The organism is Secundilactobacillus yichangensis, from assembly GCF_016861565.1.
GTDB classification, from domain to species: Bacteria; Bacillota; Bacilli; order Lactobacillales; family Lactobacillaceae; genus Secundilactobacillus; species Secundilactobacillus yichangensis.
On sequence record NZ_BOLK01000003.1, the window covers coordinates 1 to 115,343 of the forward strand.

The 115,343-nt window shown below is 46.4% G+C and carries 104 protein-coding genes and 1 tRNA gene (1 of these 105 running past the window's edge); 22 read left to right on the top strand and 83 right to left on the bottom strand.

Annotated elements, in window-relative coordinates:
* Positions 1-399 precede the first annotated feature (399 nt).
* Together JUE95_RS03215 and JUE95_RS03220 are read right to left on the bottom strand one after the other, a co-directional pair.
* Positions 400-783, bottom strand: a complete 384-nt coding sequence (locus JUE95_RS03215; RefSeq protein WP_203649139.1) for a CvfD/Ygs/GSP13 family RNA-binding post-transcriptional regulator — start codon at positions 781-783, stop codon at positions 400-402.
* Positions 784-870: 87 nt separating this feature from the next.
* Positions 871-1,455: a peptidylprolyl isomerase gene (locus tag JUE95_RS03220; protein ID WP_373305661.1), complete on the bottom strand. Its 585-nt coding sequence runs from the start codon at positions 1,453-1,455 to the stop codon at positions 871-873.
* Between the two features lie 315 nt (positions 1,456-1,770).
* On the opposite strand from JUE95_RS03220, the gene JUE95_RS03225 reads away from it, so the two are divergent.
* On the top strand, positions 1,771-2,418 hold the full coding sequence (locus JUE95_RS03225) for a VTT domain-containing protein (RefSeq protein ID WP_203649143.1): 648 nt from the start codon (positions 1,771-1,773) through the stop codon (positions 2,416-2,418).
* Between the two features lie 50 nt (positions 2,419-2,468).
* On the opposite strand, the gene JUE95_RS03230 is transcribed toward JUE95_RS03225, so the two are convergent.
* The 19 genes from JUE95_RS03230 to ccpA all read right to left on the bottom strand — a co-directional run bounded on the left by JUE95_RS03230 (position 2,469) and on the right by ccpA (position 19,302).
* Positions 2,469-3,089, bottom strand: a complete 621-nt coding sequence (locus JUE95_RS03230; protein ID WP_203649466.1) for a TIGR01906 family membrane protein — start codon at positions 3,087-3,089, stop codon at positions 2,469-2,471.
* Between the two features lie 7 nt (positions 3,090-3,096).
* Entirely contained in the window at positions 3,097-3,882 is a 786-nt protein-coding gene (locus JUE95_RS03235; protein ID WP_203649145.1) for a TIGR01457 family HAD-type hydrolase, read from the bottom strand.
* Positions 3,883-3,924: 42 nt separating this feature from the next.
* Positions 3,925-5,433, bottom strand: coding sequence for a cobyric acid synthase (locus JUE95_RS03240; RefSeq protein WP_203649147.1), 1,509 nt, complete (start codon positions 5,431-5,433; stop codon positions 3,925-3,927).
* Positions 5,434-5,477: 44 nt separating this feature from the next.
* Positions 5,478-6,173, bottom strand: coding sequence for a YutD family protein (locus JUE95_RS03245; protein ID WP_203649149.1), 696 nt, complete (start codon positions 6,171-6,173; stop codon positions 5,478-5,480).
* A complete protein-coding gene (locus tag JUE95_RS03250) occupies positions 6,166-7,566 on the bottom strand; it encodes a bifunctional metallophosphatase/5'-nucleotidase (RefSeq protein WP_203649151.1) in 1,401 nt (466 codons plus the stop codon). Before JUE95_RS03250 ends, JUE95_RS03245 begins: the two co-directional genes overlap by 8 nt.
* Before the next feature lie 14 nt (positions 7,567-7,580).
* On the bottom strand, positions 7,581-8,192 hold the full coding sequence (locus JUE95_RS03255) for a metallophosphoesterase family protein (protein ID WP_235995152.1): 612 nt from the start codon (positions 8,190-8,192) through the stop codon (positions 7,581-7,583).
* A 159-nt stretch (positions 8,193-8,351) separates the two neighbouring features.
* The gene (locus tag JUE95_RS03260; RefSeq protein ID WP_203649153.1) at positions 8,352-9,752 is read right to left on the bottom strand and encodes an amino acid permease; all 1,401 of its coding nucleotides are present in this window, start codon (positions 9,750-9,752) and stop codon (positions 8,352-8,354) included.
* Between the two features lie 273 nt (positions 9,753-10,025).
* A complete protein-coding gene (locus JUE95_RS03265; RefSeq protein ID WP_203649155.1) occupies positions 10,026-11,216 on the bottom strand; it encodes an acetate/propionate family kinase in 1,191 nt (396 codons plus the stop codon).
* 17 nt (positions 11,217-11,233) lie between these two features.
* Positions 11,234-12,256, bottom strand: a complete 1,023-nt coding sequence (locus tag JUE95_RS03270) for a class I SAM-dependent methyltransferase (RefSeq protein WP_308440886.1) — start codon at positions 12,254-12,256, stop codon at positions 11,234-11,236.
* A gap of 94 nt (positions 12,257-12,350) precedes the next feature.
* Positions 12,351-12,506: a hypothetical protein gene (locus JUE95_RS03275; protein ID WP_203649156.1), complete on the bottom strand. Its 156-nt coding sequence runs from the start codon at positions 12,504-12,506 to the stop codon at positions 12,351-12,353.
* A complete protein-coding gene (locus JUE95_RS03280) occupies positions 12,499-12,921 on the bottom strand; it encodes a competence type IV pilus minor pilin ComGF (protein ID WP_203649472.1) in 423 nt (140 codons plus the stop codon). Before JUE95_RS03280 ends, JUE95_RS03275 begins: the two co-directional genes overlap by 8 nt.
* On the bottom strand, positions 12,918-13,121 hold the full coding sequence (locus JUE95_RS03285) for a hypothetical protein (RefSeq protein WP_203649158.1): 204 nt from the start codon (positions 13,119-13,121) through the stop codon (positions 12,918-12,920). Before JUE95_RS03285 ends, JUE95_RS03280 begins: the two co-directional genes overlap by 4 nt.
* The gene (locus JUE95_RS03290; RefSeq protein WP_203649160.1) at positions 13,099-13,545 is read right to left on the bottom strand and encodes a type II secretion system protein; all 447 of its coding nucleotides are present in this window, start codon (positions 13,543-13,545) and stop codon (positions 13,099-13,101) included. The genes JUE95_RS03285 and JUE95_RS03290 overlap by 23 nt, the downstream gene beginning before the upstream one ends.
* A complete protein-coding gene (locus JUE95_RS03295) occupies positions 13,517-13,822 on the bottom strand; it encodes a prepilin-type N-terminal cleavage/methylation domain-containing protein (RefSeq protein WP_203649162.1) in 306 nt (101 codons plus the stop codon). Before JUE95_RS03295 ends, JUE95_RS03290 begins: the two co-directional genes overlap by 29 nt.
* Positions 13,822-14,856 carry a type II secretion system F family protein gene (locus JUE95_RS03300; RefSeq protein ID WP_203649164.1) on the bottom strand — a complete coding sequence of 345 codons (1,035 nt, stop codon included), beginning with the start codon at positions 14,854-14,856 and terminating at the stop codon, positions 13,822-13,824. Before JUE95_RS03300 ends, JUE95_RS03295 begins: the two co-directional genes overlap by 1 nt.
* Positions 14,798-15,769 carry a competence type IV pilus ATPase ComGA gene (gene comGA / locus JUE95_RS03305; RefSeq protein WP_203649166.1) on the bottom strand — a complete coding sequence of 324 codons (972 nt, stop codon included), beginning with the start codon at positions 15,767-15,769 and terminating at the stop codon, positions 14,798-14,800. Before comGA ends, JUE95_RS03300 begins: the two co-directional genes overlap by 59 nt.
* A gap of 107 nt (positions 15,770-15,876) precedes the next feature.
* A complete protein-coding gene (locus JUE95_RS03310; protein ID WP_203649168.1) occupies positions 15,877-16,611 on the bottom strand; it encodes a YebC/PmpR family DNA-binding transcriptional regulator in 735 nt (244 codons plus the stop codon).
* Between the two features lie 106 nt (positions 16,612-16,717).
* Positions 16,718-18,202 carry a CPBP family intramembrane glutamic endopeptidase gene (locus JUE95_RS03315; RefSeq protein WP_203649170.1) on the bottom strand — a complete coding sequence of 495 codons (1,485 nt, stop codon included), beginning with the start codon at positions 18,200-18,202 and terminating at the stop codon, positions 16,718-16,720.
* A gap of 98 nt (positions 18,203-18,300) precedes the next feature.
* The gene (ccpA, locus tag JUE95_RS03320; protein WP_203649172.1) at positions 18,301-19,302 is read right to left on the bottom strand and encodes a catabolite control protein A; all 1,002 of its coding nucleotides are present in this window, start codon (positions 19,300-19,302) and stop codon (positions 18,301-18,303) included.
* A gap of 439 nt (positions 19,303-19,741) precedes the next feature.
* Here ccpA and JUE95_RS03325 point away from each other — a divergent pair, with 439 nt between their 5' ends.
* The gene (locus JUE95_RS03325) at positions 19,742-20,842 is read left to right on the top strand and encodes a M24 family metallopeptidase (RefSeq protein ID WP_203649174.1); all 1,101 of its coding nucleotides are present in this window, start codon (positions 19,742-19,744) and stop codon (positions 20,840-20,842) included.
* A 71-nt stretch (positions 20,843-20,913) separates the two neighbouring features.
* Here JUE95_RS03325 and JUE95_RS03330 read toward each other — a convergent pair whose 3' ends face one another.
* Together JUE95_RS03330 and JUE95_RS03335 are read right to left on the bottom strand one after the other, a co-directional pair.
* Positions 20,914-21,375: a YtxH domain-containing protein gene (locus tag JUE95_RS03330; RefSeq protein ID WP_203649176.1), complete on the bottom strand. Its 462-nt coding sequence runs from the start codon at positions 21,373-21,375 to the stop codon at positions 20,914-20,916.
* 23 nt (positions 21,376-21,398) lie between these two features.
* Complete coding sequence (locus JUE95_RS03335) at positions 21,399-21,803, bottom strand: DUF948 domain-containing protein (RefSeq protein WP_203649178.1); 405 nt, start codon at positions 21,801-21,803, stop codon at positions 21,399-21,401.
* A gap of 143 nt (positions 21,804-21,946) precedes the next feature.
* Between JUE95_RS03335 and JUE95_RS03340 the strand changes: the two genes are divergently transcribed.
* On the top strand, positions 21,947-22,798 hold the full coding sequence (locus JUE95_RS03340; protein ID WP_203649180.1) for a mechanosensitive ion channel family protein: 852 nt from the start codon (positions 21,947-21,949) through the stop codon (positions 22,796-22,798).
* Positions 22,799-22,864: 66 nt separating this feature from the next.
* Here the strand turns inward: JUE95_RS03340 and cbpB are convergent, their stop codons facing one another.
* The 4 genes from cbpB to racE are packed head-to-tail and all read right to left on the bottom strand — an operon-like array spanning position 22,865 to position 25,345.
* The gene (gene cbpB / locus JUE95_RS03345) at positions 22,865-23,359 is read right to left on the bottom strand and encodes a cyclic-di-AMP-binding protein CbpB (RefSeq protein WP_203649182.1); all 495 of its coding nucleotides are present in this window, start codon (positions 23,357-23,359) and stop codon (positions 22,865-22,867) included.
* 22 nt (positions 23,360-23,381) lie between these two features.
* Positions 23,382-23,900 (bottom strand): metallophosphoesterase, encoded by a 519-nt coding sequence (locus tag JUE95_RS03350; RefSeq protein WP_203649184.1) that lies wholly within the window; start codon positions 23,898-23,900, stop codon positions 23,382-23,384.
* A gap of 1 nt (position 23,901) precedes the next feature.
* Positions 23,902-24,504, bottom strand: a complete 603-nt coding sequence (locus tag JUE95_RS03355; RefSeq protein ID WP_203649186.1) for an XTP/dITP diphosphatase — start codon at positions 24,502-24,504, stop codon at positions 23,902-23,904.
* Entirely contained in the window at positions 24,494-25,345 is an 852-nt protein-coding gene (racE, locus tag JUE95_RS03360) for a glutamate racemase (protein ID WP_203649188.1), read from the bottom strand. Before racE ends, JUE95_RS03355 begins: the two co-directional genes overlap by 11 nt.
* A 160-nt stretch (positions 25,346-25,505) precedes the next feature.
* Between racE and JUE95_RS03365 the strand changes: the two genes are divergently transcribed.
* A complete protein-coding gene (locus JUE95_RS03365) occupies positions 25,506-26,000 on the top strand; it encodes a DUF2507 domain-containing protein (RefSeq protein WP_203649190.1) in 495 nt (164 codons plus the stop codon).
* Positions 26,001-26,108: 108 nt separating this feature from the next.
* On the opposite strand, the gene trxA is transcribed toward JUE95_RS03365, so the two are convergent.
* The 20 genes from trxA to ykzS all read right to left on the bottom strand — a co-directional run bounded on the left by trxA (position 26,109) and on the right by ykzS (position 45,776).
* Complete coding sequence (gene trxA, locus JUE95_RS03370) at positions 26,109-26,426, bottom strand: thioredoxin (protein WP_203649192.1); 318 nt, start codon at positions 26,424-26,426, stop codon at positions 26,109-26,111.
* 75 nt (positions 26,427-26,501) lie between these two features.
* Complete coding sequence (locus JUE95_RS03375; protein WP_203649194.1) at positions 26,502-28,859, bottom strand: endonuclease MutS2; 2,358 nt, start codon at positions 28,857-28,859, stop codon at positions 26,502-26,504.
* A 42-nt stretch (positions 28,860-28,901) separates the two neighbouring features.
* Positions 28,902-29,189 (bottom strand): cell division protein ZapA, encoded by a 288-nt coding sequence (locus JUE95_RS03380; RefSeq protein WP_235995154.1) that lies wholly within the window; start codon positions 29,187-29,189, stop codon positions 28,902-28,904.
* Between the two features lie 121 nt (positions 29,190-29,310).
* Positions 29,311-29,643 carry a DUF1292 domain-containing protein gene (locus JUE95_RS03385; protein WP_203649198.1) on the bottom strand — a complete coding sequence of 111 codons (333 nt, stop codon included), beginning with the start codon at positions 29,641-29,643 and terminating at the stop codon, positions 29,311-29,313.
* An 11-nt stretch (positions 29,644-29,654) separates the two neighbouring features.
* Entirely contained in the window at positions 29,655-30,092 is a 438-nt protein-coding gene (ruvX, locus tag JUE95_RS03390) for a Holliday junction resolvase RuvX (protein WP_203649474.1), read from the bottom strand.
* Positions 30,092-30,361 (bottom strand): IreB family regulatory phosphoprotein, encoded by a 270-nt coding sequence (locus JUE95_RS03395; protein WP_089088721.1) that lies wholly within the window; start codon positions 30,359-30,361, stop codon positions 30,092-30,094. The genes ruvX and JUE95_RS03395 overlap by 1 nt, the downstream gene beginning before the upstream one ends.
* Positions 30,362-30,504: 143 nt before the next feature.
* Positions 30,505-33,150, bottom strand: a complete 2,646-nt coding sequence (gene alaS / locus JUE95_RS03400) for an alanine--tRNA ligase (RefSeq protein WP_203649200.1) — start codon at positions 33,148-33,150, stop codon at positions 30,505-30,507.
* A 283-nt stretch (positions 33,151-33,433) separates the two neighbouring features.
* The gene (locus JUE95_RS03405; protein WP_203649202.1) at positions 33,434-34,795 is read right to left on the bottom strand and encodes a DEAD/DEAH box helicase; all 1,362 of its coding nucleotides are present in this window, start codon (positions 34,793-34,795) and stop codon (positions 33,434-33,436) included.
* Position 34,796: 1 nt separating this feature from the next.
* A complete protein-coding gene (locus tag JUE95_RS03410; RefSeq protein WP_203649204.1) occupies positions 34,797-35,759 on the bottom strand; it encodes a DHH family phosphoesterase in 963 nt (320 codons plus the stop codon).
* Between the two features lie 115 nt (positions 35,760-35,874).
* Positions 35,875-37,008 (bottom strand): DNA polymerase IV, encoded by a 1,134-nt coding sequence (gene dinB, locus JUE95_RS03415; RefSeq protein WP_203649206.1) that lies wholly within the window; start codon positions 37,006-37,008, stop codon positions 35,875-35,877.
* 53 nt (positions 37,009-37,061) lie between these two features.
* On the bottom strand, positions 37,062-37,451 hold the full coding sequence (gene yajC, locus JUE95_RS03420) for a preprotein translocase subunit YajC (protein WP_203649207.1): 390 nt from the start codon (positions 37,449-37,451) through the stop codon (positions 37,062-37,064).
* 104 nt (positions 37,452-37,555) lie between these two features.
* The gene (tgt, locus tag JUE95_RS03425; protein WP_203649208.1) at positions 37,556-38,698 is read right to left on the bottom strand and encodes a tRNA guanosine(34) transglycosylase Tgt; all 1,143 of its coding nucleotides are present in this window, start codon (positions 38,696-38,698) and stop codon (positions 37,556-37,558) included.
* Positions 38,699-38,770: 72 nt separating this feature from the next.
* Entirely contained in the window at positions 38,771-39,805 is a 1,035-nt protein-coding gene (gene queA / locus JUE95_RS03430) for a tRNA preQ1(34) S-adenosylmethionine ribosyltransferase-isomerase QueA (RefSeq protein WP_203649209.1), read from the bottom strand.
* Between the two features lie 13 nt (positions 39,806-39,818).
* Positions 39,819-40,832, bottom strand: a complete 1,014-nt coding sequence (ruvB, locus tag JUE95_RS03435; RefSeq protein WP_203649210.1) for a Holliday junction branch migration DNA helicase RuvB — start codon at positions 40,830-40,832, stop codon at positions 39,819-39,821.
* A 27-nt stretch (positions 40,833-40,859) separates the two neighbouring features.
* Positions 40,860-41,459 (bottom strand): Holliday junction branch migration protein RuvA, encoded by a 600-nt coding sequence (gene ruvA, locus JUE95_RS03440; protein ID WP_203649211.1) that lies wholly within the window; start codon positions 41,457-41,459, stop codon positions 40,860-40,862.
* A 170-nt stretch (positions 41,460-41,629) separates the two neighbouring features.
* On the bottom strand, positions 41,630-42,649 hold the full coding sequence (locus JUE95_RS03445) for a lysylphosphatidylglycerol synthase transmembrane domain-containing protein (protein WP_203649212.1): 1,020 nt from the start codon (positions 42,647-42,649) through the stop codon (positions 41,630-41,632).
* A 6-nt stretch (positions 42,650-42,655) separates the two neighbouring features.
* Positions 42,656-43,675 (bottom strand): glycosyltransferase family 4 protein, encoded by a 1,020-nt coding sequence (locus JUE95_RS03450; RefSeq protein ID WP_203649213.1) that lies wholly within the window; start codon positions 43,673-43,675, stop codon positions 42,656-42,658.
* 18 nt (positions 43,676-43,693) lie between these two features.
* Complete coding sequence (locus tag JUE95_RS03455; protein ID WP_203649215.1) at positions 43,694-44,875, bottom strand: glycosyltransferase family 4 protein; 1,182 nt, start codon at positions 44,873-44,875, stop codon at positions 43,694-43,696.
* A gap of 272 nt (positions 44,876-45,147) precedes the next feature.
* Positions 45,148-45,414, bottom strand: coding sequence for a phosphocarrier protein HPr (locus JUE95_RS03460; protein WP_203649217.1), 267 nt, complete (start codon positions 45,412-45,414; stop codon positions 45,148-45,150).
* Between the two features lie 170 nt (positions 45,415-45,584).
* Positions 45,585-45,776, bottom strand: coding sequence for a protein YkzS (gene ykzS / locus JUE95_RS03465; protein ID WP_203649219.1), 192 nt, complete (start codon positions 45,774-45,776; stop codon positions 45,585-45,587).
* A 337-nt stretch (positions 45,777-46,113) separates the two neighbouring features.
* Between ykzS and JUE95_RS03470 the strand changes: the two genes are divergently transcribed.
* Positions 46,114-48,366: an ATP-dependent Clp protease ATP-binding subunit gene (locus JUE95_RS03470; RefSeq protein WP_203649221.1), complete on the top strand. Its 2,253-nt coding sequence runs from the start codon at positions 46,114-46,116 to the stop codon at positions 48,364-48,366.
* Positions 48,367-48,501: 135 nt separating this feature from the next.
* Entirely contained in the window at positions 48,502-49,593 is a 1,092-nt protein-coding gene (locus JUE95_RS03475; protein WP_203649223.1) for a MucBP domain-containing protein, read from the top strand.
* Between the two features lie 52 nt (positions 49,594-49,645).
* Here JUE95_RS03475 and JUE95_RS03480 read toward each other — a convergent pair whose 3' ends face one another.
* On the bottom strand, positions 49,646-52,285 hold the full coding sequence (locus tag JUE95_RS03480; RefSeq protein ID WP_203649475.1) for a cation-translocating P-type ATPase: 2,640 nt from the start codon (positions 52,283-52,285) through the stop codon (positions 49,646-49,648).
* 167 nt (positions 52,286-52,452) lie between these two features.
* Positions 52,453-53,874 (bottom strand): C69 family dipeptidase, encoded by a 1,422-nt coding sequence (locus JUE95_RS03485; protein ID WP_203649225.1) that lies wholly within the window; start codon positions 53,872-53,874, stop codon positions 52,453-52,455.
* A 176-nt stretch (positions 53,875-54,050) separates the two neighbouring features.
* Here JUE95_RS03485 and JUE95_RS03490 point away from each other — a divergent pair, with 176 nt between their 5' ends.
* Positions 54,051-55,400, top strand: coding sequence for an FAD-dependent oxidoreductase (locus tag JUE95_RS03490; protein ID WP_203649226.1), 1,350 nt, complete (start codon positions 54,051-54,053; stop codon positions 55,398-55,400).
* Between the two features lie 70 nt (positions 55,401-55,470).
* Here JUE95_RS03490 and JUE95_RS03495 read toward each other — a convergent pair whose 3' ends face one another.
* The 7 genes from JUE95_RS03495 to recX all read right to left on the bottom strand — a co-directional run bounded on the left by JUE95_RS03495 (position 55,471) and on the right by recX (position 63,271).
* The gene (locus JUE95_RS03495; RefSeq protein ID WP_203649228.1) at positions 55,471-57,039 is read right to left on the bottom strand and encodes a peptide chain release factor 3; all 1,569 of its coding nucleotides are present in this window, start codon (positions 57,037-57,039) and stop codon (positions 55,471-55,473) included.
* Between the two features lie 26 nt (positions 57,040-57,065).
* Positions 57,066-59,090, bottom strand: coding sequence for a CDP-glycerol glycerophosphotransferase family protein (locus tag JUE95_RS03500; protein WP_203649230.1), 2,025 nt, complete (start codon positions 59,088-59,090; stop codon positions 57,066-57,068).
* 15 nt (positions 59,091-59,105) lie between these two features.
* Positions 59,106-59,942 (bottom strand): hypothetical protein, encoded by an 837-nt coding sequence (locus JUE95_RS03505; RefSeq protein ID WP_203649232.1) that lies wholly within the window; start codon positions 59,940-59,942, stop codon positions 59,106-59,108.
* Between the two features lie 79 nt (positions 59,943-60,021).
* Positions 60,022-60,432, bottom strand: coding sequence for a glycerol-3-phosphate cytidylyltransferase (gene tagD, locus JUE95_RS03510; RefSeq protein ID WP_203649234.1), 411 nt, complete (start codon positions 60,430-60,432; stop codon positions 60,022-60,024).
* 118 nt (positions 60,433-60,550) lie between these two features.
* The gene (locus JUE95_RS03515; RefSeq protein ID WP_203649236.1) at positions 60,551-61,702 is read right to left on the bottom strand and encodes an AI-2E family transporter; all 1,152 of its coding nucleotides are present in this window, start codon (positions 61,700-61,702) and stop codon (positions 60,551-60,553) included.
* Positions 61,703-61,804: 102 nt separating this feature from the next.
* The gene (gene ntdP, locus JUE95_RS03520) at positions 61,805-62,353 is read right to left on the bottom strand and encodes a nucleoside tri-diphosphate phosphatase (RefSeq protein ID WP_203649238.1); all 549 of its coding nucleotides are present in this window, start codon (positions 62,351-62,353) and stop codon (positions 61,805-61,807) included.
* 93 nt (positions 62,354-62,446) lie between these two features.
* Positions 62,447-63,271 carry a recombination regulator RecX gene (recX, locus tag JUE95_RS03525; RefSeq protein ID WP_235995161.1) on the bottom strand — a complete coding sequence of 275 codons (825 nt, stop codon included), beginning with the start codon at positions 63,269-63,271 and terminating at the stop codon, positions 62,447-62,449.
* Between the two features lie 70 nt (positions 63,272-63,341).
* On the opposite strand from recX, the gene JUE95_RS03530 reads away from it, so the two are divergent.
* A complete protein-coding gene (locus JUE95_RS03530) occupies positions 63,342-63,788 on the top strand; it encodes a flavodoxin (RefSeq protein ID WP_203649240.1) in 447 nt (148 codons plus the stop codon).
* Here the strand turns inward: JUE95_RS03530 and JUE95_RS03535 are convergent, their stop codons facing one another.
* Both JUE95_RS03535 and wecB read right to left on the bottom strand, forming a co-directional pair.
* A complete protein-coding gene (locus JUE95_RS03535) occupies positions 63,789-64,733 on the bottom strand; it encodes a YihY/virulence factor BrkB family protein (protein WP_203649242.1) in 945 nt (314 codons plus the stop codon).
* A 9-nt stretch (positions 64,734-64,742) separates the two neighbouring features.
* The gene (gene wecB / locus JUE95_RS03540) at positions 64,743-65,864 is read right to left on the bottom strand and encodes a non-hydrolyzing UDP-N-acetylglucosamine 2-epimerase (protein WP_203649243.1); all 1,122 of its coding nucleotides are present in this window, start codon (positions 65,862-65,864) and stop codon (positions 64,743-64,745) included.
* 222 nt (positions 65,865-66,086) lie between these two features.
* On the opposite strand from wecB, the gene JUE95_RS03545 reads away from it, so the two are divergent.
* Positions 66,087-67,028: a glycosyltransferase family 2 protein gene (locus tag JUE95_RS03545; RefSeq protein ID WP_203649245.1), complete on the top strand. Its 942-nt coding sequence runs from the start codon at positions 66,087-66,089 to the stop codon at positions 67,026-67,028.
* A gap of 15 nt (positions 67,029-67,043) precedes the next feature.
* Positions 67,044-67,448, top strand: a complete 405-nt coding sequence (locus tag JUE95_RS03550) for a GtrA family protein (RefSeq protein WP_203649246.1) — start codon at positions 67,044-67,046, stop codon at positions 67,446-67,448.
* A gap of 56 nt (positions 67,449-67,504) precedes the next feature.
* On the opposite strand, the gene JUE95_RS03555 is transcribed toward JUE95_RS03550, so the two are convergent.
* Positions 67,505-67,978: a hypothetical protein gene (locus JUE95_RS03555; RefSeq protein ID WP_203649248.1), complete on the bottom strand. Its 474-nt coding sequence runs from the start codon at positions 67,976-67,978 to the stop codon at positions 67,505-67,507.
* 217 nt (positions 67,979-68,195) lie between these two features.
* Between JUE95_RS03555 and JUE95_RS03560 the strand changes: the two genes are divergently transcribed.
* Positions 68,196-68,648 (top strand): universal stress protein, encoded by a 453-nt coding sequence (locus tag JUE95_RS03560; RefSeq protein WP_203649249.1) that lies wholly within the window; start codon positions 68,196-68,198, stop codon positions 68,646-68,648.
* A gap of 57 nt (positions 68,649-68,705) precedes the next feature.
* Positions 68,706-68,778, top strand: a tRNA-Arg gene (locus JUE95_RS03565).
* Between the two features lie 65 nt (positions 68,779-68,843).
* Here the strand turns inward: JUE95_RS03565 and JUE95_RS03570 are convergent.
* Positions 68,844-70,157 (bottom strand): DEAD/DEAH box helicase, encoded by a 1,314-nt coding sequence (locus tag JUE95_RS03570; protein ID WP_203649250.1) that lies wholly within the window; start codon positions 70,155-70,157, stop codon positions 68,844-68,846.
* 22 nt (positions 70,158-70,179) lie between these two features.
* The gene (locus tag JUE95_RS03575; RefSeq protein WP_203649251.1) at positions 70,180-71,184 is read right to left on the bottom strand and encodes a Gfo/Idh/MocA family protein; all 1,005 of its coding nucleotides are present in this window, start codon (positions 71,182-71,184) and stop codon (positions 70,180-70,182) included.
* A gap of 159 nt (positions 71,185-71,343) precedes the next feature.
* Here JUE95_RS03575 and JUE95_RS03580 point away from each other — a divergent pair, with 159 nt between their 5' ends.
* Positions 71,344-71,712, top strand: coding sequence for a DUF4828 domain-containing protein (locus JUE95_RS03580; RefSeq protein WP_203649252.1), 369 nt, complete (start codon positions 71,344-71,346; stop codon positions 71,710-71,712).
* A gap of 64 nt (positions 71,713-71,776) precedes the next feature.
* Here the strand turns inward: JUE95_RS03580 and JUE95_RS03585 are convergent, their stop codons facing one another.
* Together JUE95_RS03585 and JUE95_RS03590 are read right to left on the bottom strand one after the other, a co-directional pair.
* A complete protein-coding gene (locus JUE95_RS03585; RefSeq protein ID WP_203649253.1) occupies positions 71,777-72,544 on the bottom strand; it encodes a GH25 family lysozyme in 768 nt (255 codons plus the stop codon).
* 73 nt (positions 72,545-72,617) lie between these two features.
* On the bottom strand, positions 72,618-73,466 hold the full coding sequence (locus tag JUE95_RS03590) for a MurR/RpiR family transcriptional regulator (RefSeq protein ID WP_235995162.1): 849 nt from the start codon (positions 73,464-73,466) through the stop codon (positions 72,618-72,620).
* Positions 73,467-73,819: 353 nt separating this feature from the next.
* Between JUE95_RS03590 and gntK the strand changes: the two genes are divergently transcribed.
* From gntK to JUE95_RS03605, 3 genes are all read left to right on the top strand, one after another.
* Entirely contained in the window at positions 73,820-75,382 is a 1,563-nt protein-coding gene (gene gntK, locus JUE95_RS03595) for a gluconokinase (RefSeq protein WP_203649254.1), read from the top strand.
* A gap of 110 nt (positions 75,383-75,492) precedes the next feature.
* Positions 75,493-76,851, top strand: coding sequence for a gluconate:H+ symporter (locus tag JUE95_RS03600; RefSeq protein ID WP_203649255.1), 1,359 nt, complete (start codon positions 75,493-75,495; stop codon positions 76,849-76,851).
* A gap of 106 nt (positions 76,852-76,957) precedes the next feature.
* Positions 76,958-78,280 carry an APC family permease gene (locus JUE95_RS03605; RefSeq protein WP_203649256.1) on the top strand — a complete coding sequence of 441 codons (1,323 nt, stop codon included), beginning with the start codon at positions 76,958-76,960 and terminating at the stop codon, positions 78,278-78,280.
* A gap of 72 nt (positions 78,281-78,352) precedes the next feature.
* On the opposite strand, the gene JUE95_RS03610 is transcribed toward JUE95_RS03605, so the two are convergent.
* The 13 genes from JUE95_RS03610 to JUE95_RS03670 all read right to left on the bottom strand — a co-directional run bounded on the left by JUE95_RS03610 (position 78,353) and on the right by JUE95_RS03670 (position 95,128).
* Positions 78,353-79,891: a gamma-glutamylcysteine synthetase gene (locus JUE95_RS03610; RefSeq protein ID WP_203649258.1), complete on the bottom strand. Its 1,539-nt coding sequence runs from the start codon at positions 79,889-79,891 to the stop codon at positions 78,353-78,355.
* Between the two features lie 320 nt (positions 79,892-80,211).
* Positions 80,212-81,585 (bottom strand): 23S rRNA (uracil(1939)-C(5))-methyltransferase RlmD, encoded by a 1,374-nt coding sequence (rlmD, locus tag JUE95_RS03615; protein WP_203649259.1) that lies wholly within the window; start codon positions 81,583-81,585, stop codon positions 80,212-80,214.
* A gap of 85 nt (positions 81,586-81,670) precedes the next feature.
* The gene (locus JUE95_RS03620) at positions 81,671-82,684 is read right to left on the bottom strand and encodes a diacylglycerol kinase (RefSeq protein WP_203649260.1); all 1,014 of its coding nucleotides are present in this window, start codon (positions 82,682-82,684) and stop codon (positions 81,671-81,673) included.
* A 32-nt stretch (positions 82,685-82,716) separates the two neighbouring features.
* Positions 82,717-84,138, bottom strand: a complete 1,422-nt coding sequence (gatB, locus tag JUE95_RS03625; RefSeq protein ID WP_203649261.1) for an Asp-tRNA(Asn)/Glu-tRNA(Gln) amidotransferase subunit GatB — start codon at positions 84,136-84,138, stop codon at positions 82,717-82,719.
* Complete coding sequence (gatA, locus tag JUE95_RS03630; RefSeq protein ID WP_203649262.1) at positions 84,138-85,607, bottom strand: Asp-tRNA(Asn)/Glu-tRNA(Gln) amidotransferase subunit GatA; 1,470 nt, start codon at positions 85,605-85,607, stop codon at positions 84,138-84,140. Before gatA ends, gatB begins: the two co-directional genes overlap by 1 nt.
* A 5-nt stretch (positions 85,608-85,612) precedes the next feature.
* Complete coding sequence (gene gatC / locus JUE95_RS03635; RefSeq protein WP_203649263.1) at positions 85,613-85,921, bottom strand: Asp-tRNA(Asn)/Glu-tRNA(Gln) amidotransferase subunit GatC; 309 nt, start codon at positions 85,919-85,921, stop codon at positions 85,613-85,615.
* Between the two features lie 132 nt (positions 85,922-86,053).
* Positions 86,054-87,199, bottom strand: a complete 1,146-nt coding sequence (locus tag JUE95_RS03640) for a CamS family sex pheromone protein (RefSeq protein ID WP_203649264.1) — start codon at positions 87,197-87,199, stop codon at positions 86,054-86,056.
* The gene (gene ligA / locus JUE95_RS03645) at positions 87,199-89,241 is read right to left on the bottom strand and encodes an NAD-dependent DNA ligase LigA (RefSeq protein ID WP_203649265.1); all 2,043 of its coding nucleotides are present in this window, start codon (positions 89,239-89,241) and stop codon (positions 87,199-87,201) included. The genes JUE95_RS03640 and ligA overlap by 1 nt, the downstream gene beginning before the upstream one ends.
* 13 nt (positions 89,242-89,254) lie before the next feature.
* Positions 89,255-91,507 (bottom strand): DNA helicase PcrA, encoded by a 2,253-nt coding sequence (pcrA, locus tag JUE95_RS03650; RefSeq protein WP_203649267.1) that lies wholly within the window; start codon positions 91,505-91,507, stop codon positions 89,255-89,257.
* Between the two features lie 182 nt (positions 91,508-91,689).
* Positions 91,690-92,847: an ATP-grasp domain-containing protein gene (locus JUE95_RS03655; RefSeq protein ID WP_203649268.1), complete on the bottom strand. Its 1,158-nt coding sequence runs from the start codon at positions 92,845-92,847 to the stop codon at positions 91,690-91,692.
* A gap of 112 nt (positions 92,848-92,959) precedes the next feature.
* Positions 92,960-93,487, bottom strand: coding sequence for a DUF2179 domain-containing protein (locus tag JUE95_RS03660; protein WP_203649269.1), 528 nt, complete (start codon positions 93,485-93,487; stop codon positions 92,960-92,962).
* Between the two features lie 51 nt (positions 93,488-93,538).
* Positions 93,539-94,123, bottom strand: a complete 585-nt coding sequence (locus tag JUE95_RS03665) for a xanthine phosphoribosyltransferase (protein ID WP_203649270.1) — start codon at positions 94,121-94,123, stop codon at positions 93,539-93,541.
* A gap of 93 nt (positions 94,124-94,216) precedes the next feature.
* Positions 94,217-95,128, bottom strand: coding sequence for a 1,4-dihydroxy-2-naphthoate polyprenyltransferase (locus JUE95_RS03670; protein WP_203649271.1), 912 nt, complete (start codon positions 95,126-95,128; stop codon positions 94,217-94,219).
* 90 nt (positions 95,129-95,218) lie between these two features.
* On the opposite strand from JUE95_RS03670, the gene JUE95_RS03675 reads away from it, so the two are divergent.
* Positions 95,219-96,151, top strand: coding sequence for a polyprenyl synthetase family protein (locus JUE95_RS03675; protein ID WP_203649272.1), 933 nt, complete (start codon positions 95,219-95,221; stop codon positions 96,149-96,151).
* Positions 96,152-96,363: 212 nt separating this feature from the next.
* Here JUE95_RS03675 and cydC read toward each other — a convergent pair whose 3' ends face one another.
* The 4 genes from cydC to JUE95_RS03695 form a co-directional block, all read right to left on the bottom strand.
* Positions 96,364-98,109: a thiol reductant ABC exporter subunit CydC gene (cydC, locus tag JUE95_RS03680; RefSeq protein ID WP_203649273.1), complete on the bottom strand. Its 1,746-nt coding sequence runs from the start codon at positions 98,107-98,109 to the stop codon at positions 96,364-96,366.
* Entirely contained in the window at positions 98,096-99,832 is a 1,737-nt protein-coding gene (gene cydD, locus JUE95_RS03685) for a thiol reductant ABC exporter subunit CydD (RefSeq protein WP_203649275.1), read from the bottom strand. The genes cydC and cydD overlap by 14 nt, the downstream gene beginning before the upstream one ends.
* A gap of 160 nt (positions 99,833-99,992) precedes the next feature.
* A complete protein-coding gene (gene cydB / locus JUE95_RS03690) occupies positions 99,993-101,000 on the bottom strand; it encodes a cytochrome d ubiquinol oxidase subunit II (RefSeq protein ID WP_203649277.1) in 1,008 nt (335 codons plus the stop codon).
* Positions 100,993-102,453: a cytochrome ubiquinol oxidase subunit I gene (locus JUE95_RS03695; protein WP_203649279.1), complete on the bottom strand. Its 1,461-nt coding sequence runs from the start codon at positions 102,451-102,453 to the stop codon at positions 100,993-100,995. Before JUE95_RS03695 ends, cydB begins: the two co-directional genes overlap by 8 nt.
* A 275-nt stretch (positions 102,454-102,728) precedes the next feature.
* Here JUE95_RS03695 and JUE95_RS03700 point away from each other — a divergent pair, with 275 nt between their 5' ends.
* Both JUE95_RS03700 and JUE95_RS03705 read left to right on the top strand, forming a co-directional pair.
* On the top strand, positions 102,729-102,947 hold the full coding sequence (locus JUE95_RS03700; RefSeq protein WP_203649281.1) for a DUF2187 family protein: 219 nt from the start codon (positions 102,729-102,731) through the stop codon (positions 102,945-102,947).
* 196 nt (positions 102,948-103,143) lie between these two features.
* Entirely contained in the window at positions 103,144-104,304 is a 1,161-nt protein-coding gene (locus JUE95_RS03705) for a GGDEF domain-containing protein (RefSeq protein WP_203649283.1), read from the top strand.
* A 43-nt stretch (positions 104,305-104,347) separates the two neighbouring features.
* Here JUE95_RS03705 and JUE95_RS03710 read toward each other — a convergent pair whose 3' ends face one another.
* Complete coding sequence (locus JUE95_RS03710) at positions 104,348-105,403, bottom strand: D-alanine--D-alanine ligase family protein (protein WP_203649284.1); 1,056 nt, start codon at positions 105,401-105,403, stop codon at positions 104,348-104,350.
* 90 nt (positions 105,404-105,493) lie between these two features.
* The gene (locus JUE95_RS03715) at positions 105,494-106,135 is read right to left on the bottom strand and encodes an ECF transporter S component (RefSeq protein ID WP_308440888.1); all 642 of its coding nucleotides are present in this window, start codon (positions 106,133-106,135) and stop codon (positions 105,494-105,496) included.
* A gap of 180 nt (positions 106,136-106,315) precedes the next feature.
* On the opposite strand from JUE95_RS03715, the gene JUE95_RS03720 reads away from it, so the two are divergent.
* The 3 genes from JUE95_RS03720 (at position 106,316) to JUE95_RS03730 (ending at position 109,315) form a co-directional block, all read left to right on the top strand.
* The gene (locus JUE95_RS03720) at positions 106,316-107,494 is read left to right on the top strand and encodes an MFS transporter (protein WP_203649286.1); all 1,179 of its coding nucleotides are present in this window, start codon (positions 106,316-106,318) and stop codon (positions 107,492-107,494) included.
* Between the two features lies 1 nt (position 107,495).
* Entirely contained in the window at positions 107,496-108,332 is an 837-nt protein-coding gene (gene nadC / locus JUE95_RS03725; RefSeq protein WP_235995166.1) for a carboxylating nicotinate-nucleotide diphosphorylase, read from the top strand.
* A gap of 230 nt (positions 108,333-108,562) precedes the next feature.
* Positions 108,563-109,315, top strand: a complete 753-nt coding sequence (locus JUE95_RS03730; RefSeq protein ID WP_203649287.1) for an NUDIX domain-containing protein — start codon at positions 108,563-108,565, stop codon at positions 109,313-109,315.
* A gap of 92 nt (positions 109,316-109,407) precedes the next feature.
* Here JUE95_RS03730 and JUE95_RS03735 read toward each other — a convergent pair whose 3' ends face one another.
* Positions 109,408-115,343: the final stretch of an MBG domain-containing protein gene (locus JUE95_RS03735; protein WP_203649289.1), read on the bottom strand. 6,040 nt of this gene lie beyond the right edge of the window; the window shows 5,936 of its 11,976 coding nt (coding positions 6,041-11,976); the start codon falls outside the window, past its right edge; the stop codon is at positions 109,408-109,410.

Below are 115,343 nucleotides of genomic sequence, written 5' to 3' on the forward strand. Positions count from 1 at the left end.
CAGCGTTCGTCCTGAGCCAGGATCAAACTCTCAATTTATGATTGTTTGTGACTCATTAATATTACTAGCGAAATTGACTTCGCAAATTACATTTGATATCAGCCGAAACTGATATACCCTGCACATTTGTGAAACAAAACTTTGTTCATTTTTCAAAGGTCTACAGAATAACTCGACTCAATTAGTATAACTAACTTGCAAATTAATGTCAACGTTTTTTTGAATCTTTATTCATTCACATTAACGACTAAATTATTAATACCGGGTCGAATCTAAGAGCGATTGAATATTAAATAGTTGGATATTCATTCACATAATTAATATTGTGCTCTTTGACAACAGATAAAATAATACCAGCTATTAGCGACATGGTCAAGGACAAATAAAAAATTAATTGAATTATTTTGCAACAAATTCCCTTAGTGCTTCTTGAGCCCAAGCCTGTCGTCTTTTTTGGATTGGTTTAAAACCCTCGTGAACGTTTCGACTCGTCCAATAATGCTTATGATGATCCTCATTTTGAGGGGGTACCGGAGCAAGCGGTACCTGAGGTTCTTCCATGCATCTCAATGAGAGAGAAATCTTACCGGTAAATTCATCAATGTCCAGTACGACAACGTCAATCTCATCGCCAACCGACAGATAATCATGAATGTCTTTGACAAATCCATAATGACACTCTGAAATATGAATTAACCCCTGCACGTCATTACCAAGATTAACAAAAGCACCGTAAGGCTGAATCCCAGTTACTGTGCCATGAACACGATCGCCAATGCGCATCGATCAGGACTCCTTTCTTCTATAGAAATTAAAAATTTAAAATAAAAAGCTTGAGGCCAACACACCCCAAGCTCCGTTCAATCCAACCTAATCATCAATAGCGACTGATTCGATCACGATATCTTCCAATGGTTTGTCGGACTCATCCGTTTTCACCGTTGCCATTTGATCCACAACGTCCATTCCTTTTACTACTTGACCGAAAACAGTATGTCTAAAGTCTAACCAAGGTGTTCCACCCTTTTGATAGGCTTTAACGATTTCTTCGGGAAAATGGGCGTCCTTCATTTGCTGGGTCAGCTGTTCAGACATATGCTGATTTTGAACAATGAAGAACTGACTGCCATTAGTGTTAGGACCGCTGTTGGCCATTGAAACAGCACCGCGAAGATTATAGAGTTCTTTTGAAAACTCGTCTTCAAATGGTTCATCCCAAATACTTGAGCCGCCCATACCGGTACCCGTGGGATCACCGCCCTGAATCATGAAGTCATTAATCACACGGTGAAAAATAACTTCATCATAGTACTTGTTCTTAGCGAGCGTCACAAAGTTTTCAACCGCTTTAGGCGCTTGTTCTGGGAACAATTGAATCACAACATCACCCATTGATGAATGGATGGTAGCCCGGGGGCCGTCAGCCTTATCGGGTTGTAACTGTGGATAGTTCACATTAATAACCTCCAAGTTTTCTTTCATATCTATTATCCATGAAATACAGCTAAAAGCAAGTCTCACGCTATGGCAACGTTCAATAAAGGCCTTGAACACTACTAGCTGACACACTGATTAATTCATATGAAATTGTAACACATTGCTTCACTAATTTCTGATAGCAGCCCAAACACTGGAATACCTATTTACCCAGGTTTTAACCTCTTTTCAAAGTTACGATTCAATTAAATCCACTCGAATGGACTTTTACCCATCAGTATTCTCTGATACAATGTCAGCAACTTAAATTTTGAAAGGAAACCTTCTAACCTTATGGGCCAATTGATTGATTTCGTACTTCACATTGACAGTCACATGGTTAACATCGTTACCACTTTTGGTGGCTGGTCATACGGCGTTCTCTTCCTGATTATTTTCATTGAAACCGGTGCGGTAATCCTGCCGTTCCTACCAGGTGATTCACTTCTCTTCGCTGCTGCTGCGTTAGCAGCTAACCCAGACTACCACCTCAGTATTGGTTTGTTTGCCGTCATTTTTCTGCTAGCTTCCATTGGCGGTGATTCAACCAATTTCTTTATTGGGCGTCGGGCGGGTATCGCAATCACTCATCACCCATTCTTTAGTCGTTTTATAAAAGAAGAAAACTTAGCATCCGCCAGAAAATTCTTTGAACGGCACGGTAAAATTGCCATTTTCTTAGCACGGTTTATGCCAATCATTCGAACCTTCGTGCCTTTTGTTGCCGCAACTTCCGATTATGAGTACCGCTCATTTCTGCGCTATAATATCCCCGCGTGTGTTACTTGGGTATTACTGTGCTGCGGCGGTGGTTACTTCTTTGGTAACATTGACTTCGTTAAAGCCCACTTTTCACTGGTTGTGCTTGGCATCATCGTCGTATCAATGATCCCAGCTTTTGTCGGCTTACTTAAAAGCCGCGGTCAAGTCAGCAAAGATTAATTGAAGCATACAAAAAAACTCTAGCCGGTTATGTAACCACGCTAGAGTTTTTATTTGTCTAAAAAAGTGCGTTTGCCGCGCCAAACTCCCCACAGCATAATGAGTTCAAACAAACCAAAGGCTAATAAGAAACACTGTGAAAAGAAGGTTTCCGGCAAGACAAGGATTACCGGATCGAATCGGGGATCGAATAACCAGTCAGAATTACGAAAAAGAACCTTATGGAAATCAATGAAAAACTGGTTAAAATTCACCAGCATCAGCAACGCCGCCAATACGGGTACGATAGCTGCAGTCTGAAACGGCCGAATCAGCTTCCAAAGCATCTTCTTCACTGATAGTGTCTTCAGAAAATGAACTGCCGGCCAAATCGTCACGATCAAAACGCCATTATTCAACAGGAATAAGTGCTTAACATCGATAAAGTGCTGAAGACCACTTGGCGAAGTTGGAAAATCCATCATGTCCAGTTTCGTTACCCATGGCAACTGCAAATACCCCAGTAATTGCAGGTAATTTTGGACGATTCGACTAGTTGATACCTGAACAATTTTTGATAAATGACCCAATTTAACGTTTAGCCAATACAGCCACACACTATTGATCGTCAAAAAGATCACCAGTGAAATAATAGCTAAGAATAGTGCTATCCATTGTAGTGTTACTTTAATTCGTTCCCTAGTCATCTGCAACCGACCATTCATCTAAACTATCAATTTCATATGTGGGTGCGATCTTTTCCCGTGCCACTTGCTCACGGGTCGACAACCCTGTATAAACTAAAAGCGTATCAACACCGAACCGGATACCAGCAGTAATGTCAGTCTTGTAATTATCGCCGACCATCACCACTTGTGACTTCTCAAGACCAATCTGCTTCAACGCATTGGCCATAATAATGGTCTCTGGTTTACCGATAATAATCGGTCGCTGCTGAGTCGTATAAGCCACCATTTCTACCAGTGACCCCGCTCCAGGAAGCATCCCCCGTTCGTTAGGAATATTAGAATCTGGGTTGGTACCAATGAATTTTGCACCCGCGCGGATAGCTAGCGTTGCTAGTTCAAACTTATGGTAGGTCACATCCGAATCAAGGCCGACAACCACGAAGTCGGGATGCCGTTCATTCAGTTCGAAGCCCTTGTCCAAAAAAGCTTGAATGAGTCCAATTTCGCCAATGATATAAACCCGGTTCTGTCCCTCCTCAGCAATACTAGCTACGTAGTCAGCAGTTGCTAACCCCGCAGTGTACACGTTGGCGGGCTGAACGCGAATATCATGATTAGTCGCTAAATTGTCGACCACGTCAACAGGCAGCTTGGTGGTATTATTTGTGACGAATAAAAAGTCCTTGTTCGCCTTTTGCAGCCGTTCCACAAAACGTTTTGCGGCCGGGATACGCCGTTTACCGGCATAAACTGTCCCATCCAGATCGATAAAGTAGCCATCATACTGTTTTTGCATTAAACACTAATCCTCTTTTTCTCAAATAATAAATTTTTACACTTAATAATCCGTATCAGAAGCCGCTATGATTTGGTCGATTTTTGCCATGTCTACATTGTCTTCAATCACGTTAGCAAGCTTTTCGTACTGTTCTTCACGGTAAGCTGACATGGGTTTGCCCACTAAGCGTAACGGCTGAAGCCCTTTTGCAACCCGTAAACGGTCCAGCAGCTGCCGCGTCCAAGCCGTATTATCGAAGATCCCATGTAAATAGGTTCCCCAGACACTGCCATCCGGATTAACTGCACCATCTAAACGTTTTTCGGGTTGACCATTATTTTCAACAATCGTTGCAAAAGATTTCGCACCTGGGCCCAAGGTCGTTTCACCCATGTGAATCTCATAACCACGGAGTTCAGTATGACCGTGTTTGGCAACGGCCTGCGTGGTGGTCTTTTCACCGGTAAAAGTCGTTGCCACATCTAATAGACCCAGCCCATCTTGCACCGTCATTTCAGACTCGACGTGCTCAGGATCGGCTAGCCGTTTCCCTAATAACTGATACCCACCGCAGATGCCAATGATCTGAGTCTTTTGCGCATGCAGTGCCTGAATTTCTTCCACAAAATGATGGGTCTTCAAATAAGTCAAATCTTCATTAGTATTCTTACTGCCTGGCAAAATTAAAACGTCCGGGCGCCCTAAATCCGCTGGTGTGGCCACGTAACGCAACGACACATCTGGCTGAATCGCCAAACTGTGAAAATCGGTAAAGTTAGCAATCTTCTGTAAGGCCAGCACTGCGATGTCTAAGTCTTTAGATTCATCTTTGACCCGTGACTGCCGCTGTAGAGCCACACTATCTTCTTCGTCCAAGTCCACATCCGTCATTGGAACAACGCCAATAACCGGGACCCCCGTCAACTCTTCAATTTTACGGTTACCGGAAGCCAACTGAGAAGCATCACCGCGAAACTTATTGATGATAATTCCCTTGAACCGCTTTTGATCCTCTTTGGGCAATAATTTGATCGTCCCGTAGATTGAAGCGTACACGCCACCCTTATCAATATCGGCAACTAACACCACTGGCGCGTCCGCCATTTCAGCCATTCCCATGTTGACCAGTCCCTTAGTATCCGAGTTGATCTCAGCGGGACTACCGGCACCTTCAAGGACCATCACATCATTTTCCGCTGCCAGTGATTGATAAGTCTCAAGGATTCGCTGACGTAAGACGGGCTTTCGGGCACCATATTCTTCAGCATCCATATCGGCTAACACTTTACCCATATAGACGACCTGAGTGTCCCGCTCAGTGGATGGTTTCAGCAATAACGGGTTCATCCGAACATCTGGTGTAACGCCGGCAGCTTCAGCTTGGACGGCCTGAGACCGCCCCATTTCCTTGCCATCGACGGTAATGTACGAATTTAATGCAATATTTTGCGACTTAAATGGGGCAACCTTCAACCCACGATTTCGTAATACTCGGCACAGCCCAGCTGCCACCCAGCTTTTACCTGAATCCGAAGCCGTTCCTTGAAACATAATCGACTTGGTTCCCATGGCAGGCCCCCCCCTTTGTTATCAGCTCCGTTTAGACCACAACACTAATCCTTTTTCTCCCGAATCGTAAATTTACGGTGCTGACTGTGACCAACCGTTTTTACGGTGCCGTGGCGCTGACTAACCGGTGTCTTTTTGACTGGCTTGACCTTTTCAACCGTGTAGGCTTTCTGCTGGCCATTGTTAGACGGTCGGTTAGTGTGCCTAGCGTGTGACCGCTTGCTGGCATTAGGCCGTTCAGACTTGCGTTCAGCCGGCTGTGCATTCTTATTTCGGTTACCAGAATGGTTACGGTTTTGCTGCTTAGCACCGTTATTTTGATTCCGGTTCGAACGGTGACTGCTTTCACGCTGTCTGGAACTTCGTTTAGGCATAACGACTTTAGCGTCCTCGTTATGCATCACAAAGTACGGGCAGCCGGTATTGCAGGCTTCATCCAGATAGTCTTGCAAAGCACTGATTTTAAGTTCACCAGCGACGTTGCGCTTATCATCATAAAAACCGCGCAACCGCAGCTGGCCAAAGCCCCAGTCCCCTACGAGATAATCGTAGCGGGAAAAATAGGTGTTGAACCGGTCGCTCAATTCAACCCGGTCAAAAGCATCACGGTAGTTAACCATGAGTTCGTACGGATGTTCATTGATTTGATAATGGGTTTCATCAACTGCCACGATAACCCCACCCGGTTCACGACTGGCACGTGCATCATCAATTAAAGTTTGTAAGGCTTTTTTATCCATGATCTTCCTCCTTTCTAATCGGATATTGTTTGGCGAGATAGTCGCCATAAACTGTTCTTAAAAGCTTACCATACATAATTTCATTTTGCCCGACAATCGAAATCGTTGGAAAAAACGGGATGAATAAATAGTGGTCCGGCATGGCCACAGTATACGTCCGCAGCGGCGATAGAGACTCGCCACGAAAACGTACTGAACCATCATGTTTATTGTACGTGATTCCGGAATAATTCAATGAACCGAAGACCTTACCGCGGAACCCCATTCCCTTGATTGGAAAACGGGACAAAAACTGGCGGTTCTTTTCCATTTCATGAATCAGCCGCCACAGATCATAGCCGTTTAACGTTACTTTCATCACGTGCATGGCATGGGGCAGCATATCGTGCAAATGACTACGTGAAATGATGCCGGCTGGCAGATCCCGCAAGAATAAACCGCCGTTCAAAATGGCAGCATTCGTACCAGCGTAGTCTTCAAGAGCGGCCAGTCCTTCGCTGACCAGCCGTGAGTACCCCTGCCAATTCTTTTCCATCGCCACTGGGAGATCCGCCACTTTTCGTTCATCCAAAAGCTGCTCTCCCCGTTCTTCGTAACCTTCAACTTCCTGCAGATCACTGGTGGCTGCCTGCAAATTAGCCGTTTTAACAACGGAAGCTGACGACTTTACAATCCGGTGATCCGTCAGCTCCAATTGAATGGTACCCACGTACTCCCCATATTTGCCGGCCGCGCCTAACAGTGTGGTTTGATCATATTCACCATGGGATAACAAGTGATGTGTGTGGGCACCGAGAACGACATCGACTTCAGGAAACCGCTTGGCAATCGAGCGGTCGACGTCCAGGCCAAGGTGCGACAGCAAAATACTGCAATCGTACTGCCCTTCATACTGTTTCAATAAATACGGCAGCATCCGTTCGACTGAAATCGGCTGCCACCCAAGCAGCGGATAAGTTAAGGTATACGGTGCCGTTAAGCCCAGCACCAGAACTCGGGTACCCGCCTTAGTGGTAATCAGCTTGGCCGGCAGGGCCCACTTAGGCTGAGTTTTCTTTGGTGTATTCAAAATATTACCAAGAATCACGTCAAAATTTGCGTGATCATACATATGAACCAGCTGCTCCCGCGAGTTCCCCAAACCTTCATTATTGCCGATGGTGACCCCGTCGTAATGAATCTGATTCATCAGGGTAACGTTAGCCTGCCCATTAGTCGCTTCGGTCAGCGGGTGAGCACGGTCCATGGCATCGCCAATATCAAAGGTCAGCACTTCGTGTCCAGCAGCTTTATACCGCTGCCGTTCTTCAATCAGGTAGCGACGAATCTTCGGCCAATTTTCAAAGTGCGAATGCAAGTCATTGGTGTGTAAAATCGTAATTTTCTCAGTCATGCCGCAGCTCCGTCCTATCTTCTCTTCTGAAAATCGTTGTACTTGCCGGCCACCATTTCTTCGATTTCAGCCATGGAAAATGGCGTACCAAAAGGTGGTTTATGCTTTAAATAATCAGTTTCGGGTGTATCAACACCCACGTTAATATCTTCTTTAATGTTCACCGAATAATGGTGAATGTGACCGTGTAGATTGATGATCTGCTTCACGATTCCCATCATCATTGGGTAATGGGTCATATAGTACTGCCGATGATTGACTTTGATGATTGCTCCCACGTCGTGAAATTCAAATTTCGGTTTCCCGCCATAGGTGTAATTATGCTGCGCCAGGTATTTAAACAACGCGCGATTATCATGATTACCCTTGATAAGTACTAAATGACCGTTTAACTGGTTCAATACATCCAAAACGGCCGCTTGAGCTGCCTTTTCTGGTCGAATAAAGTACAGTGCAATATCACCCAAGTGATACACAGTATCTTCTGGCGTCACCCGAGCGTTCCAGTGGTCAATGATTGTTTGGTTCATCTCTTCCACCGATTTAAATGGTCTGGGCGCAAAGTCAGAATTACCGAGTAGATCCTTATGAAAAAAATGTGTATCAGCGGTGAAATACAGTTGCACGCTTACCCCTTCTTCGTTCAAAAATTAATCCAATAAAAAATACATCACTACTTTAGTTTACCATGATACCCCTTGGATAGGAAAGCAACCGGACTGATTTACACCGTCCTCAAGCCAAATTAAAAAGCCGGGAAGAATAGTCCCCGACCTTTACAAAACTTACTTATTAAAATCACTTACATTTCTGAATCTTTTAGCTTCTGTACGGTCGACACCAGACTTAAACAGCCAAAGACCAAACAGCCAAATCACGGAACCAATCAATGCCACCAGCGTTTCAAACCGGAATACCAAGATCACGCAAACCATGGTCAAAAAAAGCAGGACAAAATAGTCCGAGTATGGTGATAGCGGCATTTTAAACTTGACCTGCTTTTCCGGCTGACCAGCCACCGCCCGTTTGTACTTAATGTGCGCCAGGATAATTGAACCCCAGATGAACAAGAAACAGGTCGTTGCAATACTGGAAATTAAAGTGAAAACTTTCCCTGGAATGAAGAAATTCAATAAAACCACAACCGCAATGATCAGCGCTGAAAATAGCAACGCATTAACCGGTACTTGTGACCGAGACAATTTACTTAACCTTTTGGACAGCTTGGTCTGACCGCCGTAGGAAAGTGAAAATAACATTCGTCCAGTGGTAAACAGCGCGCTGTTGCAGGCAGAGGCAGCGGCAGTCAACACAACAAAGTTAATAATGGCCGCCGCAGACTTGATGCCAATGGCAGCGAAAACTTCTACAAACGGACTCTGAGCCGGTGAATAGTAGTGCCAGGGATAAATGCACATGAGGGCTGTCAGCGACCCCAAGTAGAAAAGAATCACCCGCATGGGGATTTCGTTGATTGCTTTAGGAATGATTGTTTTGGGATCACTGGTTTCGGAGGCGGTCATCCCCACCATTTCAATACCGATAAAGCCGAAGATCACCATTTGAAATGACAGGAAGAAGCCCTTCGCACCGTGAGCAAAAAAGTGACCATCCGTTAAATTCAAGACTGAAGCATGACCCGCCGGCGTTTTGAACTGCATAATCACCAGCACCACCCCGATAGCAATCAGGGCAATGATAGCGGCCACTTTAACAATCGCAAACCAAAACTCAGTTTCACCGAAAGCCTGAACGGTTACCGCATTGATCAAAACTAAGATCAGCAGGATCGTTAAACCGGTAACCCACTGCGGCAAATGCGGGTACCAAAACTTCATGTACAGACCCGATGCCGTCAGATCAGCCATGGCAATGCTGAGCCAACAAACCCAGTACGTCCAGCCAGTAACGAAGCTCCACCGTTCGCCCAAATATTTCTTAATAAAATCAATGAAAGAGTGGGCACTGATATCGGATAATAATAATTCTCCAAGTGCTCGCATCAGTAAAAAGCACGCGATACCAGCAATTAAGTATGCCAGTAAAATTGAGGGTCCTGTAAGGTGAATCGATTGACCGGAGCCTAAAAACAGCCCGGTACCAATCGTGCCGCCCAGTGCAATCATCTGCACGTGCCGGTTCTTTAATCCTCCAGACCGCTGTTCAGCGGGTTTTGCTTTTGCCATAAAATCGTCACTCCTTCATGGAAGTCAATTATACACGACAAAATGACCGAATTAGCGTCCCGTTAAGTTCAAGCCCAAAATTCTCGTTGATTAGTATACGTTAAAGTGCGGTATTATCGTCATGATTACTTTCATGATGATTGTTCACCTTTAAATGAACAAAATGCACGTTCTCAATTTTTGGTTGAAGAAAAGTATATGCACGACCCAAATTAATTCAAAAAAGGGCCTGATTCACAAACGAATCAAGCCCTCATGGTGATTAAATTAAACTTATTTAGCTAAGCGTTCAACATCGCGAACGATCATCAACTCTTCATCCGTTGGGATCAACAGTGTCTTGACCTTTGCATCCGCAGTTGATAAATCGCGTTCTACGCCGCGAATATTGTTCTTTTCTGGGTCAACGGCAATGCCGAAGTAGCTCAACTTGTCAGCTACTTCTTGGCGAATAGGAATATCGTTTTCACCAACACCGGCCGTAAAGACAATCGCGTCAACACCATTCATTTCGGCAATGTATTTACCAACATAGCCAACAATCCGGTTGATATACATGTCACGGGCAAGGTGAGCCTGCTTGTTTTTACCCTGAACTTTTTCCAGGTCGCGCATGTCAGCTGAATATTCAGAAACACCCAGTAAACCAGACTTCTTGTTCAAGATTTCAATCATATCGTTAGGATCCTTGATCTTTAATTTTTCCATCAAGAAACTAACCAATGAAGCATCAATATCACCTGAACGGGTTGCCATCATGATCCCTGCCAAAGGCGTGAAGCCCATGGAAGTATCGTATGACTTGCCATTCTTAACGGCAGTAATTGAAGCACCGGCACCAATGTGCATGGTGATCAGTTTAAGGTCTGCCAAAGGCTTGCCAAGCATTGCAGCAGCCCGGCCAGCAACGTAACGGTGGCTAGTACCATGGGCACCATACTTACGAGCACCATACTTCTTGTAGTATTTGTAAGGAATGGCGTACATGTAATTAGTCTGCGGCATCGTTGTGTGGAATGAAGTATCGAAAACAGCCACGTTAGGTACATCTGGCAAAATCTTTCTGAATGCCCGGATACCCATGGCTTCAGCAGGGTTATGCAATGGTGCATATTCAGCTAAGTCTTCGATCTTCTTCAAAACTTCATCATCAACGAGAACTGAATCGGTAAAGAATTCACCACCAGCAACGACCCGGTGACCGACCCCAGTAATTTCGTTATAGTCTGAAATGATGTGCAAATCAATCAGCTTTTCAAGCATCAGATGAATCGCTTGTTCATGAGTATCAACGTCTTGAGTGTTCTCAAACTTGTTACCATGACCATACTTGATGGTAACGATTGAGTCTTTCAACCCGATCCGTTCGATCACACCGCTGGTGATGACCTTTTCTGAAGGCACTTCGAATAATTTAAACTTTAATGTTGAGCTCCCTGCATTGACGGCAAGTGTTTTTCCCATATCATAATCTCCTTATGCTAACGCTTTAGTAAGTCATTAAGTTCCCAGTCAACTATTTCTGCAATGAACTTTGAAAACGCAGTTTGATCCTTGAATGACGGAAATTCGCCAATCATCACCTTATCTGCTTGTTTAACACCTTCACCATGCCGCTGCAGCAGCAAAATTGATTTTGCTGACTGCTTAGCTGTAAATAAATCCTTTGGTAAAGCTAATAAACCCTGCAAATAAGCCGCGTCTTGAAGCCAAGACAAGAGCCTCTTTGACTCCGGGGTTGAAAACAACTGACTTGGAACTAAAAAGACACCGTAACCACCCGGTTTAACGAAGCGCATTGCTTGTTCCAACAATAAATGGTGGACGTAAGAATGGCCTGACTGGGCATGTGTCTTGAACGTTGTCACTTTTTCATCCAGTGGATAATAACCAATCGGCAAATCGGAAACAACCAAATCAGCTTCCGGAATCTGCAGTTCACCTAGGGCATCTTGGTGCATCAAGGTGACTGAGGCCTGCTGCAAAGTCGTGCTGATATCTGCGACCGAAAGCAATGACTCATCGTTATCGATCCCAATGGCAGCCACTTTTTCGTGAGTCGCATCCTTCAGCTGATTGATAATCGTTGTCAATAAATTGGCGGTACCAACAGCCGGATCAAGAATTGTCAGCTGATTTTGTTTTTCGACCAGTCGAATAACGATATATCCCATAACCATACCAATGCTGTCAGGGGTCATTTGATGGTTCCCCTGAATATCATCTTCGCGCATGGCTTTAAGCATTGATAACTGAATGCCTTGACGTACGGTTTCGGGATTCAATCGGCTGCGATCGACAGAATTATAAAGGCCCTGAAGCTGCTGAACAACCTTTTCATCCGGCCGGCCATCCTCGACCTGAACGTGTCCGTCGATCAGATTATCACCGGATTCAATAAAGGCGTCTAAATAAGACGTTGAGAGCGCATCTTTAAGTAACTCGCTGGATTCATCGAGAACCTTAAAGAACGCCTCTGTTTCTTTAATAGCCAGAATTGTCAACCTCCTATTCTATTGGTTTCTCCACACAGATTATAGTTTACAAATATTCGACAGTTAATTCAAGCGAACACGAGAAATTTAACCGCTGCGTCAGCTACTTGGCCCGTATTTTTTGTTCGTAGTGCTGAATCAAAACGTTGTAAGACTCCACTTGGCGCTGGTAGCCCTGTAACTGAAATAGTAAAATACCGCTTAAAAGAATTAAAAAAAGTAACGCTAAGATGGTCACAAAGCCTGAGCGCTCAGTCATGCTTACCTCCAATGGCAGTGGTTGCCGAGAACTGCTGCGTTTTAGTTTTCACGTCAATTTTTAATCGTCCGTGGTCAACGTCAAATTCATAATACGACATCCCCTTAAAAAGGGGCATATAGCCACCCTTATCCGTAGTCAGAATCAGGTTGCCATCGTGCCCCTTCAAATAATAAGTACGTTCTTTGTCACTATGCGGAATCAGTTGGGCATTTTGCAAATAAACCTTTCCTAAACTAAAGCGGTATTGACTGCCTTCTAATTCTCCCAGCATGTGATACCACGCCAGCTGTTCGTCATACCGCTGCTGCGAGCGAACAGTCATCATTTGAAAACCGAATTGTATGCTCAATAAGGCTAATGCCGTTACTGCCAGCGCAATCAACGTTTCAATCAGTGTAAAGCCAGCTTTCATTTTGCCACCTGCTTTACTGGCTTGAGCTGAGCTTCAAACTGATGACGCAGCTGTTCCACCCGTTCTTGCCGCTGTTGGAGTTGATGTTCCATCGTGACGTGTGCCTGAGTGAATAAAATTAGCCCGAGGCTGATCAATACCAGCCCAATTAGTGCATCACTCAAAACGAACGCGCGTTTATGCTGCCTGCCTATCCACATGGTAGACCCCCCAGCCCATTTGAATCACTAACCGATAAGTTCGCCGATCAATGTCCGATGAAAAAGTGACCGTTCTCGGTGAAATCGTTGCGTCCGACCTAATCAGCAAGGTTTCTTCCTGCTTGGGATGCAGACTTCGCGGCATCGTCAGGGACCGTTCTTCATCCGCCGTCCGAAAAACGATCGGCGCACCCTCCTTGATCGTAATCTCCGTTTTTTTACCGTGGTACTGAGCTTGATAGAGCGCTTGCTTCCAGTAACTATCAAAACTGTCCCAAAAAGCCCGCTCAGTTTGCAGCGACGACCGGGAAAAACGTTGGCCGCCAACCATGATCAGTACTAAAAGACTACTGATAATCACCAGGGTAATGAGCATTTCAATCATCGTAAATCCCTCACGATCCTGCTTTAACATCATCGCCATTAATTTTGATCCCCTCTTTGACCGCAATTTTTACCTGCTTAGACGTCAAATAACCGGCCTTTTGCAAATCACCTAAACTGGCTGTCTTCTTCTCCGTTGCGTCCAAATAAGTATCCAGCTGCGTTTGAACCACCGTGGTCATAGCGCTGGTGTGGACCGAGTTGGCCCGGTCCTTTTGATGATTAATATTAGGCGCAATGATTAGAATTAATAGTCCAATAATAAAAAGTACAATCGTCATTTCTATTAAAGTAAACCCGTCCTTTTTTCGTCGCATTATAGTCCTCCAATCGTGTGATACATGGGTAAAAACAAACTGGCATAAGCTCCGATGATGACTCCGCCAATCAGAACAAAAGATAACGGCTGAATCCAGGTCATCATGGTTTCCAATCGGTTAGTCAGCCGCTGATAATACAGTTCTGTTAATGCCGTTAATTCCTTTACCAGATTGGACTGCGACTTGCCGCTTTGAAAAAGCATTTGCAATTCATTGGGTAAAAAATAAAACTGCGCTAGCACTTCCGGTAACGGCTGCCCTGCAGCTAACGCCGTTTCCAGCTTACCGCCTAGCTGATATAACAGCGTAGTGGTCTTGGCTTTCCGCAGCGTTAACAAAATTTCCTGAAACCCCAGTCCGCCCTCAAACATAATGGTCAAGGTCGCCAAGAAATAGTAGCCATAGTAGGCTTGCACGATTGGTCCAATGATGGGTATCCGAGCGGTCTGTTCCACCCGCTTTAAAATTGGCTGCTGCTTGATGGCTTGGTAAGCACAGATACTAAGTAATATTAGCGGTACAATGACAATACTCCACCACCAATTGGTTGAGTGTGCTCGACCAGTATCGGCTAACAGCTCGATTTGCGGCAGTATCACCAGTTTCATGCCGGTGATAATTACTGCCAAAATCACTACCAGTATTAATGGATATTGCAATAGTCGTTTAATTTTTTGGTGCCGCTGATGCGCCGTTTGCAGCAGCCGGCTCACCTGCCCCAAGCTTTGTGTGAGCTGCCCGTGTTCTTCAGCCAGTTGCAGCTGCAACCCAATTTGATCATCTACAAAAGGTTCAAAGGTTTGACTCACCGTGTAACCGGCATGCAGCTGCGTATTGATCCAACGTAAATCGGCTAATTGCTGCTTATATAACACCTCGCAAAATTGCACGGCATGGCGAACCGAAAAACCAACTAATAATAAATCACTGATTGTCCGAAATATCCTAGCTTGGATCGTGATCGACCAAGGTTTAACCTCTGCTAAATCGCTGATAGACTGATTCTGAAATTTGACCGCTTCTTCTTGCATCGCTCAGATTCTCCTCCCACTTGGGTGTCATTACGTTAGCCTGCTGCCAGGCATCAACTGGACCGCTTACCAAATCAAGCAAGGCTGCTAACTCACCGTTTGCAGTTGGCAGCAGTCGTTGATAGGCCACACCGGTAACAGCTTGATTGAGCGCCGCCGAATCAATTCCTAATTGATTTAAACGGGTAACGATCCCCTTAGCCGTCTGGGCGTGAACACTGCTCAATACCAGGTGACCGCTTAACGCAGCGTCGATTGCCGCCTTAGCAGTTTCATAATCACGAATTTCGCCAATAATCAGCACTTCCGGCCGATGCCGCAAAGCCACTTTGATCAGCGCCTGATAACTCATTTCCGCTGCGGGGTTCACCTGTAACTGCAGGAAATCCGGCGCCACAATCTCCGTTGGATCCTCAACCGACAATACGGATAAGGTCTGACTCAACTCCTTTGCTAAATGATAAATCGTACTGGTTTTGCCGGATCCAGTAGGTCCAGCAAACAGTATCAGGCCACGCAGTAAACACCATTCCTGCAGCTGAGTCAGCTGTTCCCGAAATAAAAATGCTAAGTTCTGCTTCTCAAGGGGCAGAAGCAGTCGAATCACAATGGATTCTTGATTAATAAAATTACCCACGCTGGATAATCGCAAATGAACCGTTTGATCGGCAACCGTCAACGTGAGTGCGCCTAGCTGGGGACGCCGAGTTTCAGTAATGGCCATATTAGCACGATACTTGAAGTGGGCAATCAGCTGCTGCCCTTCACTAAGGGATAATTCTCTGACCAGCGATAAGCCATCACCGTGGTGTTCAAACACCTTATAGGCGTCGCCGACAGGCTGAATGTGCAAATCAGAACTGCCGGATGCCAGCGCGGCACTCAGCAGCGTTTGTCCTAATTGTTCTATCATACTTTCCGTCCTCCTGAGCCTAACTACGCGATTGATGGCACAGAAGTTTGAGCACAACAAAAAAGCCGTTCCCCAGTTGTGGGAAACGGCTTTATCAGTCTAATCGATTATTCTACGCCTTCAGGCAACGTTGCTGCTTCATAAACATCTGAAACATCATCGTTAGCTTCAAGTTCATCGATCAAACCTTGGTATTGAGAAACTTTGTCTTCTGGAACTTCAGTAGTGTTCTCTGGGAACATCCGAACTTCAGCAGTATCCAAGTTGTACTTTTGCTGCAGCGCGTCACGTACTGCCGTCAAGCTCGATGGATCTGAGAAGATTTCAAATTGATCATCGCTGGTCTTCATGTCATCAGCACCAGCGTCAAGTGCATCCATCAAAACCGTGTCTTCATCGGCATCTAAGCCATCACGTAAGATAACGATGTAGCCCTTACGATCAAACATATAAGAAACTGAACCAGCAGCACCTAAAGATCCACCGTGATGCGTAAAGGCGGAACGAACTGCAGCCGCGGTCCGGTTCTTGTTATCGGTCAAAGCAGCCACCATAATGGCAGTTCCACCAGGGCCGTAGCCTTCATAAGTGATTTCTTCGAACTTAGCACCGCCGACACCAGAAGCCTTATCAATAGCGCGTTGAACGTTATCCTTAGGCATGTTAGCAGCACGAGCCTTATCCATCACCAATCGAAGTTGAGGGTTGTTTGCTGGATCAGGATCACCTGCTTTAGCGGCTTGATATAAGTCACGTGAGATTTTTTGGAAAATTTTTCCACGCTTAGCATCTTGGGCGTTTTTACGTCCTTGGATGTTATGCCATTTTGAATGTCCTGACATTTCACGACTCCTCTTTTCTTAATTATATTCGTTTACACAGACCTTATTATAATATCACGCGGCGAATTTCAATACAACCTGTCAGCAATGAAACCGGTAAAATTTTCTAACCGTGCTGAACGATTGCTAAGATAAACATTGCAATAACAGCAATTACCTGAATGATATCAAATAAAAAGTGAGTGAAAATTGCTTGCCAAATATTTCTTGAAAAATAATAGATTAAACCAAATAACGCGCCGACACACATGTACGGAATCATCTGAACCAGTTGCCCGTGAAAATTGTTCCAGTGCACTAAACCGAATGCAACGGAAGAAACGATCAGCATGATCCAAGTTAAAATTCCCCGTCCCCGCCACTGATAAAACAGCGCGTGGCGAAAAATAATCTCCTCCGTAAACGGTGCCATCAAAGTAGTTAAACTGGCAACTAAAGCCATTCCCGCTGACTGAATGCTCATGACCGACTGTGAACCGGCACTGGCAACACCTACCGCCTGAAGCCCTTGACGAACCAGTGACAAAATAACATAGGCAATTAGAACGCCAGCAATGGCAATTAACAAACCAGCACCAAAATGCTGCTTAAACCGGTGCCAGTGATCAGCCAGAACATCGCGGTAGAGATAAATTGCCGTGCAAAAACCGGCAAAAAAGATTATATCAACCAGAATGATTCGAATCCATTTGCCGGTAAATTCATCCGCAACCAGCGCCCCCAGCCCAAGTTCCGCCAAGGGAATGACGATTGCAATCAACGTTTTACTAGCTGAAACGGATTGCGCCTGAATCACTGGACGACTCGCACGTGGCCGCTGCTGCAAGTTGAGTTCAGATTGGCTGCCAGTAGATATCACTACCGTAAACCGCTTGGCTTTTAGCAGCCAGCAACCAATGGCAGCAAAAACCGCCGCGTAAATAAGGCTAGTCCAGACGCTCATCCCCGCCGTGTTGCTCAAGGTCCCAAACGCCAACGCATCAAAGGCATCAATGATTCCGTGGGCAATGATTGGCAGCCAAAGACTGCCAGTAACCAAATAAACCGCCGCAAAAAAGAACCCCAGTCCAACGGCTTCAAGCATCTGCACCAAAGTCATGGTAACACTGCCGTTTCCCGTGGCGTTAACTAGATGCACTAAACTAAACATTAACCCGCTTAAAAAGGCCGTCATTACTGGTCCAACATGGTACCGCTGTCGAAGTGCGCTTACCAGTACGCCACGAAAAACGTACTCTTCAAATAGGCCAACTGAAAGTCCTGCCAAAATCGCCATCACTATGTGACCCGAAGTGAGCCGAAATTCCGGCTTTAGTGTTGAATCACCAACCAAAACAACCAACACCGGTAAAAGCAAAGCCCACTGGTAGCGCATTTTATGACGCCACCAACTAACCTTAGCTTTAGGATACCAGCGGTTCAACCCCCACCAGCACGCTAAGGCTAATACTTCGGTAATGTATTGAACACCCATTTTTGAAATTGCTGGCACCGCAACCGAAGTTAAGCGGCCAACAATTGAAGCCAGTGTGAGAACCACGACTGTCATCACTACTGACTCAGCTGATAGTAGTACTGCTCCCCGTTTCATGTGACACCTCCGCCAAAGTTTTCAAAAATAGACAGGCTTCCCCCGTTCCTCTAATCGAAAGAACGCGTCAAGCCTGCCTATTGCCCCACCGCAAATGACTAGTGGGTTGATGCCCGTTTCATTAAACCATATGGCAATAAGACAGTCTTATTCTCCACTGGTTCACTGTTCATTAATTTCGTCAGTAACCGCATAGCAACGGCACCAATATCATAAAGTGGCTGCGTAATGGACGACATCTTTGGCCGAACCATTTCAGTCAGCTTGGTATCGTTGCTGGTAATGATCTCAAAGTCGTCTGGGACGCTTAAGCCAGCATCCGTCACACCGTTCATGACACCGGCAGCTAATTCATCATCACCGATAACAGCGGCAGTTGCGTGAACCGACTGAAGTGCCGGTTGCAACAGTTGACCAGCTTTATAAGAGTAGTCGGTTTCAAAAACCAGCTTCTCATCATAGCGCAAACCAGCCTTCTTCAGAGCTTGCTTGTAGCCCTTCAGACGGTAATCCCGGTTAATTGGGTAGTCTAAGCTGCCTGATACGAAAGCAACCCGTTCGTTTCCGTGGTCGATCAAGTTCTTGGTTGCTTCTTCCACGGCCGCGGTGTAATCGATATTAACACTTGGCATCTGGTCTTGATCATCAACACAGCCTGCCAGAACGATCGGCGTCTTTGCGCGTTCGAATTCTTTGCGAACCTCATCACTGATATCATTGCCCATAAAGACGATACCATCTACTTGTTTAGCCATTAAGGTGTTTAACACCTGCACTTCTTTACGGCCATTCTCGTCAGAATTGGTTAAAATAATGTTGTATTTATACATCATGGCGATATCGTCGATGCCTCGTGCCAAGGCAGAAAAGTAAATGTTAGTGACGTCTGGAATAATCACACCAACCGTCGTTGTCTTCTTGCTTGCTAAGCCACGAGCCACGGCGTTAGGACGATAGTCCAAGCGTTCGATTACGTCTAAAACTTTTTTCCGAGTCGCCGGTTTGACGTTGGGATTCCCGTTAACCACTCTTGATACAGTGGCCATCGACACATCGGCTTCACGGGCGACGTCATAAATTGTTACAGTCTGTTTATCCATTGCGATAGCCCTTTCTTTATTGGTTTAATTCGTTTTCATTGATTTTCAATAACTAATCAAATATATCAGATATATTTTCAGAAATCAAATTGAAAACGTTTTCAACTTGATAATACACTCTTCTAAAATACTTTTCAAGACCACAATTTATGTTCTAACCACCTAATGGCGTACAATAAGCAAGCACCCGCTTGTTTGACTATTCAACTAGTTTCTGAAAATCACCGCTATCATAGGCTTTATAAACAAGCTATGAAGCAATAAGCTAATTTTGTTTTCTTTCATTATCCCGTATTAGACAATTTTTTCAACTATTTTTTCACCTAGACCATTTTCTTCAACTATTCCCGGCTTGAATGAAGGCGTCATTTTAAACTCCAAATTCATCCGCTCAAGTTAACATGATATAATGAATACATTCTAATTCGAGGTGATTATCTTGTCAAAATTACAACGGGTCCAAGAGTGGACTGAACAGCGTCATGCCAACTTTACCTACATCAGTGATCCAGCAACGATCGAGTATTTAACCGGCTTTTACAGTGACCCCATTGAACGGGTGCTGGCCCTGATTGTTTTTCCTGACCAGGAGCCTTTCATGTTTGCGCCAGCACTGGAAGTTGAAGCAATTAAAGAAACCGGCTTTTCATTTCCTGTATACGGTTACTTAGACCATGAAAATCCGTGGCAAATGATTGCAGACAACGTGAAAAGGCGTGTTTCCCGACCAACTGAAATTGGGTTGGAAAAAAATCAGCTTTCAGTTGACCGACTTGAACACCTGCAGCAGGTCTTTCCTGACGCCCGTTTTACTCAGGATATCACCCCTTTCATCAACCAATTGCGCGTTATTAAAACGGCTGACGAGATTGAAAAATTGAACGTGGCTGGTAAATGGGCCGATTTCGCCTTTGAAAAGGGGTTTGCAGCAGTTCAAGCCGGCCGGACCGAACAGCAGGTCGTCGCCGAATTACAGTACGCCTTGATGAAAGAAGGTATCATGCAAATGAGCTTTGATACCCTCGTTCAGGCTGGCGCCCATGCCGCTGAACCTCACGGTGCCACTAACGCCACTAAGTTTAAGGATAACGAACTCATTTTATTTGACCTGGGAACCGTTTGGCAAGGCTACATCTCCGATGCTTCCCGAACCGTTGCGCTAGGCAAGCCAACTGACAAACAGCTGGATATTTATCAGGTCTGTCTGGAGGCACAGTTAACTGCTCAAGCAGCAGCTAAACCCGGGATTACAGCTGCGCAACTGGATAAAGTTGCACGTGATATTATTGCCAAAGCCGGTTACGGCGAATACTTCATTCACCGGCTTGGCCACGGAATGGGCATGAGCGAACACGAATTCCCATCCATCATGGAAGGCAACGACATGGTCCTTCAGCCCGGCATGTGCTTCTCGATTGAACCTGGGATCTATATTCCTGGCGTTGCCGGTGTCCGAATCGAAGATTGTGTTCACATTACCGAAACTGGCTGCGAACCATTTACCCATACCTCAAAAGAACTCACTTACGTTGGCAAATAAATCACAAACACAAAGAAGCAGCCTGCTCATCATTCGATGATAGGCTGCTTCTTTGTCATGTCACTGTTTAATTAATCTTCTTTAGAATCATCTGAATCAGTGTCATCCTGGTGATCATTCTCTGGCTCAGCCGTTTCATCGGCAACGTCGGCTCCACCAAAGGTCTCTTCACTATTCAACACAATATCATCTGAGTCATCATCAGCAGATGTCGAAACGTCCGCTAATTCCGAACGAAGTGAATCGTCGTCATCCGTAGCAGGGCTCAAATGCGTATCGCCAAACTGGCTAGCAGCATTCTTGACCTTTTCACTGACGGCTTGAGATTGATCAGAGAAAGTATCCTTAAAGTCGTCCCAAGCGTCGCTGGCATAAAAGGCATAGTCAACGGCTCGGTCTTTAGCAATATCCATCTTCTCTTGCAGGTCAGCCTTTAATTCCGCTTTATCCTCATCGCTTAAACGATTGTAAGCAACATGAGCTGCAGCGGCCCCAGCAACTAACCCGACAAAAAAGCCTAACTTCTTTCCCATAAGTCAAAAACTCCTTTCAATCATCAATCCTTGTTTTTACGACCACGATACGCGTTGAAAACCGACTCGCCTAACTTAGCAAACAAACTGGTCGTCGCCGTTTTCTTAGCGGTTGATTTAACCTTACCCGTTAAATCATGTGTAGCTGAATTCAGTTCAGAAACACTAGTTCCCAAATCAGCAGCTGCCTTGAAGACTGGATCAATCGTAGCGACCTTATGATTCACGTCATCCAATAACGTATTGGCGTTTGCCAAAATATCTTCCGCGTGCTTGCTGATCACGTCCAAGTCTTCGGTCATGGTCTTGACGCTTTTATTAACCTCACTAAGGGTGCGCACCATCTTCATTAAGAAGGCGCCGATAAAGAATACTAGAATTAAAAATGCGATGGCGGCAATCAATCCTGCCATTTGTCCTGCTGTCACTGTACCCCTCCTTACTTTTTGCTGTTAGATTAAGAATAGCATTGCGGGTACGCTGACGCAATATAAAACCCCGCATAACCACTGCTTTTTTCCCACTTAATCTGTTACACTAATTGGTGAAACTACTGCAAGGAGAAAACACTATGATATTAACCAGCAACCTTTCCCGGTTCATCCAGCACTTCGATTGGCAGCACATCGGCGAGCAAATCGCAACAACCCTCTTTCAGCTCCTGCTCGTCTCCATTGGACTGCTGCTCGTTAATTGGGTCGGTAAAAAAATCATCCGCCATTTATTCAAACGCTACAAAAAAAATAAGTTTATTGAAGGAACAGCTAATCGGGTAGACACCATCTTTACCCTGGTAATGAACATCTTTCAGTATACGGTGATCTTCTTTTGGGTTTACGCCCTGCTCTCATTCATGGGCGTCCCAGTTGGCACGTTAATAGCCGGTGCCGGCATCTTTAGTTTAGCCCTTGGTCTTGGCGCACAAGGCTTCGTCTCCGACATTGTCACCGGTGCCTTCATCCTGATGGAAGACCAGATCAACGTTGGTGATGCCGTCAAGATCGGTGAAGTAGAGGGGACGGTTTCTGCAGTGGGGATTCGCACCACTCAGGTGATTAGTGCTGACGGTACTCTGAACTTCATCCCCAACCGCAACATTACCATCGTCAGTAATAAGTCCCGCCACGAAATGCGCGCACTGGTACAGATTCCAATTTTTCCAGACTCACCCATCGACCAAATCAATCACATTATTGAATCCGTCAACCAAACTGTTCCAGCTCATTTTCCAACAATCACTCAAGCCCCCACTAATATGGGCACCGTGCCACTGGCAAACGGGCAAGTGGTGATTCAAGTCGTCACTTTCACGCAGCCGGGTGAACAGTTCGCGGTTCAGCATGAGCTGTTGTCCGCTTACCTGAAAGCCATCAATGACGCTGATATTGAGCTGCCTACCATTTATCACAACGAATCCAAATAGCGTTTACGCTAAAACAGCCGAAAGTAGTGAAATAATCACTTCTTTCGGCTGTTTTTATGAGGCTTTTTAACATTTACCGTTATTCTCCACGGCGTCAAGCCGGGGTTGAACATCGTACTGTTCCGAAAAATTATGGGCAAGGTAATTGATCCGTTTTAACAACTCACGCCGGGTAATGATACCGGTGAACGTTTTTTCGTCTGAAACCACCGGAATGAAGTTATCATCGATTAATAGATGCATAATTTCGTCCAGGTCAGTTGGATCTTCGATGGAGCGAAAATCAGTCTGCATCACGTCTTCAACGGTCAGTCGACGTAAATTTTCCGAGGCAACGTGATCCGTATCCAGCATGTGTTCCGTAATCATTGACAACGAAACGAGGCCGCAAAGATGCTGATCATTGTCCAGCACCGGTACTTTGGAATAACCGACTTTTGTCAGCACCAAAAAGGCGTGGTAGCAGTCGTTTTTTATCATCACATTGGCAACCAGATTGGCTGGAATGATGAGGTTGTCATGATCGGCCATAATCATCTTTCTAATTGGTCCATTAATCATTCGTCGAACTCACTTAACCTTTCTAGCGTTCAAATCGCTGATGAAGCTGATCAATTTGATTTAACTTTCGATCGTAAAAATCAACGGTCATTTGTGCTGGCTGAACTTCAATGATGGCAAAAGTCCCGCCGATAGAGGCATACTCCCCTCGTGGCAGTGAGATGCTTCCCGGGTTCACGTAGAGCCGTCCCTGCGACATTTCAGCCGCTAACTGATGAGTATGCCCAAACAACACTACGGAAGCACCAATTTCACGGGCCTTTAAGTCCAATCTAGTTAAACTCATGCTCACATCGTAGAGGTGCCCATGAGTCATAAAAATTTTAGTGTCAGCAACTTTTAGTTGCAGCTCATTTGGAAAATCTGGTCCAAAGTCATTGTTGCCTTTAACAACGTTAACTCCTTTAAAGAGCGGATCATCCTTAGTCATTTCCGAATCACCGCAATGAAAAATCGCATCAACTTGACTGCGGTATGCCTCGAAAACGGTTTGTAAAATTTGGCGATCACCGTGATTATCGCTGATAGCTAAAATTTTCATCCTAAGCCTCCCACCAATTATCAAACTGAGTCATCATTTTCCTGGTAGCACGTCCGCGGTGGCTAATTGAATTCTTCTCATCGTCACTCATTTCTGCCATGGTTTTACCCTTTGAAGCAATGTAAAACAGCGGATCATAACCAAAACCGTTCTCGCCACGAGGAGCCTTTAAAATCTCACCGTGGACTTCACCATCCACCACTAACTTTGAACCATTCGGCTTAAGTAAAACTAAAGTGGTGTGAAAAACAGCCTGCCGCTGATTCGCTGGAACATTTTTCAGGTTGAAGAGCAGCTTGGCATTATTGGCAGCATCGTCATGATCACCGGCATACCGGGCGGAATAAATCCCCGGTTCACCATTTAACGCGGCAACTTCTAAACCGGAATCATCCGCCAAAACTGGTAATTGTGTATGATCCGCAATGGCTTTAGCCTTAAGCGTGGCATTTTCCTCAAAGGTAGAACCGGTTTCGGCAATTTCACCAACATCGGGATAATCCGCTAGGGTCTTGATCGTGATTCCCTTCGGTGCCAGCATTTCAGCAAACTCCCGGGCTTTGCCCTGATTACGGGTTGCAATCACTAATGTGTTAGGCTTCATAACTCGTCTCCTTTGACGCTAAATCACCATACTGCTTTAAGTGTTCAACTGGTACGTGGGTGACGTCTAAATCAGGCACCTGCAACCAGTCCTTTCCAATGGCAGTAAACCCATCAATATCACCGGTGGTATAAAACTTGGGCTGTTCGGCCTCACTGTCAGTGTTTAGCAAATGCTGTTCGCTTAACAGCTGCTTAATGACGCTCACAGTTTCAACGCCGGAATCCACTAACGTAACGTCTGGTCCCATGGCTGCCTGAATCGAATCAGCCAGTAACGGAAAGTGGGTACACCCTAAAATCAGGGTGTCCACTGGGTGCGTTTTAAAGTACCGCAACTGGTCTGCAACAAGCTGGTTCGTCTGTTCATCGTGATACTTGTCAGCTTCTACCACCGTCACAAACTCGGGGCAAGCTAGACCCTCAATCGAAGCATTTGGAGATAAGTTACTAATCGCCCGCTGGTAGGCGTGACTCTTAATCGTTCCTTCAGTGGCAATAACACCGATATGCTGGCCAGTTGAGACTCTAACTGCTGTCTGACTGCCAGAATCGATGACGCCGACTACCGGAATCGATAATTTTGCTTGCAGAATCGGTAACGCTGCTGCTGTAGCAGTATTACAGGCAAGCACCAGTGCTTTGATGTGCTGGTCCAATAAGAAGCCCGCAATTTGCTGTACAAAGTGGGCTACTTCTTCAGTTGGGCGTGGCCCGTAAGGTAGACGCGCCTGATCGCCTAAGAAGACAATTGATTCGTTTGGAAGTTGTTTGAGCGCTTCTTTAACAACGGTTAGACCGCCAACACCGGAATCTAAAAAACCAATCGGTTGAGATGTCATCACAATCTCCCTTTCAAATAGATCTTGAAACTATATTATTATCCTTTTTATCACCGGAAGCAAGAATTCCCAGTTTTTTTTAAGTTATACTAATTTTCTTGCAATTCAAGCGCAATCCATTGTAATCTTAGTGTAATAGAAAAGTGAATGGAGATCCCTCATGAATAATCAGATTTACGCACACTATCTTTCAGATCCTGAAAGCGCCCCACTGTTTGGTAAAGCCCTCATCAGAGACGTCGTGTTAAACGACCTATTAGGCACAGATGCCGGCAGCATTGCCTATTGGGAAGGCAAACAGTTGGCAAGACGATTCACTTTAGGCAGTATTCAAGACCTCGTCCGTTTTTTCCAGCAAGCTGACTTGGGCGATTTAATGCTGCAGAAGCAAACGGCTAAAGAATGGCAATTTACACTCAGCGGCAAACCGGTCACTACTCGGCTTTCGTTGCAGCCCGACGCAACCTTCTCCTTGGAAGCCGGCTTTCTGGCACAAACTGCTCAGCAAATGGTCGGTGTCGTTGCTGAAACTGAAATGGGTGAAAAGCCTAAACGCGCCGAAGGCATCAGCCTTATCGTTCATCTCGATCCCAAAGATGCTATTTCGGACCCGACGGAATTGAATCCAATGAAAATCATCGATCCCACTAATTAATGTTAATCAACGGCTTCTAAACACGTAACAACTCAGATTTTAACTATCTATTACAAAATAAACGCCATCCCAAATTTATCGGGATGGCGTTTATTTGTGTGCTCTCAGTTAGGCTTCCACGTATTGAGACAGTAACTGCTTTAATTGATCCTTAGTGTGATAACCAACGACCGTATCCACTACCTGACCGTCCTTTTTAACAAGGAGGGTTGGGATACTCATAATACCGAATTTTTGCGGTGTATCTGGATTAGCGTCAACATCCATCTTGTTGAATGTTACCCCGTCCATTTCACTGGCTAATTGTTCAACTACTGGTGATTGCATGCGGCAAGGACCGCACCAAGTTGCCCAAAAATCAGTCAGTGTCACACCCTTCGATGTATCGTTTTCAAAAGTTTTATCTGTCGTTTCTGCAACAGTCATAAAACGATCCCTCCTTTATTTGTTTACCTTTAGTAAGTGTATCAGATTTTTCAAAAAGAACAAGTAATTAGCTGTTTATAGCTTAACGATAGTTGACCCATCACCGCCCGCATTGGCCGGTGAGAAACCAAACGACTTGATTCGCGGATTGGACTGCAAGTATTCGGTAACACCCTTTCGCAGGGCACCAGTCCCCTTACCGTGAATAATCGTCACTGAGGGATAACCGGCTAATAGCGCAGAATCAATAAACCGGTCAACCTCGCCCATGGCTTCTTCATAGCGATGACCCCGCAAGTCCAAGGTTGGCGAGACCCCGTTTGAACGGGTCCGTTGCACCGTTGCCCGTGGTTTCGGTGCTTCTTTTTCAGGAGCAGCCCGTTCCAAATCAGTATCTTCAATTTTCATCTTTAAAATGCCCATTTGAATTTCAAAATGATGGTCATCAATTTTATCCATGATCACACCGCGCTGACCATATGAACGAACCACGACTTCGTCCCCGATTTTAAAGTGATGCCGCTTCTTCTCGCGGTTCAAGACTCGGTTCTTCTTCAGACGCTGATCCTGCTGCAAAGCATTGATCTGCCCCTTAGCATCGATCAGCTGGTCTTCTTTAATCACGGTCTTACCCGCTTTAAGCTGTTTCTTACGGATATCCTTAATGATCTCATCCGCCCGCAGCCGGGTCTTTTCAACCAGCTTATTGGCATCGTCTTTGGCCTGCTCCATGAGCTGGTCCTTTTGTTTCAGATAACCGTCAAACTTGTCTTTTAAATCCTTTTCCAGCTGCTGGGCTTCAGCCAACGTTTTGGCAGCTGCCGCAGCATCTAAATCAGCCTGCCGCTTTTGTGCCGTTAAATCAGCAATCATGTTATTCAAATCTTGGCTGTCATCGTCAGTTAAACCACGAGCCTCGTCAATAATGGATGATTTCAATCCCAGACGAGTAGCAATCTCCAGCGCGTTACTGCGTCCTGGAATACCAATCAGCAGTCGATAGGTTGGCTTAAGCGTCTCGTTATCAAACTCCATGCTGGCATTGATGGTTTCCGGCCGATTATAGCCGTAAGCCTTGAGTTCTGGATAGTGGGTCGTGGCAATGACTTCACTGCCCATCGTACCGATCTCATCGAGAATCGCCATGGCCAGTGCTGCCCCTTCTTGCGGGTCAGTCCCGGCGCCCAGTTCGTCCACCAGGATCAGACTGTGTTCACTGGCAGCGCCTAAAATAGACACGATGTTTTCAATATGAGACGAGAAGGTACTCAGGTTTTGTTCAATGGATTGTTCATCACCGATGTCGGCAAACACCTCGTCAAACAAACCAACTTGTGAATGCTCATCCGCCGCAATGAAAAGTCCGGACTGAGCCATTAACTGGGTCAAACCAACCGTTTTCAGCGTAATGGTTTTCCCACCGGTGTTCGGGCCAGTAACGATGATTGCCTTGTAATCTTTACCCAGTGCGATATCGTTAGCGACCACTTTTTTCGGATCAATCAGTGGGTGCCGAGCTTGTCTCAGCGCAATCTGATTCTCCTTGGATAGAATCGGCTCTGTCGCCTTTAAATCATGCGCGTAGCGGGCTTTGGCGTTAACGAAGTCCAAGTGTCCCAGAATTGCGGCGTTATCGTGAATATCTTCTTGATAAGGCCGCAGCAGATTGGACAGGTCCAGCAAGATACGCCGTTCTTCCTGCCGCTCCGCAATTTGTGCTTCACGCAGCTGGTTGTTTTTACCAACCACTGATTCGGCCTCGATATACAACGTTTGGCCACTGGCACTTTGGTCGTGAACGATACCGCCAAAGTGCTGCTTGTATTCGGCTTTGACTGGCAAAACGTAGCGGTCATCACGAATTGTTACCAACGTGTCACTGAGATACTTAGCGTTTTTACCACGCGTATAACCCGCCATTTGCTGCCGAATGGCGCCCTCAAAATTATTGATTTGACGGCGAATCCGCCGTAGTTCAGGCGACGCTTCATCCGTTAAGCGGCCATCGTCTTCCAGCGAAACGCTTAAACGCTTGCTGACATCCGGTAAATGAACTAACCGGCCCACGACATCGTATAGACGACGCAGTTCGACGGGACGCTGGTTTAAATCATCAAAGAAGCTGATGACTGATTGCACGGTCTTTAGCACCTGACTAATTTGCGCCAGTTCCGTTCCGCTCAACGTCCCATCAATTTCCAGCCGTTTCAGATGCGGACTGACATCGGCCAGTTTAGGAATCGGAATCCCGCTTTCCAGCCGGTAAATGTCTGCACCATCTTTGGTTTCATCAATTTGTTCCTGAACCCAGTCAAAGTCGCTGCTGGGTTCTAATTTTTTTAATTCGGCATCACCCGCAGCAGAAACGAGATATTGGCGTAACTGCTGTTTGATTTGGTCATAGGCCATGGTTTTATAAATTTTGTTATTCATCTTTAACTCCCATAACTCAAATGCTGTTGTGCTACTTGATGCTTAGGACTCAGAAGAACCGGAATTATCAGCGTCCTGTTTCTTTATCTGATCATAAGCTTCAGCCTTTTCCAACTGATCAGAAATGGCGTTAAAAGCCAATAAGATTGAAGCTTCTTCCTTACTCATATCCGGCGCCAATTTTTTAAGCTGAGCAAGCTGCTTATTCATTAACTCAGTAACAGCCTGCATATGAGCCTCGGAACGGTTACCGACAATCGTGTAACTTTGACCATCGATTACCGCTTTGAAGCGTCTGCGAGCTGGTTGCGGTTCCTTAGCGTTAGCCAAACTGTTCACCTCCAGAATACCGATTAAACTCATTTAGCCGCTGACCCAAACGGACCAGCGGCTAAATGAACGACAATGGTAACGGGGTTTAGCCCCACTTCACCATCTCATTAATAATCATTTATTTAGGATCTGGTACTCCCCAGTCTTGATCGGAAGCATCAGTACCGCCACCGTTTAAGAAGGTGTTCAGCATTGATTCGACCATATCCCATTCATCGTCATTCTCAATTGGTAACAGGTCGCCGCCTTGTGGATTAGCAGGATCGTCACCATCGGCAAGTTGGTAAGCTTGAATATCAACTTCTTCATCGTCAGCTTTACCGGTTGGGTAAAGTAAAATGTAAGATTTGTGATAATCAGGTGACTCAAAGGTAAACAGAACGTTATAAAGTTCTTCATTACCGTTTTCGTCCACCATCGTAATTTGCTGTTGATCGTTGTTTTCACTCATGTTTGTCTGCCTCACTTTTCTTTTGTTAAAGGGCCTTTGCGATCCAAGTAGTTCTGAAGAATCAAGCTGGCTGCCAGTTTATCGATCACTTTTTTACGTTTCTTACGCGACGTATCCGCTTCTTCAACTAGCATCCGTTCAGCCTCGACGGTGGTTAACCGTTCATCCTCAAAATCAACTGGTAAATCAAACGTTGCTTTCAATAATTCTCCGTAATCTTGAGAAGCCTGGGCTCTAGGACCCAACGTATTGTTCATGTTCTTTGGTAATCCCAAAACAAAACCGGTCACTTCGTACTTCTTGACCAGTTCCTTTACGCGGTCAATGCCAAACTGTTTTTCATCTTCATTGATTCGAATGATCTCAACACCCTGCGCAGTCCACCCGAGCATGTCACTCACCGAAACTCCGACAGTTCTTGAGCCTACATCTAATCCCATTAATCTTATCACTTAGTAGCCGTCCCGTTCTCATTTAGGTAGAAGCGAACCAATTCTTCAATGATTTCGTCGCGTTCATGTTTACGAATCAAATTCCGAGCGTCATTAATACGAGGAATATAAGCCGGATCACCGGATAACAGGTACCCAACGATCTGATTAATTGGGTTATAACCCTTTTCCTCCAACGCTTGGTACACCGTCACCAATGTCTCATGAACATCTTTCGGTTTCTTATCACCGAAATCAAAATACATGGTTTTATCTAACGTACTCATGATCACACCTCCACCAATGCTATTTGTTCTTATTCTACCTAATATGAACAAGAACGACAATGGTTGTGGAGCGTTGTAATTGGAATGAAATATATTGACCGCAATTGAACGCTTTTTCAACCTAGTATTTAAAGTCTAACACGTTAGTTTAAATTTGACAGCCATTTTGCTGCTTCGGTCATGGCATCTTGCAAACCAGCTGGATTTTTACCGCCGGCCTGAGCTAGGTTTGGCCGACCGCCGCCGCCACCATTAATTTTTGGCGAAATTGCTTTGATCAAGTCGCCAGCCTTAACACCGGCCTTAATCGTATCGTCACTAACGGCCACGATCAAGTTGGCCTTTTCACCCACTTGAGCACCTAGGACCAGCACATCTGATAACTGCTTTTGACGCCAAGTATCAGCTAACTGACGCAACTGATCCATTGATGAGACCTGAACCACACCGGTAATCAGCTTTTTACCGTTAACGTCTTGGACGTTGTCAAAGATTGCACCGGCTTGCTGACTGGCAAGTTTAGCTTCCAGACTTTCGGCCTTATTATTCAACGCCTTAACTTGCTCTTGGAGCTGCTGGATCTTAGCGGGTACATCCGTAACCTGCTGTGACTTCAGCGTTGCTGCCGCATTGGTCAAAATTTGGTCGTGCTTGTCCAGGTAATCGTAAGCGTCACCGGCCGTAACGGCTTCAATCCGGCGAGTACCGGCACCGATACCAGTCTCAGAAGTGATCTTGAACAGGCCTAATTCGTTGGTGTTCTTCACGTGAGTCCCACCACAAAATTCGATGGAGAAGTCACCCACTGAAACGACCCGGACCTTATCGCCGTATTTGTCGGAGAACAGTGCGATAGCACCCATCTTCTTGCCAGTCTCTTGATCGGTCACCGTGGTGGTAACGGGAATTTCTTCAAAGATCTTTTGGTTAACGATAGCTTCAACTTTTGCCAGATCATCTTCGGTAACTTGACCGAAGTGGGTAAAGTCAAACCGCAGATAGTTCGGTTCAACCAGCGAACCGGCTTGCTGCGTATGCTCGCCAAAGACGTTTCTCAGTGCTTGATCCAACAAGTGGGTCGCCGTATGGTTCTTCTCAACCTTGCTGTGGAAGTGGGCGTCAACTTTAAGGGTCATCTGGTCACCGACCTTGATGCCGCGATGCAGTTTCAAGGTGTGCAGGTTTTGACCGTTTGGTGCGTGCTGAACGTCTTCAACGGTGGCAATCAAATTGCCATTTTCGTCCAAGACGTCACCTTTATCGGCCACTTGACCACCCATTTCAGCGTAGAACGGCGTCTTATCAAAGATGACTTGGGCAACTTCGCCCTCGGTAGCATCCGTTAATTCGCCATCAGCCACGATATCGGTAATCTTGGCGTTTTCAACTTCTAGCTGGGTATAGCCAACGTATTCGCTTGGTGACTTAACGCCAACCAAGACGTCGGATTGAACACCCATTGAATTATCAGCGTTACGTGCCTTACGAGCCCGGTCACGCTGCTTCTTCATTTCGGCCTTAAAGCCCTCTTCGTCCACTGTAATGTGGTCGTCGTAAGCGTACTCGCGGGTCAGTTCAACGGGGAAACCATACGTATCGTACAGTTTGAAGGCTTCGGCACCGTCAATTTCGGATTTACCGCTCTTCTTCGTCTCAGCAATCAACGAATTCAACAAGTTCAAACCATCGGATAAAGTTTCGTTAAAACGGTCTTCTTCTGATTTAACCACTTGGGCGATGTAGTCACTGTTTTGCAGCACTTCAGGATAGTAAGCCTTCATCACTTCACCAACCACTGGTACCAGCTTGTAAAGGAAGGCCCCCTTGATGCCTAACTTCTGTCCGTTAACGACCGCCCGACGGATCAACCGACGAATGACGTAGCCACGGCCTTCATTGGATGGCAGTGCCCCATCGCCAATGGCAAAGGTGATCGCACGTGAATGATCAGCAATCACTTTGAAGGAAATGTCCAGTTTTGGATCCGAACCATATTTCTTACCGTCACTGTATGATTCAGTGGCGTGGATCATTGGTAAGAAAAGGTCGGTTTCGAAGTTAGTTTTAGCGTTTTGGAACACGGAAACCACCCGTTCCAGACCCATCCCAGTATCAATGTTCTTCCGTGGTAACGGCTTGTATGAGCCATCCGGTTCATGGTTGAACTGCGAGAACACGATGTTCCAGATCTCTAAGTAGCGTTCGTTTTCACCGCCCGGATAGTTTTCTGGGTCATCTTCGGCCAAGTTGTTAAATGACTGGCCGCGATCATAAAAGATTTCACTATCTGGACCCGAAGGACCTTCACCAATGTCCCAGAAGTTATCTTCCTGTTCCACAATGTGGTCTGGGGCAACACCGACTTCTTCCCAACGCTTTTTAGCAGCGTCATCTTCCGGATAAACGGTGATGTACAGCTTGGCTGGATCCCAGCCAAACCACTCATCAGACGTTAATAGTTCCCACGCCCAGGCAATGGCTTCGTTCTTGAAATAGTCACCAACTGAGAAATTCCCCAGCATTTCAAATAAGGTATGATGCCGTGCTGTCCGGCCAACATTTTCAATATCGTTGGTCCGGATACTCTTTTGTGAACTGGTCATCCGCGGGTTCTTTGGTACAACTGACCCGTTGAAATAGTTCTTCATCGTGGCGACACCGGAGTTGATCCAAAGTAAAGTCGGATCATCAACGGGCACTAACGACGCACTTGGCATAATCGTGTGACCCTTGCTTTTGAAGAAATCCAGGTACATCTGCCGAATTTCACTGCTGCTTAAATTTTTCATCCTTCTTCTCCTTCTTAAAATAATAAAACACCGCTGCTAGTAAAGACGCCATAGACGCGGTACCACTTTACTTGCAACGATGTTTGATCGTTTACCTCTTAAGGCTCAATGCGCTGAGCAACGGTTATTCAATTCTTTGTAAGGGAGCACTTAACTTGGGAATCGTTTTTCACATCAACCAAAACGTTTCTTAAAATCCGGCCGCTAAGCATGTCCTCACATTTAATACGCATATTAGTATACATTTTTTACAAAATTCCTGCAACTAATATGTCGGATTAATCTACTTATAACGCTGTGATGAAGCCTTCTTATTCTTACGGGCTTTGCGGTGATTTTGCCGCTGCTGAATCCGGTTTTCAAACCACTGTTCCTTAGAGATTGCCTTTTTAATCTTCTTCTTGTATCCCGGTTTAACGGTCTTCTTTTCCTTTTGAATCCGACCAGCCATTGTCCCAGAAATCTTGGGTGCCCGTGGGCCGCGCTTCTTACGCCGGTTGCGGTCAAAGGAATCAACCACTTCACCATTCTTAATTTGCTTAGGCTTAAAGACGATCCCCATATTTTCCAATTCCTGGATCTTATCTTCTTCATCAGGGGTATAGAACGTAATCGCCGTTCCCGGCAATCCCTTCCGGCCAGTCCGGCCAACCCGGTGAATGAAGTAATCCAGATCATCCGGAATGCCATCGTTAATGACGTGAGAAACACCGTCAATATCAATCCCTCGGGCAGCTAAATCCGTGGCCACGACAAATTGGAAGTCCAGGTTCTGAATTTCACGCATGACCCGTTTCCGCTGCCGGGCAGGCACGTCACCGTGGATTACGGCAACTTTAAGCCCTTTGGCTTTAAGGTAGTCGGCAATTTCAACTACTCGCTGCTTGGTATTAGCAAAAACCAGTGCCAAGTATGGTTCACCCATCGTCAACAGTTGATAGATCAGCTCGTTTTTAGAGTGGCCCTTGGTTGGCAGCAACCAGTTATCAATCGTTGGACTGATCACTGACTTTACTGGGATCTCTTCCACCACTGGATTTTCCATGTACTTCTTCAGAAATGGCCGCAGTTTTGCTGGAATGGTGGCTGAAAAGACCATCATCTGCAGGTGTTCTGGCATCCGGGCAGCAATCTGATCAACGTCAGCTAAGAACCCTAAATCAAGGGTCATGTCAGCTTCGTCCACGACGAATTGCGTCGCCGTATGCACGTCTAGGGCGCCATTCTTGATTAAATCGCGAATCCGGCCGGGAGTCCCGATAACCAGTTCCGGCTGTTCACGTTCCAACTTTTCAATTTGCCGTTTTTTATCCGTACCGCCAACGTAGTTACCGATTCGAATCGGTTCTGGACTGTGCTTAGCCAATTGCTTGGCATCGCCATAAATCTGGTAAGCCAATTCACGGCTGGGCGTTGTGATAACTGCTTGAACTTCGTGTGTTTCTGGGTCTATTGCGTCGAAGATCGGCAGCAAAAAGGCGTGGGTCTTCCCACTCCCAGTTTCTGACTGTCCAACAACGCTCTTCCCCGCACGGATCACGGGGATCAACTTTTCTTGAATACCCGTTGGTTCTGTAAAACCGAGTTCTTTGACTGCCTCATTTAAAAAAGGCTTTAAACCGAACTCTTCAAAGGTTTGACTCATATTATTCTCCTTGTTGTTTTGAGCATAGGGTGTCTAGTTCTTTAATGACCTGCTTGATCTCATCATCGTCGTGAGCCACGGCACCGCTGGCTAAAGCGTGACCGCCACCACCGTGTTGCTTGGCTAATTCATTGATAGCAGGACCTTTTGAGCGTAACCGAATCCGGAAAGTATGGTCTTTGGATTCCACAAAAATTGCCCACGCACTGACTTCCTTCAGTCGGCCAGGCAGCGGAACCACTGAACTGGTAGATTCGTCACCAAGCTTGAAGGGTTCCAGCACTTCGTCGCTAAGCTTGATGTAAGCCGCACCGCTTGGCAAAATTGTCAGATTTTCGTAAACGTAAGCTGACAGCCGTGCCAGCGGAATCGAGATCTCGTCTTCTTTTTGATTCACATCACTGGCCGAAAAATCAAACTGCATGAGTTCGCCAGCCACCTTCATGGTGTGCGTCGAAGTCGCCGGATACATAAACCGGCCGGTATCCCCAACGATACCAGCATACAAGACCCTGGCTGCTTCAGCAGTGCAGACCAGTTCCGGCTTCATTGCCGCATAGAGATCAAAGATCAGCTCCGACGTACTGGAAGCTTCTGGTGACACCCACATTGGATCGCCAAACTGGTCATCGTTTGGATGGTGGTCAATTTTAATCAGTTGGTCGCCCTTACTGTAGCGATCATCATCGATTCGCGGCTGATTAGCCGTATCTAAAACCATTACTAAAGCGTCCTTATAGGCCTCGTCTTCAACGGTATCGGTCTTGCCCAACCAGTCGAAGCCAGGATACTGCTTACCGACCGCGTAGATTTTTTTATCGGGGAAACTAGCTTTTAAAATCTCCGCCAATCCCATTTGAGAACCGATAGCGTCGGGATCCGGCCGCTGATGCCGGTGAATAATAATCGTCTGATGTTTTTTGATTGCGTTTAAAATTTCAGTCTGTGTTTCCTTTAATGTCATGCTGAGGTATCACCTTTCAACTCGCTTAGTCGTTTCTACAGTATAAGTGGTCTTGCCGGTTAAAGCAAGACACCATCGTTTACTATTAAATCATAACGCTAAATCGCAAGTTCTGTTAACCGCCGCGATATTTCTGGCGCTGTTCATGCTCAAACAGATTCAACGCAATGTTTTCAAACGTGATCGGCGCCAGACCGGTTAAGGTAATTCCCAGCAGCCGGACCCCTTCCGGATTATCGGGCAGGGTATTCATAATTTGCTTGGCCGTTTGGGCGTATAGCTGCGGATCGTTATCCAAGAAATCAGGCTGGGTGACGCGTTTAGTCTTCGTTTTAAAATCACCGTAACGCACTTTTAAGACCAGTGTCCGCCCGTGCATCTGCTGTTTTTTGACCGTTTCAGCCAACGCTTTCGCTAGTTTATCCAGCTGGGTATCGACTTCACTGCGGGTGGTCAGGAACGGCCAGTACGTGGTTTCATTACCAATGGATTTACGCTCCCGCTGGTACTCAACCGGTCGGTCATCCGCGCCGCGCACTCGCTGGTACAAAATCTCACCAAAACGGCCAAACTTGTTGATCAAGTCCAGTTCATCCCAGGCAAAGAGATCCCATCCCGTTTGAATTTTTAAATCATGCATTTTAGGAACGGTTTTCTTCCCCACGCCGCGAAACCGTTCAATCGGCAACTGCATCAAAAAATCGTGGGCGTCTTCCGCGTGAATGATGGTAATGCCTACCGGTTTACGGTAATCAGAAGCTTCCTTAGCAAGAAACTTACTGTAAGAAATCCCAATGGAACAGGTTAAATGTGTCTGATTCCAGATTTCTGCCTGCAGGCGAACTGCCAGCTCTACGGGATCTTCAATCTTTAATTTATTAGTGGTGACGTCAAGGTAGGCTTCGTCAAACGCCACCGTTTCAATGATATCGGTGTATTCGTGAAAGATTTGGTGAATCTGATCAGAAATCGCGCGGTAGTGGTGGAAGTTTGGCGTGACAAAGACCGCTTTCGGACACAGCTTTAACGCTTGCTGTGCCGGCATAGCCGAGTGCACGCCATACTTCCGAGCCACGTAGTTTGCGGTAGTGACCACGCCGCGGCCGCCCGTCTGCCGGGGGTCACGTGAAATCACCAGCGGTAACTTTTTAAAAGCTGGGGTATCACGCTGTTCGATGGAGGCGTAAAAGGCATCCATATCAACGTGTAAGATCCGTCGGCTATCGTCGACATGTACTGGATTATCCATAATACCCCCCTTTTTAAATAAAAAAATCCCCCTCAGTAAAAGGGAGATTAAAGCTACTTGTCGGCTTTAGTATCATCTGTCGAGTCATCAGCTGGTTCGTCTGAAGGCGTTGCATCCGTTGCTTCAGTCGTATCAGTCTTTTCATCTTCAGCTGGTTTTGGTGCAGCTGCTGCAGCACTAGTGACTTCACTAGCAGCAGAACGTTGAGTCACTTTTGCAATGGCATTCAGGTCGAAGACCAGGTAAATACCGTCACAGTCAAGTGTCACCGTCTTAGCTTCCATGTTGATCTCATCGATCACACCGTGAAGCCGGCCGATTGTAATAACGTGATCGCCCTTTTTCAGTTGATTCAACGTATCTTGATGCTGTTTTTGCTGTTTACGTTGTGGCCGGATCATTAAGAAGTACATTGCAACGATCATAACCACAATCAACAACATGCTGGAGTAACCCCCAGCGTTGCTTGCTAAAACGTTCAAATTCTTTCACCCACCTTTGTCTACTGTATAATTTAACAAAAATTTGTCAATCAGTCTATCAAATATCAGAAATTTTTCGGATTTGGGTGGTTATAACCGTATTCTTCGAAGAAACTAGCCCGGAAATCCAGTAAATTATCCGCCATGATGGCTTCACGAACTTTTTTCATGAGGTGCAGCAAAAAATATAAATTATGGTAGCTAGTCAGTCGCAAGCCAAAACTTTCATCGGCCTTGAACAAGTGGCGAATGTACGCTCGGGTATAGTTCCGGCAAGTATAGCAATCACACTGATCGTCAATTGGTGAAAAATCACGGGCGTACTTAGCGTTTTTAACCGTCAGCCGGCCGTGACTGGTCATGCAGGTTCCGCGACGGGCAATCCGGGTCGGCAACACGCAGTCAAACATATCGATACCGCGCATCACGCCGTCGATCAAAGAGTCAGGGGACCCCACGCCCATTAAATAGCGGGGCTTGTTGGTAGGCAGCATTGGTGCCGTGAAGTCCAGTACCCGGTTCATTTCAGCCTTTGATTCACCCACGGATAGACCACCAATGGAGTAGCCAGGAAAGTCCATGCTGACTAAATCATGCGCTGATTGTCGACGCAGATCCTCGTAGCCAGCGCCTTGCACGATGCCGAACAAGCCTTGCCAATCAGGGTTAGCGTGAGCTTTTAAGCCTCGCTCAGCCCAGCGGGAAGTCCGCTCAACAGAGTGCTTGATATAGTCATAGCTCTCAAAGAATGGCGGACATTCGTCCAAGCTCATCATGATATCCGGTCCCAGATCATTTTCAATTTGCATTGCTTTTTCCGGCGAAAGAAATAACTTATCCCCGTTTGAAGGATTCCTGAAGTGAACCCCCTCTTCGGTGATGTTACGGTTCTCTGCTAAGGAGAAAACCTGAAAGCCGCCAGAATCAGTCAAGATTGGCTTGTGCCAATTCATGAATTGATGCAGGCCACCGGCTTCCTTGATCAGATCTTCACCCGGCTGCAGCCACAGGTGATAGGTGTTAGCCAAGATGACGCCAGCACCCATTTCATCCAATTCCTCAGGAGCCAGCGACTTAACGGTCGCCTGCGTCCCTACCGGCATAAACATGGGAGTCGGAAAAGTGCCGTGCGGCGTGATCAGCTCACCCAATCGGGCACCGGTATGTTTTTCAGTTTTAATAAGGCGATATTTAATCGCTGGTTCCATTATGATAGTTCCTCCGTATTTAACTAACAACGGCCCCTTGCTGCAATCAGCAAAAGGTCGTTGATCGATCATTTATTTAATAAACATGGCGTCACCGAAACTAAAGAATCGGTAGCGTTCGTCAATGGCATGCTGGTACGCGTTGAGAATGTTGTCACGGCCGGTAAAAGCTGCCACTAACATGACCAGCGTTGATTTCGGCAAATGGAAGTTAGTGATAAAGGCATCAACTACCTGCCATTTGTAGCCCGGTTTAATGAAAATGTCGGTCCAGCCAGAATCGGCTTTGATCTCGCCATTAAACTTTGTCCCGATGGTTTCCAGCGTTCGAATCGAAGTAGTCCCCGTTGCAATGATTCGGCCGCCATTGGCCCGGACCTCGTTTAGCGTTTGGGCTGACTCTTCAGACAGCTGGTAAAATTCTGAGTGCATTTTATGGTCTTCGATATTCTTTTCGTCAACCGGCCGGAAGGTTCCCAGACCCACGTGTAAGGTCAGGTAGACTAACTTAACCCCTTTATCCTGAACTTTTTGCAGTAGCTCCTTCGTCCAATGGAGACCGGCCGTTGGGGCTGCCGCTGAACCGGGTGTTTTTGCATAAACGGTCTGATACCTCTCAGGATCATCCAGCTTTTCTTTAATGTATGGCGGTAACGGCATCTCGCCGAGTTTATCGAGAATTTCCATAAAAATACCATCGTAGTGAAATTCAATCATTCGGCCGCCATGATCTAATTCCTCAGTCACGGTCGCCGTTAACAGACCATCACCGAAACTAAGGGTGGCGCCAACCTTCATTTTCTTAGCTGGCTTCATTAGTGTTTCCCATTCATCACCCTTAGTATTGTGCAAGAGTAAGGTTTCAACGTGGCCGCCAGTCTCCGGCTTAATGCCGTAGATTCTGGCTGGCATCACCCGAGAATTATTCATTACTACGGCATCTCCAGGATTCAAGTAATCCAGGATATCATAAAAATGCTTATCAGCCAGTGCCCCGGTTTTATGGTCTAAAACAAGTAACCGTGAGGCATCACGTTTTTCAATGGGTGTCTGAGCAATGAGTTCGTGCGGTAAATCATAATCGAAGTCTTCAGTTGTTAGTGTCATGATGAAGGTCCTTTCACTTTTTGTCTGGTGAGATGCCAAGGTGTTCATAGGCCAATGAAGTTGCCATTCGGCCACGGGCGGTTCGTTTAATAAAGCCCTTTTGAAGCAGGAATGGTTCGTACATTTCAGCTACCGTATCAGTTTCTTCACCAATGTTAGCCGCTAACGTATTCAACCCTACTGGGCCGCCATTATAAAATTTGATCATTGTTTTCAGTAACTTAATATCCGTCTGGTCCAAGCCTTCGTCATCAACTTGCAGCATTTTTAGCGCCTGCTGAACAATTGAACGGTCAATCGAATCGTGATGTTCCGAAACTTCCGCGAAGTCACGAATTCGCTTAAGCAGGCGATTAGCGATTCGGGGTGTTCCCCGAGAACGGAGCGCAATTTCGTGAGCCCCTTCTTCTTGAATCGGTGAGTTTAAGATCTTCGCGGAGCGCTTAACGATCTGTTCCAATTCATCCGTGTTGTAATAGGCCATGTGACCAACGATACCAAACCGGTCCCGCAGCGGTGCTGAAAGCAGCCCTGCTCGGGTAGTGGCACCGATCAGCGTAAACGGCGGCAGCGGAAAATGAATGGGGTGGGCGGTTGGTCCCTGACCCACCACAATATCAATAAAGAAATCCTCCATTGCGGAATATAGCATTTCTTCCACTACTTTTGGCAGCCGGTGAATTTCGTCGATAAACAGCACGTCGCCGGGTTGCAGTTCATTTAGCAATGCAACCAGGTCACCTGTCTTTTCAATCGCGGGACCGCTGGTGGTTTTAATCCCCACCTGCATTTCACTGGCAATGATCATGGCTAAAGTGGTTTTTCCTAAACCAGGAGGCCCATACAAAAGGACGTGATCCAGCGCTTCTTCACGCTTCTTAGCCGCGCGAATATAAACACTGAGCTCACGTTTTAACCCCGTTTGCCCGATGTAGGTCGATAAACTGCTTGGCCGCAGAGACTGCTCAACAGACGTCTCCGCGTCATCTTGTTTATCGCCGGCAACTATTCGGTTATCTTCAGTCATCTGCTCACCTCCCCCTACTATCTAATTTTACTTGGTTAATAGTTTTAACGCTTCACTTAAATAAGCATCCGTTGTTTGCTCCGGTTCGCTCTGCAAGGCTTTTTCAACTTTTTTAATATCGCGATCCTTATAGCCCAGCGCTGTTAAAGCTGCCAGTGCGTCCGCTAAGGCCGCGCTATCGGTTGAAGCAATCGGCGTACTGGCTGGCTCGAACAAACTGTTGGTTGTAAAATCATCCAGCTTATCCTTCAGATCCAGTACGATCTGCTGTGCCGTCTTTTTGCCGACACCAGGAAATTTGGTTAAGTAACTCACGTCATCTTGGCTAATAGCCTTTACGATGGCTTGCTGATCGCCATTAGCTAGAATGGCTAAGGCACTTTTGGCACCAATTCCAGACACGGCCAGCAACTTTTCAAAGAGCTGTTTTTCCTTTAGTGAACTGAACCCATACAGCGTTTGAGCCGTATCACTGATGGTTTGATGAATATAGATTTTGGTAAGGTCATCACCGACTTCAAACCGGAAGGGATTCGCCACCCGGATCAGGTACCCCACACCATTGACATCAAGCACAATGTAGGCGGGCTGAATATCGACAACTTGACCATTTAAATACTCATACATCTTTTTGATTGCTCCAGTTCTCTAATTTAAGTAAACGTATGTTTGCTTAGGAGATTGTACCATGAATAACAGCTCTCAAGCAAGGTGCCAACGCAGGCAGCTAAACGTCAAAAAATAACCTTATCACCAGTCCTTAACAACTGACGATCAGGTTATTTTCTGAATATCATTTACGCTTTTAATTTAATTTTATCCGGTTTTACTGCTAACGCAATGATCCCGGCCAAAATCCCCAAATAGTACGTCAGCAAACGCCAGAGCAGCATCGCTAAGACCAGTTTGCTGGAATTAGTGATGTAACTGCTGAACAGTACCGTGAAGGCATATTCGGCCCCGCCAGACCCGCCAGGAATTGGGAAAATGGAAATGACCATGACGATCAGCACGTGCAGGCAGGTGATCATAACGATATTAGCGTGGGTGTACCCCAGCGACAGCATAATGAAATACGGCACCAAGTAATAGCACATCAGCTGGACAAAGGTAATCATGATCACTTTCAGCAGCAGTTTCCACTGACCAATCAGCTGAACACTTTCCTGATAGAATAAATCGATCTTGGTATCCAGCTTGACGATCCAATCTGCCACTTTTTCAGCCTTAGTGAACCAGCGAACCGGAATCATCACGATTCGCATGGTCCGTTTGGTAAACTGCGGCCAAAACATCACCAAAAACAAGCCGATGATCACCGCCAAATGAACTACAAAGCCAAATACCACGAATAACGATAAATAGCTCATTTTGCTGACCATATAGTGAAACCCAATGATCAAAGCAATCAAAAAATTGATCACGATCATTGCCTGATACACAATGAACTTCATCAATAGGATCGAACTTGCCCGACCGCCGTCAATACCGCTTTGCAGCATGGCAATCAGCTGCGCGGGCTGCCCGCCGGATGAAAACGGCGTGATCCCGTTAAATAACTGTTCAATCAACGGAATCCGCAAAGCACTTTTATACGAATACTGCCCTAGCCGCTCGTCAACAAAGACCTTAACCACCAGTCCTTCCAAACAGAAGTACGCCAGCATGCAGGCGATTGCCACCAGCAGCCAGTCCTGGTGGATACTCGTAAAGTCGCGAATTAAAATATTGAGCTTAACGTCTCGCAGCGAAAAGCCGAAGATGGAAACACCCAGTAATATGATTAGGAACAATGCAATTTTATTACGTCTCGACATCCTTATTTATCCTCTTTTTGCCTGTTCAGTATAGAATTGCAGCCAGATTTTGGCCAGTCGTTCCTCTGAGTAATAGTCTGCGGCTTGTTTGGCCCTTTCTTGAAGTGCCAGTAACGCGCTGATGTCCGAACTCAAATCAGAAATGATCTGGTCCATTTCGTCCACATCCTTAGCAGCCGCATAATCACCCTTAATAATGGCGTGATATAAATCTAAGTCACGTAGCAAAACTGGTGTATGGGTGCTAAATGCTTCGAGAACGGACATTGGAAATAGCTCGTTATATGATGGCAGCAAAAATAAATCTGCCATGTTGTAGTAGTCAACTAGCTTATCGCGGTCAATGATCCCCGGGAAACTAAGGTTAGCTGGTGGAGCGTCAACCACCCGTTTCAATTTTTCATAACCGTCAGTGATACGGCCGAAAGAAAACCCACCGGTCCAGATAAACTGCATTTCCGGGTGACGCTTGGCTAATTCAATAAAGTCAAAAACACCCTTCCGCACCTGAACCTGTCCCGATCCCAAAACGGTAAACTTATCCGGGTACTGATACTGCTTTCGCAGTGCCCGTTTTTGGCTGTCATCAGCTGGATGAAACGTTTCGGCGCTAACAAAGTTAGGAATGTAAGTCACCTTGTCCTTACTAATACCGTACGCTTCAAGCTTAGGAATAAAGGACGGATTGACTACAACTAACTGGTCCATCCGCTTATAAAATGCAATAACGTAACGATAAAAAACCGCCTTCGCAATCTTGGGCAACTTTAAACTGCCTTCCAGTGTTTCAGGCAAAAAATGGACAAAACCGATTTTACGGCCCCGTCCCGGCATAAACGTGGACAAATAGAACGGAAAGTTAACCGTATGATAATGACTGATGTCGCTGCGACCGTACTTATTGATCTTAAGTGAAATCTGATCTGATCCACGGGTCTGTAATAGCCGAACCAGTTCGGTATAGACACTGCCGACTCCCTGACCCTTGACTGAATCTGCCGCCGAAAACATTGTGATTTTTATCATTCTTGACTCCGTTTCTAATTATTGATTGCCAACATCTGCCGAACTTTCATGGGTCTCTTCATAGTTCAGCTGCGCATCGTGGTAAAAATCAACGATCTTCTCACCAAATGTTTCGCTTGAGACCTGTTTAAGTGTTTGATTCAAAACTGTGTGATCAGTGATTTTATCATGCTTCAAATAGTAAACCATCTTTTCAACCATTTCATCGTGAGTCTTGAAGGTTGCACCCAATTGCGGATCCTCAAGCAGCTCATCCGTATAGGGGCTGCTTTTAACCACAATTTTTTTATCGGCTGCTAAGGCTTCAATGTAGGTCAGCCCCTGTGATTCCGAATCTGACGCGGAAACAAACAGATTAGTGGCATGATAAAATGCTGAGACTTCATTATTATTAATCTCACCAGTAAAGATGACGCGTTCGTCTAATCCCAAGTCATGCGCTTGCTGTTCCAAGTCTTCCTTGGCCGGACCGTCACCGACGATCATTAAATAAGCGGTGGGAATCTGTTCCAAAATCGCTGTGAACCCATCGATGACTTCTTTAATGTTCTTCTCGTAAGCCACCCGGCTCAGCGATAGCATCATGGGTGCGTCTGCAGGAATATGGTACTTCTCACGCACGTTCAGTTCGTTTTCATCCGGTTCATACTGTTCCAGATCAATTCCGGTGGGAATCACCCGAATCGGTGCTTTAACGCCGTAACTGGTCAGTTTATCGATCACCCGTTCACTGGGCGCAACAACGCCATCTAAGTGACTGCAAAAGGCCAGCGTCATCTGTTTGACGTGCACCGGCTTCAAAATTTTGCCGTTAGCCACGTAGTGCAAGTAATCTTCATACATGGTGTGATAGGTATGAATGCAGGGAATTTTCATGGCCCGGGCCACAAACTTGCCGATCAATCCCATGGAAAACTCAGTCTGAGTATGAACGATGTCTAGATTTAATTCCTTAGCTAACTGATAGGCATGCAAAAGACCCCGAAAGGCAATTCGCCGATCAGTGAATGAAACGAATGGCACACTTGGAAAACGGAAAATATTCCGTTCATAAACATCCTTTTCGACGTGCGGATCAGTCGTGGTAAAAATGTACACCTGGTGGCCCTGTTTTTCCAACTCATGACGCAGTGTTTTAATTGAAGTTGCCACACCGCTCACTTGAGGGAAGTATGTGTCAGTAAATAACCCAATGTTCACGACAATCCCCCCATCTCATTAATTCCGTCTTCTTATTGGTAATAATTATATTGGTTAGCGCTGCTTAATGCAAGAATAGAAAGTGCCCTCTAGCTAGCAACGCTGCGCCAGCATTTACTAGTAATTCAACCAATTAACAATAGCTTAATAGGCAAAGCGGTTCAAGCCCCTTTGCTCTTTCTTAAAATTAAACTAAAAAACGGTTCACTAGAATTAAAGTTATTTCTAGTGAACCGTTTCATAAACCATTATTTATATAATTGCAGACTTAATTAGTGAGTAAGGCCTTCAGCCTTCATCGTCTTAGCGACTTCTTCCATGGCTTCAGTCTCGTCGTCGCCATCAGCAGAGATAGTAACGTCAGTGTTTTGACCAACACCTAATGACATCACACCCATGATTGACTTCAAGTTAATCGACTTGCCATCGTACTCCAAGTTAATGTCTGAGTTAAACTTGCTGGCAGCTTGTACTAACAATGTTGCAGGACGAGCATGAATACCAGCTTCTGCAGTAATCCGAAAGTTGCGTTTTTCCATAATATATCAATCTCCTTTATCAGCTAAAAACAAATTGGGTTACTTTTCATTAGTTTCATAATTACAGCCTTTATGAAATAAATAGAAAAACACCTTTAGTCTTAGAATATCAATTTATCCACCAAAATACAAGCAGTAGCGGAAAATAATCAACCGCTTACATCGTTTATTTACTGTGTTTGGTCATGATCATAATGATAAATGATCTTACCATTCTTCTCAGCTTTGCCCACAACCCGCTTACGGGACTCAAATTGCATGTAGGCTGTTTGAAACGCCATGAAATCAGCCGGCTCCACCGTAAACTCATCTAACTCACCTGATTTAAGCTGTGCCATTAATTTGGCATAATCTTCAGCCAATCAATTCACCTCCGAAGCACCGAAATTTCTGATTCAACATATTCTACCATAACTTAAGAATCAAATTAAGCTGCTCCGCAAACAATGGTAAATTTCAACGTTGAGGCAACGAAAAGGCTGATTATTCAGTCAAACTGCTTGCAAGATTTCCCAAAATGAAGTAAAACATAACTTGAGTTAGCACTCGAGTGGTCGCCGTGCTAATTTTACTCTTAAAGTGCGAGCAAATAACTTGCGAAAACACTTTAATATTGTATAATGGTTTTAAAGGTCAAGATTGGTCAAACATTTGATCAGTGATTGGCTTGACTACTTTAAATAAGAGAGGAGTCAAGATATGCTGTGTCAGAATTGTCATCAACGTGAAGCGACGATTCATTTGTACCTGAACATGAATGGTCAACGACAGCAAGTTGATCTTTGTCAAAATTGCTATCAACTACTAAAAAACCAGCAGAATAACTCTAATCCTGGAAATGGAGGTGCACAAATGGCACAAGATCCATTTGGCTTTGGTAACCTGGATGACATCTTTCGCGCGATGCAAGGCGGAAATCCTAACGGCAATCCCCAAGGCTATCAACAGCAAGTTCCACCTACCCAGCCAAGCGGTCCCCGTAATGGCGGCGGCCAAAATGGCAATGGTAACGGTGGCCTGTTAGGTCAATACGGTATCGATCTTACTGAACTTGCTAGTCAAGGTAAGATTGACCCAGTGATTGGCCGTGATCGTGAAATTTCTAGAGTCATCGAAATTTTGAACCGACGGACTAAGAACAACCCCGTTTTAATCGGTGAAGCCGGTGTTGGTAAAACGGCGGTTGTAGAAGGCCTGGCGCTTAAGATTGTCGCTGGCGATGTTCCACAGAAATTAATGAACAAAAAGATTATTCGATTCGATGTGGTTTCTCTTGTTCAAGGAACTGGTATCCGTGGTCAATTCGAACAGCGGATGCAGCAACTGATGAAGGAAGTTACTGATAATCCTAACATCATCTTGTTCATTGATGAGATCCACGAAATAGTCGGCGCTGGTAACGCTGAAGGCGGGATGGATGCCGGTAACGTTTTGAAACCAGCACTAGCCCGTGGCGAGTTCCAGTTAGTCGGTGCAACGACTTTAAATGAATACCGTGATATTGAAAAGGATCAAGCACTGGCTCGTCGTTTACAGCCCGTCACCGTGAACGAACCATCCCCTGAGGAAGCTGTCAAGATTTTGAAGGGGATCCAAAAGAAGTATGAGGACTATCACCACGTTCACTATACGGATGAAGCCCTAGAAGCAGCCGTAAAACTGTCTGACCGTTATATTCAAGATCGCTTCTTGCCCGATAAGGCCATTGACCTTCTTGATGAGGCCGGCTCTAAAAAGAACTTGACCATCAACGTGGTTGACCCAAAGACCATCGATGATAAAATCAAATCTGCTGAAGATCAAAAGCAAGCCGCTTTGAAACAGGAAGACTACGAAAAGGCAGCTTACTACCGTGATCAAGTCACTAAACTTGAAGATGCCAAGAAGTCTCAAACTGGCGCACCCTCTTCCGACGATCAACCACAGGTAACTGAAGAAGACATGCAAAAGATCGTTGAAGAAAAGACTAGTATTCCTGTCGGTGAACTTCAAAACAAGGAACAGCAGCAATTACGTGACTTAAGTGATTCACTAAAAGCTCACGTGATTGGTCAAGACGATGCCGTTGATAAAGTCTCCCGTGCCATCCGTCGTAACCGGATTGGACTTAACGGTACCGGCCGGCCAATTGGTTCATTCTTATTCGTTGGTCCAACCGGTGTTGGAAAGACTGAACTGGCTAAGCAATTAGCCCGTGAACTGTTTGGTTCAACGGAGGCCATGATTCGGTTTGACATGTCCGAGTACATGGAGCCGCATTCAGTGGCTAAGCTGATTGGTTCGCCTCCTGGCTATGTTGGTTACGAAGAAGCCGGTCAATTAACCGAGCAAGTTCGTCGCCACCCATACAGCTTGATTCTTTTAGACGAAGTTGAAAAAGCCCACCCGGACGTCATGCATATGTTCCTGCAGATTCTGGATGATGGCCGTTTAACTGATTCACAGGGTCGGACCGTTTCCTTCAAGGATACGATCATCATCATGACTTCTAACGCTGGTACTGGTGATGCTGAAGCCAGTGTTGGTTTCGGTGCTGAAGTTTCCGGTAAAACCCATTCAGTTCTTGATCAATTAACCAATTACTTCAAGCCTGAATTCTTAAACCGGTTTGACGACATTATCGAATTCAACTCCCTCACCAAGGACAACTTGATGAAGATCGTTGATTTGATGATCGATGATGTGAACGTTATGCTTGCTAACCAAGGCCTGCACATTCACGTTACCGAACCAGTTGAAGCGAAACTTGTGGAATTGGGCTACGACCCAGCCATGGGTGCTCGGCCGCTGCGTCGTGTGATCCAAGAACAAATTGAAGACCGCATTGCGGACTTCTACTTGGAACACAGCAACATGAAGAACTTAGTTGCTAAAATTGAAAATGGTGAAATTACGCTTGCTGAAGAAACGCCAGCTGCACCTGCAGCCAACGATAAAAAAGCTAAGAAGTAATACGCACATTTTAAAAAAGGCGGAACATCATTTATGTCCCGCTTTTTTGTGTTTCCAAGATCTTGACGAAACCTTTTCGGCACCTATCAAGTTGGGGTATACTAGAAGTAACGATATATTGAGGGGGAAATTCGGATGGCTTTTTTTGATCGGCTACTAAAACTAATGACGATAAATCGACCAAGAACCCCCTCTCATCATAGAAAAACGGTGGTACCTGAAAACTCCACTTTAACTGCCGGACACACACCTGCAAAACCGGTTCAGCCAATAACGGATCAATCCGCAGATGACCCGAAACCGCAAAATAGCCCGGTTGAACAGCCGACCGAAAAGCCGGTTGAAACCCAGCCTGAATCGGCGGTCATGCTGGTTCTTTATCTGGATGAACAAAATCATTCACTCACCAAACCGCAGTGGCTGATTGGCCGCTTAGGCGAAAAGATCCACTTTACTCCTCGCCACATTGACAACTATCTGCTGTTTCACATCATTGGCTTTACAACCCTATTTGCTAGCCCCTACCGCATTATGACGCTGCAGTATACTAAGAAGTTAGGGCATCCCGTGATCATGTATGCTATTGATTACGATACTCGTGAAATGGTGGCTTCACCGGTAATTCAAACCGGCGCGGTTAATCAGCCGTTTGCATTTAGTCGAACGGTTGTTGACGGCTTTCATTTGATTAAAGCTAGCCGGCCGCTAACGGGGCATTTCACCGAAAAAGCACAAACCATTGTGGTGATGCTGCGCCGTGACAGCTGGACAGCCGTTCAGCGGATCAACATCTTCGTTCAACTGCTTGATAGTACCCAAATTCTCGACCAGCCAGACGGGCAGGCCTACAGTTATGAATTTCCCAAGAATTCAGTTTGGCGGGCTTTTGTTCGGGTCAATACACAAAACGGCGAAACTTGGTTTAACCTTGGCGGCCCGCAGTGGATCAACGGTAAAGACGTCACCCAGACTGACAAGCCGGCCCATCAGCAAATTGGCCAGCAAAGGGCCGTGGCTTTCAAACCAATCAAGCAGTCTGCAGTTATTGATTTTGTTAGCAATCACTCATTGCATACGTACGATCAGCCTAACGGACAAGCCGTGAAACTGATTGCCGATGGTACTCAAGTTCAACTCACCGGCGAATGCACCGATGATAACCAGCTTAAGTGGTACCGGATGGCTGACGGTAACGTCATTTTAGCCCAGTACGTTAAATTAAATTAACTCAAAATAAAGCATCCCGACACTCAGAATTGAGCGTTGGAATGCTTTTTTACTATTCTTCATCCAAAACCATTGGCTGTCTATAACGAAGCGTTTTAAGCCGTTTGTTGATTTCAAGTACGCAGCTCGGGATGAAGATGGCAATCAAGATCACTAACCAGTTAGTTGCGGATAGCGCGGTTAACTGAAAGGCATCGCGCAGCCCCGGGATAACCGCGGTACTGGCAACGAACCCGGCAGCTAACAGCACACCAGCATTTAAGGCAGGATTGCTGACAATACCGTGCCATGACAATGGCGAACGCTGCTTGATCGGATAGATATCGATCATCGAGCCCAGTGCCAGCGTGAAGAACAGCATGGTCATGCCAATTGCCGGATCGTTATTAGATAATCCGAAACGGCCAAGACTATAGATTCCTAACGTCAAAAGGATAAACGTGGTGGTTCGAACGGTTACTCGCTGCCCCAATCCATCCGCGAAAATGCTGGTGTTTCTGCTGATTGGCGGCCGTTTCATGTTCTGCGGTTCGGCTGGTTCCCGGCTTAGGTAGAATCCGGGAATCCCATCCGCCAGCACGTTGATCAGCAGCAGCTGTTCGGCAATTAACGGTGCACCCCAGCCAATGCCAACCGCGAAAATCATCAGGAAGATTTGGGCAAAGTTAACCCCGATCAGAAATTCCACGGCCTTCAAAATATTTTGGTAAACGGCCCGTCCGGTTGACACCGCGGCCACAATGGTTTCAAAGTTATCGTCGGTGAGGATCATGTCACTGGCATTCTTAGAAACTTCCGTCCCCGTAATACCCATAGCTACCCCGACATCGGCGGCCTTCAAAGCGGGCGCATCGTTGACCCCATCACCGGTCATGGCCACCGTAGCACCCTGTTGCTGCCAAGCATTAACGATCCGAATTTTATCTTCCGGTGAAACTCGGGCATAAACGCTGATGTTTTCAATCTGGGCAGCTAGTTCGTCGTCAGTAAGCTGCCGTAAGTTTGCACCCGTTACAACCTGGTCACCAGGGCGTAAAATTCCGATTTGCTTTGCAATGGCTTTAGCGGTCTCCAAGTGGTCACCCGTAATCATCACGGTTCGAATTCCCGCCTGTGCTGCTTGAGCAACCGCCGCAATTGCCGTTTCCCGTGGCGGATCGATCATGCCAATCAGTCCGGCAAACGTTAAATCGTGCTGCAATTCCTCGATTGGTGCTTCCGGCATGGCGTCAAAGTATTTGTATCCAACGGCCAATACCCGCAGTGCATCGTGGGCAAACTGGTCGTGAATTTGCTTGGTTTTCGCTATCTCACTAGCCGACTGTTTGACTGGTAAATGATCAATAGCACCCTTCACGATGAGCAGTGCCCGACCATCCGGTAGTTGATGCAAGGTTGCCATGGTTTTCTTAGTGGAGTTAAACGGATCTTCAGCCACTCGAGGGGCCTGCTTCTCGAAGCCCGCCCGATTCAGCCCGTCGGCAGCCAGCCAGCGGACAATGGCTAATTCGGTAGAATCGCCGATTTCCACCCATTCTCCATTCACCTGTTCACGGGTGGCATTAGTCGCCAGTCCCATTAATTCCATTAGTGTTTTGGTCTGATCTTCCAGCGGGCCGTTGCCCACTACCGTTGGTTCCGAATCAAAAACGGACCATACTTGGGTGACCGTCATCTGATTTTGTGTCAGCGTCCCAGTTTTATCAGAAGCAATCACGTTGACTCCGCCGATGGTCTCCACGGCATCCACCCGGCGCATGATGGCGTGCTGTTTCGCCATGACCCCTACGCCGTGAGAGAGGCTGATAGTCACAATGATCGGTAACGTTTCCGGCACCGCCGCTACGGCTAGTGACACCCCGATCATCAACGCATCCGTTAGTGTATCACCTTGGAAAAAGAGCCCTAAAATCGTGATAATAATACCACCGACTACCGCCACGGCAGTTAGCCGGCTTGAGAGCTGGTTCAGCCGCTTCTGCAGCGGTGTGGTGCGGGCCTTAGTACGGTTCAGCATACCGGCAATGCTGCCGATTTCAGTGTTCATTCCAATGGCAGTCACTACCATTTGACCGGTTCCCTGAGTCACGCCGGTACCGGAGAAAACTTCGTTGACCCGGTCGCCAATTTCAGCTGCTTGATCCGCTGGTTCGGCCGTTTTCTTAACCGGTTCGCTTTCACCCGTGAGAACCGCTTCATCGATGCGTAAATCAGTGGCGGTAATTAACCGCCCATCAGCTGGAATCTGGTTACCGCCTGACAGCAATACTACGTCCCCTACCACCAGGTCAGCAGCATCAATCACTTGTGACTGATCCTCTCGCATGACAGTCACTTCATGGACGTTCATTTTCTTTAAGGCAGCCAGCGATTTTTCGGCACTGTGTTCCTGATACATCCCGATCATCACGTTGATCACCAAAATACTGCCAATCACGATCGTCTTCGTCCAGCCGCCATCCGCAGCAATTGCCAGGTACGTCGACAGCGCCACTGCAAATAACAGGACTAATGACGCCACGTCGGAAAGATGCCGCCAAATTTTTTGAAAAAGGGTCGGCGGCTTTTCTTCTTGTAACACGTTTCGGCCATCTGCTTGTCGCTGGGTTACCTGGAAATCCATGAGGCCACTGGTTAAATTTGTTTTTAGAGCCGCTTCGAGCTGCTCGCGGTTCCGTTCTGCATTTGTCATGGTCATAGTCAGCAGTCCTTTCTGTGGGCGCTAGCCAGTTTGCTTCTATCTACAGTTTATCGAAAGGGCTTCAGAGATACCATGAATTAATTATGATTAGTATTAGAATTTTTTATGAGTTCAAAAAAGCCGCCTCCCTATTGAATTAGGAAGCAGCAATTTTTGAGTTATAAATTAACATCCATATTGAAGGTTAATTTTGAGAGCTCTAAACCGTGTTCAAATAAGTCATTCATCAGTTTAGTAGTTCTCGATTTCATTTCCGAAACAATCAGGTAATTTTGCTGAGTCAAATAAGTCGTCAATTCTTCACCGGATAGTTTGGCCGCGACTTCATCAGTGTTAGCCAAATGGTGCGTGAATAATTCCTGGCAGGCGGTCAAATAGTCCCGGTCATCCTGCACAAATTCAGCATACCGTGACTCAACCAGAACGGATAACTTCCGGTACATCCAGTAAGCACTCTCCTCATCGGCGTGAACTGGCGTGTTGACGTACGACGGATCCGTGTCATTGGCATTGGCAAAGAACGGCACGAACGGGCTGAATGCTGGCACGCCGAAGCAGAGCCACATTACTGCTGACTGTGCTTCCGGCACGTTGTTTCTCAGCTGCAGTACGTGTGAATTCTGGGTCCGGTTCATGGCGATCGGCCGAAACTTAGTCTTTAATTCTGCCGGGCCATTGCCTAACGGATCATAATCAGTTTCGTTGTAGTGGGAACCAAGAATAAAACTAATATCGGCCACGCTGATTTTCCGGTTGGCATGGCAAATAAATGGCAGTTCTGAAGATGTCGGCGACTGCTTACCTTCCGGCATCAGATAGCGCTGACCGTACCAAACTCGCGGTGTGTTGTAGTGACGGTCCTTTTCAGTACTAGTCCCAAAAATATGGCGGAAGTTCCAGCCAGATTGGTCAGGATTCAAATGGTGTTCAGACACAAAGGCTTGAATCCCATCAGAATACATAAAATTATCCGGGTCATCAAAATCAACTGTCCGAATGGCAACTTGATTAGCGGTGATCACAAAGGCATCATCAGGAACCCGCTGAGCCACCCAGTGATGGCCGGTAACGATTTCCATGTACCAAGCTTCATCCTTATCGGCAAACAGAACACCGTTGCCTTCAGGTGAACCGTACTTTTTAATGAGTTCACCCAAGACCTGCACACCGTTGCGGGCGCTAGTGATCACGGGTAATACCATCGTCTGCATGGTATCTTCAGCCATACCATCCTCAACTAACGGATCAAACGCCAACGCATTAGGGTTGCCATAGACACTTTCAGTAGCGCTCATAGCAACGTTATGGGCGTTAATACCGCTCTCTTCATATAGACCGACTTTGTCGACTTCCACGTTTGGTGTTGCCTGATACCTAACGGCGTTTTTGGGCAGCGGTGCTTCAAACCCGTTTTGAGTCGACTGTAAAATTTTCCCTTCAGTTTCTGCTGGCTGATGCATGTAAAAACGCTGCGGTGTTAGCGGCAAAAAAGTATCGTCATTTCGGGCGATCATCACTGAGCCATCGATGGAGGCGTTCTTACCGACTAATACTGAGGTACATGCTGATAAATGCTTCATTTGATTTCTCCTTTAAATTTTGTCTGCTAATAGTATATCGCATTTTATTTGGTAAGAAACAATGAAACCGATTTCTTTTTCTATTGTGAAGATATTGACAATCAATTTAATTAGTGTAAAATACAATTGTGAGCAATCATGTTTAATTAAATGTTTTAACATAGGAGGACATTTTTATGAAAGTTGCAGTGATTGGCTGTACCCACGCCGGTACGTTTGCTACTAAAGAGATTTTAGCGGAGAACCCAGACGCTGAAGTAACCGTTTACGAAAAGAACGATGTGATCTCATTTCTCTCGTGCGGGATTGCACTATACTTAGGCGGTCAAGTAAAGGATCCTCAAGGACTCTTCTACTCTAACCCAGACGAACTGTCAAAACTCGGAGCAACAGTTTTGATGAAACATAACGTTCAAGCAATCGATAACCAGGCGCACACTATTACGGTGGAAGACCTGGAAACCCATGAAGTAACAACCAGTAGTTATGACAAATTAGTGATGACTTCTGGTTCATGGCCGGTAATCCCACCAATTCCGGGCATCAACAGCGACAAAGTGCTGCTGTGCAAGAACTGGGCGCACGCTCAAGAACTCTTCCACCGGGCAGCTGACGCCAAACGAATCGCCGTTATCGGTGCCGGCTACATTGGTGCCGAACTAGCCGAAGCTTACTCACTGAAAGGCCATGACGTCACCTTGATCGACGCTCAGGATCGGGTCATGCCAAAGTACTTTGACAGTGCCTTTACGGATAAAATTGAAGACGAATACCGCGCTCATAACGTACAATTGGCACTGAATCAAAAAGTGCAGGGCTTTGACACAACTGCTGATGGCGTCACGATCACTACCGATAAAGAAGCCATCGACGTTGATTTAGCCGTGCTGTGCATTGGCTTCCGTCCTAACACCGACCTCTTAGCCGGTAAAGTTGAAATGGCCAAGAACGGCGCCATCATTACTAACGATTACATGCAAACCAGTGACCCCGATATCTTTGCGGCCGGCGACAGTGCTGCCGTTCACTACAATCCAACGGGTAAAAATGCCTATATTCCGCTGGCGACCAACGCAGTCCGTCAAGGAATCTTAGTGGGTAAGAACATCGTGAATCCTACGGTGAAGTACATGGGGACACAGTCATCATCTGGCTTAGCCCTGTACGGTATCTCACTGTGCTCAACTGGGTTAACCTACGAGGCAGCCAAGGGACAAGGCATTAACGCTGAACAGGTGATCATCACGGATAACTACCGTCCTGAATTCATGCCAACTACACTGCCCGTTACCATGTCTTTGGTCTTCAATCCCGACACCCGGGAAATCTTGGGTGGTGCCTTGATGAGCAAATACGATATTTCACAGTCCGCAAACTTATTATCGGTTTGCATCCAAAACCACAACACCATTGACGATCTCGCCATGGTGGACATGCTATTCCAGCCAAACTTCGACCGGCCGTTCAACTATTTGAATATTCTGGGACAAGCTGCACAGGAAAAGCTAGCTAAAGTTCACGCTTAATAAGTACTAAACAACTCATACGACAAAAAACCTGATTATCAGTCAATGGCTGATAGTCAGGTTTTATTTTTTATAATTTTGAAGTTAATTTGACATCAGGATACTTATCCGCAAACCAACGCTCTGCAAACTGGTTTTCAAACAGGAACAGCGGCTCGCCAGCTAAATCCTTAACCAGCAAGTTACGGCTGGATGACATCCGTTCGTCCAGCTGTTCTGGATCGATCCAACGGGCAATCTTATGCCCCATTGGCTCCATCACAACATCGGAATTATATTCGTTCTTCATTCGGAACTGGAAGACTTCAAATTGCAGCTGTCCAACCGCACCCAAGATATAATCACCAGTGGTATACGAGGTATAAAGCTGAATGGCACCTTCTTGAACTAGTTGCTGAATTCCCTTATGGAATGATTTTTGCTTCATCACGTTCTTAGCCGTGACCCGTACAAACAGTTCAGGAGTAAATTGCGGCAGCTTTTCAAATTGCAGCTTCTGTTTACCAGTATAAATGGTATCCCCGATTTGGTAGTTACCCGTATCGTAAAGGCCGATAATATCCCCGGCCACCGCGGTTTCCACCTTTTCACGGGTATCCGCCATGAATTCAGTCACATTGGAAAGGCGCATGGTTTTACCCGTCCGTCCCAACGTGACATCCATGCCACGTTGGAACAGGCCGGAACAAACTCGCACGAAGGCGATCCGGTCACGGTGCTTAGGGTCCATGTTGGCTTGAATCTTGAAGACGAAGCCAGAGAATTCTTTATCCGTTGGTTCCACGTCATCGCCCTCTTCAGTCCGATGGGCTGCCGGTTGCGGTGCGAACTTCAAATAAGTCTCCAGGAAGGTTTTGACCCCAAAATTAGCCAAGGCTGAACCGAAGAACACCGGCGTTTGATCGCCGCTGGCAATCTTGGCTTCATCAAACTGGTTACCAGCATCTTCAATCAGTTCCATGTTCTCCCTTGCATCTTCGTACCAGGAGTTGGTTTTCAGTGGTTCAGAGTCATCAATATCGCCGTTTTCGTCCAGTGGCAGATATGTCGTGCCGTCATCTTTCGGGTGGAATAGCGCCACCCGGTTGTCATAACGGTCATAGAGGCCCTTTAATTCCTTCCCCATACCGATAGGCCAGTTCATTGGATAACCTTCGATACCAAGAACGTCTTCAAGTTCAGAGATCAGATCCATGGGGTCGCGGGAATCCCGGTCCAACTTGTTCATGAAGGTGAAGATCGGAATGCCACGCATCTTACAAATTTTAAACAGTTTTTTAGTTTGCGGTTCGATCCCCTTTGCAGAATCGATCACCATGACAGCGGAGTCAACCGCCATCAAAGTCCGGTAAGTATCTTCAGAAAAGTCTTCGTGTCCGGGGGTGTCCAAAATATTGATCCGTTTGCCCTCATAGTCAAACTGCATCACTGAACTGGTAACGGAGATCCCACGTTTTTGTTCGATCTCCATCCAGTCGGATTTGGCGAAATTACCGCTCTTCTTAGCTTTAACCGTCCCGGCTTGACGCACAACGCCACCAAACAGCAGCAGCTGTTCAGTAATGGTCGTTTTACCCGCATCAGGGTGAGAGATGATAGCAAACGTGCGTCGATTTGCCACGTCTTGTGATAATGTCATAGTACTATTCCTTTCCAGAATTGACATTAACCGTTCTTTTCAATCTGATGAACCACGTAGTTGACCACTTTAAGTGAACTAAGGCCGTCATCGATGGAGCAGAAGCGATTATAGAATTTCATAAACTTTGTGTCGTCACTCATATCAGGGTGTTTGAGGCAATCGGAAATACCGGCCAGCAGCTGGCTTTCGTTATGCGCAATTTGTCCTGGAAGGTCCTTTTCATAATCAAGGTAGAAGCCACGCAACTCATCTTTATACAAATGATAATCATATGGATAGAAGAGAATTGGCCGCTTCAGGTAAGCGTAATCGAAGAAGACGGACGAGTAGTCGGTGATCAGCATGTCTGAAACCAGATACAGGTCAGAAATATTAGGGTGGCTAGAGAAATCGTAAACGAAATCGGTATAGTCGCTAATATCCATAGCGTTGGCAATCAGATAATGCATCCGTAAAATCAGCACGGTATCCGAACCAAACTGCTTTCTGAAATCATCCAGACTAAACGGCAGTTCAAAGGTGTACTTCCCCTTTTCGGCAAATTGATTATCACGGTAGGTTGGCGCGTACAGGACCACTTTTTTATCCAGTGGAATCCCCATTTGCTCCTTCAGTGCCCTAATGTCGTCAGGATCCGTATTGATCAATTCGTCATTTCGTGGGTAACCGACCTTTAAGATCTGGTTATTAAACCCAAAGGCTGAACGGAAGATCTGTGTGGAGTAATCGTTGGGCGAAATCAAAGCGTCCCAGCGGTTAGCTTCCTTCACGAAATTATCGTGATACTTGGTGGTCGTGGTACCAGGCATCGCAACGTTTTCGATGTCCAAGCCTAACTTCTTCAGCGGCGTGCCGTGCCAAGTTTGGATGTAAGTCACGTAAGACGGCTTCTTGACCCAAGCTGGGAACCGGGCGTTACTGATCCAGTAGGAACTCTTCTCCAATGTCCGCACCCACTTGGATGTCCGCCGAACCACAAACGGAATCTGATTTTGCTTACAGAACTTCTTCAATGACCGGTCAATTGACCAGACAAAGGTAAAGCCTGGATACAGTTCATTGAATAAGCGGTAAATGGCGTACGGGCTATCACTGACCTGCCGGCCGCCAAAGCTTTCAAACACGATGGTTGGCTGTTCGTATGGCCGGTGACCAGATTTGAATAACCAGCGCATTCTTTGCAGGTTAAGCTTGTCCTGAATCGTGCGGCCAAGGTCTGCCACTGCCTGGAACTTTTGCGGTAACGCGGCGACTTTTTCGCCCAAAGACGGTGCTGGGAATTCCTTGATAACGATACCGTTATTGATATTTTTTTCAATTAATACCATCCGGCCGCCAGGTAAAATTGCCTGCGTCATCTGACCTTCCAGTGAGCGGGTCAAAATGATCCGCTGCTCGATTTCTTGGGTGCCCACCGTATACTCAACGAAGAGGTCTTCAATTGAATCAGTTGGCAGATCGCTCAGTGGAATATTAGCAGTGAACAGTGTCTTAAGCGTCCCTGCGGAAGTCGGATAAGCTAATTTACCGCCAGATTCACGGGTTTTTAAAATAATTTTCTGATTCTTAATGGCCTGCCCGTTGATCCGGTTATAGCCGGTAATGCTTAATTGGTCTTCCGTTAAGTTAACGGAGTTAATGGTAAATTCATCTTCAGGCTGCTGGGTGTGGATATTAAAGACAGCCATCCCCTCAGCATCCGAGTTAACTTGATAGTAACTGGTCAAAGATAACTGGTGACGGTCACTCAAATATTCGGATTCAACCTGTAAAATGACCTGTTCGTCCGCCGTATTAAAGGCTAAGAATAATTGCCAGGCAAACTCGCTTTGACCAAAGGCCTCAAACTGCAGCTGATCAGGATCAATTTGAATCCGAATCAGGTTATTATCAACGATCCGCCGAACTGGCACGGTCACTGACGCTAAACTGCTCGTTTCCAAAAACATCACTCTTAAATTATCAAAAGAGCCGGGAACGTCAATTAATTCAAATTCTAATTCTTGCTTTTTCTTTTTTTGGTGTAAACCAGATAATATTGCACGCACGAGTAACGACTCTCCTTAGTAATTAAAGATCAACTGTTGAGGTAAGTATGGTGCCAAGTTCGGATTGTCATTGAGATCGATAAATAAACCGGAATCAGCGCCAACGACCTTCTCCAGTAAGCTGGCATAGAATGAATAGACACTGTCAAACCGGTCGTAGTTTTGATAACTGACCACTTCATAGTATGACTGAACTTCTGAATCCTGATAAATCACGTGCTGTTCCTTATCCGTTTCAGAAACCAGCTCCGTGAACGCTAACTTAGAAGTCCGCCCCATCGTATAAACAAAACTAACGGGCTGAGTATGCCGAATGAACCGGGTTGCTAACTGACCTTTTTGGTTCAGCAGTAACGCCTGTGCTAATTCACCGTCGTGATAACTCATAATTCCAAACTGCTCACCAGCTTCGTAAACGGCTGATTGAACCGGCTGATGGTCATTAAACCGGGTCTTTGACAGTGGGTTTTGGTTAACATCTTCACGGGTTTCCGCCACGATCTCGCCATCTTTAATGTAGCGTACCGTTGTCTGCTTACTTGCGTCAGCAGCGTCAAACCGGTGTGACGGCAGCGTTTCAAAATCGGTGTTGAACTGTTCTTCAGCAGCCACCTCAATTCCCGGTTCGTCAGCCATTAAATCAACCAGTGAAACGATGTTGAGCTGATCTAGCACACTTCTTTGAAAGAGTGCTGCAATTAGACGGCGGGCGCCCTCATAATCATCAAACTTGATCATCGCAAGGATGATGGTCACCTGAACCTGATCATTCATCAGCGATTTTACCTTTTGTTTAAAGGTCAGCTTTCTTAATCCAGCCAAAGATGTGACCCAAAAAATTGCTTGTTTCATGACAACATTAACCTCACTTTAAATTGCAATAAAATATCCCTAGTCGCAACTGGGGATATTTGTCGTTACATTCAACTGATTATTCTTTCCAGTCAACTCCGGCTTTTAGACCTAGATCTTCCTTGATCTTAGTGGTTGAAATGCCTTCTGTCCGGGGTAGGTAGATAACTTGGCAGTAATCCTTCAAGAAGTCAAACTTACCCTTCCAGTCGTCACCCATCACAAAGATATCGATGTTGTTTTCCTGAACATCTTTAATCTTTTGATCCCAGTTCTTTTCAGGGATAACTTCATCAACGTAACGGATAGCTTCCAGAATATATTTACGGTCTTCATAGGACGTATATGCTTTCTTACCCTTAACCGCGTTAAATTCATCTGATGACAAACAAACGGTCAGATGATCACCAAGAGCTGCTGCTCGCTTTAAGAGTCGTACATGTCCCTTGTGCAATAAATCAAAGGTTCCATACGTAATTACTTTTTTCATTTAAATCTCCCGCTTAACTATGAATTTAAATCGGATTTCCTAACTCGACTATAATATCATAAATTCTAACACAAACAAACTGCCCATCAAGTAATTATCGCCTGATTTAAGTAATCATTTAAGTTTCTGACGGCGGGTGGGTCTTACTTTCACCCCGCTGTTCACTTTGCAGCTGCCAGATGTGGTAAATGTTTTCAACGATGACTTTAACCACCGCGTACAGCGGCACCCCTAAAATCATGCCCATGAGCCCGGCAATGTTGCCAGCTACCATCAAAATCACGATGATCGTCAGCGGGTGAATTTTCAGCGTCCGGCCGATCACATTGGGGTAGACAAAGTTGCCGTCGATTTGCTGAACGATCACGGTGACGATAAGAACCGAAATCACTTCAACTAAACCGCTGCCAATGGCAACGATTACTGCCGGCAGAACCCCGATGTACGGTCCAACGTAGGGAATAATGTTGCACATTCCCGCAAAGATTCCCAGCAGTAAACCGTACTTCAATCCTACCAAGGTGAAGCCAATCGAAGTAAAGGTCATAACGAAGAGGCACTCAATCACTTGCCCGCCAATGTAGCTTGACAGTGTCCGACTCATTTGTGACAGGATATCCATGGTCTGACCAGCGTGTTTAGGTGGTAACAGCCGTTGCAGTGCCGGCATCAGCTTTTGCCCATCCTTCAACATGTAAAATAACATTACCGGAACGGTTACTGCAACGATCGTCACGCTGGTTGCCATGCCAATCACGGTACCCACGCTATTCGTTAAACCAGTCATAAAGGTCTTGGCGTAATTAGAAAGCCCGTGTTCTAACTGCGAGGCATAGGACTGAAAATCGACGTTTTTCAACCATTCATAATGACTGAGATGCTGGTTTAAATTATTCAGCATGCCCTGAACCATCCGCACAATATGGGGTACGTTGTTTACCAGGGTGGCCACCTGCTGAATCAGTCTTGGTACCAGCCAGAACAATCCGCCAGCCAATATCCCAAACAGGGCTAGAAATAAAACCGCCACCGACCAAGTCCGGTTTAAACGGAAACGGCCAATTTTAACTTTTTGCAGCAGCTTAACGATTGGATTCAGCATATAGTACAAGATTCCAGCCAATAAGATCGGCATGAACACCGTCCGAAAGAACGTGCCAATGGGAGCAAAGAGGAAGCCCAACTTGGTGCAGACCCAAATCAGAGTAGCTACGACCAAAATTTCCAGCGACCAGAAAAGTAATTTTGACCGCTGCAATTGATTGAACATATCATTGCCCCCTTTCTTCCATCTTAATTGTCACTATTCTATCACACACAAAAAGCGAGGTCAGCTCGTTTTGCCAACCTCGCTTTTATTTAAGCGACCCCATTACTTGTGACGGGAAAGTTCGAGATAGCGTGAGTACCATAGATCGACGTATTCCTTCGAAAACGGACCCTTGCGATTATTGATCCAGTCGACCAAAATCAGAACGTTCGCTTTCAAAATCTTGTCAATTTCAGGCGGATACTGCCAACGGCGACTAAACATCTCGTACTCGTCAATATCCAGCAACCGTTTTTCACCATCAGGAAAAACCTTGACGTCCAAATCATAATCTATATACTTTAATGCCTCTTTATCTAAGACATAGGGTGTTGCAAGATTACAATAATAAGAAACCCCATTATCCCGAATCATTGCAACAACATTAAACCAATAGTGTTTATGAAAATAAACAATCGCCGGTTCACGAGTAACCCATCGCCGCCCGTCGTCTTCAATCACCAGTGTGTGGTCATTGCAGCCGATGAGGGCATTTTCGCTTGTTTTAAGTACCATCGTATCGCGCCAAGTTCGATGCAAACTGCCGTCGTGCTTATAGCTTTTGATCGTAATGAAGTCGCCTTCCTTAGGTCCTCTAGCTTCGCGCGCCATATTAAACCCTACTTTCCAAAGTGTCGGGTATGATTAATTAAATTCGCCTTTCATTATAGCAAACCCAATTCACCAACACAATGACTAAACTCGCTAGGACTCCTCTTCTGCCTTCTGTTCCAGCCACTTTGAAATTAAATCGCCATCGAACCCTTTTCGATAGAGGGCCTGGCGAATTTTTAACTGCCGCTCCCGCGGTGCTTTGGTATGGTAACGGCGCCAAAGCTTTTCAGCTTGTGTTGCCAGCAAGTCCTGTTCGGTTTCACTATCCATTTCAAAACTGGTTTCCGCCAGTGCCTGCCCCACTAAATCAAAGGAAAAGCCCTTTTCAACCAGTCGTTGCTGAACCTTTTGCCGCTGAATTTTCGGTGTCAGCTTCTGATATTGCCGCTTTAGCTTTGCAACGAGTTCACTTAACCGCTCCAATTGTTCATCCGGCTGATAATCTTCTGCTAACGCGCTGTCAATCAGTTCATCTTTCACACCGCGCTGTTTTAGCTGACGGCGAATCACGGTGGGTCCCTTATCGCTAGTCCGCTTCATGGTTCGCACGTAACTATGTGCATAGTGGCTATCATCGAGTAAATTATCTTCGATCAGCCGAGCCATTACGGGCGCAATCGTAGTTTCTGGGATTTCCTTTTTTACTAAATAATCACTGAGTTCCTTTTCGGTTCGCTGCTGGTAGGACAGGTAGTTCAGCGCTAATTCGTATGCTTTAGACTGATCATCCGCGGACTCCAGCGTTTTGATCATGTCCGAAGTCAGTTCAGTCCCTTTCAGCAGCCGATAACGAATCAAAACATCTTCACTGACGGGAAAGGCGTAGTGACCATTCACGTACACGTTATAACGGCCCGCCCGTTTTTGAGCTTCAATTTTGGTAATTTGCAATTTAGTTGTCGAATCTTCTGCCAAGTCATTTCACACTCCCTTACGACTTTGATATACTGAAGACAATTCATACTTAAGAATAGGGGCGACTTTCATGGCAACTGCACACGTTGTGTTTGCAACCATCACCGGTAATAACGAAGATATTGCCGATATTATTACTGAAAAATTAGAACAATTAGGCGTCAACGTCACGGAATCAGAAATTTCTCAAACTGACGCGGACTCCTTTGAAGACGTCGATATTTGCGTGGTTTGCCCGTACACTTACGACGAAGGCGAACTGCCTGAAGAAGGCATGGACTTCTACGATGACCTGGAAGACGTTGATCTATCCGGTAAAGTTTACGGTGTTGCCGGATCTGGCGATACCTTCTACGGCGATGATTTCTGTGTCGCGGTAGACGCCTATGGCAAGAAGCTCCAAGCCGCTGGTGCAACACAGGGTGCTGACAATGTCAAAATCAACTTGGAACCCGAAGAAAAGGACATTGAAACGCTGGACGCCTTTGCCGAAAAGTTAGTCGATAAAGCTAAATAGTTATTTTTTCTTACCAGAAGGCCGCTTCTTTTTTCCGTTGGAAGCTGACCTTCTTTTTGTTTGCCGTTTATGGTGGGTCACCCTCGCTTGATCAACGATGTTTTGCATAATATCCAGTTCTTCGATCTCACCTTGCCGCCACTCTTGAACCGTGGCGTTAAGAACACCGCCCGCTAAGAGAATAATCCCGGAAATATTCATCCAAATCAGTAAAATAATGAACGTTCCAAGCGTTTGATAACCGGTAATGTTACGGGCAAAATAACGAATATAAATTGAAAATCCCTGGGCAAGCACTAACCAGCCAGCTGTGGTGATGAAAGCACCGATCCAGACGTAGCGTAACTTGACTTTAGCTGAAGGGACTACCATGTACAGCAGGCCACTGAGTAAAAAGATGACCAGAAACGAAATTGGCCACCTTAAGCTGCCAATAAAATCAGTCAGGTGATTTGAGATATTCAGCCATGGTTTAAGGTATCTCCCCAGCCATTCGCTTAAACTAAACAGAATGGCAATCGCTACAATTGAAATAATAACGAGAATAATCAAAATAAACGAAAAGAAACGGCTAATAATTGCGTTAGGCTGTTCGATACCATAGGCTAGGTTAATACTGCGCTGAAAGGCCGATACGGCACGTCCAGCCGACCAGATAGTGACAATGATTCCGAACGACAGAGTGCCGGTACTCCCCTGCTCCAGAAAGGAACGAATAATCGGCGCCAGCGTTTGATAGACCGCGTCCGGCAAAACCGGCTCAATATATCTCAGCACACCGTTCGTATCAAAGTGTAAAAACGAAATCAAGTTCCCGGCAATCAGCATGATTGGGAAAATGGAAAGCAGCATATAGTACGACAGTACCGCCGCCGAATCATTGATATTGGCTTGGGAAAAGCGATGAATAAGCTGCTTAACGAATTCTTTAAATCCTGTTTGCATGATTTAACCTCACAGTTGCTGCTGGTGGTCTTGAATCGCTTTTAAAATGCGTTCTGAAGCGTGACCATCACCGTATGGATTTTTGGCATCAGCCATTCGGCGGTATGCCCGTTCATCCGTCAGCAGCGTTTCCATGGCCGCCGTAACCACCTTCGGATCCGTGCCAACTAGTTTTAACGTCCCAGCCTTAACGCCTTCTGGCCGTTCGGTTTCATCCCTTAATACCAGTACGGGCTTACCCAGCGAAGGTGCTTCTTCTTGAACCCCGCCGGAATCAGTCATGATCAGATAGCTGCGGGCAGCTAAATTATGGAAGTCCACCACGTCCAGCGGTTCAATTAAGTGGATCCGGTCCACGTCACCCAGTTCAGCCTGAGCAACCTTTTGCACGGCTGGACTCAGGTGCACCGGATAAACCAGTTCAACGTCAGGGTACGCGGCGACTACTTTGCGAATGGCATCAAACACCCGTTTCATGGGCTCGCCTTGGTTCTCACGGCGGTGCATGGTCAGTAAAATAATTCGGTGCTGATCATCGATTTGATCCAAAACAGCGTGGTGATAGTTTTCATCCACCGTTTGCTGAAGGGCGTCGATGGCGGTATTCCCAGTGATAAAAATCCGGTCGTCAGGATGGTTCTGCTTGAGCAGATTTTCCCGGCTCAGAGACGTTGGCGCAAAGTAGTAATCACTTAAGATATCGGTGAGCTGACGGTTCATTTCTTCTGGGTATGGCGAATACTTATCCCAGGTCCGTAGCCCGGCTTCCACGTGTCCCAGTGGAATTTGGTGGTAAAAGGCACTGACACTGGCCGCGAAAGTCGTGGTGGTGTCGCCGTGAACCAGGATAATATCAGGCTGGGCTTCATCGATCACGCTATCCAAGTGAATCAATACCCGACTGGTGATCTGTGCCAATGTCTGGTTTGGTTTCATAATATTCAGGTCATAATCCGGTTTAATTTTAAAAATGTCTAAAACTTGGTCTAACATCTCCCGGTGTTGGGCCGTCACAACTGTAATAGGTGTAAAATGATCTGTATCGCGTTGCATTCTTAATACGATCGGTGCCATTTTAATGGCTTCTGGCCGGGTACCGAACACTGTCATTACTTTAATTGGTTTAGTCATTTTAAATACTCCCAGGTTATGAATTGTCATTTCTGTATGATTAATCTGATATTGAATCAACGCCTATAATTGTACCAGAACCCTTGTTCAGGAGATACAATTCTGATTAATTTTTCACTTTTGAAACAAACCGTTTACAAAACTTAATCAATTTTAACTTTGTTCTTAATTCTATTTGTCCTATTATAGGACTTAAGCCTAAGAAGGGAAGGTTATCTATTTATGCGTACCCTCAGCCTGATCGTACCTTGTTACAACGAGGAAGAATCGATCAATATTTTTTATGATGCTGTAGCAAAAGTGTTTGCTTCAATTAACGAAAAAACTGAACGTTATCAGCCGGAATACCTGTTCGTTAACGACGGCTCTAGCGATAAAACATTGCCAATCTTAAAGGATCTGCAAAAAAAACACCCCGAAACCGTTCACTACCTCTCGTTTTCCCGTAACTTCGGCAAAGAATCCGCGCTTGCCTGCGGACTAGACGCCTCCACTGGTGATTTAGTTGCCGTCATGGACGTTGATTTACAAGATCCACCGGAATTATTACCGAAAATGATTGATTTAATTGAAAATGACGGCTATGACTGCGTTGGCACTATTCAAAAGCAACGCCGCGGTCAAGGCCGGATTCGCGCTTTCCTGTCAGCCCGTTTCTATAACGTGATTGACGCCGTATCACAAGTTCGGATCGAACCTAACGCCCGTGATTACCGTTTAATGACCCGCAAAATGGTCGATACAATCACCTCTTTGCCTGAATATAACCGTTTTTCAAAGGGCATCTTTGCTTGGGTTGGCTACAAAACCACCTACCTTAAGTACGAAAGTCAGCCCCGGGCGGCCGGTAAATCGCACTGGTCATTCATGCAGCTGGTCAACTATGCCATTGATGGTATCGTGGACTTTTCAGACGCACCATTGAAAATTGCCACTTGGATCGGTGGGCTTTCTTGTGTGGTTGCAATCTGCGGCTTTATTTTTGTCATCGTCCGCGCTTTAACGGTGGGCCATGCAGTTGCCGGCTGGGCTTCAATCGTTTCAATTATCCTCTTCCTGGGCGGTATTCAGCTGTTCAGCCTCGGTATTTTAGGTGAGTACATTGGAAAGATTTATCTGGAAACCAAGCACCGGCCAAAATACATTGTCCAAGAAAAAAAGTAGAGCAAGGAATCTAATATGCATACCCTATGGAACTTATTTAAAAAATATGAGTCAGTCATTAGCTACCTGTTTTTTGGTGGTTTAACCACCCTGATCAACATCGGTGTGTTCGGCTGGCTAAACCTCCACATGAATTACCAAATCGCCAACGTACTGGCGTGGTTAGCTTCCGTGATTTTTGCTTTTATTACCAATAAGCTTTGGGTCTTCAACTCCAAGTCGATGGCTTGGCGGACCTTTTTGTGGGAAACGCTGACCTTCTTTTTCTTCCGGCTGCTGTCATTAGTAGTCGACCAACTGATCATGTTTGTGGGAATCTCACTACTTTCTGGCAATCCGCTGATCGTCAAAATCATTGATAACGTCATTGTGGTGATCCTGAATTACTTCTTCTCCAAGTGGATCATCTTCAAAAAATAAAATAACCTGAGCAACCAGCTTCTTGACTGGTTGCTCAGGTTATTTTAATAGCCGCGTTAATGACTATGCTGCAGATCTTGCAGGAACGCTGCAATTAAGCTCAACTGTTCCGGCGTATACCGGTCGACTAGTTCTCGATGCTGCTTATCCAGCAGTTCGCTCAGCTGATTTTGAACGGCGACCACTTTAGTCCCAACTTTAGTCGGCTGGTAAACCGCTTTGCGCTGTTCTGGTGAGGCTTTAACGACAAAGCCCAAACGCGAGAGCTTATTCATGTTCTTGGCAATCACCCCAAAGCTGAGGTCCATTGCTTCCACTAATTGATCCTCGGATACCGGCGCTAAAGCAACGACTTGCTGCAGTAACTTTAAGCTTAACGTTGATAACTGTGAAATGGCATACTGCAAATCCCGGTTAGGAATGTGTAACTGCAGCCATTGCCGTTCAAAATTATTATCCTGCGCCCGGGTATTCATGATATCAATCAGTGAATTTTCGATGTGGTGTTTATAAAAGTCTAATTTATCCAAAGTTGATCCCTCATTTTCTGTCACTAAAACTATATCATAACTAACCGGACTGAGAAAGCCGTTTGGCCGTGCTGTTGGTGTTTAATTTGATGTGAAATCAATTCAAAGAAGCTTTCATAACCAAATGCACAAAGGACTTGAAACCACTTTCAAAATGTTTCACAATGGACTTAAGCTAATCATACTTAGTAATAAAATTCAGAAGAGAGTTGATAATATGTACAATCATATTGTTGTTCCGCTTGATGGCAGTCATAATTCTAAGTTAGCACTTTCTGAAGCGCTAAAGCTGGTTAAGCAGTTTAATGCTGAACTGACCATCGTTAACGTCGCTGACGATAAACGGCTGATCTACACGGTTACCGGAACTGGTATCGCTAATACTGGCGGTTATTACAAAGAATTAAACGACCGCGCAACGGCGATTTTAGCTGAAGGCCAAAAGATGGCTGATGACGCTGGTGTGACCGCTAAAACGGAAATTCTTCATGGCAGTCCGAAGCAGGTGATCGCCGTTGAATATCCTGAAAGCCACGACGTTGATCTAATTGTCATGGGTAAATCAGGTACTGACGCTATCGACCGGCTATTGGTGGGTTCTACTACCGCTGCCGTCGTCCGTAACGCTCTGACAAACGTGCTAGTTATTGCTGAACCAACTAATGGTTAAACTGAACTATCCTTTACAACGTGCTTAATCCATGAGAAAATGTTCAGTGTGCTTTTTGGCCCCATAGCACAACTGGATAGGGCACCCGCCTCCTAAGCGGCTGATCCCGGTTCGAGTCCGGGTGGGGTCATGCGACAACTAAAATAACCTGATCTGCAGTGAAAATTGACTGCAGATCAGGTTATTTTTTACGCTTTAATCGGCCTGTTCTTCGCGCTTATGACGCATCCCTTTACGCTTAGAATGCTTGTTGTGCCCCTTCTTTTTCTTCATTGGTTGCGGCAGAGACGCCTTAACCCTTGGTTTCCGGCTTGCTGGCTGCATCGCCGTAGGATCCGTGCGCACTTCGCCGGCAACTTTAGCCTCAGGTGCATCCGTCTGATCCGCATCAAATGATTGCTGAACAGGGCGCTTGGTACTTAACTGGTGATCCTGATAGTAAACGGACACCAGGTCATAGTTAGTATCCTTCAGCATCCGCTTTAAGTCCCGAAGATCGTGGTCGTCACCAAAGTTGACCACTTGTCCCGGCTCACCCATTCGGCCAGTTCGGCCAACCCGGTGGGTGTAGCTGATGGCGCTATCTGGTAAATCGAAGTTAACCACTGCTGGCAGCTTAGCGATATCCAGACCACGAGCAGCGACATCGGTGGATAACAGCAATTTAACTCGACCTAACCGAAAGTCAGTCAAGGCTTTTTGCCGTTCCGTCTGACGCTGATTAGCCGATAACGTTGCCACCGGCACGTGGTGATGCATGAGCCAGCTCTTAGTTTGCTGTAAAGCACCCACGTGATTAAAGAATACCAGCGCCTTAAACTGCTTAACGGAAGTTAATTTTCCCAGCATACCAGCTTTTTTCAGGTTTGAAACCTCTAGCATGCCGTGACGGACTTCACCCTGAGTATGGTCAATATTGCGAACATCCACTCGGGTTACCGGTGTCCCAAACCACTTTTGCAATTCTTCTAGAATTGGTGTTTCGGTTGCTGAGAAGAAGCCCATTTGAACTTCGGACGGCACGTTTTGCAAAATTGTCCGAACGGCATCAAAGGTTTCACCCTCCAGCAAATCATCCGCTTCATCCACGATCACCGTTTGAACATCATGGGTTTTAAGTTTCCGGTCTTCAATCAAATTCAGGATTCGACCCGGTGTCCCAATCACAATTTCGGGGTGCTTTTTGAGCTGTTCCAGCTGCCGCTTAACGTTAGCACCACCTGTAATTGAAGTTACTTGCATGCCCACTAAAGTCGCAAAGCTGCGGGTGACGTGGGTTAACTGCATGGCTAGTTCCTGTGACGGCGCAATGATAACTGCCTGAATTCCCTGGCCTGGAGCCAAACGTTCAAGCACTGGCACAACAAATCCCAGCGTTTTCCCAGAACCGGTTGGTGCTAGTCCCAGCACGCTGTCGCCATTCTTCAATGGCTCATAAACTGCTGACTGAATCGGTGATAATTCATCAAAGCCTAACTTTTCAAATTGATTTTTAAATTGTGGAATCATAATGGGATCCCCTCATTTCTCGTTAGTTGTCACGTTCATCGTAAAAAACAATCTTACCAGACTGACGTAGGTTAAACAGCATTTTGTTGACCTGGACACTCAGATTCAGCCACCGCAGATAATCGGTTTGATACTGGATGTTCCCAGGTTCGTTAAGCACTCGAGCAAAGTCACGCACTTCGGGCAGCATCACGTTTTCAGTAACGGGTTCGCTGATTTGCGTTTTCTTGCCAGTTGAATCAAAGTAGTTCACTTCACCAAGTTCACCCGCATCATCGATCTCAATGGTATCCTTCAAACCATATATTTCAGACGACATATACGAATTAGTCGTTTTACCGAAGTTCAAAGTGACGTTAAATTCACCATACTGCAAGATAGCGACCCCTTTGCCATCGACACCGGTCTGAATAAACTCTGGGAAGTAGTTGAACTCATTCGGCATCCCAAACAGTGCAATAGCATCATAGAGCGGGTAAACGCCGAGATCTTGCAGTGCCCCGCCAGCAAACTTCAGTGAAAAGACATTGGGTTCCTTACCCTCAAGAACTTGATCATACCGCGAACTGTACTTCATATAAGTAAAGTTCGCGCCCTGAACCACTGGCATCTTCTTTAGCTGCGCTTCAATGGCGTGAAAGTTCGGCGTGTGAATGTTGCGAGCAGCTTCGAAATAGTGCAGTTCCGGGTGCTGCTTGAGTAATTCTTGAATTCGCTCCATCTGTGCCTGATTTTCAAAAGCCGGCTTCTCAACAATAATGTTTTTTCCAGCCTCAATAGCCTGTTGTGCCTGTTCGAAATGTAAACTGTTGGGTGATGCAATATAGACCGTGTCGAACTGACCTTTTTCAAAGAATTGGTCCAGGTCAGTATAGGTTGCCGCACCGCCGTTTTTCTGACTAAATTGGTTTGCAGTATCCTGGTGTCTTGAATAGACTCCGGTTAACTGGTACAATCCAGAAGTTTGAGCAGCCTCCACGAATTGCTGAGTAATCCAGTTAGTACCGATGATGCCAAAGTTTATCATTAAAAACGCCCCTCTTTCTGCTTTTAACTCCATGATAGCAGTTCCGAACTCAAATGATAATTAGAACTCTGTTTTATTTTTAAAATTAAGTTAAAGAACAAGGAATTAACTTATAGACATGTTAAAATTAGTTCAGAATAAGAGTGAGGAGGCCATATGATGAACGCAAAAGACTTTATCCAGTCAAGTCGAGCAAAATTGCAAAATTTTATGCGGTCTTCTCAACGGTTATCTAAGCACGCCGCTGATAACCCTGATTGTTCGCCGATGATTTTTATTGGTTCGTGGAAACTGCGGCATTCAGAAACCGCCAGAACTCATTCGCTGGTCATCGGGCCCGATTTGACAATCAGTATCGATCACCGCACGATTCCCTGTAAAGTTGTTTCATTGAGTGAAGACACGCTGGTCTTATTAGATCATTATGGCTATCACATCACGATTACAGCGGATAACAATACGCCAGTTAAAATGTTTGATGAAGCTGACGACGTCATTTACTATATCGTTTCCAACACGAATAAGTAACTAAAAACAGCTCTGTTAACCGTCCGATATGGACGAGGTAGCAAAGCTGTTTTTTATATCGTTATTAATTAGTGATCCACGTATTCCACCGGTGCTGTGAACCGTTAAACACGGCAGCTCCCACCGTTTGAGACTGACCGTTCAACTTAACCGTTGCGTTTTGATTGTATTCAATAAAGGCGGTCTGCTTACTCTGACGGCTCAGGCTGCCGGTTTGCAGCCAGTTGTTATACCGCCCAAGCGAAGAATCTGCCAGGGCCCGCCAAACCGTTGGCGTACACCAGATAATAATTCGTTTATTATAGCGTTGCTGCACCAGGGAAATAAACTGCTGCAGTTTTTGCCGCGGTTTTGCCCCCTCTAAATACCTGGCATCATAGTTGCCATAGGTAGTGACTTGAACAGCGACTGGCAACTGACCCTTGCGCTGGTCAACTTCCTGCTCAAAGTTTTTTAGCTGATCCACCGGTGAAGTCGTGTAACTATAGACGTGATAAACCCCAATCTCCAGGTTGCTCCCCTGTGAACGATCATAGTTGCTTTGAAATTGGTCATCCGTGTAAGTGGCTCCAGAAGTCGCACGCAGATAGGCAAATTGATACCCTTGATGCGCTAGCTGCTGAAAATCTACGAAACCGTTTGCTTGATTCAGCGTGACCCCCTTCACCGGGTACTGGCGTAGCTGCTGGTCGCGATAGTGCTGATAGCCAAACCAGCCGCCAATGATCACAATCAATATCAGCAAAATTGAAAAGAAGCGTAATCGTCGGGAACGGTTACGCAACTGTTTGTACGTATTTGTATAAATGGGTTCAATCCGTCGTCGTTTCACACCTGCTCATCCCTTGTCCCTTTATGGTACTCATTTTACCATGCTTTGCGAAAGTCGCGGAGTTAAGAAGTAGTTAAGTCCGGGTTTGATCAATAGCTTCCTTGACCCGGCTCATAACGGTTTCCGTCTTGTTGGACAGCTTTACGGCAACAATGGTGAATAAACTGTCGATCATCGCCAGTTGAGCAATCAGGGTATACATCGAATCTGAAGCAGTGGACATCTGATCAGCTAAGGACAGCAGCACCATGTCCGCCCGCTGCGCCAGCGAGGAACGGCCATAACTGGTAATGGCGATCACGGGCACGTGGTTATTATGAAGCTGCTTTAAAACAGTCAGCGTCTGCTGGTTTTCACCAGAATGGGAAATCATGATGGCACAGTCGTGCTCATCCATTTTGGCTGCCTGCATCAGCTGCACGTCAAAATCAGGATAGTATTCACTGTTAATAGAAGTTCTCAAAAATTTATGGTAGCCGTCTAACGCGGCAACTGACGACCCACCAAGTCCAAAGAAAGCCAGCTGGTGACACTTTAAAATGGTGTTAGAAATTTCTTCTAACTCGTCGTTGTGCAGCAGCGACTGCGTCGAGATCAAGGCATCGATCATTGCCTGGAAAGTTTTTTCAGCCATTTCTTTTGGGGTATCGTCCGGTTTGACCTTTTTAAACATACTGCTGCGGTTAACGTCCGCGGGAATATTTGCCAGGTCTAAGCTGAACTCCCGAAAGCTGGAATAGCCCACCGCTTTCGCAAAACGCGAAATTGACGCGGTTGAGACACTCACCTTTTCCGCCAGTTCATTAATGGTTAAGTCACTTACCATTTGTGGCTGAGCAAAAATATAATCCGCAATTTTTTGATGCAGTTTGCTTAAATTGGGATAGTAAGACCTGATGCTACTAATCGCTGATTGTGCCAAATTGACAGCCTCCTACATTGAAACTCACTCAACTAATTATACCCTACCGTTAACATAACGCCATCTATACAAGATAAGTTCTAACCCTGCATTTAATAGTATTCTGGTATATTTTACCACCCAGAATTTAAATTGGTACGGAATCTCATGAACCTTCTACCGAACATTCTAGCCATTACTCACTGATTTGTAAATAATTTTCTAGTAGACACTTGAATTGTGAAATATTTTTTCATATAATGAACGGGTTGGCTCAATTAAAAAGCTCATTTTAAATGTGAATTCTTGTAAACGGTTTAAAAGTACCTTACACTCACATTACCAGGACAAATTAGAAAGGGAGTCATAGAAAAATGGACTATATGATCGGTGTTGATATAGGAACAACCAGTGTCAAAACCGTATTGTTCGACAATGTCGGCAAAGTACAAGGCTATTCCAATAATTTGTATCCGCTTTATCAGGACGTTCCCGATATGGCAGAGGAGGATCCAGATGAGATTTTCTCCGCAATCGTTGATGGTTTAACCACTGTTTTACGTAAAGCAAACTTAAATGCGGGCGAACTGAAGGGTGTCTCCTTCTCAGCTGCCATGCACAGTCTGATCTTGCTGGACAAAGATCATAAACCAATGACCCGGGCGATCACCTGGGCCGACAACCGGGCAGTGAAGTACGCCGATGAGTTGCGTGAAAACGGTATTGGTAAGCAGATTTATGAGAAAACCGGTACCCCAATTCACCCAATGACTCCCTTTACCAAATTAATCTGGCTGCGTAATGAGCACAAGGATCTCTTCGATAAGGCCCGCTGGTTCGTTGGCATCAAAGAGTATGTGATTTACAAGCTGTTCGGTGTCTTGAAGGAAGACTATTCCATCGCTAACGCGACTGGGATGTTCAACATTTTCAAAATGGATTGGGACGATCAGGCCCTGGAACTGGCCGGCGTTTCCCGTGAACAATTACCAGAACTAGTTGATACGACCGACACGGTTTCAGGAATGAATGCTGATTACGCTAAGGTGATCGGCATCGATCCTGACACGCCATTTGTGATGGGTGCTTCTGATGGTCCACTGGCCAACTTAGGCGTTAACGCCATTGATCCTGGTGTTGTGGCGGTCACTATCGGAACTTCCGGTGCTGTCCGGGTCGTTACCGACAAACCAAAGATCGATCCTAAGGGACGGGTCTTCTGTTACTACCTGGCACCAAATAAATGGGTCGTTGGCGGACCAGTTAACAACGGTGGTATCGTCTTCCGCTGGGTCCGTGATCAGTTATTTGCTCCAGAAAAGATCACTGCCGAACAGATGAAGATCGACAGCTACGATCTATTAACTGAAATTGCTTCGAAGATTCCGGCTGGTTCTGATGGCCTGATTTTCCACCCATTTCTTGGCGGCGAACGGGCACCAATCTGGGATGCTAACGCCCGCGGTTCCTTCTTCGGCCTGACCCGTAAGCACACCCGTGCCCACATGGTTCGTGCCGCGCTGGAAGGTATCGTTTATAACCTCTACACCGTGCTGATCGCACTGGAAGAAGTTGTCGGCAAACCCGTCAGCATCCAGGCCACCGGTGGCTTTGCCCGTTCAGCACTCTGGCGTCAAATGTTAGCCGATATTTTTGAACAGGACGTTACCATTCCAGAAAGTGTTGAGGGAACCGCTTTAGGCGCTGCCGTTCTTGGCATGTACAGCCTTGGGTTAATCGATGATCTCAGCGAAGTTAAGAAGTTCGTTGGCGTCACCAACGTCCACCATCCCAACCCCGAAACCTACGAAGCTTACCGGGCACTGGTCCCAATCTATATCCGTTTAAGTCGGCATTTACAGACTGAATACAAAGCCATTGCCGATTTTCAACGCAGTCAGGATGCTAAGAAAAAAGCAGCTGATAACGATCTTTAATTAATTTTGGGTGTCATCTTTAAATTTCAAAAAGGGTTTCGTTTTTCGTCACTAGGAATTGTCTCGAGGGGGACTTTTCTTAAATCGATTTCTGAAAGGGTTTTCTAACTATGGAAATACTAGCTTTAGTTATCGGGATTCTATTCCTGTTAGTTTTGATTATTCAATTCAAAATGAACACCTTCGTATCCCTGATTTTAACCTCTGCTTTAACTGCCATTCTTCTTGGTATGCCACTTACCAAGATTGCTACCAGTATTGAAACTGGTATTGGCAGTCAATTAGGTGAATTATCACTGGTCTTTGGTTTCGGTGCCATGCTGGGTCGGTTAGTTGCCGATGCCGGTGGTGCGCACAAAATTGCCACAACTTTAATCAACAAATTTGGTAGAAAACGACTTCAATTAGCTATTATGCTTGCCTCATTCATTATTGGTATCGCTTTGTTCTTCGAAGTTGGTATGGTTCTGTTAGTTCCTATCGTATTTGCGATTGCCGTTGAAGCCGAAGTCCCAATTCTGTACCTTGGGATCCCAATGGCAGCCGCGCTGTCAGTTACCCACGGATTCTTACCGCCTCACCCAGCACCAACTGCCATTGCCGCAGCTTTGGGCGCTAGTGATGGTAAGGTGCTGCTCTTCGGTATTATCGTTGCCGTTCCCGCTGCCTACATTGCCGGCCCGCTTTTCACGAAGTTAGCCGAAAAATTTGCCCCATCTGCTTTCAAGCAAAAGGGTAATCTGAGTTCTTTAGGTGAAGTTAAGGAAATGGCACCCGAAGACGAACCAAGCTTTGGCGTATCCGTTTTGACTTCACTGTTCCCAGTGATACTGATGGCCATCACGACCATCTATAAGATGACTGTTGACGGTGGTACCACCCCAACTAAGAATCCGTCAATGCTGGATCAACTCGTTGCCTTCATTGGTGATCCCGCCATTGCCATGCTGATTTCACTGCTGTTTGCAATGTGGTCAATGGGCTGGGCTCGTAAACGGGCGACTAAGGATATCATGGAAACCGTTGAAAACGCCGTTAAATCAATTGCAATGCTGCTATTAGTTATTGGTGGTGGCGGTGCCTTCAAGCAAGTGCTGATCGACGGTGGTGTTGGTAATGAAGTTGCCAAGATCTTCACCAATTCAAGTATCAGTCCGCTGATTCTTGGTTGGTTGGTCGCCGTTGTTCTCCGGGTTGCCCTAGGTTCTGCTACCGTGGCTGCTTTGACCGCAGCTGGTATCGTGGCACCGTTGATGTCAGCTGCCGGTGTTGATCCTGCCCTGATGGTTCTAGCCATCGGTGCCGGTTCATTAGCCGCTTCACACGTTAACGATGCAGGGTTCTGGATGTTCCGAGAATACTTTGATTTGACAGTTAAGCAAACACTCTCCATTTGGACGGTGCTTGAAACGGTGATCTCAGTTGTCGGGATCTGCATGGTTATGATTCTTAACATGTTTTTCCACTAATAATTATCATGAATTTCTAATGTGAAACCCTTCCCCGGTGCGTTGTCACCGGGGTTTTTCTTTGCTATAATTGGTTGCTATTGAATCTGGAAGGACGGAAGTTATTTTGAGTGAACCAAAATTAAAACGTGAGATCGGTTTATTTACCGCCCTATCAACCGTGATGGGAACCGTTATTGGCGCAGGCGTCTTCTTCAAAGTCGCCAGTGTCGTCGAAGTGACCGGCTCTGCCAGTATGACCTTGGCTGCCTGGATTTTAGGCGGGCTGCTCACCATTTGTGCCGGCTTATCCGTTGCAGAACTAGCCGCAGCAATTCCGCGAACTGGCGGTGCAATCAAGTACATTGAATACACTTATGGCAAACTCCCCGGTTTCCTGATGGGCTGGGCACTGATTTTAGTTTACTATCCAGCTAACATTGCAGCACTGTCGATCATCTTCTCTACCCAAGTCTTAAACCTCTTTAGTCTGCCGCTGGTTTGGCATTTACCAATCGCTATTGCCTGCGGTTTAAGCATTACCCTGATTAACTTTATGGGTGCAAGAGTTGGCGGTGCTTTGCAATCAATCACGCTGGTTTTTAAACTGATTCCGATTTTTATCATTGTCGTTTTCGGACTGTTCTCAAAAGCCCACGTGGCTGTTTCACTGGTTCCAATCACTGCTGGTCCGCACCTCAACTTTTGGACCGCGTTTAGCAGTGGCCTATTAGCCACCATGTTTGCCTATGACGGCTGGATTAGCATTGGTAACGTTGCGGGTGAAATGAAACACCCCGAAAAGGACCTCCCTCGGGCCATCGTTTTGGGACTGGTCTTCATCACCATCATTTACGCAATTGTCAACTTTGTCTTCTTGAAGAGCATGCCAATCAACCACATCGCTGGCAATCTGAACACCGCTTCAGAAACGGCGGAAATGATTTTCGGCTCCATTGGTGGTAAGCTCGTGACCATCGGCATCCTAGTTTCTGTTTATGGTGCTATCAACGGCTATACCCTAACCGGAATGCGCGTCCCTTTCGCCATGGCTACCGAAGATTCACTGCCCTTCAGTAAACAGTTACGGTTGATATCCCGGAAAACCTATGTGCCTTACTTTGCTGGCTTAGTACAGCTTGGCGTTGCCATCATTATGATGTTCATGGGATCCTTTGATACCCTGACGGATATGCTGGTATTTGTCATGTGGATCTTTAACGTGCTACTGTTTATCGCCCTGTTTATCTTAAGGAAGCGGGAGCCAGAACTCTCGAGACCGTACCGAGTACCCGGTTATCCAGTGATTCCAATCATCGCAATTCTTGGTGGTTTGTTTATTCTGATCGTTACAATTTGGACGCAGACTGGCTTAGCGATTACTGGCCTAGTATTAACGGGGATCGGTATTCCCGTTTATTACTATCATCAACACAAACGGGCAAAATAAACCAAATAGTAAGTCGCAAAAAAACTGCTTCTAAGTGATGAGCTTAGAAACAGTTTTTTTACTAATCAGTGATTAAATTGCTTGATCATTGTCCGTGTCCGGTAACGGCAGATCTGGAAACATATGCTTCAAGTATTCCGTTGCGGGCTCATCGGAAACTCGGTCGGCTTCAATGACCTGCGTGATGGAGTTAAACGTCAGCATCAGCATAATGGCGCCATTCTCGTCACGAACCGCGAAGTAACGGATCCCTAGTTGAACCGCGCGGAAGATAAGTTCTTGAGCGTTAGCAGACAGCCGCGACATTCTTGGCAGCAGCTGATTCGTGCCCACCCGTTCTGCCTTCCAATCGGTCGCTCTTTGCTTAGCAAAGCTCATCAGGCTGCCATTCTTATCTAAATGACTTTCCAGTTTAGCTGATGGCGTCAATTCTGGATGGCTGACCACTTCGGCAAAGTCGTCAATCGCGTTAATTAACTCGGTATGAGCATTCAAATCCTCTGCCAGTTCATGTAGCTGATGGAAAAGCCGTTGTCCTTCAGCAGCCTTAAACGTGGCTTGTGAAGGTTCTTCTAGTGCCACCCGCTCATTATCGGCTTCTGCCTGCTTTAACTGGCCGGCAATTTGATCATCGTCCACGGGTGTCACCAGGGCGTAAATAAACAGCAGCTTCATCAAGTAAAGCGCGTGCCGGCTGATTCCGTTTGAACGGAAAGGCGTGGTGTCAATACCGCGAAATTCGAGGTAGCGAACCCCCTTAGTTGAGATATCGTTAAGGTTATCCATCCCCCGTAGACGCACCGGCCCGTAAAATTCAGCCTGGCTGTACAGCTTTTTAGTCTTAATTAAATCCGTTAAGCGATCCACAAAGTGCGGTAACGACTGGTAAATGGTTGCGTCAACACCATCATCTGGTAGATTAGCATAGCCATAATGGCTGTTGCGAATACTTCTCACCGGGTGCGTGAGGTCTTCCGGAAGTTGATCAAAGAAGCCAGCTTCTGCCACCGGTGACGCGCCAAACAGATAAGTCACCAGCCAGCGGTTCAAGACCAAGTTTTGTGCCATTCTGAAATACAGCGCGTTCCGAAAATCAGTTACCTGATCAAATTCGTCTTCATAATGCGCGTATAGCCGGTTGATCACCGGGTCCGGAATACTGTAATTCAAGTGCACCCCAGTTAGCAGTTGCGCGCTGACACCGTATTTTTTGGTGAGATAATCCCGGTAGTCGGCATAAGCAGGTCGGCCAAAATGGGCAGTAATATAGTCAATATCATCTTTACTGACCCGTGGTGGCATACTCAATGGCCAAATCTGGTCGCCCCCCTGTAATGAGCGATAGAAAACAGTCTGAAGCGTGTCCAACTGATCCAGAACGCCGCCGATATTCGGATTGGGATCCGTAATTAATTCCCCCTGGCTCTCCGCAAAATCCGTCTGTAAATAAGGATGAAACGAGCGTGAACCCAGCATTTGCGGGTGCGGTTCACGACTAAGCTGACCCTTTTTATTGACCCGATTCTCTTCAATTTCCAGCCCGACTAGGCCATGATACAGTTGCTCGCTGACGCCTTCTGCTTTAATAACGCTCAATAAATTGTCTAACATCCGAGATCCCCCGTTTGTGTGTGGTTACGTTGAATAGATTATAGATTAAAACATAGTGAGTAATCAAGGGCTTGAAATAATAAAAAAGAGACCAGGTCATAACTCGGTTAGATTCCAGAAAACAACAAGATAGCGACAGGTTTCCTGAACTTGGAAAACTGGTCGCTATCTTGTTGTTTGGCCGAAATCTGAGTTATGGCCGGCTTTAGGCTAGATACAAGTATTGAATTGGATAAACATCTTCATCTTAGTTGAGTCAAGAAAGCTTGCCCATCCTTATCAATTTCGAATTGTATTTCGAATCGTTTGTTTGCAAATCTTTAATCTTTCTCCAACAACGTCACAGATTCAATATGCGGCGTTTGCGGGAATTGGTCAACGGGCTGAATAGGTTCAGTCACGTGGTAGCCTTCATCACCAAAGCGCTGAATATCACGAATCAGTGTTGATGGGTTACAACTAACGTAAACGATCTTCTTTGGCTGCATTGCGGCCGCACTTTCAATCAACGTTTCATCCAACCCCTTACGTGGCGGATCAACAACGATGACGTCCGGCTTTAAGCCTTGCTTTTGCCATTCAGCCATTTGGTACTCGGCCTTATTGGTTTCAAAATGCAGGTTTGTTAAGCCGTTCAGCTTTGCGTTCTTCTTGGCATCTTCCACAGCGGTGGAAATCACTTCAACCCCGTAGACTTCTTTAGCATGACGCGCCATTGCTAAGGAAATCGTACCGATCCCGCAATAAGCATCGATAACAGTTTCGTTGCCAGTTAAGCCGGCACGGTCAATGGCCAATTGGTAGAGCTTTTCAGTCTGCACTGGATTAACCTGGTAAAATGACCGAGCAGAAATTTCAAAGCGGTTGCTTAATAGTGAATCATGGATAACGGGTTCACCATACAGCACGTTGGTGATGGGTCCCATAATCACGTTGGTTGGCCGGTTGTTAACGTTTTGAATAATGCTAGTCACTTCTGGCAGTTCTTCAGAAATCTGAGCAACGATTTCCTTTGAACGAGGCAGCGTGTGAGAATTGGTGATCAAACCAATCATCATTTCTTTTTCGTAGTAACTCTGACGAACCATCACGTTACGAATAATGCCCTTGTGAGTACGTTCATCATAGGCTGGAATACCCTCGGCACGTAAAATATCTCGTACGATGACAATGGCCTTGTCGATTCTTGGATCTTGGATATAAAAATCAGTCAACGGTACTAAATCGTGGGAATGCTGGCGATAAAAACCAGTTTCCAACTGACCCTTAACCATCCGAACAGGGATTTGAGCCTTATTACGGTAATGGTAAGGGGTTTCCATACCAATCGTATCAGACACGCTCAGGTCAAGTTTATTCTTGGCCAATAACGATTGAATCTGATGCTGTTTGAAACGCAGTTGTGCCGGATACTTCATGTGCTGTAAGGGAGCAATACCCGCTTGTGCGAGCTTACGATCCTTAACGTCGATTTCGGCCCGGTCTGGTGAGGTGGTCAAATGTTCCAGGACACGGCCAAAGCCAAAGCTCTTGCCGACCTTTGTAACCACGAATTTAATCTCTTCACCGGGTAAAGCGTTAGCGATAAACAATGAGTAATTGTCAATCTTAACCACGCCGTTACCTTCATAGGTCAGGTCCATAACGGTACCCGTATACGTTTCGTTTTTTGCTACTGGTGCTTGTATTTTCATTAAAATCTCCTTGTTTTAACCAAAAGAAAGGTTTTGCTGCCTTACGTATCATACAGCAAAACCCTCTCAATTCATACCTAAAATACTATTTCTTTGTTTCTTGGCCCTCTGGCAGTTCTTGAACACCCGCCAAGAATTTACGCTCAGCTTCAAGTACTTCAGGGGTTTCAGTTTCTACCTGTGCGTTTGGAATAGCATCTAAATTAGCATAAGTTTCGATATGCTGCTTCAGATTAACAAAGGTCATTGGGGCATCGCCGCCATATTCGCCATCCAAATTGATCATGATCTTAGAGTCACCCTTAGGTTTAGCTTCAACCTTATGCACTTTACGATAAATAATCCGCGGATCGTTAATGTGCTTGCCGCCGTTTAACACGAGGGTCAAAAGACGCAAAATTTCAGCTAAGTTACTGGTTTTGACAATGATCATGGTGAACTTACCGTCGTTTAACGAGGCATCCGGAACAATCTGTTCAAAGCCCCCAACCGAATTGGTCAGCGCTAAGAAAAACATGGATGCTTCGCCGTCGTATTCTTCACCATCGTATTTCAGATCAACCTTGAATGGTCGAATTCGCGGTAATAGTTCCGCACCCTTTACCAGGTAAGCCAGGTAACCAAACAACGTTTTCAGGTTTGACGGTACTTCATAGGTTAACTCAGTCAAACGACCGCCACCGGCAATGTTGACAAAGTATTTTTTCCCTGCCAGGCCAATGTCCATTTTGATCGTTTGATTCTTTAAAACGACTTTCGCCGCCGCTAACGGATCCTCACGCGGAATACGCAGTGCACGGGCGTAATCGTTGGTGGTACCGGCTGGAATAATAGCCATCTTGGGCCGCTTCTTCAAGCCGGCGATTCCGTTGACGACCTCATTAATAGTCCCATCGCCACCAGCTGCCACAACTAGATCAAAGCCTTCGCGACTCACCCGTTCGGCTTCGTCACGTGCCGAATTAGGAGCCGGTGTCGTGGCAAACGCACTGGTTTCGTACCCCGCCTGCTCAAAGACTCCTAAAATATCGATCATATCCTTCTTCAAAGCCTCCCGGCCAGACGAAGGATTATATATCACTCGCGCACGTTTCCGCATAAGTGTTTCCCTCCATTATTAAACAACTACGTTTACTTTTTAAGTGAAGCAATCAGCAACTTGTTAACCACTTGCGGGTTAGCCTTACCGTGAGTCTGCTTCATGATTTGACCGACGAGATAACCAACGGCACGGTCTTTACCGTTGTTGTAGTCATCGATTGATTGCTGGTTATCAGCCAGTACGGCATCAATGATTGGTTGCAGCTTAGCCGGATCAGATAATTGAATCAGACCCTTTTCTTCAACAAACGCCTTTGGTTCCTTACCTTGGGTGATTGCTTTGAAGACCTTTTTGGCCATCTTAGATGAAATGGTTCCGTCAGTGATCAAATTGATCATCCCAGCCAGGTTAGCAGGGGTCAATTTAGTATCCTGCAAGTCGGCATGCTGTTCGTTCAGGAAGGCATTAACGTCACCTTGAAGGTAGTTAGCAGCTGACTTTGGATCAGCACCAAGCTTGACGGTTTCATCGAAGAAATCAGCCATTTCCTTGGTTTGAGTAACAACCATGGCATCGTAGTCGGTTAAACCAAGTTCTTTGACGTAACGCTGACGACGGCTGCCTGGCATTTCGGGCATTTCAGCACCGATCTCGTTGACCCATTCGTCGCTGATGTTCAGTGCTGGTAAATCGGGTTCTGGGAAGTAACGATAATCATCGGAACCTTCCTTGACACGCATCAGCACGGTTTCACCGGTGTTTTCGTCAAACCGACGGGTCTCTTGCTGAATCTGACCGCCAGACATGAGCACGCGCTGCTGACGCTGTTCCTCAAATGCCAAACCTTTACGAACGTAGTTGAAGGAGTTCAAGTTCTTCAGCTCGGTCTTAGTCCCAAATTCTTTTTGACCTTCCGGACGAATCGAGATGTTGACATCGACACGCATGGAACCTTCTTCCATCTTCACGTCAGAGATCCCGGTAAATTGAATCCGTTGACGAAGAGCTTCTAGATAAGCATAGGCTTCATCAGGCGAAGCAATTTCCGGCTTCGACACGATTTCAATCAGCGGCGTCCCCTGACGGTTCAAGTCAACGTATGAATAGTCGCGTTCGTGGGTGTTCTTACCGGCATCTTCTTCAATATGCATTTCGGCAATTCCGACCCGCTTCTTTTCACCGTCAACGTCAATTTCAATCCAGCCATCGTGAGCAATTGGCTTATCAGATTGCGTAATTTGGTAAGCTTTAGGGTTATCAGGATAGAAGTAGTTCTTCCGGTCAAAATGAGTGTGCGGTTCAACTTGCGCGTGAAGTGCTAAAGCCGCCATGATACCACTTTTGACAACACCCTTGTTAGTGGTTGGCAAAACCCCAGGATAACCCCAATCGATGACGTTGGTGTTAGCGTTAGGTTCGTCCCCAAACTCAACGGGAGATGGGCTAAAGATCTTTGAATTTGTTTTTAATTCAACGTGGACTTCAAGTCCGATAGTTGTTTTAAAATTCATTAGTTATTGCCCCCTTGCTTAGGTGTTTGTTTATGGAAATCAGTGGCCTGTTCAAAGACGTAGCCCGCTTTGTAAAGCGTACTTTCGTCAAATGGCCGACCGATCAGCTGCATGCCCACTGGCATACCCTTGGCAAAACCGGCAGGAATCGACATTCCTGGCAAGCCAGCAAGGTTAACGGGGATGGTTAAAATATCGTTCATGTACATCGTCATCGGGTTAGAGATTTCTTCACCAATCTTAAAGGCTGGTGTTGGGGCAACTGGGCCCATGATAAAGTCGTGATCCTTTAATACCGCCTGAAAATCGTTGATGATCAACGTCCGGACTTGAGCGGCCTTCTTGAAGTAAGCATCGTAGAAACCGGCTGACAACGAGAACGTCCCCAGCATGATCCGACGCTTAACTTCATCGCCAAAGCCTTCGGTACGGGAGTTCACGTAAACGTCTTCCAGATTCTTGACGTTATCAGAACGGTGACCGTAACGAATACCATCAAACCGTTGCAGGTTAGATGAAGCTTCAGAACTGGCAATAATGTAGTAAGCGGCAACGCCGTACTTATTATGCGGCAATGAAACTTCGTCAACCGTTGCACCCAGTTCACGGTATTTATCAGCAGCGGCCAAAATAGCGTCTTTAACCTCTTGGTCGACACCTTCGCCTAAGAATTCCTTAGGTAAACCGATTTTCATACCCTTAACGCTGGTCTGGTCGTTCAGTTCGGCAGCAAAATCCGGCACTTCTTTAGTTGAAGTGGTCAGATCATGGTCATCATGACCGGCAACAGCGGATAGCAAAATAGCGTTATCCTTAACTGTCCGGGTCATTGGACCAATTTCATCAAGGCTTGAGGCAAAGGCAATCAGGCCCCACCGTGAAATTCGGCCGTAAGTTGGCTTCATCCCAACGATCCCGTTAAATGATGATGGCTGACGAATCGAACCACCGGTATCGGAACCGAAGGCAGCGATCACTTCACCAGAGGCCACAGCAGCTGCTGAACCACCTGATGAACCACCGGGTACGCGGGTGTAATCCCATGCGTTTTTAGTGGTTTTGAAAGCTGAATTTTCGGTTGAACCGCCCATGGCGAATTCATCCATGTTGGTCTTGCCGACGTTAATAATGCCCTTATCATTTAGGGTGCTAACAACCGTTGCATCGTAAACTGGCACGAAGTTTTCCAGCATCTTAGAAGCAGCTGTTGTTGTCAGTCCCTTGGTCACGATATTGTCCTTGATTGCCAGTGGAATACCAGCCAGAACGTTATCTGCATCAACGCCCTTTTCATCCATTTCAGCAGCCTTCTTCAAAGCTGCGTCCTTGTTAAGCGTCAAAAAAGCGTTCAAGTCAGGATCAGTAGCTGCAATGTTATCAAAGGTAGCCTTTACTAAATCAGTGACACTGATTTTTTTGGCCACTAAGTCATCATGCAGCGATGTGAGATCTTTTTCGAAATAGTTCATTGTTTCTACTCATCCTCACTTTCATCAATAATAGTTGGTACTCTGATATAGCCTTTTTCAGATTCTGGTGCGTTAGCCAATAAAGCATCACGCTGGCCCCAGTTATCGGCAACGTCTTCTCTCATAACGTTGATCTGGTCACTGACGCTTGAAGTTGGTTCGATACCTTCAGTATCGACTTCGTTTAAGGTTTCAAATAACCCAATAATTTCATCTAATTGGGTGGTAAAGTACTTCAGTTGATCGTCGCTCAGACTTAACTTCGCTAACGAGGCAACGTGCTGTACCTGGTCTTGATCAATTCGACTTGCCATCAAGTTTCCCTCTTTCACAAGTATTCTGCGTAAATTACGCTACACATCAAATATACTACCACATTCTAACAAAAAATAGCACCGGTTTCTGAGTCCGAACCGGTGCTATTTTGAGTTAAGCCAAATTTTTTATCAATAACTGTTAAAGACGTGAGAGGTAAACTTCTTTTGGCCATTGTCACGGCTCAAGAAACTTTGAACCCCTTCGGTTGAACTGACGGTAATGTCAATTGGCGCGTTGGAAGGCAAGTACTTTTGAGCTGCCTGCTGCAGATACTGCGTGAAGCTAATGATTTCCGTTTCACTGTAGAACTGCGTTGTAATGCTGACGTTCATCCCGGTCAGTTGCTTGTTAGTGTAGTGTGCCTGAGCAGTCACCCCACTCAAATTAGGGAAGTAGTTTTGAATCTGATTCTTAAAGTTTTCAAAGGAAGCTTCGTCGTTTGAGTTACCAGCGTTTGATTTAGACGACGTGGTTGGGTAAACGTAATTCTTTTCACTGATTGGCTTCCACGAGTTCACCTTGGTAGCACCGCCCTTATTATTGGAATAAGAGAAGAAACTGCCGCCGACTAAGCTGTCGTTAGGCGCCTGCCGATAAAGCGCAATCGTAATGGGAACGTTCTTCAGCGCTGGTTTTTGACGCAGGCGTGCCAGCACTTCATTGGCAATCTGACGTCCTTCCCGGGCAGATTCAGCTTTACTGATTTTGGTCTGGAACGTTGAACCGAACTTTTTTTTTTGATAATAATCAATCGAATTCATTCCTAATCCAACCGTCACACCCGACAGCGTCAGCTTTTTACCGCTCTGCTTCATGAAATCCTGCTCTTCAATCTGCTGCAGGTAAATCGGGTTCCGGGTATTCGCACCAGTTTTACCGTTGTTCACGGGATTTAAACCATCCGGGTTCGACTTGGACTTTCGACCCAGCCAGTTTTGCACGGTACTGGTATTTAAATATTGACCCTCTTCAAAGATGTACTTACTTGGTGAATAAACCTTCTTCGAAACGGTCAGCAAACCGCTTTCGAAACTCTTCAGGTTAAACTGATTATCGTTTTGTGTAACGTTGACCCGACGAGACTTGCTCGTGACATACCGGCCGTTTTTGATGACGCTTTGATAATCTCCCGAAGCAGCCTGACCGGTAAGCTGTGTCCCTTTATTCGTACTGCTGCCGCCAGTACTGGTACCGCTAGAACTACCTAAATTACCGCAGGCACTCAATAAGAGACCGCAGACTGCCATTACAAATAAGGCTTTAAATCGTTTCATTACTTCTTTCCTCCATCTTCAGTCTGAGACGCCATCTCGGCTGCAAACCGTTCCTCGTTCCAGACTGGTACGTCGAGCGCTTCTGCCTTGGTTAACTTACTGCCGGCATCGGTTCCCGCGATTACAAGATCCGTCTTTTTTGACACGCTGCTAGTGACATCCGCGCCTTGAGCTTCCAGCCACTCGCCAGCTTCACCGCGGGTCATGTTGGTTAATTTACCAGTCAAAACAACGCGTTTACCGTTAAAGAAACCGTTAGTTGGTGCCGCTTGTTCAGCGCCAGACGTATACGTCATGTTGACCCCGCGTTCTTCCAGTTCGGCAATCAGCTGTCGTGCGCCATCGTTGCTAAAGTAGGTTACCAGACTATCAGCAATCGTATCGCCGACCGAATCGATCTCCGCGATTTCTTCCTGACTGGCGGCCATGACATTAGCCATGGTATTAAAGTGAGCAGCAATCAGCCGAGCTGCTTTATTGCCCACGTGACGAATCCCTAATCCAAATAATAAGCGTTCTAGTGAATTATTGCGACTGTTATCCAGCGCATTTAATAAATTATTAGCAGATTTTTCGCCAAATTTGTCTAACGTGACTAATTGGTCGAAAGTCAGGTCATATAAATCGGCCACGTCCGAAACGTACTTCTTCTCAAATAATTGCCCAATGATTCGCGGACCGAGGCCATCAATATCCATGGCATTTCGTGACGCAAAGTGGGTCATCTGCTCAGTCAACTGCTTTGGGCAGCGCGGGTTGATGCAGCGCAGGGCAACTTCCCCGTCCAAATGAACCAGGGCCGCGCCGCAGGATGGACACTGCGTTGGAATGACGTAGGGTTCACTGTCTGCCGGCCGCTTGCTAACAATGTAATTGGAAATTTCCGGAATAATGTCGCCCGCTTTGTGCAGCATCACCGTGTCATTGATTCGAATATCCTTTTCAGTCAAATAATCCGGGTTGTGCAGCGTCGCCCGAGCAACCGTGGTACCGGCTAATTGAACCGGATCCATGATTGCGGTTGGCGTCACAACACCCGTGCGGCCAACCGTCCATTCAATATCATGAACGACGGTTTCAGCCTCCTCCGGCGGGAACTTGTAAGCAATCGCCCAACGAGGTACCTTCACCGTGGCCCCCATTGACCGTTGAACGGGCAGTGAATTAACTTTCACCACGATACCGTCAATCCCATACGATAAATCATCACGCTGCTGCGTGTATTCATCAATGTAAGCGTTGATTTCGTCCATGTTATGAGCAACCCGGTACTTCGGGTTAGTGGTAAAGCCCAGTTCAGCCAGCTCATCGATCAGGCCGCTTTGCGTCCGGGTATTCAGCGGTTCGTAATCCGCCACGTTGTACATAAACGTACTGAGCTTCCGTTCCGCTGTTACTTTTGTGTTCAGTTGCCGCAAACTGCCGGCAGCCGCGTTCCGCGGGTTAGCAAAAACCGATTTGCCTTCCGCATCCCGCCGCTTGTTCAGTTCAATAAATGACGCTTTAGGCATGTAGCACTCACCACGGACTTCGATCGTCAGCGGCCGACTCAGCTCAGTGGGAATCGACGGAATGGTCTTCAAATTAGCGGTAATGTCTTCACCAATCTGGCCATTGCCCCGAGTAGACCCCTGAACGAGTTTGCCGTCAACGTAGCGTAACGAAATTGCTAAACCATCGATTTTCAGCTCACAGTTATACGTACCAGCTTCGTTTTCCGTAATATGGTCCACAAAATCAGCTAGTTCTTCCTTGGAAAACACGTCGCCCAATGACAGCATCGGGATCTCATGGGTCACCTTGGAAAAGTCAGACGAGACGTCGCCGCCCACGTTTTGGGTGGGCGAGTCCGGCGTGATCAAATCTGGGTACTTAGTTTCAATTGCCACTAGCTGAGCATACTTTTGATCGTAAACCGAGTCCTCAACAGTTGGGGCGTCCTCACTGTAGTAAGCCTCTCCCCAAGCACGCAGCTGCGGACGGAGTTTCGCGGCTAAGGCCTCTGCTTCTGCTTTTGTTAGAGAATCTAGTGATGGTTCCATTTCAACACCCCTGTTATTCTTCCACCTTTGTGATTGGTGCAAAGGCAGCTAATAGTCTTTTGACACCTTCCTGTGGGAAAGCAATATCAAGTTCCATATCTTCACCGGTACCGTTGATCTTAACCACGGTTCCAGTACCCCACTTCTTATGACTAACCTTATCGCCAGTCCGCCAAGCCTGTTTATCAGCGCCGGTACCGCTGTTAGCCGCAACTGCACTGGAACGTTTTTGGTGATAAGTGGTTGCGGTGGCCGATGCAGTGCGCCGGTCAAACGGTGTTCGCAGCGAGGTTGCTGTGTTTTCACCGGGATTAGTCCGATTATCCATTTGCAGCAGATCTGGCTCAATTTCTTCAATAAAGCGGGATTGCGGGTTCCTTTGCGGACGGCCGTAAAGCATCCGTGAAAAGGCGTTAGTCAAAAACAATCGCTGCTTGGCACGGGTAATTCCCACGTAAGCCAGCCGCCGTTCTTCTTCCAGCTGGTCGTGATCTTCCATGGCACGGCTCAGCGGGAAAATTCCCTCTTCCATACCAATGAGAAAGACCACTGGGAATTCCAGTCCCTTGGCAGCATGCAAGGTCATCAGCGTGACCTGTGCCGGTTCTTCTTCCACGTCGTCTTGGTCGGAAACTAATGCCAAGTCAGCCAGAAAATCAACGATCCGGTCACCGGAATCACTGCCCTCTGCATCATAAGATTCATCAAACTTCTGGGTAACGGACAGAAATTCCTGAATGTTTTCCAGTCGGGTTTCTGACTCCAGACTTCTGGAAGCTTGCAATGCCGCTTTATAGCCGGTGGTATCTAAAATTTGTTCGGTCAGTTCGGTCACCGTACTGTCGCCAGCAATGGCCTGCAGTTTTTGAATCGTCGTGGCAAAACCGCCGATGGCACCCCGGGCACGGCTGGAAATATCGTTAGCGACATCAACGTTCACGGCAGCTTCGAATTCTGACCAGCCATTCTCCTGGGCAAATGTCCGTAATTTAGTTAATGAGCCGTTACCGATGCCTCGCTTGGGTTCGTTGATCACCCGTTCCAAACTGATGGTGTCAGCTCCGTTGGCAACCAGCGTCAAATACGCCAGCATGTCTTTGATTTCTTTACGGTCGTAGAACTTATGGCCGCCGACAATGGTATAGGGAACGTTGGCCTTGACCAGCGTCTCTTCCATTACCCGTGACTGGGCGTTAGTCCGGTACAGGACTGCAAAATCACCGTATTGGTAATGCTGTTCGTGCATCAAATCCTGAATCTGGGAAACCACGTACCGAGCTTCATCATTTTCACTTTGACCGCGGTAATAATGAATCTTTTCACCCTGATCATTTTCGGTCCAAAGGTTCTTATCCTTCCGGTAGCCGTTGTTTTTGATCACTTGATTAGCAGCGTCCAGAATCGTCTTGGTCGACCGGTAGTTCTGCTCCAGCATGGTCACGTGAGCATCCGGATAGTCCTTTTCAAAGTTCATGATGTTTTCAATGTTCGCGCCACGCCAACCGTAAATACTTTGGTCGGAATCACCCACCACACAGAGGTTATGGTGTTCTTGGGCCAGCATGTTCACCAGCGTATACTGCGCGTCGTTGGTATCTTGATATTCGTCCACGTGAATGTACTGGAACTTTTTCTGATACTCTGCCAGCACGTCCTTGTGTTCTTTAAATAACTGAATCGTCAGCATGATCAGATCATCGAAATCCATGGCTTGATTACGCTGCAGGCCATTTTGGTAAGCATCGTAAGCCCGCGCGGTAATGTCATCCATGGGATTACCGGCTTCTTTAGCCAGCTGCTTCGGTGTCTTCAGTTCGTTTTTAGCGTTGGAAATCTTACCTAATATTGCCCGTGGATCAAACTGCTTGGTGTCCACGTTCATGTCGGCCAGCACCCGCTTCATCAACGTCCGCTGGTCACTGGTATCAGCAATCGTAAACGCCCGGTTATAGCCTAATTTATCAGCGTGGCGACGCAGGATCCGCACGCACAGCGCATGGAAGGTTGAGGCCCAGACATCGTTACCTTCTGGTCCTAACAAGTTCACGATCCGTTCACGCATTTCCTTAGCCGCCTTATTGGTAAAGGTGATGGCCAAAACGTGCCACGGCATAATCCCCTTCTCAATCAGGTAAGCAATCCGGTGAGTCAATACCCGCGTCTTACCACTGCCGGCACCGGCCATGATCAGCAGCGGCCCCTCAGTGTGTTCAACGGCTTCCCGTTGTTCCTTATTCAGTTTTGCTAACAATGCAGATTCAGCCACAGTATTATTCCTCTCTTGTTTGTACAATTACTACCGCGCTGATGACACAGCCACCAGCGCGCATTATATTAAAATCACTATTAAAATTGTCGCCTATCTTGAATCATAAAGCAACACTTTTATCGTAAAAAATAAACGTATGTTCGCAATAAAAAAGGTACCCCTGTGAGAGTACCCATTCATTATTCAATTTCAGAATCTGCTGACCCCTGTGACCAGATCTCAGTGTCTTCCAGCTGCTCCAGCAGTTTGTTAACATCGTCGCCCTGAACCAGAATATGACCCGCCAGCTTTTGACTGTCCAAATCTTGATGGCCCTGACGATAGAAGTAGAAGTGCCAGTTAGGCTTCAGCGTCCACTGCGTTCTCATGGCGCTTGCCTGATTCTGCGTAAACGCCGCCATGACGGTGGGCTTCAGCACCTGAACGTCGCTTAGCGGCATGCCGGCAATGGCACGAATGTGCTGTTCGAATTGACTAACGGTCGTTGCCCGGTCAAAGATCCGGCCAGCTTCACCAAAGGTTGGAATGATCTGCTTGACGTAGATCGACCCGTTGTCGTTGATCATAAAATCAACTTCAAACACGCCGACGTACTTCACGTTAGCCACGATTTCGTGACAGATGCGATCCATTTCCGCTTGAACGTCGGGATCAACTGACACTGGCAGATAAGCCCAGGTCATTTGCCCGTTCTGGCGTTTGATTTCTACTGGCGGGAACAGACTGGCTTCGCCGTTTGCTGCCCGTGCGACCGTCAACGTAAATTCCCGCAAATAATCAACGGTGGACTCCAAAATGTAAGTCCCCCAGTCCATTAAACCAGCGGCCTGCGCAATATCGGTCTGGGTCCGGATCGTCATTTCTTGGCCGTGAACCAGATCCTTTTGAATCGGCTTAAGCACGCTTGGATAACCAATGGAGTTAATGGATTGGTAAACGTCATCAAGACTAACGATCGTCGCGTACGGCGGAATATTAACGTTTAACTGTTCGTAAAAAGCCCGCTCCAGTAAACGGTCCTGCATCATCATCTGAAAATCAGAACCCTGCGGTAACACAGTGGTTCCTTCGATAACGGATAGAACGTCAGGACTAAGATGTTGAGAATCGTAAGTTACCAAATCGCACCGCTCCGCGAAATCAGTTAACCGGTCGTGGTCAGACAGTTCACCGACGATCTTAAAATCAGCTAATTGCAGCATTTCGCTCGTTTCATCAGGGCCGTACGCGCCCACTTTGAAACCAGCCTGGCGTGCCGCTGACACGATCATTGGTCCGTCCGTACTGTCGCCGATTACCCCAATGGTGCCTCCTGGATACAAAACATGATTGTCCAAATTTGTTCACTACCTTCTTATCAATAAAAGATGATCTTTTAATTTCATTATAACTTTACTTACAAATTGTACTAGTAATTTGCTGAATCTTTAAAAATATTTAGTTCTCAAGCTACTGCCGAAACCGCCGGCGGACCCGTTTGACCCAGAAACCTCCAGAAATATATTTCGGCTCGTAGGTGATGATAAAGGCTTTCGGTTCGCGATCATTGACGATGGCGTACAGCCGCCGTTCCTGATTTCTCGGCGTCAAAATGTCTAACACCAGCCGGTCACCTTCCAGCCCTTCAGCGTGGCTTTGGGTCACCCCGAAGCCGCTCGCCCGCAAGATCTTCGGTAACTCACTGTCGGTACTTGGGAGGATAACGGTAGCCATAATATACCCCAGTGCCAGCTTATCTTCAATTAGAATGCCGACCCGAACACCAACACCGTAGCCTAAAGCATAAGCAATGATATTCCAGACGTTATCCAGCCGGTTCAAAACCATGGCTAAGCCCAGGACGTAAACAATAATTTCCAGCACACTCAAAATTGGCGCCAAGTTACGGTAGCCCTTCATGGTGAGCATAAATCGAAGCGTGTTTAACGTGATATAAACGAAACTAATGGCAAAGATTATAATTAAAGTCCAAATCATGGTCTCGCCTCCAATCCTACAGTGCCGGTTGATGGGTCAAACTATTGACGGTTATTTGGCGTCGGGAGCTGCAAAGGTGACCTGGTTATCGTCTAGTGAAGCAATGCTTGCTAGAGCTTCCAGATGGATGCCTTGATCCAGCACCATTTGATGGCCCTTCTGGAACCGCTTTTCAATCACAACGCCGACCCCGGCAACTTCAACCTGTGCGGCCTTGCAAATTTCCAGCATTCCCTGAACGGCTTGACCGTTAGCTAAAAAGTCATCGATGATCAAGATCTTATCGTCCGGATCAATAAACCGCTTATCAATACTGATATCGTTGTTGACCTGTTTCGTGTACGAATAAACCGTTGCGGTGTACAAATTATCGGTCAGTGTCAATGACCGGTGCTTTCTGGCAAACACCACTGGAACGTTCATTCGCAGCCCCGCCATCAAAGCGGGCGCTATTCCGGACGACTCAACGGTCAAAATCCGGGTCACGCCAGCGTCTTCAAACAGCCGTTTAAATTCGCCGCCGATTTCGTACATTAATTGGGGATCAACTTGATGGTTCAAAAAGTTATCCACTTTCAACACTTCACCAGGTAAAACAGTGCCGTCGCGTTTGATTCGATCTTCCAATAACTTCATCGATTGCTGCCTCCTAAATAGCTTCAGTACTACGTTAATGACTTATGTTTAGTGTACCCGATAAATCATCGTTTTGCCAATCTGAAGACACTTTTACCAGCCTAAAATTGTGCCGATGCCGATACAGATAATACAGAATAATGCCATCATCAGAGAATTTTGAACCGCATATTTGAAGGTTTCCTTTTTAACTTGTTTAACCATGAAAGCACGGGTATTGCGAGAAACAATTGGAATGCTGAATAACACCAGAAGGCTCATGATGGGCAAATAGCCCAAGACCACACTGGCAATCAAACATAAATAGCCAGCAACATAATCGGCAATGAAGACTTTGAGCATAGCCGGTTTACCGAAGTAATACACGATGGTTTTTCGGTTCAGTGTCCTATCTTCCTCCGCGTCACAGAGGTTATTTGCCAGCATAATGTTAGCAATGGCAAACACCGCAATGCCGGAAGTCAGCAGGACTTTAAAAAACAGTGACCAGGTTAGCGGCTGAACCGGATAAGTATTGATATAAACGGAGATTAAAGTGATCACAAAGCCCATGGTCAGCCCCGAAAAGGCTTCACCAAAGGGCGTGGTGGAAATCGGCCGTGGCCCTGCGGAATAGCAGTATCCCACTAGAAAGCAAAACATCCCCATCACCAGCAGCGGCCAGCCGGTTTCAATCACTAATAAGATTCCCAAAACGGCGGCGCTGCCGGCCATCAGAATAATCAGGTTACGGATCAGCTTAACGGACAGATGATGCACGCCGATGATGTTGGTCTTTTTCTTCCATTCCGCGGCTTCATCCGTCGCGCCACGGTAATCAGAATAGTTGTCGTGGGCATCCACCGCCATATTAAACAGCAGCATCGCCACGAAGAAGGTGATGGCTAACGGCCAATTGACTTGACCGAAAACGTAGTACGAAAAGAACAGTCCCATGAAAAATGGCCAAACGGAAGCAATTTTAGCTTTAGCCTCCACGAGTTCCAAAAAAACATTTACAGACATAATTAACCTCCAAGAAATAGTGACGCTAGAATTGACATTGTTGCGTGAGCTTTGTATCTTAAACATAACGCTTTGTAAAGGAGTACACTGATGAATCTATCATTTTGGGCAGCAACCCCGCAGGTCCAGCAACGGCTTCAGCAGTTACAGGATTACCTGCTGAAAACCATTGACCTGCCCGATCAGCCCATACATATTAAAATATTAAAACTTCTGCAGTCGGGTGGCAAGTTTCTGCGGCCGGGCACCTTTTACTTGTTCGCCGGTCTGGGGCCAAATCAGGACGCTGATCAGCTATTAGTCGGTGCCAGTGCTCAGGAACTGCTGCACCTGGCCGTTCAGTTTCACGACCAGGTTTCAGACGACAAACTGGCCGTCCCCCATTTGGGGCAGAACAATCAGCAGCGCAACGCCATTTATGCCGGCGATTACCTGTTCACCCGCTACTTCGAGGAGATTCTGAAAGCCCAACCTGCATCAGCGGCATTCACCGAACACCTCAACGTCATGCAGCGGATTCTTTCCGGGCACTTCGATCAGCTGCAGCACCGCTTTGATTTAACGGAAACCGCCGCCGACTATTTCACTGAAATCAACCAGCGCACCGGTGAAGCCTTTCGTTTTAGCGCCGAACAAGGTGCTAAAACCGCGGGTGCTGATACTAAATTAGTCAACCTCAGTGCCGAGTTAGGTGCGGCCATTGGCAATGCCTATCAGGTCGCCCAGGATATTCAGCTGACCTTTAACAATGCTAAGGGGCTGTTAGCCCTCCTGCAAAACGGGCAATATCCGCTGCCAGTCATTCTGGCGTTGGACCAACCCTCAATCCAACGGATTCTAAAAAAGCAGCAGGAACTGACGCTCAGCGATATTAAATCGCTTCAAGACCAACTGGACCACAACGTGTCGCAAGAACAACTACACCGTCTAACCGTGCACACCAAGGAGTTGTTAGACCAATTGCCCTTCGGTGACGCACGGGACAACATCCGAAAGTTTACTGATCAGTTAGTTAAAATTTAGCATGTGACATAAGTCTATATATATGGATTTAATTTAACCTCTTAACTAAAACACATCCTAAAATTTGCTTTAGTTCATTACTTGAATATAGCCTTAACCTGTTCCACAACTCAGATTTTTCCTGCCATGTAACGTAAACAAGCCACTCCGACAAAAAACGTCGAAATGGCTTGTTTACGTTACATTCTGGAATCTACCGAGTTGTGTCACACTCACTCATTTTTACCCGCATCAAGTTCATACAGTTTCCTAAACCGTGGTTCATCCCGATACAGTGCTTGCGGTGTACCCTGCATATCAAAGACGCCATCTTCCAGGAAGCGAACCTGATCCACGTGGTCGATACCGGCCAAATGGTGCGTGACCCAGATAATCGTCTTATCACGAAGCACTTTGAACACCGTGTCCAGCAGCTGCCGTTCGGTAATCGGATCCAGGCTAACGGTAGGTTCATCCAAAACGATGATTGGCGCGTCCTGCAACAGGATTCTTGCCAGCGATAACCGTTGCCGCTCACCACCGGAGAACCGGGTACCGGACTCCTGCACTTCCGTGTCGTAACCATCCGGCAGCGATTCAATCAGCGATTTCAGTTCAACCGCCTCCACCGCCGCTTTCACCTGTTCATCCGTGGCGTTCAGATTCCCTAGGCGAATATTATTCATCACTGACGTATCAAACAGGTACGGCTGCTGATCCAGCACACCAAAGAGCTGTGCCCGCTGCTGCTGCAGTTCACTGACGGGGGTGCCGTTAATGGTGACAGAACCCACGGTGGGCGTTTGATCCCCCAGTAATAGCTTCAGCAGCGTGCTCTTACCAGTGCCGCTAGGTCCCAGTAGAGCAATCTTTTCGCCCCGTTTAATGTTCAGCGAAACGTCTTTCAAGATGGTCTTATCATCACCAGGATAATTAAAGGTCACGTGATCCACCTTGATTTCACCAACGGGTAACCTTAACGTCGACTGCGGCGTTGCCTTCGGCTGGTCGTTAGACAGCTGGTTGACCCGTTCGATGGACTGGCGGTAAATCGGCCATTCGCTGGCCCCTTGACTGACCTCCAGAAACGGCTCAACGATTGGAAACAGCGTCAGCGCAAAGGCTGCCACCCAGTTAGCCATTCCCTTTGTCGCGGTAAAGGTGGTCCCTGACCAAATCAGTAAGGTCAAAACTGCCAGCAAGAAGAAGAACTGAACGCTAAATCCTCGCCACCACTGAAAGAAGTGATCCTTCCGACGGAGTTTTGCAATGCTGTTGATGGGCTTTTTCTGCAGCGTCATAAAGTCGTTATAACGGCCGGAAATCACCCAGTCAGTTAAGCCTAAGACTTCATCCGTTAAATTAGTATAAGAGTTAGACTGAATCTGTTTCTGCTTAAATTCACGGGCACCGTTAACAGCCACTGACAGCAGCGGAATGACCAGTACGATCATCCCAAGCAGCAGGGCCATCAGCAAGGCTACGGGCCAGCTGAAAACGCCCACGCCAATAATGATGAACAAATACAGCAGCCAGCCCACTACGATTGGAAACACCGTTCGCAGATAGAGGTTTTCGATGTGGTCAATGTCATCGGCTAAGATGCTTAAAATATCACCCGTCTGGTGGGTTTGTTTAATGGCTGAAGCTTTCACTTCAACGGCTTGGTATAGCTTCTTACGAAAATCAGAAACAATCCGTAACACCCAGTTGTGGGAGGTTAACCGCTCAGAATAGCGAAAAACCGGTCGTGCGATCCCGAAAGCCCGTGCCAATACCACTGGTACGTAAATGTAGATGATGTTGCCAGGACGACGGGCCGCTTCACTGATCAGATAACCAGAGTTAAACATCAAAGCAGCAGCGGACAGAAAGGTCATCATCCCGAGGAATAGCACCAGCACTAGCAGCCACTTATATTTGCGCAGATACGGCATGACCCAGGTATCATGAGCAAAAGTCTGTTTAATCGAGTGCATGCAATCCCCCCATTTCCGAGCGTAATTTAGTGTAAGGACCATCGTGCTGGGCTAATTCAGCCGGCGTCCCCTGCTCAACCAGCCGGCCGTGATCCATCACTAAGACATAATCCATTTGATTGATCCAGTGCAGCCGATGGGTGGCAAAGAACACCAGCCGGTTGTCCAGTAACGGCAGCATATCTTCCTTTAAAGCCGCTTCAGTTTCAATATCCAAATGCGCCGTAGGTTCGTCGAATAGCAGTACTTTCCGGCTGTCATCCAGAAAGGCCCGCGCCAGCGCAATCCGCTGTGCCTGACCACCACTGACCCCACGGGAGCCTTCCCCAATCATAGTGTCTAGCCCCTTGGGCAGCTCAGCAATCCAGTCCGTCAAGCCGGCCTTATCACAGGCAGTCTTAATAGTAGCGTCATCCGCGTTTGGTTTATAAAAACTGACATTCTCCCGCAAGGTCGCGTGAAACAGGTACGGTGATTGGGGAATGTAAATACTGTTATGCTGCCACGCTTCTTGGCTGAGGTGCGGCAATTTTTGACTGTTTAAACTGACGTGCCCCGGTTCATCCGGCGTTAAGAAACCGCCAACCAAATTAATCAACGTGGATTTGCCAGAACCGGACGCGCCAATAATCCCCACTTTTTGGAAACCGTGGACGTCAAAGGAAATATGACTCAGCGTTGGCGTGTCTACGTCCCCATAGGTTAACGAAACGTCGTCGAATTTAATCGTTGAATCCGCCTGCCAATTCAGCTGTTTCAGTTCATCGCGGTTTTTAGTTTCCGGTGTCTCTAAAACATCCAGTACCGCCTGCAGCGCGTTCTTCCCATTTAAGGTAGCGTGGTAATCATTGGCGAAGTTCCGGACTGGCAAAAAGTAGTCTGGTGCCAAGGTTAAAATAGTCAACGCTGGCAGCAGCATGATTTTACCGTCCATTAAGTCGAAACCCAGGAAGACCGCTACCACGGCAACTGAAAGCGTGGTAAAGAAGTCCAGCGCGAAGGTTGACGTCATGGCTATCCGCAACGTTGCCATGGTTTCTTTACGGTAGTCTTCACTGACGCTATAAACGTTACCGGCATACCGTTTAGACAACCCCAGCTGTTTTAAGGTACCTAATCCGCGCAAGGTATCCACGAAGTTGTTGGATAACCGCTGGTACCCAGCGTACTGACGGTCCGCTTTACTCTTAGCCGCCAAGCCGAGAATGATCATAAATAAAATAATAACCGGATAAATGATCAGCAAAAAAGCGGCTTCTTTCCACTGCATAAAGGCAATGTAGAGCAGAATGACCCATGGCGTGATCCCCATGTCCATGATTTTGATGACGATCAGCATCAGGTACGTCTGAACTTTATCGATTCCCTCAAGCGCCATGGTGACCATGTTCCCGGTACCGGTCTTCTCAACCAAGCTGGGACCCAGTCGAAATAGCTTGGTCATCAGCTGTTCGCGCATCTTACCAGTGGTCTTCTCCACGAAGGGATAAAACGACCGGTTCTGCGCTACCGTAATCAGATGCCGGCACAGAAAGCTCAGTATGAAAACGATGGTGGGCGTCGTAATCGTCACCAGCGGCTTTAAGTCCCACAGCCGCACCACGGCAATCGACAATGCCCGCGCTTGGATCACGATCATGACCGCTTGGATCAAGGTCAAGATTGCGATCATCACGATCCGGGGTGTGATCCCCGGAATTTTAAATAAACGCCTGTCTATCAAGTTACTCTCCTCCAATATCTTACAAATTACAGTTTAGCATTAACCGCTTTCAGGTACTATCATTTGCAGGTGAATTAATTGTATAAGAGCTATTTTTGTTAGAAATAAAATCCCCTAGATCTCATCGATCTCGGGGATTTTAAATTCATTCGCGTAAAACTTAAGCTGCCTTAGGACTCTTAAGCCGCTTGTAGAAGACCCAGTAACTCCAAATGAAGTAAACCAGTACAATTGGCAGAACCGAGAAAGCAACGATGGTCATAATATGCAACGTATATGGCGAACTCGAAGCATCTTTAATCAAAATTGAGTGAGCAGGGTTTGTAGCAATCATGACCCGTGGGAATAACCCGTTGAAGATCAAAACCACGATACTGATCAGAGATAATCCACTGGCAATAAAGGCAGTCCAGTTGTGGGCCTTCATCACGCCCCACCATGCAATCAGGGTCAATAAGACTAAAACAATCAAGATTGACCAGGTTGAAGCAGATTTCTTATCGAAGAAATCAGTTGAGATGTACAGCAGGACTACGAACAGGACTTCGCCCACGATCAAAACGGGGTATAAAACCTTGTTCCAGGCCTGTGCCCGGTCACGTAACGTGCCTAAAGTCTTGAGCTGCAAGAAGTTCAGACCGTGAATCAGGCACATCAGGGTAACGGCGACACCACCGACCAGTGAGAACCAGTTAACGTAGGTGGTGAAGGAACCAAAGATGTTACCCTTGGCATCCATTGGCACACCTTCAATCATGCTGGTGAACATCATACCGAATAAGAAAGCGGCGCAGAAGCTGCCAATAGTTGCAGCCCATTCCCAGAAGTTCCGCCAGGTCTCAGTCTTCATGTTAGCGCGGAATTCAAACGACACGCCACGGAAGATCAGGGCAACTAAGATCAGGAACAATACTAGGTAATAACCTGAGAATAAGGATGCATACCACATTGGAAATGACGCGAACATGGCACCGCCGGCTGTGATCAGCCAAACTTCGTTGCCATCCCAGTGCGGACCAATCGTTTGAATAATGGTGTCACGTTCAGCAGTATTACGGCCAAAGAACCGAACAGCCATCCCGATCCCGAAGTCAAAACCTTCAAGGAAGAAGAAACCGCTAAACAGCACACCAATCAGTAAAAACCAGAGAATTTGTGTACTAGTCATGGTTAAACGCCTCCGTTCCGTAAGGATCTTCGGTCTTGCCATCGGTATCTTCAGACGAGTAGCCGTTCATTTGAACAGCATCTGGCCCAGCCTTGAGAACACGGTGAGATAAAACGATCATGACAAGTCCCAATCCCGCAAAGAGTAAGAAGTAAACGATATTCGTAAATAGCAGCGAGCCCACGGTCGACGTTGGTGAAACAGCGTCAGCAATGGTCAATAAGCCATAAACGACCCATGGATAGCGCCCAAATTCAGTGACAAACCAGCCAGCCGTGTTAACGATGAATGGCAGCCACAGCATGAGTCCCATAATGTACAGGAACCACCGTTGCTTCATGATAGCCTGTGACTTCTTCCGGTTAAAGAACAGCCCGACGATGGCAATTAAAGCAAATAGCCCGCCAGAAACCGCCATGATCCGGAAGCTCCAGAACAATGTCTTCGTTGGTACGTAGTAGTTCATATCCTTACCGAACTTTTTGTCGTAAGTGGCGTGCAGTTCTTTATTAACCGTATTTTGCCCCTTAACCGTACCGGATAATTTATGATAGCTTAAAATGTTCAAAACGTACGGAACGTCTAATGATGAAACGGTCTTGTGCTGCTTCGTGTTGAAACTGCTGTAAACCGACCATTCACCCTTATTCGTTGAATCCTTGTACAAACCTTCCATAGCAGCAAACTTCATTGGTTGCTGATTGATCAAGTAACGGGTCTGATAATCACCAGAAGCAATAGAACCCAAACTTGCAATCAAGCCGATTACTAATGCCACGTTCAATGACTTCCGGTAGAAAGATTCGTGGTCCTTCTTTAACAGGCGCCATGCTGAACACCCAGCAACCACGAACGACGCGGTGATGCCAGCCCCCATGAGAACGTGAGGTAATTCCAGCCACAGCTGCGGGTTCTTAACCACGGCACTGAAGCTGGTCATGACGACTCGGCCAGTGGATTTGTTGATGGCAAAGCCCACTGGATTTTGCATGAAACTGTTAGCAGCTAAGATCCAAACCGCAGACAGCGATGAGCCGATTGCTACTAACCAGATAAACAGTGCGTGAATCCCCGGTTTAAAGCGTTCCCAGGTGAACATCCACAGGCCAATGAACGTCGACTCCAAGAAGAAAGCCGCTAACGCTTCGATGGCTAATGGTGCACCAAAGATATCACCCATAAACCGTGAGTATTCCGACCAGTTCATCCCGAATTGGAATTCCTGGATAATCCCAGTCACAACACCAACTGCGAAACTGTACAGGAACATTTTGCCCCAAAATTGGGCCATCTTCTTGTAAGCCTCGTCTTTTTTGGCCACGTACATTGTTTCCATGACGGCGACAACAAATGCTAAACCAATTGAAAATGGTACGAAGAAAAAGTGGAATACAGTCGTCATGGCAAACTGAAACCGTGATAGGCCTAAAACGGTTAAACCAACATTTAACATGATACCCCCCCTGACATTATTGACTAGACTCGTTATGCTATTCACATAAGCAGATTGTCTAGCTTGAGCTACTGCAAAAAAACCCCGCAATAACTCAGAAAGAATAGTCCTATGTTACAATTCTAATTATATCGAGTGATAAGTGAATCTTCAACCGTAAACCCTTACAAAAAGTCACAAAGTCCAAATTTTCAATTAAAAAGGCGTCAATTCATTGACAAATTATCAAATTTCGAGTAACTTATATGAATGTTTAATTTTGGGAGATGAGTTCAATGAAAATTGGCGATCAAGTGAGTTTTAAGCTGGAAGGCCAAGACTTTACCGGGTTCATCGATAAAGCGTATCAAAATTCTTTTATGATCACTTTTAAAAGTGATGATACAGAGATTCTGGACAAGTACCACGATCGTGTTGTGATCAACAAAAAGAAATTGAAATTAATCAAGGCTGCACCGGAAACGGATCCCGAATCCGATAACGATGAAGCTTAATTAAGGGTATAATAAAAGCGTCTGATATTCAGCCAATCCAATGGGAATATCAGGCGCTTTTATCATAGTGATTTAAGCCATATTTTACTTATACATATGACAACAGTTATAATAACAAGTGTACGTTTTAATCTGGCATACAATTCTGGTATTATTGAATCAAAATGACCGAGATATCAGCAAAGGGGCAATCATTATGGGGTCGGTAAACATCTGGGCGTCTTTTATCCTTTCATTATTTACAAACATCATTGTTCTTAGCGGTTCAATTTCCGTTTTAATCTGGCTGGAGGGCCTGACTAATTCTTGGATCAACCGTTACAGACCAGTCGTAGAAACAACACTCTGCACGCTGTACTTTATTTATCTCTGGGGAGAATCGTGGTTAAATTCCACTGTGGCACCAACCGCTTTCGGGATGCACTGGACTTTTTTAAACATGCTCATTGTGAGTTCATTTCTACTTAATGTGTACCTTGATTTATGGTTTGAAGTTGTCGTTGAAGGCCTGATGATGTTCGGCTACGTTTTCTTATACTCATCACATTTTAACGCCTATACCTTCACTGCCAGTTTAGCCTTCATCGCCGTTCTTTATATCAGCTATCACTGGGGTGACACCCTGTTTAAACATCCGCCATTGATGTATCTCGGCATGGCCGTAATGGGCTTCGTTTCCTTTGCGCTGATCATTAGTATCTTTGCAGCACCGGCTGACCCCTATTTCTGGCTGCGGCAAATGACTTCTCTGGTCATTCTCAGTATTTTGGGCATCGAATATACTCTGGCTACAACCCGACAGCTAGAAAGAAGTCAGCGTACCGCTACGTTGGCAAAACTGGACGGCTTGACCCAACTGTACAACTTCAGCAAGTTTGATGAAGATTTGGACAGTGCCTACAGCAAGTTTCAAACCAACCAAGAACCCTACGCCGTGTATGAGTTCGATATCGATCTCTTCAAGCAGGTCAACGATCACTATGGCCATCTGGTCGGCAACACCGTACTCAAGGCAGTGGCACAGGAGTTAGCCCATTTTGCCGCCAGTACCCCCTACGAAACCACCGCGTACCGAATCGGCGGCGAGGAGTTTTGCTTAATTGTTAAAGCGGATTGCTCTGATAAAAAATTCGCCGCCGAATTAGCTAATCACGTCCGTCAGCGAATCAGTAAGTTATCCTTTTTAGTTGACAGTTCCTCAATCAGCGTTACCGTTTCGGCGGGGCAAGCCAATAGTCAGCCTGATCAATATAATGCCCATGACATTTATAAGATGGCCGACCGCAGCTTATACCTATCAAAACAGCGTGGCCGCAACCGGGTTACGTTGGAAGGCTTCACGGTTAATGGCAGATGAAAACAAAAAATCGGTCGATAGTCTAAACTATCAACCGATTTTTTTATTTAACCTTTAGTCCTAAATTCTTGACTTGACCCTGAACGATTTGATCACACAAATCATCGTAACGGATCCCGTCTGCTTCTGCCTCTTGCGGCATTAACGACAGTGGTGTCATTCCTGGCAGCGAGTTGGCTTCAATGACGTATAAACCGTTATCGTTCCAGAAGAAGTCGATGCGACCGTAGTTATTCAGACCCAATACTTTAAACGTTTTTAAAGCAATGGCCTTCATCTCATCGTGCACGTCGTCAGGAATATCTGGCGGCGTCACGAATTTAGTGGTGTTCCCAGTAACAAATTTGTGTTCAAAGTCGTACCAGCCGTCCGTCACAATGATTTCAATCGCCGATAGGGCTTTACCATTCACCACGGCCATGGAGAATTCGCGGCCGTCGATGTACTCCTCCACCAGGATCTCACTATCAAACTCAAAGGCTTCCTTTAAGTCCTTCTTGAATTCCTCATCGTTTTTGGCAATGTACATACCGACACTGGAACCGCCGTTGGCAGGCTTAATGACTACTGGGAAACCGAATGGCAGCACCACCGTGCCAGAGTCTTCCTTCCGGATATTAACAAACTTAGCCGTCTGAATGCCGTTGTACAGCATGATCTCCTTGGACACACTCTTATCCATGGTGATTCCAGAAGCTAAAGCACCGCTACCGGTGTACGGAATGTTGTTCAGGTCAAGCACTGCTTGAACCTTACCGTTCTCACCATCACCACCGTGCAACCCGATCCAGACAATGTCGGCCATTGCCAAGATCTTTAATACGTTCGGCCCAAACAGCTGGGTCGTACCATCAGGACGCAGCGCGTTGATCACATCATCCGTCATGATTTCATCAGAGATATTAAGATCAACATCCTGTTCCTGGTCGGTAAACAAGCTCGCCATTGACTGTTCATCTGCATCTGGCAAACCTAGGAATAGGTCGACAAGAGCAACCTCATAGCCCTTACGACGTAGTGCGTTCGCTACTTTAGCACTAGAAGATAGGGACACGTTGCGTTCCGTTGAGCGACCACCGGCTAATACCACGATCTTCATAATTTTTTCCTCCGCTTCTTTCTTAGAACCTTAAGTATAGCAGAAATGATTTGGCGGAGCTAGATTTTGGTAATCGGTCTAATTGAATTTTCATTTTACGTAACGCAAAAGCGGTTTACTGATCAGTGGCACTAAAATTCCTGACATAATGGCTTCGGGAATCCCATTACTTGCCATGATCCCCAGCAGCCACGGCATGAAGGACTGGACGTTAAGCTTATCCAGCGGCAGCCAGCCCATGTAGTACATCCCTGCCATAAAGCCTAACACCAGCACCGTGTTAACTACGGAACCAACGATCCCTGCCAGCGATAGCTGCCAAACTTTGGCATCGTGTACGTTACGCACCATCTTCAGCAGTACCCAGCCGCTGATCAGACCAACTAGTAACCGTGGCAAAACGGAAACTAACGGGTTAACCAAAACGTAAATCGCCATTGGGCTGGTAGGCCAAACAAAGGCCCGGACCCAGTTAATGAACCCCCAGGTAAAGCCGACCCAAGCCCCGTCTTTAGGGCCAAGTAAAACGGCGGCGATCACCACGGTCACCTGAATGATGACGATACTGAACGGTCCCACCGGAATATAACCTAAAAACGGCACTACACTCTGAACAAAAACAATTGCGATAAATAAGGCTAAAATAGAAATGCGATAAGCGCGACTTTGCGTGTTAATAATGTTCCCCTCCTCGCGTGACTCAAAAGATTGTCTACTTAGAACGGCTATTATTTTACCGCGATTGGTAGCGTTTAACAATTAAAATTAATCCCCTAAATTATTTAAAAATTTTTCTAACTGTTTGACTCTATCCAGTATTTCGAGTATAGTTGCCGTAATGTAAAAGTGAAAGTTACTTTTATTGATAACTATTTAAGTATTTTATACTTTTTTTGTAAGGAGGAAGATCTCATGCAATTTAAGCAGTACAAGCTTCTTGGTGTCGTGGGAACTGCCTGGTTATTTGACGCTATGGATGTTGCCATGCTGTCATTTATCATGACCTACCTGAAGACCCAATGGCACCTGACTCCTGGTACGCTGGGAATCGTGAGTGCCGCAACTTCAGTCGGCATGGTGTTCGGTGCTTTAATCTGCGGTTTCTTGGCGGACCGTTTCGGCCGTAAACGGGTGTTGATGGTTACCCTGATCATCTTTTCACTGGGTGACGTCTTATTAAGCATTTCCCCCAACGTTCAGATGTTCATCATCATCCGCTTTTTGACCGGGGTCGGTCTTGGCGGCGAATTGCCAGTAGCCGCTACCCTGATCGCGGATCATTACAAAGGTACGCAACAGTCGCGCATGTTAGTCCTGGCTGACAGTTTCTGGGCAATCGGCTGGATCGTTGCTTCGCTACTGGCGTTCTGGGTCATGCCGCTGATTGGCTGGCGCTGGACGGTCCTGATCACCGGAGCTACCGTGATTTACGTACTGTTGCTTCGGCGTCACCTACCCGAAGATAAACCCGTTAAAGTAATGAAAAAGATTCCTTACCGGGTGCTTTGGCAACCGGAATACCGTGGTAAAACTGCCCTGTTAAGTTCGTTATGGTTCATCGTCATGCTGACGTACTACGGCATGTTTCTCTGGCTGCCAAGTGTCCTGCTGATGCGCGGGTTCCCCATCGTTACCAGCTTCAGTTATACCTTAATGATCAGCTTGGCACAGTTGCCGGGGTACTATTTAGCGGCGTACTTAATGGGTAAAATGCACCGCAAAACCGTCCTCATCCTGTACTTGATCGGTACGGTTGCTAGCGCGATTGCTTTTAGTGCGGCCAACAGTAACCTAGCCATCCTGGTCAGCGGCGCTTGGCTATCGTTCTTTGACCTCGGTGCATGGGGTACGCTGATTGCCTTCACTCCCAGCCAGTTTCCAAAAGCCATTCGCGGTACTGGAATGGGAATGGCTCAGTCCATTGGCCGGGTCGGTGCCACGATCGGTCCCTACATGGTTGGGCTGATGCTGCAGTTTAACTTTGGTGTCTCAAGCGTGTGGAACGTTTTCATCGCGATCTTATTTGTTGGAATTGCCCTCTTAGTATTCGGCGTACACGATTACGCTGCTAACTCTAAGGAGGCGGTCTAAATTGAAACTGAACTTTGAATTAGTCGCACCGCAGCTGCGTCAGTTTCTGAATGAAGACCTCAAAACGGGTGATTTAACCGCTCCAGTGATTCCTAATACTCGGGTAGATGGTCACTTTATCCTTAAGCAGCCGGCCGTTGTTAGCGGTGTGGAACTGCCGGCCATGTTCTATTCTTTGCTGAGTGATCAGGTCACCTACAAACCACTGATCAGCGATGGTACCGCTGCTGAAGCGGGCACTATTCTTGGGCGGGTCAGTGGCAACGCCAGAGATTTACTGGCAGCTGAACGCGTGACCCTAAACCTCATGCAGCGGATGTGCGGGATTGCCTCGGCCACTGCTCAAGCGGTCAGTGCATTAGATAATTCTCACGTGGGTATTTTAGACACGCGAAAAACAGCCCCAGGGTTGCGCCTCTTTGATAAATATGCTGTCATTTGCGGTGGCGGTGTCAACCACCGTCTGGGTCTCTACGATGCAGTCATGCTAAAGGATAATCACTGGCAGCTGATGGGCAGTCTCAAGGAAGCGGTAGCCACCCTTCGGCAAACGGCGGGACCCACTAAGATCATTGAAGTCGAAGTTGAAACCGAGGATGAACTGCACGCGGCGATTGAAAATAACGTTGATATGATCCTGATCGATAATCAGCCGCCAGCAACCGTCAAAGCTTGGCGGCAGCAGATTCCCCAGCGAATCGTCGTTGAGGCTTCCGGCGGTATTCAACTGGAAAACTTAGCAGAATATGGTCAAACAGGTGTCGATTTTATCTCCCTCGGCTACCTGACGAATAGTGTTCAGGCGAAGGATATTTCATTTGAATTAGACGCCGAATAAAATAACGTCCGTTTACCGTGCACCCCTCAAAATTAGAACTCACTTTTTGGGACCACGTTAAACGGACGTTTTTTAATTTAACATTAGCCAGAGCTATCAATTAACAATACCCGATTACTATACCAGTGCCCGTAAAATTTCCGTTTTAATTGAGTTTAAGGCTGTATTTTCAAGGCTTTTACAGTAAAATGAGAGTATAGCAATAACGGTAACTTGGAAGGGGGATCAAAATGGCAAAACAGTTTACGATTAACATCACAAATATTATTTGGAGTTTTGACCGTGACAATCACCAAGTTAATTTGCTGCTGGTTCGCAGAGCGGACCAACCTTTCTCGAATTTTTGGGCGTTGCCTGAAACCGTCATGCGCACCGACGAAAGCGCCGATGAAGCTGCTCTCCGATTGGTTCGTGAAAAAATCGGTTTAAAGCTGGCGAGCTTTCACACTGAACAGTTAGCCACCTTTACCCACCCTGAGCGGACACCGGGGCAGCGGACACTTTCACTGGCCTACATGACGTTTCTGCCTGAGATGCCTGACTTGACCCCCGGTTACGGCGCCACTGACGCCCGCTGGTTCAGCATGCGAGCGGCTGGTGAGCAGAGCACGTTCACTAACGGTAAATTTAAGTTTGCTACCACCCCGATTAATAATCAGACACAATACTACGTCTCATTGCCAGAACGAGCTGCGGATCCCAAAACAGACTTAGCCTTCGATCATGAATGGATCCTCAAAATTGCCTGTGACCGAATTACCAATAAGTTAGATTATCAGCCAAATATTTTACTGATCCTAGGCCCAACGTTTACCCTGAAGCAGGCGCGGCAGGTTTTCGCGATTTTCCGGCATATCAAATTGGAAGACATCGATAACTCGAACTTTAAGAAGAATCATCGCCACATCTTTGAGTCGGTTGGAACCGCCAGTCAGACCCATCCTGGTCGACCGGCAAAGGTCTTTCGACTTAACTATTTATGATTTCCTGAAAAACAAAAACGGCTTACCAACATCCGTTATGGATATCGGTAAGTCGTTTTTTGCGTCTATAACGGTTAAAACACTAGCAATGATTATTCATCGTCGCGTTTCTTCCGTTTGAATCCGAACGCAGCTAACAATCCCAGCAGTCCGAGACCAATCGTTGCACCCGCAGAATTCTGCTTGTCGTTAGTTTGTGGTAATTGACCTTGCTTGTTGGCCGTTTGAGTTTGGCCAGAAACATGGCTGCTTGTTCCAGTTGCAGCGGCCCGACTGTTATCAACAGCCTGACCTTGAGCTGTACCGGTGTTCTTGCCAGCACCGCCAATTGCAGAGCCAGTATTGGCTGAGCTACTATTAGTTGACTTAATTCCAGTGCCACTGTTAGCACCAGTGTTTAAACCGCCAGCGTTTGACTGAACGCCTGTCCCATTATCAGTGGTAGGAGTCGTTTGACCATTACCAGCTGGCGTTACCGTTGGTGCCGTTTCTGGCGTCGTGTTCGGAACGTTATCCGGAGTCGTTGTCGGGTTATCGACTGCCCCGCCGCCATCAACGCTGGTGTTGGTGTTGTCATAGTAATCATCTGGGTCAACTGAAACAGGTTCGCCGGTCATGGTAATTGTCTTGCTACCATCTGGCGCAACCGTTTCAGTAGTGCTTGGCGCATTGGTTGGCTTGTGGGTTAATTCAATACCCTTTGGCTCAATGTTCGTCAAGGTCGTTCTCCCGGCAGTCGCCGTTTCACCTGGCTTAACCGTTTGCGTTGGCAGGTTAGGCTGACTGTTTGGCGTTTCGGTAAAGGTAGCGTCACCAGTGTCATCGATAATAACGACTGTCTTGTCGCCGTCTGGCCAGTGCTTTTCGATTTGGACAACTTTGCCGGAACCATCAGTCTTGATAATCGTCTCACCACCGTCTACATCGTTGGTAGTGGTTTGGTTGTAAGCATAGTTGACAACTTGAGTGACCGTTCCTGTGTAGCCTTCTTTACCAGGTTCACTTGAACCAATTTCAGCATTGAACATGCCACTAGTATAGGCCTTACCTTGGGTGACACTATCCGTGTAACCCTTAACGGCAGCTGCAGCGTCAGTCAGTGCTGGAACCAAGATCACATTGGCTCCGTTGGTGGTCCAATCAGCTGTGCCATCAGTCGTCCATGCGCTGTAAATAACGTTGCCGTTCGCATCCAAACTAGCTTCACGAGTAACGTTAACCACTGTCGGCGCAACGGTTGCCGTGTAGTCACCAGTATTGGTCCGGTTAATGGTAATCGTACCAGTCAGGTATGCTGCTTGCGTACCGGCTGGATCATCTGTACCACCCGGCGTACCCGTAGTATAGGTATGTTTCGTGTAGTTCACTGTCCGGCTAACTTTAGCGGTATAGCCCTTGTCACCTGGCGTACCATCATCAGTAACTGCCTTGAAGCTATCGCTGGTGTATGCTTCACCATTCTTAACCGTATCACTGTAACCCTTGACAGCAGCACCGTCAGCGGTTAATTCCGGTACTAAGACTTTATTGGTGCCGTCAATTGTCCAGTCGCCGTAAACTACGTTGCCATCCTTATCCAAGGTAGCGGTTCGACTGATATTAACTGTCGTGTCCCCCACTGCCTTGGTGTAATCGCCAGTGTTAATTTGACTAACTGTAATCGTACCTTCCAGATATTTAGCTTGAGTCCCTTCTGGATCGTTCTTAGTTGGATCACCAGCGTTACCTTTAGTGTACTCAGGCTGGTTCAGTTTGTAGTTCACTGTCCGACTAACTTTAGCTGTATATCCATTATCGCTTGGCTTGCCAGCATCGGTAACCGCCTTGAAATCGGCACTAGTATATGATCCGCCATCGGTAACAGTATTCGTGTAGCCTTTGACAGCCGTTTCTGCACTCGTCAACTCGGGTACTAATACTTCGTTGGTACCGTCAGTTGTCCAAGCGCTGTAGACAACATTGCCATTCTTATCCAAGGTGGCCGTCCGACTAACATTCACAGTCGTATTACCAACTGGTTTCGTGTAATCACCAGTATTGGTCTGACTAACTGTGATTGTACCTTTCAGATATTTAGCTTGAGTTCCTTCTGGGTCATTCTTGGTTGGATCACCAGAATTCTCCTTCGTGTATTCAAGTTGAGTCAGCTTGTAATTTACTGTCCGGCTAACTGTAGCTACATAACCTTTATCGCCTGGCTCGCTAGCATCGCTGACCGCCTTAAACTCATCACTAGTGTATGCGGCACCACCATCAGTAACCGTGTCTGTGTAGCCTTTGACAGCTGCGTCATCCGCAGTTAATTCGGGTACTAACACTTTATTGGTGCCATCCGTGGTCCAATCGCTGTAAACTACATTGCCGTTCTTATCCAAAGTGGCAGTCCGACTGACATTCACAGTGGTATTACCAACTGGTTTGGTGTAATCGCCGGTGTTGGTTTGACTAACAGTGATTGTACCAGTTAGATATTTAGCTTGCGTACCTTCTGGATCATTCTTAGTTGGATCACCAGAATTCTCTTTCGTGTATTCAGGTTGATTCAGTTTGTAGTTGACTGTCCGACTAACCGTCGTGGTATAGCCTTTATCACCAGGTGTACCTGCATCGGTAACAGCCTTGAAGTTATCGCTGGTATATGCTGCACCATCGGTAACAGTATTGGTGTAACCTTTGATAGCCGTTTCGGCATCAGTTAACTCAGGTACTAAGACCTCGTTTGTACCGTCTGTTGTCCAATCACTATAAACCACGTTGCCATTCTTATCCAAAGTAGCGGTCCGGCTGACATTCACTGTGGTATTGCCAACTGGCTTGGTGTAATCACCAGTATTGGTTTGGCTAACTGTGATTATACCTGTTAGATACTTAGCTTGAGTCCCTTCCGGATCGTTTTTGGTTGGGTCGCCAGAATTCTCTTTCGTATACTCAGGCTGATTTAACTTGTAGTTGACTGTTCGACTTACCGTTGCCACGTAGCCGTTATCACCGGGTTGATCAGCATCAGTAACTGCTTTGAAGTTATCACTGGTATATGAAGCACCGTTAGTAACGGTATCCGTATAACCTTTGACGGCAGCACCAGCAGCGGTCAATTCAGGAACCAGCACTTTGTCAGTACCATCCGTTGTCCAATCGCTGTAAATTACATTGCCATTCTTGTCCAAGGTAGCAGTCCGACTAACATTCACAGTGATATTGCCAACTGGCTTGGTGTAATCGCCGGTATTAATCTGACTAACTGTAATCGTACCTGTTAGATATTTAGCTTGAGTACCTTCCGGATCATTCTTAGTTGGATCACCAAAATTATCTTTAGTGTATTCAGGCTGGTTTAGCTTGTAGTTGACTGTCCGTGCAACAGTAGTTGTATAGCCTTTGTCGCCCGGCTCAACAGCGTCCGTAACTGCTTTGAAGTTATCACTGGTGTATGCTGCTCCATTTTCAACAGTTGCGGTAAAACCAGCAACGTTAACATCAGCAGAGGTCAACGCATTCACTAGCGTTTTATTGGTACCATCGGTAGTCCAGTCACTATAAACCACATTACCATTCTTATCCAAGGTAGCAGTCCGACTAACATTCACAGTCTGGTTGCCAACTACCTTGGTGTAATCACCAGTGTTGGTTTGGCTAACCGTAATCGTACCCGTTAGATACTTAGCCTGCGTGCCTTCTGGATCATTCTTAGTTGGGTCACCAGGATTCCCTTGAGTATATTCACTCTGGTTCAACTTGTAATTGACTGTCCGTGCAACAGTAGCTGTATAACCCTTATCACCTGGCGTACCTGCATCAGTAACTGCTTTGAAGTTATCACTGGTATATGAAGCGCCGTTAATAACGGTATCCGTATAGCCTTTAACAGCAGCCCCAGCATCGGTTAATTCAGAAACCAATACTTTGTTAGTGCCGTCAGCAGTCCAATCACTGTAAACTACATTACCATTTTTATCCAAAGTAGCAGTCCGACTGACATTCACAGTCGTATTGCCGACTGGCTTGGTGTAATCACCAGTATTGGTTTGGCTAACCGTAATCGTACCTTCCAGATACTTAGCCTGAGTTCCCTCTGGATCATTCTTAGTTGGGTCACCAGGGTTTCCTTGGGTGTATTCGGTCTGGTTCAGTTTGTAGTTCACTGTACGACTAACTGTTGTGGTATAGCCCTCATCGCTCGGCGTACCTGCATCAGTAACTGCTTTGAAGTTATCACTGGTATATTCTCCGCCATCAGTAACTGTGTTCGTGTAGCCTTTTACAGCAGTCTCGGCAGTAGTCAATTCTGGTACTAACACTTTATTAGTTCCGTCAGTTGCCCAATCACTGTAAACTACGTTGCCATTCTTATCCAAAGTAGCTGTCCGACTGACATTAACAGTCTGATTGCCGACTGGTTTAGTGTAATCACCTGTGTTGGTTTGACTAACTGTAATCGTGCCTGTTAGATATTTAGCTTGAGTACCTTCTGGATCATTCTTAGTTGGATCACCGGGATTTCCTTTTGTGTAATCAGCTTGATTTAACTTGTAGTTGACTGTCCGACTTACTGTGGCTGTGTAACCTTTATCGCCAGGTTCGCCAGCATCGCTTACTGCTTTGAAATTATCGCTGGTATATGCAGCACCATCAGTAACGGTGTTTGTGTAACCTTTAACAGCTGTTTCTGAATCGGTCAATTCAGATACTAATACCTTGTTAGTGCCGTCAGTTGTCCAGTCACTATATACCACCCTGCCGTCCTTATCCAGAGTAGCAGTCCGGCTGACATTCACAGTCGTATTACCAACTGGTTTCGTGTAATCACCAGTGTTAGTCTGGCTAACTGTGATCGTACCTTCCAGATACTTAGCCTGGGTCCCTTCTGGATCGTTGTTAGTTGGATCACCAGGATTCCCTTTGGTGTAATCGGTCTGATTTAGTTTGTAGTTAACTGTTCTTGCAACATTAGCAGTATAGCCTTTATCGCCAGGTTCACCTGCATCAGTAACTGCTTTAAAGTTATCGCTGGTGTACGCTGCTCCATTTTCAATAGTAGCGGTAAAACCAGGAACTTTAACATCGGCAGAAGTCAATGCATTCACTAGCGTTTTATTAGTACCATCAGTAGTCCAGTCACTGTAAACCACGTTACCATTCTTATCCAGAGTAGCAGTCCGACTGACATTCACCGTCGTATTGCCGACCGCAGCAGTGTAATCACCAGTGTTGGTTTGACTAACCGTAATCGTACCCGTTAGATACTTAGCCTGCGTGCCTTCTGGATCATTCTTAGCTGGGTCACCAGCACTACCTTGGGTGTATTCGTTCTGGTTCAATTTGTAATTTACTGTTCGACTAACAGTGGCTGCATAACCCTTGTCGCCTGGCTTACCAGCATCACTAACAGTCTTGAAGTTATCACTGGTGTAAGCTGAACCATCAGTAACCGTATCCGTGTAACCCTTAACAGCAGCACCATCATTAGTCAATTCAGGAACCAGCACTTTGTTGGTGCCATCAGTGGTCCAATCGCTGTAAACCACGTTGCCGTTACTATCTAACGTAGCAGTCCGGCTGACATTCACAGTCTGGTTAGCAACTGGCTTCGTGTAATCACCGGTATTAGTTTGAGTTACGGTAATGGTTCCTGCCAAGTATTGAGCCTGAGTTCCCTCTGAGTCACCGTCTTGACCAGGAGTTCCAGTTGAGAACGTCTTGGTGGTATACGTAACGGTTCGGTTCAAAACCACGTTGGCAGTAGCATCCGCGCCACTGGTTGCGTTGGTAAAATCAGCCAGCGTATAAGCGCCGGTATCACCGCTAACCGCTACCGTGTAGCCAGAAACTGGCACATCAGCAACCGTTAAGGCAGTAACCAGGTTACCATCGGACACATTCTGAGCTGTCCAATCACCATAGGTCACCTGACCATCGTTATCGACAGTTGCCGTTCGTGTTAAATCAACGGTCTGCTGTTCTGGATAACTTGCTGGCTTTGGCGCACCAGTATAGGTGGTGTTTACCGTAAGGGTTCCGCTAGTCGTCA

Coding starts and splice junctions, on each gene's coding strand:
- alaS (WP_203649200.1), bottom strand. CDS start 33,150: ATGAAAAATTTAAGCAGCAGTGAAATTCGGCAGATGTACCTGGATTTC.
- comGA (WP_203649166.1), bottom strand. CDS start 15,769: ATGATAGAACAATTAGGACAAACGCTGCTGAGTGCCGCGCTGGCATCC.
- racE (WP_203649188.1), bottom strand. CDS start 25,345: ATGACATCTCAACCGATTGGTTTTTTAGATTCCGGTGTTGGCGGTCTA.
- ntdP (WP_203649238.1), bottom strand. CDS start 62,353: ATGGCGCGCGAAGCTAGAGGACCTAAGGAAGGCGACTTCATTACGATC.
- JUE95_RS03260 (WP_203649153.1), bottom strand. CDS start 9,752: ATGGCAAAAGCAAAACCCGCTGAACAGCGGTCTGGAGGATTAAAGAAC.
- JUE95_RS03515 (WP_203649236.1), bottom strand. CDS start 61,702: ATGTTCAATCAATTGCAGCGGTCAAAATTACTTTTCTGGTCGCTGGAA.
- JUE95_RS03450 (WP_203649213.1), bottom strand. CDS start 43,675: ATGATAAAAATCACAATGTTTTCGGCGGCAGATTCAGTCAAGGGTCAG.
- JUE95_RS03240 (WP_203649147.1), bottom strand. CDS start 5,433: ATGGGAACCAAGTCGATTATGTTTCAAGGAACGGCTTCGGATTCAGGT.
- JUE95_RS03475 (WP_203649223.1), top strand. CDS start 48,502: ATGGCTTTTTTTGATCGGCTACTAAAACTAATGACGATAAATCGACCA.
- JUE95_RS03395 (WP_089088721.1), bottom strand. CDS start 30,361: ATGAGTACGTTAGATAAAACCATGTATTTTGATTTCGGTGATAAGAAA.
- JUE95_RS03660 (WP_203649269.1), bottom strand. CDS start 93,487: ATGATTTGGACTTTAATTATAATCTTTGCCATTAGTTTCGTTTATATC.
- dinB (WP_203649206.1), bottom strand. CDS start 37,008: ATGGATAATCCAGTACATGTCGACGATAGCCGACGGATCTTACACGTT.
- JUE95_RS03365 (WP_203649190.1), top strand. CDS start 25,506: ATGAATAATCAGATTTACGCACACTATCTTTCAGATCCTGAAAGCGCC.
- JUE95_RS03545 (WP_203649245.1), top strand. CDS start 66,087: ATGCGTACCCTCAGCCTGATCGTACCTTGTTACAACGAGGAAGAATCG.
- JUE95_RS03315 (WP_203649170.1), bottom strand. CDS start 18,202: ATGAAACGGGGAGCAGTACTACTATCAGCTGAGTCAGTAGTGATGACA.
- cydB (WP_203649277.1), bottom strand. CDS start 101,000: ATGACTAGTACACAAATTCTCTGGTTTTTACTGATTGGTGTGCTGTTT.
- ruvB (WP_203649210.1), bottom strand. CDS start 40,832: ATGACTGAAGATAACCGAATAGTTGCCGGCGATAAACAAGATGACGCG.
- gntK (WP_203649254.1), top strand. CDS start 73,820: ATGGACTATATGATCGGTGTTGATATAGGAACAACCAGTGTCAAAACC.
- JUE95_RS03620 (WP_203649260.1), bottom strand. CDS start 82,684: ATGCGGAAACGTGCGCGAGTGATATATAATCCTTCGTCTGGCCGGGAG.
- JUE95_RS03310 (WP_203649168.1), bottom strand. CDS start 16,611: ATGTCAGGACATTCAAAATGGCATAACATCCAAGGACGTAAAAACGCC.
- yajC (WP_203649207.1), bottom strand. CDS start 37,451: ATGTTGTTGATTGTGGTTATGATCGTTGCAATGTACTTCTTAATGATC.
- JUE95_RS03330 (WP_203649176.1), bottom strand. CDS start 21,375: ATGGGAAAGAAGTTAGGCTTTTTTGTCGGGTTAGTTGCTGGGGCCGCT.
- JUE95_RS03295 (WP_203649162.1), bottom strand. CDS start 13,822: ATGCGACGAAAAAAGGACGGGTTTACTTTAATAGAAATGACGATTGTA.
- JUE95_RS03495 (WP_203649228.1), bottom strand. CDS start 57,039: ATGACATTATCACAAGACGTGGCAAATCGACGCACGTTTGCTATCATC.
- JUE95_RS03375 (WP_203649194.1), bottom strand. CDS start 28,859: ATGAATAACAAAATTTATAAAACCATGGCCTATGACCAAATCAAACAG.
- tagD (WP_203649234.1), bottom strand. CDS start 60,432: ATGAAAAAAGTAATTACGTATGGAACCTTTGATTTATTGCACAAGGGA.
- JUE95_RS03705 (WP_203649283.1), top strand. CDS start 103,144: ATGGGGTCGGTAAACATCTGGGCGTCTTTTATCCTTTCATTATTTACA.
- JUE95_RS03485 (WP_203649225.1), bottom strand. CDS start 53,874: ATGAAGCATTTATCAGCATGTACCTCAGTATTAGTCGGTAAGAACGCC.
- JUE95_RS03355 (WP_203649186.1), bottom strand. CDS start 24,504: ATGAAGCCTAACACATTAGTGATTGCAACCCGTAATCAGGGCAAAGCC.
- JUE95_RS03445 (WP_203649212.1), bottom strand. CDS start 42,649: ATGTCGAGACGTAATAAAATTGCATTGTTCCTAATCATATTACTGGGT.
- JUE95_RS03570 (WP_203649250.1), bottom strand. CDS start 70,157: ATGATTCCACAATTTAAAAATCAATTTGAAAAGTTAGGCTTTGATGAA.
- JUE95_RS03580 (WP_203649252.1), top strand. CDS start 71,344: ATGAACGCAAAAGACTTTATCCAGTCAAGTCGAGCAAAATTGCAAAAT.
- JUE95_RS03340 (WP_203649180.1), top strand. CDS start 21,947: ATGATATTAACCAGCAACCTTTCCCGGTTCATCCAGCACTTCGATTGG.
- JUE95_RS03675 (WP_203649272.1), top strand. CDS start 95,219: ATGAATCTATCATTTTGGGCAGCAACCCCGCAGGTCCAGCAACGGCTT.
- ccpA (WP_203649172.1), bottom strand. CDS start 19,302: ATGGATAAACAGACTGTAACAATTTATGACGTCGCCCGTGAAGCCGAT.
- cydC (WP_203649273.1), bottom strand. CDS start 98,109: ATGCACTCGATTAAACAGACTTTTGCTCATGATACCTGGGTCATGCCG.
- tgt (WP_203649208.1), bottom strand. CDS start 38,698: ATGGAACCAGCGATTAAATATCGCCTTATTAAAACTGAAAAACATACC.
- wecB (WP_203649243.1), bottom strand. CDS start 65,864: ATGACTAAACCAATTAAAGTAATGACAGTGTTCGGTACCCGGCCAGAA.
- JUE95_RS03405 (WP_203649202.1), bottom strand. CDS start 34,795: ATGAGTCAAACCTTTGAAGAGTTCGGTTTAAAGCCTTTTTTAAATGAG.
- JUE95_RS03250 (WP_203649151.1), bottom strand. CDS start 7,566: ATGACTGAGAAAATTACGATTTTACACACCAATGACTTGCATTCGCAC.
- JUE95_RS03720 (WP_203649286.1), top strand. CDS start 106,316: ATGCAATTTAAGCAGTACAAGCTTCTTGGTGTCGTGGGAACTGCCTGG.
- JUE95_RS03235 (WP_203649145.1), bottom strand. CDS start 3,882: ATGCAAAAACAGTATGATGGCTACTTTATCGATCTGGATGGGACAGTT.
- JUE95_RS03560 (WP_203649249.1), top strand. CDS start 68,196: ATGTACAATCATATTGTTGTTCCGCTTGATGGCAGTCATAATTCTAAG.
- ruvA (WP_203649211.1), bottom strand. CDS start 41,459: ATGTATGAGTATTTAAATGGTCAAGTTGTCGATATTCAGCCCGCCTAC.
- gatA (WP_203649262.1), bottom strand. CDS start 85,607: ATGAACTATTTCGAAAAAGATCTCACATCGCTGCATGATGACTTAGTG.
- JUE95_RS03245 (WP_203649149.1), bottom strand. CDS start 6,173: ATGGATAAAAAAGCCTTACAAACTTTAATTGATGATGCACGTGCCAGT.
- JUE95_RS03535 (WP_203649242.1), bottom strand. CDS start 64,733: ATGCAAACAGGATTTAAAGAATTCGTTAAGCAGCTTATTCATCGCTTT.
- JUE95_RS03480 (WP_203649475.1), bottom strand. CDS start 52,285: ATGACAAATGCAGAACGGAACCGCGAGCAGCTCGAAGCGGCTCTAAAA.
- queA (WP_203649209.1), bottom strand. CDS start 39,805: ATGACACTAACAACTGAAGACTTCGATTATGATTTACCGCACGAACTC.
- cbpB (WP_203649182.1), bottom strand. CDS start 23,359: ATGATTAATGGACCAATTAGAAAGATGATTATGGCCGATCATGACAAC.
- trxA (WP_203649192.1), bottom strand. CDS start 26,426: ATGACTGTTGCAGAAACGACAGATAAAACTTTTGAAAACGATACATCG.
- JUE95_RS03575 (WP_203649251.1), bottom strand. CDS start 71,184: ATGATAAACTTTGGCATCATCGGTACTAACTGGATTACTCAGCAATTC.
- JUE95_RS03215 (WP_203649139.1), bottom strand. CDS start 783: ATGCGCATTGGCGATCGTGTTCATGGCACAGTAACTGGGATTCAGCCT.
- JUE95_RS03410 (WP_203649204.1), bottom strand. CDS start 35,759: ATGACATTAAAGGAAACACAGACTGAAATTTTAAACGCAATCAAAAAA.
- JUE95_RS03640 (WP_203649264.1), bottom strand. CDS start 87,199: ATGAAACGATTTAAAGCCTTATTTGTAATGGCAGTCTGCGGTCTCTTA.
- JUE95_RS03600 (WP_203649255.1), top strand. CDS start 75,493: ATGGAAATACTAGCTTTAGTTATCGGGATTCTATTCCTGTTAGTTTTG.
- JUE95_RS03265 (WP_203649155.1), bottom strand. CDS start 11,216: ATGGGAAAAACACTTGCCGTCAATGCAGGGAGCTCAACATTAAAGTTT.
- gatB (WP_203649261.1), bottom strand. CDS start 84,138: ATGAATTTTAAAACAACTATCGGACTTGAAGTCCACGTTGAATTAAAA.
- JUE95_RS03385 (WP_203649198.1), bottom strand. CDS start 29,643: ATGAGTGAAAACAACGATCAACAGCAAATTACGATGGTGGACGAAAAC.
- rlmD (WP_203649259.1), bottom strand. CDS start 81,585: ATGAAAATACAAGCACCAGTAGCAAAAAACGAAACGTATACGGGTACC.
- JUE95_RS03285 (WP_203649158.1), bottom strand. CDS start 13,121: ATGTGGATAGGCAGGCAGCATAAACGCGCGTTCGTTTTGAGTGATGCA.
- JUE95_RS03275 (WP_203649156.1), bottom strand. CDS start 12,506: ATGACTGAGCGCTCAGGCTTTGTGACCATCTTAGCGTTACTTTTTTTA.
- JUE95_RS03280 (WP_203649472.1), bottom strand. CDS start 12,921: ATGAAAGCTGGCTTTACACTGATTGAAACGTTGATTGCGCTGGCAGTA.
- JUE95_RS03700 (WP_203649281.1), top strand. CDS start 102,729: ATGAAAATTGGCGATCAAGTGAGTTTTAAGCTGGAAGGCCAAGACTTT.
- JUE95_RS03710 (WP_203649284.1), bottom strand. CDS start 105,403: ATGAAGATCGTGGTATTAGCCGGTGGTCGCTCAACGGAACGCAACGTG.
- JUE95_RS03730 (WP_203649287.1), top strand. CDS start 108,563: ATGGCAAAACAGTTTACGATTAACATCACAAATATTATTTGGAGTTTT.
- JUE95_RS03300 (WP_203649164.1), bottom strand. CDS start 14,856: ATGCAAGAAGAAGCGGTCAAATTTCAGAATCAGTCTATCAGCGATTTA.
- JUE95_RS03530 (WP_203649240.1), top strand. CDS start 63,342: ATGGCAACTGCACACGTTGTGTTTGCAACCATCACCGGTAATAACGAA.
- JUE95_RS03290 (WP_203649160.1), bottom strand. CDS start 13,545: ATGGCGATGATGTTAAAGCAGGATCGTGAGGGATTTACGATGATTGAA.
- JUE95_RS03490 (WP_203649226.1), top strand. CDS start 54,051: ATGAAAGTTGCAGTGATTGGCTGTACCCACGCCGGTACGTTTGCTACT.
- JUE95_RS03225 (WP_203649143.1), top strand. CDS start 1,771: ATGGGCCAATTGATTGATTTCGTACTTCACATTGACAGTCACATGGTT.
- JUE95_RS03665 (WP_203649270.1), bottom strand. CDS start 94,123: ATGAAGTTATTGGAAGATCGAATCAAACGCGACGGCACTGTTTTACCT.
- JUE95_RS03460 (WP_203649217.1), bottom strand. CDS start 45,414: ATGGAAAAACGCAACTTTCGGATTACTGCAGAAGCTGGTATTCATGCT.
- ligA (WP_203649265.1), bottom strand. CDS start 89,241: ATGGAACCATCACTAGATTCTCTAACAAAAGCAGAAGCAGAGGCCTTA.
- JUE95_RS03670 (WP_203649271.1), bottom strand. CDS start 95,128: ATGTCTGTAAATGTTTTTTTGGAACTCGTGGAGGCTAAAGCTAAAATT.
- JUE95_RS03470 (WP_203649221.1), top strand. CDS start 46,114: ATGCTGTGTCAGAATTGTCATCAACGTGAAGCGACGATTCATTTGTAC.
- JUE95_RS03550 (WP_203649246.1), top strand. CDS start 67,044: ATGCATACCCTATGGAACTTATTTAAAAAATATGAGTCAGTCATTAGC.
- JUE95_RS03350 (WP_203649184.1), bottom strand. CDS start 23,900: ATGAAAATTTTAGCTATCAGCGATAATCACGGTGATCGCCAAATTTTA.
- gatC (WP_203649263.1), bottom strand. CDS start 85,921: ATGGCAAGTCGAATTGATCAAGACCAGGTACAGCACGTTGCCTCGTTA.
- JUE95_RS03610 (WP_203649258.1), bottom strand. CDS start 79,891: ATGTTAGACAATTTATTGAGCGTTATTAAAGCAGAAGGCGTCAGCGAG.
- JUE95_RS03505 (WP_203649232.1), bottom strand. CDS start 59,942: ATGAAACAAGCAATTTTTTGGGTCACATCTTTGGCTGGATTAAGAAAG.
- JUE95_RS03695 (WP_203649279.1), bottom strand. CDS start 102,453: ATGTTAAATGTTGGTTTAACCGTTTTAGGCCTATCACGGTTTCAGTTT.